At 59.9% G+C, this 115,343-nt stretch carries 95 protein-coding genes and 1 pseudogene (2 of these 96 running past the window's edge); 63 read left to right on the forward strand and 33 right to left on the reverse strand.

All coding sequences use genetic code 11. From position 1 onward, the window contains the following. On the reverse strand, window positions 1–940 hold the 5' portion of the coding sequence (gene speB, locus DJ564_RS08740; protein ID WP_010462004.1) for an agmatinase. The gene continues 11 nt to the left of window position 1, outside the view; only the first 940 of its 951 coding nucleotides appear in the window; it begins with the start codon at window positions 938–940; the stop codon falls past the left edge of the window. Window positions 941–1,573: 633 nt separating this feature from the next. Between speB and DJ564_RS08745 the strand changes: the two genes are divergently transcribed. Both DJ564_RS08745 and DJ564_RS08750 read left to right on the forward strand, forming a co-directional pair. Further along, window positions 1,574–2,467 carry a LysR family transcriptional regulator gene (locus DJ564_RS08745; RefSeq protein WP_007945995.1) on the forward strand — a complete coding sequence of 298 codons (894 nt, stop codon included), beginning with the start codon at window positions 1,574–1,576 and terminating at the stop codon, window positions 2,465–2,467. 4 nt (window positions 2,468–2,471) lie between these two features. Continuing rightward, window positions 2,472–3,068, forward strand: a complete 597-nt coding sequence (locus DJ564_RS08750) for a tRNA-uridine aminocarboxypropyltransferase (RefSeq protein ID WP_109628511.1) — start codon at window positions 2,472–2,474, stop codon at window positions 3,066–3,068. Window positions 3,069–3,215: 147 nt separating this feature from the next. Here the strand turns inward: DJ564_RS08750 and DJ564_RS08755 are convergent, their stop codons facing one another. The 3 genes from DJ564_RS08755 to DJ564_RS08765 are packed head-to-tail and all read right to left on the reverse strand — an operon-like array spanning window position 3,216 to window position 8,129. Then, on the reverse strand, window positions 3,216–4,583 hold the full coding sequence (locus DJ564_RS08755) for an HlyD family type I secretion periplasmic adaptor subunit (protein WP_109628512.1): 1,368 nt from the start codon (window positions 4,581–4,583) through the stop codon (window positions 3,216–3,218). Between the two features lie 9 nt (window positions 4,584–4,592). Next, window positions 4,593–6,752 carry a type I secretion system permease/ATPase gene (locus DJ564_RS08760; protein WP_109628513.1) on the reverse strand — a complete coding sequence of 720 codons (2,160 nt, stop codon included), beginning with the start codon at window positions 6,750–6,752 and terminating at the stop codon, window positions 4,593–4,595. Window positions 6,753–6,770: 18 nt separating this feature from the next. Continuing rightward, window positions 6,771–8,129: a TolC family outer membrane protein gene (locus DJ564_RS08765; protein ID WP_109628514.1), complete on the reverse strand. Its 1,359-nt coding sequence runs from the start codon at window positions 8,127–8,129 to the stop codon at window positions 6,771–6,773. 589 nt (window positions 8,130–8,718) lie between these two features. On the opposite strand from DJ564_RS08765, the gene DJ564_RS08770 reads away from it, so the two are divergent. Beyond that, the gene (locus DJ564_RS08770; RefSeq protein ID WP_109628515.1) at window positions 8,719–15,897 is read left to right on the forward strand and encodes a retention module-containing protein; all 7,179 of its coding nucleotides are present in this window, start codon (window positions 8,719–8,721) and stop codon (window positions 15,895–15,897) included. Window positions 15,898–16,273: 376 nt separating this feature from the next. Here DJ564_RS08770 and DJ564_RS08780 read toward each other — a convergent pair whose 3' ends face one another. From DJ564_RS08780 to DJ564_RS08825, 10 genes are all read right to left on the reverse strand, one after another. Next, on the reverse strand, window positions 16,274–16,633 hold the full coding sequence (locus DJ564_RS08780; RefSeq protein ID WP_109628516.1) for a DUF6124 family protein: 360 nt from the start codon (window positions 16,631–16,633) through the stop codon (window positions 16,274–16,276). 408 nt (window positions 16,634–17,041) lie between these two features. Beyond that, window positions 17,042–19,711, reverse strand: coding sequence for a hypothetical protein (locus DJ564_RS08785; RefSeq protein WP_109628517.1), 2,670 nt, complete (start codon window positions 19,709–19,711; stop codon window positions 17,042–17,044). A 139-nt stretch (window positions 19,712–19,850) separates the two neighbouring features. Next, window positions 19,851–20,072, reverse strand: coding sequence for an EAL domain-containing protein (locus tag DJ564_RS08790; RefSeq protein WP_256597485.1), 222 nt, complete (start codon window positions 20,070–20,072; stop codon window positions 19,851–19,853). Window positions 20,073–20,511: 439 nt separating this feature from the next. Next, window positions 20,512–20,871, reverse strand: coding sequence for a DUF6124 family protein (locus tag DJ564_RS08795; protein ID WP_109628518.1), 360 nt, complete (start codon window positions 20,869–20,871; stop codon window positions 20,512–20,514). A 418-nt stretch (window positions 20,872–21,289) separates the two neighbouring features. Next, the gene (locus DJ564_RS08800) at window positions 21,290–23,161 is read right to left on the reverse strand and encodes a hypothetical protein (RefSeq protein ID WP_109628519.1); all 1,872 of its coding nucleotides are present in this window, start codon (window positions 23,159–23,161) and stop codon (window positions 21,290–21,292) included. Between the two features lie 370 nt (window positions 23,162–23,531). Beyond that, complete coding sequence (locus tag DJ564_RS08805; protein ID WP_109628520.1) at window positions 23,532–26,555, reverse strand: hypothetical protein; 3,024 nt, start codon at window positions 26,553–26,555, stop codon at window positions 23,532–23,534. 139 nt (window positions 26,556–26,694) lie between these two features. Beyond that, window positions 26,695–28,635 carry a cyclic di-GMP receptor LapD gene (gene lapD, locus DJ564_RS08810; RefSeq protein WP_109628521.1) on the reverse strand — a complete coding sequence of 647 codons (1,941 nt, stop codon included), beginning with the start codon at window positions 28,633–28,635 and terminating at the stop codon, window positions 26,695–26,697. A gap of 22 nt (window positions 28,636–28,657) precedes the next feature. After that, window positions 28,658–29,365: a cysteine protease LapG gene (gene lapG / locus DJ564_RS08815; protein ID WP_109628522.1), complete on the reverse strand. Its 708-nt coding sequence runs from the start codon at window positions 29,363–29,365 to the stop codon at window positions 28,658–28,660. A gap of 253 nt (window positions 29,366–29,618) precedes the next feature. Further along, a complete protein-coding gene (locus DJ564_RS08820; protein WP_109628523.1) occupies window positions 29,619–30,014 on the reverse strand; it encodes a YbaN family protein in 396 nt (131 codons plus the stop codon). Window positions 30,015–30,024: 10 nt separating this feature from the next. Continuing rightward, window positions 30,025–30,612, reverse strand: coding sequence for a YecA family protein (locus tag DJ564_RS08825; protein WP_010461974.1), 588 nt, complete (start codon window positions 30,610–30,612; stop codon window positions 30,025–30,027). Between the two features lie 400 nt (window positions 30,613–31,012). Here DJ564_RS08825 and recQ point away from each other — a divergent pair, with 400 nt between their 5' ends. The 4 genes from recQ (at window position 31,013) to DJ564_RS08850 (ending at window position 35,915) form a co-directional block, all read left to right on the forward strand. Then, on the forward strand, window positions 31,013–33,139 hold the full coding sequence (gene recQ, locus DJ564_RS08835) for a DNA helicase RecQ (RefSeq protein WP_007895006.1): 2,127 nt from the start codon (window positions 31,013–31,015) through the stop codon (window positions 33,137–33,139). A 119-nt stretch (window positions 33,140–33,258) separates the two neighbouring features. Continuing rightward, a complete protein-coding gene (locus tag DJ564_RS08840) occupies window positions 33,259–33,693 on the forward strand; it encodes a MarR family transcriptional regulator (RefSeq protein ID WP_010461972.1) in 435 nt (144 codons plus the stop codon). A 128-nt stretch (window positions 33,694–33,821) separates the two neighbouring features. Then, window positions 33,822–35,582, forward strand: coding sequence for a FimV/HubP family polar landmark protein (locus DJ564_RS08845; RefSeq protein ID WP_109635973.1), 1,761 nt, complete (start codon window positions 33,822–33,824; stop codon window positions 35,580–35,582). 45 nt (window positions 35,583–35,627) lie between these two features. Then, the gene (locus DJ564_RS08850; protein ID WP_109628524.1) at window positions 35,628–35,915 is read left to right on the forward strand and encodes a SelT/SelW/SelH family protein; all 288 of its coding nucleotides are present in this window, start codon (window positions 35,628–35,630) and stop codon (window positions 35,913–35,915) included. On the opposite strand, the gene DJ564_RS08855 is transcribed toward DJ564_RS08850, so the two are convergent. Together DJ564_RS08855 and DJ564_RS08860 are read right to left on the reverse strand one after the other, a co-directional pair. Next, the gene (locus tag DJ564_RS08855; RefSeq protein ID WP_109628525.1) at window positions 35,909–36,802 is read right to left on the reverse strand and encodes a DMT family transporter; all 894 of its coding nucleotides are present in this window, start codon (window positions 36,800–36,802) and stop codon (window positions 35,909–35,911) included. The two genes, DJ564_RS08850 and DJ564_RS08855, sit on opposite strands and share 7 nt — an antisense overlap. Before the next feature lie 72 nt (window positions 36,803–36,874). Further along, window positions 36,875–37,639, reverse strand: coding sequence for an AraC family transcriptional regulator (locus tag DJ564_RS08860; protein ID WP_109628526.1), 765 nt, complete (start codon window positions 37,637–37,639; stop codon window positions 36,875–36,877). A gap of 129 nt (window positions 37,640–37,768) precedes the next feature. Here DJ564_RS08860 and DJ564_RS08865 point away from each other — a divergent pair, with 129 nt between their 5' ends. Next, window positions 37,769–38,584 (forward strand): UDP-2,3-diacylglucosamine diphosphatase, encoded by an 816-nt coding sequence (locus DJ564_RS08865; protein WP_109628527.1) that lies wholly within the window; start codon window positions 37,769–37,771, stop codon window positions 38,582–38,584. Window positions 38,585–38,734: 150 nt separating this feature from the next. On the opposite strand, the gene DJ564_RS08870 is transcribed toward DJ564_RS08865, so the two are convergent. After that, a complete protein-coding gene (locus DJ564_RS08870; RefSeq protein ID WP_109628528.1) occupies window positions 38,735–39,325 on the reverse strand; it encodes an HD domain-containing protein in 591 nt (196 codons plus the stop codon). A gap of 98 nt (window positions 39,326–39,423) precedes the next feature. Next, window positions 39,424–39,735 carry an Mpo1-like protein gene (locus tag DJ564_RS08875; RefSeq protein ID WP_109628529.1) on the reverse strand — a complete coding sequence of 104 codons (312 nt, stop codon included), beginning with the start codon at window positions 39,733–39,735 and terminating at the stop codon, window positions 39,424–39,426. Between the two features lie 163 nt (window positions 39,736–39,898). On the opposite strand from DJ564_RS08875, the gene DJ564_RS08880 reads away from it, so the two are divergent. After that, the gene (locus DJ564_RS08880) at window positions 39,899–40,960 is read left to right on the forward strand and encodes an AraC family transcriptional regulator (protein WP_218277777.1); all 1,062 of its coding nucleotides are present in this window, start codon (window positions 39,899–39,901) and stop codon (window positions 40,958–40,960) included. Here the strand turns inward: DJ564_RS08880 and DJ564_RS08885 are convergent. Continuing rightward, entirely contained in the window at window positions 40,917–42,371 is a 1,455-nt protein-coding gene (locus DJ564_RS08885) for a TrkH family potassium uptake protein (protein ID WP_109628531.1), read from the reverse strand. The two genes, DJ564_RS08880 and DJ564_RS08885, sit on opposite strands and share 44 nt — an antisense overlap. 122 nt (window positions 42,372–42,493) lie before the next feature. Here DJ564_RS08885 and DJ564_RS08890 point away from each other — a divergent pair, with 122 nt between their 5' ends. Then, the gene (locus tag DJ564_RS08890; protein ID WP_109628532.1) at window positions 42,494–43,060 is read left to right on the forward strand and encodes an NAD(P)H nitroreductase; all 567 of its coding nucleotides are present in this window, start codon (window positions 42,494–42,496) and stop codon (window positions 43,058–43,060) included. Between the two features lie 47 nt (window positions 43,061–43,107). Here the strand turns inward: DJ564_RS08890 and DJ564_RS08895 are convergent, their stop codons facing one another. The 6 genes from DJ564_RS08895 to DJ564_RS08925 form a co-directional block, all read right to left on the reverse strand. Further along, the gene (locus DJ564_RS08895) at window positions 43,108–44,448 is read right to left on the reverse strand and encodes a HAMP domain-containing sensor histidine kinase (protein ID WP_109628533.1); all 1,341 of its coding nucleotides are present in this window, start codon (window positions 44,446–44,448) and stop codon (window positions 43,108–43,110) included. A 100-nt stretch (window positions 44,449–44,548) separates the two neighbouring features. Continuing rightward, on the reverse strand, window positions 44,549–44,998 hold the full coding sequence (locus DJ564_RS08900) for a Spy/CpxP family protein refolding chaperone (protein ID WP_109628534.1): 450 nt from the start codon (window positions 44,996–44,998) through the stop codon (window positions 44,549–44,551). Between the two features lie 261 nt (window positions 44,999–45,259). Continuing rightward, the gene (locus DJ564_RS08910; RefSeq protein ID WP_109628535.1) at window positions 45,260–45,937 is read right to left on the reverse strand and encodes a response regulator transcription factor; all 678 of its coding nucleotides are present in this window, start codon (window positions 45,935–45,937) and stop codon (window positions 45,260–45,262) included. Between the two features lie 7 nt (window positions 45,938–45,944). Further along, on the reverse strand, window positions 45,945–46,358 hold the full coding sequence (locus tag DJ564_RS08915) for a translation initiation factor 2 (protein WP_109628536.1): 414 nt from the start codon (window positions 46,356–46,358) through the stop codon (window positions 45,945–45,947). 109 nt (window positions 46,359–46,467) lie between these two features. Further along, window positions 46,468–46,767, reverse strand: a complete 300-nt coding sequence (locus DJ564_RS08920) for a YciI family protein (protein ID WP_008156126.1) — start codon at window positions 46,765–46,767, stop codon at window positions 46,468–46,470. A 1-nt stretch (window position 46,768) separates the two neighbouring features. Then, a complete protein-coding gene (locus DJ564_RS08925) occupies window positions 46,769–47,365 on the reverse strand; it encodes a septation protein A (protein WP_109628537.1) in 597 nt (198 codons plus the stop codon). Window positions 47,366–47,452: 87 nt separating this feature from the next. On the opposite strand from DJ564_RS08925, the gene DJ564_RS08930 reads away from it, so the two are divergent. From DJ564_RS08930 to rluB, 6 genes are all read left to right on the forward strand, one after another. Next, window positions 47,453–48,316, forward strand: coding sequence for a PHP domain-containing protein (locus tag DJ564_RS08930; protein ID WP_109628538.1), 864 nt, complete (start codon window positions 47,453–47,455; stop codon window positions 48,314–48,316). A 13-nt stretch (window positions 48,317–48,329) separates the two neighbouring features. Then, window positions 48,330–48,959, forward strand: coding sequence for an L-threonylcarbamoyladenylate synthase (locus DJ564_RS08935; protein ID WP_109635974.1), 630 nt, complete (start codon window positions 48,330–48,332; stop codon window positions 48,957–48,959). Continuing rightward, window positions 48,960–49,781, forward strand: a complete 822-nt coding sequence (locus tag DJ564_RS08940; protein WP_109628539.1) for a ScpA family protein — start codon at window positions 48,960–48,962, stop codon at window positions 49,779–49,781. A gap of 11 nt (window positions 49,782–49,792) precedes the next feature. Beyond that, complete coding sequence (scpB, locus tag DJ564_RS08945; RefSeq protein WP_109628540.1) at window positions 49,793–50,779, forward strand: SMC-Scp complex subunit ScpB; 987 nt, start codon at window positions 49,793–49,795, stop codon at window positions 50,777–50,779. 84 nt (window positions 50,780–50,863) lie between these two features. Continuing rightward, window positions 50,864–51,055, forward strand: a complete 192-nt coding sequence (locus tag DJ564_RS08950; protein ID WP_109628541.1) for a DUF1289 domain-containing protein — start codon at window positions 50,864–50,866, stop codon at window positions 51,053–51,055. Window positions 51,056–51,211: 156 nt separating this feature from the next. Continuing rightward, entirely contained in the window at window positions 51,212–52,510 is a 1,299-nt protein-coding gene (gene rluB / locus DJ564_RS08955; RefSeq protein ID WP_010461925.1) for a 23S rRNA pseudouridine(2605) synthase RluB, read from the forward strand. Window positions 52,511–52,743: 233 nt separating this feature from the next. Here rluB and DJ564_RS08965 read toward each other — a convergent pair whose 3' ends face one another. Continuing rightward, window positions 52,744–53,709, reverse strand: a complete 966-nt coding sequence (locus DJ564_RS08965) for a leucyl aminopeptidase (protein ID WP_109628542.1) — start codon at window positions 53,707–53,709, stop codon at window positions 52,744–52,746. Between the two features lie 68 nt (window positions 53,710–53,777). Then, window positions 53,778–53,915, reverse strand: a complete 138-nt coding sequence (locus DJ564_RS32150) for a hypothetical protein (protein WP_010461921.1) — start codon at window positions 53,913–53,915, stop codon at window positions 53,778–53,780. Between the two features lie 930 nt (window positions 53,916–54,845). Here DJ564_RS32150 and DJ564_RS08970 point away from each other — a divergent pair. Together DJ564_RS08970 and arfB are read left to right on the forward strand one after the other, a co-directional pair. Further along, window positions 54,846–56,261, forward strand: a complete 1,416-nt coding sequence (locus tag DJ564_RS08970; RefSeq protein ID WP_109628543.1) for an amino acid permease — start codon at window positions 54,846–54,848, stop codon at window positions 56,259–56,261. 224 nt (window positions 56,262–56,485) lie between these two features. Further along, window positions 56,486–56,899, forward strand: a complete 414-nt coding sequence (gene arfB, locus DJ564_RS08975; protein ID WP_109628544.1) for an alternative ribosome rescue aminoacyl-tRNA hydrolase ArfB — start codon at window positions 56,486–56,488, stop codon at window positions 56,897–56,899. Here the strand turns inward: arfB and DJ564_RS08980 are convergent. The 6 genes from DJ564_RS08980 to phhA all read right to left on the reverse strand — a co-directional run bounded on the left by DJ564_RS08980 (window position 56,896) and on the right by phhA (window position 61,319). Beyond that, entirely contained in the window at window positions 56,896–58,110 is a 1,215-nt protein-coding gene (locus tag DJ564_RS08980; protein WP_109628545.1) for an MFS transporter, read from the reverse strand. The two genes, arfB and DJ564_RS08980, sit on opposite strands and share 4 nt — an antisense overlap. A gap of 102 nt (window positions 58,111–58,212) precedes the next feature. Beyond that, complete coding sequence (locus DJ564_RS08985) at window positions 58,213–58,398, reverse strand: hypothetical protein (protein WP_109635976.1); 186 nt, start codon at window positions 58,396–58,398, stop codon at window positions 58,213–58,215. Between the two features lie 76 nt (window positions 58,399–58,474). Continuing rightward, the gene (locus tag DJ564_RS32340) at window positions 58,475–58,606 is read right to left on the reverse strand and encodes a hypothetical protein (protein ID WP_010461912.1); all 132 of its coding nucleotides are present in this window, start codon (window positions 58,604–58,606) and stop codon (window positions 58,475–58,477) included. A gap of 273 nt (window positions 58,607–58,879) precedes the next feature. Next, complete coding sequence (locus DJ564_RS08990) at window positions 58,880–60,073, reverse strand: amino acid aminotransferase (RefSeq protein ID WP_109628546.1); 1,194 nt, start codon at window positions 60,071–60,073, stop codon at window positions 58,880–58,882. Further along, entirely contained in the window at window positions 60,073–60,429 is a 357-nt protein-coding gene (locus DJ564_RS08995; protein ID WP_008030478.1) for a 4a-hydroxytetrahydrobiopterin dehydratase, read from the reverse strand. The genes DJ564_RS08990 and DJ564_RS08995 overlap by 1 nt, the downstream gene beginning before the upstream one ends. Before the next feature lie 104 nt (window positions 60,430–60,533). Then, window positions 60,534–61,319: a phenylalanine 4-monooxygenase gene (gene phhA / locus DJ564_RS09000; RefSeq protein ID WP_109628547.1), complete on the reverse strand. Its 786-nt coding sequence runs from the start codon at window positions 61,317–61,319 to the stop codon at window positions 60,534–60,536. A 280-nt stretch (window positions 61,320–61,599) separates the two neighbouring features. On the opposite strand from phhA, the gene DJ564_RS09005 reads away from it, so the two are divergent. The 45 genes and pseudogenes from DJ564_RS09005 to DJ564_RS09235 form a co-directional block, all read left to right on the forward strand. Then, window positions 61,600–63,162: a sigma-54-dependent transcriptional regulator gene (locus DJ564_RS09005; RefSeq protein WP_109628548.1), complete on the forward strand. Its 1,563-nt coding sequence runs from the start codon at window positions 61,600–61,602 to the stop codon at window positions 63,160–63,162. Between the two features lie 367 nt (window positions 63,163–63,529). Further along, entirely contained in the window at window positions 63,530–64,270 is a 741-nt protein-coding gene (locus tag DJ564_RS09015) for a flagellar basal body rod protein FlgF (RefSeq protein ID WP_109628549.1), read from the forward strand. A 45-nt stretch (window positions 64,271–64,315) separates the two neighbouring features. Then, window positions 64,316–65,101: a flagellar basal-body rod protein FlgG gene (gene flgG / locus DJ564_RS09020; RefSeq protein ID WP_010457017.1), complete on the forward strand. Its 786-nt coding sequence runs from the start codon at window positions 64,316–64,318 to the stop codon at window positions 65,099–65,101. Between the two features lie 51 nt (window positions 65,102–65,152). Further along, the gene (gene flgH / locus DJ564_RS09025) at window positions 65,153–65,848 is read left to right on the forward strand and encodes a flagellar basal body L-ring protein FlgH (protein WP_109628550.1); all 696 of its coding nucleotides are present in this window, start codon (window positions 65,153–65,155) and stop codon (window positions 65,846–65,848) included. 27 nt (window positions 65,849–65,875) lie between these two features. Further along, window positions 65,876–66,964: a flagellar basal body P-ring protein FlgI gene (locus DJ564_RS09030; protein ID WP_109628551.1), complete on the forward strand. Its 1,089-nt coding sequence runs from the start codon at window positions 65,876–65,878 to the stop codon at window positions 66,962–66,964. An 11-nt stretch (window positions 66,965–66,975) separates the two neighbouring features. After that, window positions 66,976–68,274, forward strand: a complete 1,299-nt coding sequence (flgJ, locus tag DJ564_RS09035) for a flagellar assembly peptidoglycan hydrolase FlgJ (protein ID WP_109628552.1) — start codon at window positions 66,976–66,978, stop codon at window positions 68,272–68,274. Between the two features lie 23 nt (window positions 68,275–68,297). Further along, window positions 68,298–70,358 (forward strand): flagellar hook-associated protein FlgK, encoded by a 2,061-nt coding sequence (flgK, locus tag DJ564_RS09040; RefSeq protein WP_109628553.1) that lies wholly within the window; start codon window positions 68,298–68,300, stop codon window positions 70,356–70,358. A gap of 13 nt (window positions 70,359–70,371) precedes the next feature. Next, entirely contained in the window at window positions 70,372–71,940 is a 1,569-nt protein-coding gene (locus tag DJ564_RS09045; RefSeq protein ID WP_109628554.1) for a flagellar hook-associated protein 3, read from the forward strand. Between the two features lie 124 nt (window positions 71,941–72,064). Beyond that, window positions 72,065–75,637 (forward strand): glycosyltransferase, encoded by a 3,573-nt coding sequence (locus tag DJ564_RS09050; RefSeq protein WP_109628555.1) that lies wholly within the window; start codon window positions 72,065–72,067, stop codon window positions 75,635–75,637. A gap of 124 nt (window positions 75,638–75,761) precedes the next feature. Further along, window positions 75,762–76,034: pseudogene (locus tag DJ564_RS09055) on the forward strand (group II intron maturase-specific domain-containing protein); the annotation flags it as partial. Between the two features lie 243 nt (window positions 76,035–76,277). Next, entirely contained in the window at window positions 76,278–80,006 is a 3,729-nt protein-coding gene (locus DJ564_RS09060) for a calcium-binding protein (protein ID WP_109628556.1), read from the forward strand. Window positions 80,007–80,284: 278 nt separating this feature from the next. Next, window positions 80,285–81,058 (forward strand): glucose-1-phosphate cytidylyltransferase, encoded by a 774-nt coding sequence (gene rfbF, locus DJ564_RS09065; RefSeq protein ID WP_109628557.1) that lies wholly within the window; start codon window positions 80,285–80,287, stop codon window positions 81,056–81,058. Beyond that, the gene (rfbG, locus tag DJ564_RS09070; protein ID WP_109628558.1) at window positions 81,040–82,122 is read left to right on the forward strand and encodes a CDP-glucose 4,6-dehydratase; all 1,083 of its coding nucleotides are present in this window, start codon (window positions 81,040–81,042) and stop codon (window positions 82,120–82,122) included. Before rfbF ends, rfbG begins: the two co-directional genes overlap by 19 nt. Next, window positions 82,119–82,679, forward strand: a complete 561-nt coding sequence (locus tag DJ564_RS09075) for a dTDP-4-dehydrorhamnose 3,5-epimerase family protein (protein ID WP_109628559.1) — start codon at window positions 82,119–82,121, stop codon at window positions 82,677–82,679. The genes rfbG and DJ564_RS09075 overlap by 4 nt, the downstream gene beginning before the upstream one ends. Next, entirely contained in the window at window positions 82,676–83,902 is a 1,227-nt protein-coding gene (locus tag DJ564_RS09080) for a class I SAM-dependent methyltransferase (RefSeq protein WP_109628560.1), read from the forward strand. Before DJ564_RS09075 ends, DJ564_RS09080 begins: the two co-directional genes overlap by 4 nt. After that, a complete protein-coding gene (locus tag DJ564_RS09085; protein ID WP_109628561.1) occupies window positions 83,899–84,756 on the forward strand; it encodes an NAD(P)-dependent oxidoreductase in 858 nt (285 codons plus the stop codon). The genes DJ564_RS09080 and DJ564_RS09085 overlap by 4 nt, the downstream gene beginning before the upstream one ends. After that, window positions 84,746–85,816, forward strand: coding sequence for a class I SAM-dependent methyltransferase (locus tag DJ564_RS09090; RefSeq protein ID WP_109628562.1), 1,071 nt, complete (start codon window positions 84,746–84,748; stop codon window positions 85,814–85,816). Before DJ564_RS09085 ends, DJ564_RS09090 begins: the two co-directional genes overlap by 11 nt. A 19-nt stretch (window positions 85,817–85,835) precedes the next feature. Next, the gene (locus tag DJ564_RS09095; protein ID WP_109628563.1) at window positions 85,836–86,573 is read left to right on the forward strand and encodes a cephalosporin hydroxylase family protein; all 738 of its coding nucleotides are present in this window, start codon (window positions 85,836–85,838) and stop codon (window positions 86,571–86,573) included. Window positions 86,574–86,625: 52 nt separating this feature from the next. Next, the gene (locus DJ564_RS09100) at window positions 86,626–89,562 is read left to right on the forward strand and encodes a TIGR00180 family glycosyltransferase (protein WP_109628564.1); all 2,937 of its coding nucleotides are present in this window, start codon (window positions 86,626–86,628) and stop codon (window positions 89,560–89,562) included. Window positions 89,563–89,592: 30 nt separating this feature from the next. Continuing rightward, the gene (gene pseB / locus DJ564_RS09105) at window positions 89,593–90,594 is read left to right on the forward strand and encodes a UDP-N-acetylglucosamine 4,6-dehydratase (inverting) (protein WP_109628565.1); all 1,002 of its coding nucleotides are present in this window, start codon (window positions 89,593–89,595) and stop codon (window positions 90,592–90,594) included. Beyond that, on the forward strand, window positions 90,591–91,754 hold the full coding sequence (gene pseC / locus DJ564_RS09110; protein WP_109628566.1) for a UDP-4-amino-4,6-dideoxy-N-acetyl-beta-L-altrosamine transaminase: 1,164 nt from the start codon (window positions 90,591–90,593) through the stop codon (window positions 91,752–91,754). The genes pseB and pseC overlap by 4 nt, the downstream gene beginning before the upstream one ends. Before the next feature lie 21 nt (window positions 91,755–91,775). Next, a complete protein-coding gene (gene pseF / locus DJ564_RS09115; RefSeq protein ID WP_109628567.1) occupies window positions 91,776–92,471 on the forward strand; it encodes a pseudaminic acid cytidylyltransferase in 696 nt (231 codons plus the stop codon). After that, complete coding sequence (pseG, locus tag DJ564_RS09120; RefSeq protein WP_109628568.1) at window positions 92,468–93,967, forward strand: UDP-2,4-diacetamido-2,4,6-trideoxy-beta-L-altropyranose hydrolase; 1,500 nt, start codon at window positions 92,468–92,470, stop codon at window positions 93,965–93,967. Before pseF ends, pseG begins: the two co-directional genes overlap by 4 nt. Beyond that, window positions 93,964–95,016, forward strand: coding sequence for a pseudaminic acid synthase (gene pseI / locus DJ564_RS09125; protein WP_109628569.1), 1,053 nt, complete (start codon window positions 93,964–93,966; stop codon window positions 95,014–95,016). The genes pseG and pseI overlap by 4 nt, the downstream gene beginning before the upstream one ends. A 229-nt stretch (window positions 95,017–95,245) precedes the next feature. Then, window positions 95,246–96,172 (forward strand): ketoacyl-ACP synthase III, encoded by a 927-nt coding sequence (locus DJ564_RS09130; protein ID WP_109628570.1) that lies wholly within the window; start codon window positions 95,246–95,248, stop codon window positions 96,170–96,172. An 83-nt stretch (window positions 96,173–96,255) separates the two neighbouring features. Next, window positions 96,256–97,548, forward strand: a complete 1,293-nt coding sequence (locus DJ564_RS09135; protein ID WP_109628571.1) for a motility associated factor glycosyltransferase family protein — start codon at window positions 96,256–96,258, stop codon at window positions 97,546–97,548. Continuing rightward, window positions 97,545–97,811, forward strand: a complete 267-nt coding sequence (locus DJ564_RS09140) for a hypothetical protein (protein WP_109628572.1) — start codon at window positions 97,545–97,547, stop codon at window positions 97,809–97,811. Before DJ564_RS09135 ends, DJ564_RS09140 begins: the two co-directional genes overlap by 4 nt. Window positions 97,812–98,060: 249 nt before the next feature. After that, window positions 98,061–98,906 (forward strand): flagellin domain-containing protein, encoded by an 846-nt coding sequence (locus DJ564_RS09145; RefSeq protein ID WP_109628573.1) that lies wholly within the window; start codon window positions 98,061–98,063, stop codon window positions 98,904–98,906. A 71-nt stretch (window positions 98,907–98,977) separates the two neighbouring features. Then, window positions 98,978–99,346: a flagellar protein FlaG gene (locus DJ564_RS09150; protein WP_109628574.1), complete on the forward strand. Its 369-nt coding sequence runs from the start codon at window positions 98,978–98,980 to the stop codon at window positions 99,344–99,346. An 82-nt stretch (window positions 99,347–99,428) separates the two neighbouring features. After that, window positions 99,429–100,871: a flagellar filament capping protein FliD gene (fliD, locus tag DJ564_RS09155; protein ID WP_109628575.1), complete on the forward strand. Its 1,443-nt coding sequence runs from the start codon at window positions 99,429–99,431 to the stop codon at window positions 100,869–100,871. A gap of 126 nt (window positions 100,872–100,997) precedes the next feature. Next, window positions 100,998–101,393 carry a flagellar export chaperone FliS gene (gene fliS, locus DJ564_RS09160; protein WP_109628576.1) on the forward strand — a complete coding sequence of 132 codons (396 nt, stop codon included), beginning with the start codon at window positions 100,998–101,000 and terminating at the stop codon, window positions 101,391–101,393. A 10-nt stretch (window positions 101,394–101,403) separates the two neighbouring features. Beyond that, on the forward strand, window positions 101,404–101,700 hold the full coding sequence (locus tag DJ564_RS09165) for a flagellar protein FliT (RefSeq protein ID WP_109628577.1): 297 nt from the start codon (window positions 101,404–101,406) through the stop codon (window positions 101,698–101,700). 173 nt (window positions 101,701–101,873) lie between these two features. Further along, window positions 101,874–103,349 (forward strand): sigma-54 dependent transcriptional regulator, encoded by a 1,476-nt coding sequence (locus DJ564_RS09170; RefSeq protein WP_109628578.1) that lies wholly within the window; start codon window positions 101,874–101,876, stop codon window positions 103,347–103,349. A 128-nt stretch (window positions 103,350–103,477) separates the two neighbouring features. Next, window positions 103,478–104,683 carry a PAS domain-containing sensor histidine kinase gene (locus DJ564_RS09175; protein WP_162556188.1) on the forward strand — a complete coding sequence of 402 codons (1,206 nt, stop codon included), beginning with the start codon at window positions 103,478–103,480 and terminating at the stop codon, window positions 104,681–104,683. A gap of 5 nt (window positions 104,684–104,688) precedes the next feature. Next, window positions 104,689–106,068 (forward strand): sigma-54 dependent transcriptional regulator, encoded by a 1,380-nt coding sequence (locus DJ564_RS09180; protein WP_109635978.1) that lies wholly within the window; start codon window positions 104,689–104,691, stop codon window positions 106,066–106,068. Between the two features lie 263 nt (window positions 106,069–106,331). Then, window positions 106,332–106,661 (forward strand): flagellar hook-basal body complex protein FliE, encoded by a 330-nt coding sequence (gene fliE, locus DJ564_RS09190; RefSeq protein WP_010456962.1) that lies wholly within the window; start codon window positions 106,332–106,334, stop codon window positions 106,659–106,661. A gap of 14 nt (window positions 106,662–106,675) precedes the next feature. Further along, window positions 106,676–108,463, forward strand: a complete 1,788-nt coding sequence (gene fliF / locus DJ564_RS09195) for a flagellar basal-body MS-ring/collar protein FliF (protein WP_109628581.1) — start codon at window positions 106,676–106,678, stop codon at window positions 108,461–108,463. Beyond that, window positions 108,456–109,475: a flagellar motor switch protein FliG gene (gene fliG, locus DJ564_RS09200; protein WP_109628582.1), complete on the forward strand. Its 1,020-nt coding sequence runs from the start codon at window positions 108,456–108,458 to the stop codon at window positions 109,473–109,475. The genes fliF and fliG overlap by 8 nt, the downstream gene beginning before the upstream one ends. Before the next feature lie 7 nt (window positions 109,476–109,482). Continuing rightward, on the forward strand, window positions 109,483–110,283 hold the full coding sequence (fliH, locus tag DJ564_RS09205) for a flagellar assembly protein FliH (RefSeq protein WP_109628583.1): 801 nt from the start codon (window positions 109,483–109,485) through the stop codon (window positions 110,281–110,283). Further along, complete coding sequence (gene fliI, locus DJ564_RS09210) at window positions 110,273–111,631, forward strand: flagellar protein export ATPase FliI (protein ID WP_109628584.1); 1,359 nt, start codon at window positions 110,273–110,275, stop codon at window positions 111,629–111,631. The genes fliH and fliI overlap by 11 nt, the downstream gene beginning before the upstream one ends. A gap of 6 nt (window positions 111,632–111,637) precedes the next feature. Next, window positions 111,638–112,087, forward strand: a complete 450-nt coding sequence (gene fliJ / locus DJ564_RS09215; RefSeq protein WP_109628585.1) for a flagellar export protein FliJ — start codon at window positions 111,638–111,640, stop codon at window positions 112,085–112,087. A gap of 119 nt (window positions 112,088–112,206) precedes the next feature. Further along, complete coding sequence (locus DJ564_RS09220) at window positions 112,207–112,512, forward strand: STAS domain-containing protein (protein WP_109628586.1); 306 nt, start codon at window positions 112,207–112,209, stop codon at window positions 112,510–112,512. Window positions 112,513–112,517: 5 nt separating this feature from the next. After that, window positions 112,518–114,221, forward strand: a complete 1,704-nt coding sequence (locus DJ564_RS09225) for a fused response regulator/phosphatase (RefSeq protein WP_109635979.1) — start codon at window positions 112,518–112,520, stop codon at window positions 114,219–114,221. A 30-nt stretch (window positions 114,222–114,251) separates the two neighbouring features. After that, a complete protein-coding gene (locus tag DJ564_RS09230) occupies window positions 114,252–114,599 on the forward strand; it encodes an Hpt domain-containing protein (protein WP_109628587.1) in 348 nt (115 codons plus the stop codon). 105 nt (window positions 114,600–114,704) lie between these two features. Continuing rightward, window positions 114,705–115,343 carry the 5' end (the start) of a flagellar hook-length control protein FliK gene (locus DJ564_RS09235; protein WP_109628588.1) on the forward strand. 738 nt of this gene lie beyond the right edge of the window, so only the first 639 of its 1,377 coding nucleotides appear in the window; the start codon lies at window positions 114,705–114,707; the stop codon falls past the right edge of the window.

The following is a 115,343-nucleotide window of genomic DNA, read 5'->3' on the forward strand; positions in this document are numbered from 1 at the left end:
CCACGCCAGGCAGTACGCAGAGCATTTCGTACAGCAAGTTGGCGGCCAGCAGCGAGGTGTTGCCGGTGGTGTCGTAGGCGGGCGAGACTTCTACCAGATCGCAGCCGATCAGGTCGAGGCCTTGGCAGCCGCGAATGATCTCGATCGCCTGAATGGTCGTCAGACCACCGATTTCCGGGGTGCCGGTGCCTGGTGCCCAGGCTGGGTCGATACCGTCGATGTCAAAAGTCAGGTACACCGGACCGCCACCGACTTTCTCGCGGACTTCAGCCATCAGCGGGGCCAGGGATTTGTGCCAGCACTCTTCAGCCTGAACGACACGGAAGCCTTGTTTACGGCTCCAGTTGAAGTCTTCGGAGGTGTAACCCTGAGCGCGCAGGCCGATTTGCACCACGCGGTCGCAGTCGATCAGGCCTTCTTCGGCCGCGCGACGGAACGTGGTGCCGTGGGCGACTTTCTCGCCAAACATGTGATCGTTCACATCGGCGTGAGCGTCGATGTGCACCAGGCCGACCTTGCCGTGCTTCTTATGAATGGCACGCAGGATCGGCAGGGTGATGGTGTGGTCGCCGCCCAGGGTCAGCGGGATCACGTTGTGTTCGAGGATGGCGTCGTAGGATTCTTCGATGATCCGTACAGCGTCCAGCAGGTTGAACGTGTTGATCGCCACGTCGCCGATGTCGGCAACCGACAGCGAGTCAAACGGCGCAGCGCCGGTCGCCATGTTGTACGGGCGGATCATCACCGATTCAGCGCGGATTTCGCGAGGTCCGAAGCGAGTGCCGGGGCGCAGCGAGGTGCCGATGTCCAGCGGAACGCCAACAAAGGCAGCATCCAGGCCGGCAGCGGTAGGCAAATGGGGGAGTCGCATCATGGTGGCGATGCCGCCGAAGCGCGGCATTTCATTGCCGCCCAGTGGTTGGTGAAGAATCTTGTCCACGGGTAAGGCCTCATCGTCGTTGTTTTATTTATGTCGGTTGCGCCGCTCCGGGGAGGTTCGGGCACCGTTAGGGGCCGATTCTGCGAAATGTAGTGGCCGGGAAGAATCGCTACGGGCAAATACTTAGTTCAGATTTTTCTAAACTAATGGCGGAAGGGGAGATAGACTTCTCGGCATTGAGATTTGCGTTCGGCTCAGGATCGACCCCTCACCCTAACCCTCTCCCCAGGGGGTAGAGGGGACTGACCGAGATGTTCTCGGGAATTACATCGACCTGAAACATCGAGTCGAACTCAGGATTTGAAGGCCATGGAGATCGGCTCCCTTTTCCCCTCTCCCCAAGGGGTAGAGGGGACTGACCGAGGTGTTCTCGGGATTACATCGACCTGAAATATCGAGTCGAACTCAGGGTTTGAAAGCCAAGGAGATCGGCTCCCGTTCCCCCTCTCCCCAAGGGGTAGAGGGGACTGACCGAGATGTTCTCGGGAATTACATCGACCTGAAACATCGAGTCGAACTCAGGATTTGAAGGCCATGGAGATCGGCTCCCTTTCCCCCTCTCCCCCGTGGGGAGAGGGCTGGGGTGAGGGGTGGATTCAACAGGCAACACATTTCTATAGCCCGGAGCCCCCAATGGCCAACGCTTTACCCGACCTGAAACTGTTACGCATCTTCGTCAGCGTGGTGCGTCATCAGGGGTTCGCCAACGCCCAGCAAGAGCTCAACCTCTCGACTTCGGCCATCAGTACCTACATGAGCCAGCTCGAAGCGGCCCTTGGCCTGGTGCTCTGCCATCGTGGTCGCGGCGGTTTCAGCCTGACCAGCAAGGGCGAGCTGTTCCATCAGGAAACCCTGCGTCTGCTCGGCGAACTCGAAGGCTTCGAGCAGTACGCGGCGGCGTTGAAGGGTGAGCTGCGCGGCACGCTGAACCTGGGTGTAATCGACTCCACCGTCAGCGACAAGGCCTTGCCGTTCGCCGAAGCCATCGGCGCCTATAGCCAGGAACACCCAGCCGTGCATTTGCACCTGTCGGTCATGAGCCCCTACGAATTACAGCTCGGCGTGCAGGACAACCGGCTCGACCTGGCCATCGGTGCGTTTTCCACGCGCATGAGCGGTCTGGTCTACATGCCGCTCTACCGCGAACAACACTGGCTGTATTGCAGCAGCCGTCATCCGCTGTTCACCGAACGGCGTATCCCCGAGCAAGTCATCACCCAGCAACGCATGGTCGGCCGTGGTTACTGGAGCCAGGCCGAACTGGCCCGTCACGGTTTCAAGCACAGCGCCGCCACCGTGGAAAGTATGGAGGCGCAGTTGATTCTGGTGCTGTCCGGCGCCTACATCGGTTACCTGCCGGAGCACTACGCCCAGGCTTGGGCGGACAAGGGCGATTTGCGCGTGTTGCTGCCCGCGACCTTCGGTTATCAGGCGCCGTTCTCGATGATCGTGCGCCGTGGCCGCAGTCGTGAGCCGCTGATCCAGACCTTCCGTGATCTGCTCAAAGCACAACTGAACCAGGCCTGAGAACATGTCCAGAATCCAGTGTCCCCGCTGCCTGCGCCCGCAAACCCACTGCCTGTGCCCATTGATCCCGAGCCTCGACAGCCGCACCCGGGTGTTGCTGTTGCAGCATCCGAGCGAAGTGAACCATGCGCTGAACACGGCGCGGCTGGCCGCGTTGGGCTTGAAGAATGCCGAGTTGATTGTTGGTGAGGTGTTCGAGGACTTACCGGCGCTGTTGAACCCGCCGGGGTATCAGGCGCGGTTGCTGTTTCCTGCCGACGATGCACAGCCGTTGCAGGCGTACACCGCGAATGACCAGCCGCTTTTGCTGGTAGTCCCGGACGGCACCTGGCGCAAGGCGCGCAAGATGTTGCACCTCAATCCGATGCTGGCGGCGTTGCCGAGGGTGACGTTGGCGGAGGGTGGGGTGTCTCGATATCGACTGCGCAAGGCGCCGGGGCCAGGAGCGTTGTCGACGGTGGAGGCGATTGTCCAGGCGTTGCAGACGCTGGAAGCACCGATCTCTTTTGAACCCTTGTTAAAACCGTTCGAGGCGCTGATCGAGGGGCAGATTGCGGCGATGGGGGAGGAGACCTTCCAGCGCAATCATGGCGACAGATAAGTATTGTCTGTACCGGCCCCATCGCTAGCAGGCTAGCTCCCACATTTGATCAGTTATGAATACAAACATGTGTTCACTCCAAGTTCCCTGTGGGAGCTAGCCTGCTAGCGATAGCCATTGCACAGTCAATAAAGATTCCGGCCGAATCTATCGCTCCCGCATCGCCTCGGTCCGCGCTTTCAGCACCGGTTTCAGCAAGTAATCCAGCACACTTTTTTCGCCCGTAATGATATCCACCGTCGCCACCATCCCCGGAATAATCAGCAACGGTTTCACATCCCCGCCCAGGTGATTCTTGTCTGTCCTTACCTGGATCAGATAAAAGCTGTTGCCCTTGTCATCAGTTATCGTGTCCGCACCAATCAACTCCAGCTTGGCAGTCAACCCGCCATAAATCGTGTAGTCGTACGCGCTGAATTTCACCATCGCTTTCTGCCCCGGATGCAGGAACGCCACGTCCTGCGGCCGCACCTTGGCTTCGATCAGCAAGTTGTCTTCAATGGGGACGATTTCCACCATGTCGCTGCCCGGTTGAACCACGCCGCCGATGGTATTGACCTTCAGCATCTTGATAATCCCGTGCACCGGCGACACCACGGTGGTGCGGGTCACGCGGTCATCGATGGCGATGCTCGACGCTGTGATTTTCGACAGGTCGGTGCGTTTTTCATTCAGCTCTTTCGCCGCGTCCGAGCGAAAGGATTGTTCCGATTCATCAATCTTGCTTTTGATCTCGTTGATCGCCGATTCCGCCCGGGGAATTGCCAGCGTCGTGGCGTTCAGCGAGCCGCGAATCTCCACCGCGCTGCGTTTGAGCCGCAGGATTTCCACCGGTGAAACTGCCCCGGTGCCCACCAGCGGCGCGGACATGTTCATCTCTTGTTGCAGCAACGCCAGGCTCGAACTGAACTGGCCCTGCTTGGAACGGAATTCCGCCAGTTCCTGAGTCTTTTGCCGCAGTTGTTCGGTCAGTGTCCGTTGCTCGCTGGCCAGCCGGCGCTGACGTTGTTCGTACAGCGAGCGCTCGTCTTCGGCCACCTGCGGGGCCTTGGCGATCACCTCAGGCGACAGCTTGAACGGCCGGCCTTCCGCTTCGGCCGACAGACGCTCGACCTGCGCGGTCAGCGCATAACGATCCGCTTCGCTTTCGCCCTTGTTCGACAGGAATCGCGTGTCATCGAGGCGCAGCAAGGTGTCGCCCTTGTTCACCATTTGCCCTTCGCGCACGAAGATCTCGGTGACGATGCCGCCCTCGAGGTTCTGGATCACCTGGATCTTGCTTGATGGGATCGCCTTGCCTTCGCCCATGGTGACTTCTTGCAGCACTGCAAACTTGGCCCAGACCAGCGCGGTAATCAGCAGCGCTGCGGCCAGCCACACGGTGATCCGCGACCAGCGCGGCGAATCTTGCAGCGAAGCGCCGGCGGTTTCCGGCATGAATTCGCTTTCTGCGGTTTTGCCGAAGCTGCCGAAGTAGCCCCGGTCTTGTGGCGTGTCGGACGATGAACGGGCCATGGGTAGCTCCTAGACAGCCGCAGAGCCGACACGGCCCTTGCGCAGTGCATCGATGACCGCTTCTTTCGGACCGTCGGCAACGATCCGCCCGTTGTCCAGCACCAACAGCCGATCCACCAGACTGAGCATCGAGGTGCGGTGGGTCACCAGCAGTAAGGTCTTGCCCTGTACCCAACCGTGGAGTTTTTGCCGCAAAACGTCTTCGCTGCTGTTGTCCATGGCGCTGGTGGGTTCGTCGAGCAGCATGATCGGTGGATCCAGCAACAAGGCCCGGGCCAGCAGCACGGCCTGGCGTTGACCGCCGGACAGCAACTGCCCGCGTTCGCCCACGGGCCGGTCAAACCCTTGCGGATGCTGACGCGCCAGCTCGGTGACGCCGGTCAGTTCGGCGACTTCGAGCATCCGTGAATCGCTGATGTAACGCGCACCGAGGGTCAGGTTGTCGCGCAGGCTGCCGGCCAGCAATGGCAGGTCATGGGCGACGTAGCCGATTTGCTGGCGCAGGTCGGCGACATCGAGTTGCCGCAGGTCCAGTCCATCGAGCAAGAGTTGGCCTTCTTCTGGCGCATAGAACCCCATCACCAAGCGCGCCAGGGTGCTTTTGCCAGAACCGCTGCGGCCAATGATGCCGATCCGTTCGCCGGGTTTGACGCTGAAACTGACGTTGGCCAGGGCTGGGGCGTTCTGGCCGTTGTAGTGGAAGGTCACGCCGCTGACATCCATCGCGCCTTGCAGCTGCGTACGCTCCAGCGGCCGCTGGTTGGCGTCGCGTTCTTGCGGCAAGGACATCAGCGCATCGGTGCTTTTCATGGTCAGTTGCGCTTGCTGGTAGCGGGTGATCAAACCGGCGATTTGCCCCAAGGGGGCGAGCACGCGGCTGCCGAGCATGTAGGTCGCCACCAGCGCACCGACGCTGAGGTTGCCGGCGATAATGCTGTAGACCCCGGCGACGATGGTCGCCATGCCGGAGAACTGCTGGATGAACAGCGTGCCGTTGGTGGCCAGCGCCGAGAGGTTGCGCGCATGGCTGTCGAGGCGGGTGAGGGCGCCGTGGGTGCTTTCCCATTTGTGCTGGCGTTCGCTTTCGGCGCTGCATGCTTTCAGGGTTTCCAGGCCGCCGAGGGTTTCAATCAGCAGGGCCTGGCGCTCGGCGCCGAGGCTCAGGCTTTTCTGCACGGTGTCGCGCAGGCGCACCTGGATCACCATGGCGAAAATGATCGTAATCGGAAAGGCGAGCAACGGGATCACCACCAGCCAGCCGCCGAGCAGGCCGATCACCACCAGCATCAGCACGGCAAAGGGCAGGTCGATCAGGCTCGTCAGCGTTACGGCGGTGAGGAATTCGCGCAGGCCCTGGAAGTCATGAATGCTCTGGGCGAAACCGCCGATGGTCGCCGGCCGCGCCTTCATTGCCATGCCGGTGATGCGTTCGAACAAGGTCGCGGAAAGAATCACATCGGTTTTCTTCCCGGCGGTGTCCAGTAAGTGCGCGCGCACTACCCGCAGCACCAGTTCGAAACCGGTGCCGATCAGCAAGCCGATCGACAGCACCCACAAGGTCGAGGTGGCCTGGTTAGGCACCACGCGGTCGTAGGTTTGCATCACGAACAGCGGCACCATCAACCCCAAGAGGTTGATCAGGAAACTCGCCAGAATCGCATCGCTGTACAGCCATTTCGACAGCTTCAAGGTGTCGCGAAACCACGCTTCCACGCGCGGCACCAGCGGCGAGCGCAGGTCTTCGAGTTCATGGCGTGGCCGGGCGAATAGCGCCTGGCCACTGTAGTTTTCGGCCAGCTCTTCGCGGCCGACCCATTGTTCACCGCCGTCCGCTTCGCTGGGTAGAATCAGCAACCGGCCGTCATCGCCGAAGCGTCGCAAGATGGCGGTGCGGCCGTTGTTGAGGATCAGCATCACGGGCAGGTTGAGCGCGGAAATGTCAGCCAGTTCACGGCGCAGCACCCGCGCCTGCAAGCTGGCCCGGGCGGCTGCACGCGGCAGCAAGTCCAGGCTCAAGCGCTGCTTGTTCAGGGGCAGCCCGGCACTCAGGCTGGCGCGACTGACCGTCGCGCCGTGGAGTTTGCAGAGGATCAACAGACCGTCCAGAAGCGGGTCATCGAAGCTCAGGCGCGGATCGACACCGATGTTGCCGGGTTCCATGCTGGTCAAATTGATCTCTCCACAGGCCTACTTCAGTTCAGGCAAACGAGCTTCGTTTTTCACTTCGGTGGAGGCAATTGCGTCGGCAGGCAATACCACCCGCTGTTTGCTCAACAACTGGCCCATGTTCGCCAGCACGCGGTACATCGAGTATTCCTCGGTGTAGCGCACTTCGGTGTAGCGGCGATTGGCGTTGTAGAGCTCGTTTTCACTATCGAGCAAGTCGAGCAGGGTGCGTTGGCCAAGGCCGAACTGATCCTGATACGCCACGCGCACACGTCGGCTGGTATCCGCGTATTCGCGGGCAGTCGGGGTCTGCTTCTTGGCGTTGACCATGGCGTTCCAGGCCAGGTGGATGTTCTCGTTGAGTTGACGCAGGGCGTTGTTGCGGATGTCCATCGCCTGGTTGATCTGATGCGCATTGGACTGCAGGCGCGCCTTGTCGCTGCCGCCGCGGAACAGGTTGTAGTTCATCACCACGCCCACGCGCCATTCGTTGTCGTGGCCTTCATCGCCTTGCACGTTGTTGTTCGCGCCCACCGCCGCTTCGGCATCGAAACGCGGGTAGAACGGCGACTTGGAGACTTCGTACTGGCTCTCGGCCGATTGCACGTCAGCCTGGGCGGATTTCAAGTACGGGTTGTTTTCCACCATGCTCTGCTGGGCTTCCGGCAGGGTGGCGGGCAGTTCGCCGCGGATCGACGGCGGTGCTTCGAGTTCATCGGGCATGCGCCCGGTGACGGCGTAGAAATTCGACTCGGCATCCGCCAGATCGACCTCGGCGGTGTCGAGGTTGTTTTGCGCCAGTGCCCGGCGCGCGCCGGATTGGTCGGAGTCGGCGTTGCTGCCGACACCACGCTGGGTGCGCAGGCCGATCTGGTCGTTGACCCGCAAGTGAGCCTGCAGGTTGTTCGTGGCCAGGGTCACCAGTTCGCGGCGCTTGAGCACTTCGAGATAGACCTCGGTGGTGCGCAATGCCAAATCCTGAGCGGTGCCTTGGGCGTAATAGGCCCGGGAGTTGACCACGCCTTTGGTGCGTTCGACTTCGTTCGCGGTGTTGAAACCGTCGAACAGCATCTGCCGCAGGCGCAGCTCGGATTGGGTGTAGGTGAGGATTTCGGTGTTGTGATTGCCGAACGCCCGGGTGTTGGTGTTATCGCTGTACCCGCGCCCGTAGGCGGCGTTCAGGTCCACGGATGGATAAAAGCCCCCTTTGGCGACTTTCACTTGCTCATCGGCCGAGAGACGGCTGTCCACCCGCGACGCCAGTTCGGGGTGAGTTGCGATGGTGCTCTGGATCGCCTCGGTCAACGACATGGCCTGGGCCTGGGATGTGCAGGCCATGGCCAACAGAATTGCGCTGCAAAGGGGGGTTAAAACGCGCATGGGTACATCTCCCTGATTCCTGATGGTTCTTTATCAGTCGCCAAATATTTGACGACATTTATAGGCAAAACCGTTTCATGCTTGTAACAACGTAGCTAAGAACATTCTAGAGCGTAGCTAAGAAATTTTTTTCATAGGGTTTATTCCAAAAAAAACTTATGCGCTCTGCAAAATCCAGCACATTGTTCACTCTGAAAGCCCTTGATTCAGGAGCTCTAGAGAGTATTCGAGGGTTTGAGGAAAGTTCCATCCACTTATCGACATAGGGCGGAGAAGTGCTGGAGGGGAGGGACGCGAAACGGTTTTGAGGCGACATTTTTTTGTCACTCAACAGGTTCAAAATCGTTACGCATCGCTCGATGGGCAATGTGTCGGCGATTGGATCCCCAAGGTGGTTGATTGCATTGGGGTTTTGCCAAAAACGGACACCTTGCCCACGAGCGGCACGCTTGGTGAGACGATCGCCGGGGCAGCGGCTTACTCAGGTAAACGCACCCGCGGACGATCCGCCAGGCAACCTGCTTCAACCATGAGCACGTTCTTCGCACAAACAGGGTGCCGACAGCGGTTGGCAGCGGAGGAAATGCACATGGCAACGCTCATCGGTATCGTCAGTAAAGTCATTGGTCAGGTGTTCGCGGAAACGAGCGGCGGCACACGACGTGCGCTGGTCGAGGGCGATCGATTGTTCGCCGGCGACCAATTGATCACCGGGGCCGAAGGCGCGGTGGCCGTGCGTTTGCAAAATGGCCAGGAGCTGACCCTCGGGCGCGGCAGCAGCCTGCAAATGACTTCCCAGTTACTGGCGCATCAGGCGCCCCATGTGGATACCGCTGAAGCGGTAACGCCGACTCAGGCGCAACTGACCGATGTCGAGCAACTGCAAAAAGCTATCGCAGCCGGCGATGACCCGACTCAAACGGCTGAAGCCACGGCGGCCGGACCTGCTCCGACCGGCGCACCCGGTGGGGCTGCGGGCGGCGGCCACAGTTTCGTCATGCTCGAAGAAGTGGGCGGGCGGGTCGATCCCGTCATTGGCTTCCCCACCGCAGGCTTCAACGGCATTCCCGAATTTCCGCTGGAACGTCTGGCCGGTGACCCGGACAACGGCGACAACGGCGACGGCGGCGACGGCGGTGCCGGTTCAGGGGGCACAGGCGTCTTGCCGAACAACCCGGTTACCCTCGCGGGCCTGTCGGTCGCGGGGGGCGAACTGACCCTCAACGAAGCCAACCTCGCCGACGGTTCTGCCAGCAATCCGGGCGCGCTGATCCAGAACGGCACCTTCACCGTGTCCGCGCCCGACGGGCTGACCAGCCTGAGCATCGGCGGGATCAACGTGATCACTGGCGGCGTGGCCGCAGGCTTCCCGCAGTCGATCACCACGCAACTGGGCAACACCCTGACAATCACCGGTTACAACCCGACCACTGGCGTGGTGAGTTACAGCTACACCCTGGTCGGCAACGACACCCATTCGGCTGGCGAAGGGGCCAACACCCTCAGCGAACAGTTCACCGTGGTCGCTAATGATTCCAATGGCGACACCGCCACCGGCACGCTGGACGTGAACATCACCGACGACGTGCCCAAGGCGGTCGACGACACCAACGCCAGCACCGCTTCGGAAACCCTGCTGACCTTGACCGGCAGCGTGCTGCCCAACGACTCGCAAGGCGCTGACCGCATTCCCACCGGCCCCAACAGCGGGCCGATCATCGGCGGCACCTTCACCGGGACATACGGCACCCTGGTGCTCAATCCCAACGGCAGTTACACCTACACGCTGAACACCAGCGATGCCGATTTCAAAGCGCTGCACGGTGGTGGCAGCGGCACCGAAACCTTCACCTACACCCTGACGGATGCCGATGGCGACACCAGCACCGCCAACCTGGTGCTGGAGATCCACAACAACGATGACCCGGTCACGATTGGCGGCCTCAACGTCGAAGGCGGCGAACTGGTCGTCTACGAGAAAAACCTCAGCGACGGCACCAGCCCCGATGCACCAGCGCTGACCCAGAGCGGCACCTTCACCATCACCGCCCTCGACGGTGTGCAAACCCTCAGCGTCGGCGGCATCAACGTGGTGGTCGGCGGCGTCTCCGCAGGCTTCCCGCAATCGATCGTCACGCCGCTCGGCAGCACGTTGACCATCACCGGGTTCGACAGCGCCACCGGCGTGGTCAGTTACAGCTACACCCTGGCCGATAACGAAGCGCATCCGACGGCGAATGGCGCCAACGGCATCTCCGAGCAATTCGCCGTGACCGTGGTCGACGACAACGGGACTACCGCCAACGGCAATCTCGACGTCAACATCGTCGACGACCTGCCCCAAGCGGTCGATGACAGCAACGCCGGCACCGCATCGGAAACCTTGCTGACCCTCAACGGCAACGTGCTGACCAATGATTCGCAAGGCGCCGACCGCGTGACCGTCGGCGAGAATGCCGGCCCGATCACCCCCGGCACGTTCGTCGGGACTTACGGCACCCTGGTGCTGAACGCCAACGGCACGTACACCTACACCCTCAACACCAGCGATGCGGATTTCAAAGCCCTGCACGGCGGTGGCAACGGCACCGAGAATTTCACCTACACCCTCACCGATGCCGACGGCGATATCAGCACCGCGACCCTGGTGCTGGAAATCCACAATAACGATGACCCGGTGACCATTGACGGCCTCAACGTCAATGGCGGCGAACTCACCATCTACGAGAAAAACCTCAGCGACGGCACCAGCCCGAACACGCCAGCCCTGACCCAGAGCGGCACCTTCACCGTGACGGCGCTCGATGGTCTGCAAACCCTGACCGTGGGCGGGATCAACGTGGTGACCGGTGGCGTGGCCGCAGGTTTCCCGCAATCGATTGTCACACCGCTCGGCAGCACGCTGACCATCACCGGCTACAACCCGGCGACCGGCGTGATCAGCTACAGCTACACCTTGGCCGATAACGAAGCGCATCCGACCGCCGACGGCGCCAACAGCCTCACCGAGAACTTCAACGTGGTGGCGACGGACACCGACGGCAGCACCGCGTCGGGCCAGATCAACGTCAACATCGTCGACGACCTGCCCACTGCGCACCCCGATTTCGCCTCGGTGGATGAGGGCGCGACGATCTCGGGCAACGTGCTGGATAACGACATCGGCGGTGCCGACGGCCCGGCGCTCAGCGGCGCCGTGGTTGGCGTGCGCGCAGGCAGCGACACCTCGACTTCGGCCATTGGTGGCTTGGGCACGAACATCAACGGCACCTACGGTTACCTGACGCTGGATGCCAACGGCAACGCGACCTACCACAGCAATCCCAACGCGGTGAACGGCCCGGGTGCGATCGACGTGTTCACCTACACCGTGCGTGATGCCGATGGTGACGAAAGCACCACCACCATCACCATCGACGTGTCCAACAGCAGCATCGTCGCCTCCACCGATACCGACGTGACCGTCTACGAAAAAGCCCTCGACCTGACCCAGGACGGGCAAGACCTGGCGGCCGGCACGGTCATCGGCAGCGATCCGACCAGCACCGGCGAAACCGCCAAGGGCACGCTGGTCGGCTCCGTCACCGGTGCGGTCGGCGCGATTACTTACACGCTGGTGGGCAGCGCCACGGGCAACTATGGCCAGCTCCAGCTCAACCCCAACGGCACGTACACCTACACCCTGACATCGCCTGCGACCACCACGCCGCATGTCAACGACGGCGCGAACACCCTGACCGAGAGCTTCACCTATCAGGCCACCGACTCGCTGGGCAACAGCACCACCAGCACCATCGTGGTGAAGATTGTCGATGACGTGCCAAAAGCCTTCAACGACAGTAACGCCGTCAAGGCGTCGGAAACCGCCCTGACACTCAACGGCAACGTCCTGACCAACGACGTCCAGGGCGCGGACCTCGTCGCCACCGGGCCAAATGCCGGGCCTGTGACTCCAGGCACCTTCACCGGGACTTACGGCACACTCGTCCTGAACGCCAACGGCACGTACACCTACACGCTGAACACCAACGATGCCGACTTCAAAAACCTGCACGGCGGCGGCACGGGCACCGAAACCTTCGCCTACACCATTACCGATGCCGACGGCGATACCAGCACCGCCAACCTGGTGCTGAACATCCAGAACAACAACGATCCGGTGACCCTCAACGGCCTCGATGTGTACGGCGGCGAACTGACCGTCTACGAAAAAAACCTCAGCGACGGGACCACCCCGAACGCGCCAGCCCTGACTCAGAGCGGCACCTTCACCGTGACCGCGCAGGACGGACTGCAAACCCTGACCGTCGGCGGCATCGCGCTGGTCACCGGCGGCGTGGCGGCAGGCTTCCCGCAATCGGTGGTCACACCGCTCGGCAGCACGCTGACCATCACCGGTTACAACCCAGCGACCGGCGTGGTCAGCTACAGCTACACCCTGGCGGACAACGAAACCCATCCGAATGCCAACGGCGCCAACGGCATCACCGAGAACTTCAATGTGGTGGCGACGGACACCGACGGCAGCACTGCGACGGGTCAGATCAACGTCAACATCGTCGATGATTTGCCGACCGCCAAAGCGGACATGGCGAGCGTGGTCGAAGGCGGCACGGTCAGCGGCAACGTGCTGGACAACGACATCAAAGGCGCCGACGGCGCGGCAGCCGGTGGGGCTGTGGTCGGCGTGCGCGCAGGCTCGGACACGTCGTCCTCGGCCATCGGCGGCCTGGGCTCGAACATCAACGGCACCTACGGTTACCTGACGCTGGATGCCAACGGCAACGCGGTCTATCACAGCAATCCCAACGCCGTGAGCGGAGCGGGCGCCACGGACACGTTCACTTACACCGTGCGCGATGCCGACGGCGATGAAAGCACCACCACCATCACTATCGACGTCTACAACAGCTGCATCAAAGCGGTCAGCGACACCGATGTCACCGTCTACGAGAAAGCGCTGGACCTGACCAGGGACGGGCAGGACCTGGCTGCCGGCACCGTCACCGGCAGCGAGCCAGGCAACACCGGCGAAACGGCCACCGGCACCCTGGTCGGCTCCGTCACCGGCGCGAGTGGCGCCATCACCTACACCCTGGTCGGCAGCGCCACCGGGACGTACGGGCAAATGCTGCTCAACCCCAACGGCACCTACACCTACACCCTGACCTCGGCGCCGAAAACCTCGCCGAACGCCAACGACGGCCCGAACACCCTGAGCGAAAGCTTCACCTACAAAGCTACGGATGCACTGGGCAACAGCACCACCAGCACCATCGTGGTGAGCATCGTCGATGACGTGCCCAAGGCGGTTGCCGCCGATCGTTCGGTGGCCGCGGTCGAGATCGATTCCAATCTGCTGTTGGTGATCGACGTCTCCGGCAGCATGGTCGACCCCTCCGGCGTACCCGGGCTGTCGCGGTTGGCGCTGGCCAAGCAGGCGATCAGTGCCTTGCTCGACAAGTACGACGACCTTGGCGATGTGAAAGTGCAGATCGTCACCTTCAGCAGCAATGCCACCGACAAGACATCGATCTGGGTTGATGTAGCGACCGCCAAGTCGATCATCTCCGGCCTGACTGCCGGCGGTGGCACCAACTACGACGCGGCAGTCGCGACGATGCAAACCGCGTTCAACACCTCGGGCAAACTGACCGGGGCGCAGAACGTCGGCTACTTCTTCTCCGACGGCAAACCCAATGAAGGCAACATCGGCAGCGCAGACGAAGCCGCGCTCAAAGCCTTCCTCGACGCCAACAGCATCAAGAACTACGCGATCGGCCTGGGCAGTGGCGTGAGCAACGCCTACCTCGATCCGCTGGCTTATGACGGCAACACCCACACCAACACCAACGCTGTTGTGGTGACCGATCTCAACCAACTCAACTCGGTGCTCTCGGGCACGGTGATGGGGGCGCCAGTCACGGGCACCTTGCTGGAGGGCGGAACATTCGGCGCCGATGGTGGCTTCATCAAAACCCTCGTGGTCGACGGCACCACGTACACCTACGACCCGAAAGGCAACAGCAATCAGGGCGCGCTGAACTTCAGTGGCGGCGCCAACCACGGCACGTTCAACACGGTGAACAACAGCATCAGTATCGCCACCAATAATGGCGGCACCCTGGTGGTGAACCTCGACACCGGCGAGTACACCTACACCTCGCAAAAAACCACGTCGGTGGTGATCACTGAAAACATCGGTTTCACCGCCAGCGACAACGACGGCGACCTGGCCAGCTCGACGCTGACGGTCAAAGTCATTCCGAACGCGGCGCCGGTGGCGGTCGATGACCACATCATCACCAACGTGCTCTCGGGCAACATCGTGGTGCCGGGCGAGTTGCTGCTGGCCAACGACACCGATGCCAATGGCGATCCGCTGACGGCGTCTCCCACCAACTTCAACACCGGCTGGATTTCCAAAGGCGCCGACTTCACCGGCACCGGGGCGATCAGCTTCTCCTCGACCGGCAACAACACCTCTAACCAGGTCCTGGCGAACGTGCGCAGCGCCTTTACGGCGAACGCGGCGACCATGACGGCGGTGCTGGTGGTCAGTGGTTATCTGGGCGGGGTCACCACCGGCAACGCCAACGATGAGGACCGGATTACCGTCAACCTCAAACAGGGCGAAACCCTCAACCTGGACCACAACCTGGCGGGCGGTCACATCGCCATGGAGTACTCGCTCAACGGCGGTGCGTGGATCGCTCTCGCGGATGGGCAAACCCTCACCGCGGCGGCGGACGGGACCTATCAGATCCACGTCACCAACATCACCAACACCAGCGGCAGCGGCGTGAACAACGCGGAATACTACCAACTGACCATGACCCTCAATTACTCCGGTGGCCACGACATCGCCCCGGACGCCCACGGCACCTACACCGCCAACGACAACCATGGCGGCAGCGACGGCGCAGCGGTGACCATCAGCTACCAGGAAGGCCACACCCTCACCGGCACCGCAGGCGACGATGTGTTGGTGGCGGGCACTGGCAATAACGTCCTCAATGCCGGTGACGGCAACGATGTGCTCACCGCCGGTTCCGGCAACAATGAGCTGCATGGCGGCGCTGGCAATGACTTGCTGTTCAGCGGCGCCGGCAACGACCTGCTCGACGGTGGCACCGGCACCGACACCGTGAGCTACGCCCACGCCACCGCCGGGGTCACGGTCGACCTGAGCGTGGCCACCGGGCAAAACACCGGCGGCGCCGGCACCGATACCTTGACAGCCATCGAAAACCTTACCGGTTCCAACTTCAATGACTCGCTCACGGGCGACAACCTGAGCAACGTCATTACCGGCGGTTTGGGCGACGACATCCTCAAGGGTGGCGGCGGCGACGACTTCCTGATTGGCGGTCTGGGCAACAACACCCTCACCGGCGGGGCAGGGGCCGACACCTTCCAGTGGCTCAAAGGCAACAGCGGCCACGATGTCGTCACCGACTTCACCCCGGGCACCGACAAACTCGACCTGTCACAACTGCTGCAAGGCGAAAACGGCACGGCGGCTTCGCTGGATGACTACCTGCACTTCAAAGTCGTCGGCAGCGGCGCCTCGGTCCTCACCAGCATCGACGTCAGCGCCATGGCCGGCGCGGCACCGAACCAGACCATCGACCTGGCCGGCGTCAACCTGGCCAGCCACTACGGCGTCACACCGGGAGCGGGCGGGGTGGTTGCGGGCGGGCATGACACGGCGACGATCATTAACGGCATGTTGAATGACCATTCGTTGAAGGTGGACACCGTGTGACCTGAAGGCTGACCTCTGAAACGAAAAACCCGCCATTCCCGATAAAGGAATGGCGGGTTTTTCGTTGCCTGTGAGATCGCCATCGCGAGCAAGCCCATTCCCACATTCAGTCTTCAGTGAACACAAAACCGGCGAACAACCCAGATCACTGTGGGAGCGGGCTTGCCCGCGAAGAGGCCCAAAAGACCACCACAGAACTCATAGCCTGAATGGCTTTTGTGGCGAGGGAGCTTGCTCCCGCTGGGTTGCGAAGCAGCCCCAAAACCATTCACCGCAGATTTTCAGGTAGACCGCCTATGCCGGGAGGGCGGCTGCTGCGCAGCCGAGCGGGAGCAAGCTCCCTCGCCACAGGTCAAGGTTCGTCGCAGGGTCTTCGCTAACCCTGTGGAACGAAATTATCCAGCATCCGATTCACCGCCAACTCCCCCAGCATCACCACCTGCTGAATCCCCAGCACCGTATTGCGATGCGACCCCTCCATCAATCCCGCAAAATTACTCAGCATCACACTCGCCGACGCCAGGGTTTCGCAGGCGTTGACCGATAGTGTTTCGTCATTGGTGTCGGGGGCGATGGAGTAGATGGTGCTGGGTTTACGCGGGGTGTCATTGGGAATGACCGGTTTGAGGTAGTAGTCGAGGGCGCGGTCGGCGGCTTCGTTTAGTTTTTTGGAGTCGGGGGTTTCGTACGGGGAAACGTCGTCGGTTTCGGGTGGGTTGGGTGTGATCTTTGGCATTTGAAGCTCCTTGATGAGTGGAGCCGTCATCCATCGCTGCTAAACGAAGTGGGTGGCGGCTGTACGCGGGTTAGCAGACCAGGCATCAAGGAACCCAGCGCACCGAAGTGCCCCACGCAAGCCGCCATAATGCAGACCAGCTGACGAAAAACACTGTCGGCTGATCAGGGGCGACACTGACGTGCCTTGATATTCCGAGCTGCTAAACCCGATCGCTGAATTGTCAGCGACCCGGAAACAATAGAGACCCGGTCCAAGGCACACAAGCCGGCGGATTCTGGCGCAGTCGTAGGCAACGACACAAGGATGTCTAGCCTGAGTGAGTATCTGGAGATGTCTTTTAAACATCGCTGTTTATTTTCTGCTCAAGCGAAAATAGAGAGTCCCTTTTCGTCGCTCCCGGCCAACTTATGCGCGCGCGAATTTGAAGTAATCGCACACTATGAGATCCATTCTGGGGGTCCTGATTTCGATGCTCCGGATGTAGTTATGGCCGGGTGTCGAATATGTAACTAGCTGTGGATTAAAGTTGTTAGCGAGATACATGTGGTGGAGGGTTTTTCCTGCCTCGTCGAAAAAGTAAACCGAAAGGTCATTGAATTGAGCAAATCGGCACTGAAAACTGACATAGGAATAATTCCAGTTGAATTGGATGTGCATGTGTTGCGCAGTGCCACTTGCCTGCCAATGCATCTCCAGAACCTGCCCGTAACTATAATCCGGTAGTTGGGGATAAGGACCCGTGATGACGTTGGCTAATGGAGTGATCCCCAAATAGCCGTTCCCTGCTGGGAACGTAATGGTCATGCTGTCCAGCACGATACTCCCACCGGGTGCGATAAGTTGCGTAGGGCAATGATCGAAGTTTTCCGACAAGACAGGACGTTTGTTCCTGATGCTGTATTTCCTGGAGATCGGGAATATGATCGTTATGGAAGCTTTCCCTTTGAAATGGGCTTTTATTTCGACATGAAGAGATGAGCCGTCCTGAAGCAATAACAGTTGTGCCAGAGGCAGTGTTCTGCGGAACCCGTTGCTTTCCTCGTCCGGTGTCAGGGAACCTTTGGTGACCAGCTCAATAACATGCTCACTCCCATCGGCCCCTGTACCAAAGACACTCATATCGTAAAGATAACGCCCGCCCCGAAATGGCCAGGTCTTGCACGAGACGGTGCCGTCACCTTCAAACTCATTGATATCCACTACCCCGGCACTGTCAGCTTGATCGATGATGGGGGCTCCCAATCGAACATCACCGTCGACGATCTGGCGAATATTCAGCGTCAACGGCAGCGATTCCCCCACGGACTTCCCGTCACGAATCAATTGCCAATACAAGATGGTTTCGCTACCCATTTGGGCCAACAGATACGCAAAACTCAATTTGAGATTGGCCCGCTTGTTTTGATTGATCATCTGCACGGGAAACGGCTTTTCGTCCGGCATTGGATTTGCGTCTATAAACAGCGCCTTATCATTGGTCTTCGCGGACAGGTATTCCACCCTGACGGTGATTCCGTCGAGAGAGTCCAACACATCAATGTCGTGGGTCGCTGGAGGCACCACAAAGGGCGGCAGCAATTCACCGATCACTTCCTCGCCAAACATCAATTGCAGCAAATTGGAAAACACCTCCACCTCTCCCGGATTAGTCACCGTGCATTGCACGGTCAACGGGGTGTTGGCGTAGGGGGCGATGTATTTGGCGGGCACCTGGAAGATGACGGGCTGTGTCGGGTCGGTGACGATCAATTGAAAAATGAACAGGGTTTTAATCCCGTCCTGATCAGTGATTTGCCAGTTGAGTTTGACAATCGCACCTATTTTCAATGGCCAGTATTTGGCGACCTGCACCGTGGCCGTGGCGGTTTCGACCGGTAGCGTGTTGTCTACCAGCGGATCGACAATCGGCAAGCCAAAGGGCAGGGATGAGCCGCTGACAGTGACATCGGCGGGTTTCGAGAACCGGGTCTTGCCCGCTCTGGTCAGTTCGTAGGACGCTCGCGCCGAACCTCCGATCAGGTTGCGGACCCACTCGTTGAGTGCCAAGAAGTCCAGTGATCTGGTCGCGGCATTCAGTGTTTCGCTGAAGGTGTGGGTAGCTGTGTCGCCACCTCTGGTGAGCCCTTCCAGGGTCAGCTCGATCAGATCATCTTTTGCAAATACACCGGTAACCTGTATCACCATGGCACCGCCCGCGAGCTCATCGTGATTCACCACATTGTCCGGATCGGCCTGTTTAAAAATCGGCGCGATCAGCAACACCGTGCCGGGTTTGGTCGTGAGAATGAGCACATCTGACCAGCGGCTGCTGTTTTCCACCACATCAAACACTTCCCAGCGCACTACCAGACTGTTGGTGGGCGCCAGGCTGGCGAGCATTTGCGGTGTCAGTTCAAAGACAATGTCACCCAACGCGGTGACGGTGATTTCCAGGAGCAGAGGTCCAAAGGCAAGCACCACCAAGTCACCAATGGACTGGTTGAAGTACGCCAACACGGTCACGAACATGCCTTCGTCGATCACGGTCTGATCGATGATGCTTTGCGAGGCGACGGGCAACTTCAGGCCCTGGTTGAACGGCTTGCCCCCGTCCGTGTCCGCTTCGCCCGGCGGCGGGTACTTGTAAAACAGCTCAACGGGTGGCGAGTCTTCGGTGCCGTTTCCGCTCACGCGCGTAACCTCGTGCCAGAGGGGCAGGTTGTTGGCCTGGAGAGGCGGAAACCTGGCTTCCATGTCTTTGGCGGAAATATTGAAAGGAATGTTTTTCGCGTTGCCTTCGGTATCGAAGTGGGCATCGGTGACGGAAAATTCAGCGACGGAAGCGTTTTTTGTTTCGATGTACACCCTGATGTAATCGCCGACGGCCATGTTCAGGTAGGCCAGGATGTAGACCAGCAATCCGTCACGATCACCGTGCACCATGTTGATGTTGACCCCCAAAGCACCGTCGCTCTGTGGTTTGTAACCAGGCGGGTAGGGCGGTGCGACCGCCAGCACGCCGATGCCGGGTTCGGGCGGGAAGACACGGACTTGTCCGTTGGACGTGGAGCCAGCGTTTGTCATGGGGCTGTTCATGATTGCGTACCTTCCAGAGAGGCGCCCGGTTTCCCGATTGGGCGGCACCGATATGGAGGGATTAGATCGTCGTCGTGGATGTTTGCCTACTGTCAGATCTGACAGGTGCTGGCAGGTTTGAGACGAGCGGTCATACCCCTCACATCGGCTTCGGTGGCCCGATCAACCGCCCCATCACCCCAAATAATCCCAGCTCCCGAATCACCTCCAGTTCCCCTTTGGTCTCGACCATTTCCGCAATCAATGGCAAATCAATGCTGTTGGTTGCCCTGTAGATCGCATCTATGGTGGTAATGAATACGTCCCCTTTCCTCACTACGGCGTTACGCCGGGAGCGGGCGGTTTGGTCGCGGGCGGGCATGACACCGCGACCATCATCAACGGCATGTTGAATGACCATTCGTTGAAGGTGGATACCGTGTGATCTGAAGGCTGAGATCTGAAACGAAAAAACCCGCCATTTCTGTGTAAGGAATGGCGGGTTTTTTGTTGTCTATGGAATCGTCATCGCGAGCAGGCTCACACATTTTGATCTCCAGTGAACACAAAACTGGCGAAAAACCCTGATCACTGTGGGAGCGGGCTTGCCCGCGAAGAGGCTCGATGCCCCCCACAAAACTCGCAGCCTGAAACACCACTGTGGCGAGGGGCTTGCCGCCGTTCGGCGGCGAAGCACATGCGGTCTAATTGCAGAAGCCGCAGTGAATGGTTTTGGGGCTGCTTCGCAACCCAACGGGGGCAAGCCTCCTCGCCACAGGAAAGCCCCTAGGTACAGGAAAGTTTTCGCCGCTGGTTCTTCGCTAACCCTGCGGAACGAAATTATCCAGCATCCGATTAACTGCCAACTCCCCCAGCATCACCACCTGCTGAATCCCCAGCACTGTGTTGCGATGCGACCCCTCCATCAACCCTGCAAAATTACTCAGCATCACACTCGCCGACGCCAGGGTTTCACAGGCATTGACCGGCAAGGTTTCGTCATTGGTCTCGGGAGCGATGGAGTAGATGGTGCTCGGTTTACGCGGAGTGTCTGCGGGGATGACCGGTTTGAGGTAGTAGTCGAGGGCGCGGTCGGCGGCTTCGTTGAGTTTTTTGGAATTGGTGGATTCGTAGGGGGAAACGTCGTCGGTTTCGGGTGGGTTGGGGGTAATTTTGAACATGGTGAAACTCCTACAAGAAATGGAACCACCAAGACCTGTCGCTAAACAAGTAAGGGTGGTGGCTGCACGCAGGTTAGCGAACCGGGTGTAGGCGCCCGGCAGACCCGAAGATCTCCCGCGCACAGCCGCCATGACATCAATCGCAGACATGAACAATCTGCAAGAGAGTTTGGAGCGCTGTTGCGCCTACAAAGGTTCGGGTCGCTAAACCCGATCGCTGATTCGTCAGCGACCGGGAAACAATAGAGCCCGACCCTTAGGCGCACAAGCCGGCGGATTCTGGCGCAGTCGTAGGCAACGACGCAAGGATGTGTAGCCTGCGTGAGTGTCTGGAGATGTAAATTAAACACCGTCGTTTAATTGCTCATCCAGTGACTGGTTTGTTTGCGTCGACCGATGGGTCCCGCCGTGATGATGGTTACCTCACAGATATGACGCCGAGGAATATGTCGTTTGTAGTACTGACTTCAAATGACTTTATTTTTTTGCCGGCTGGGGCCTCGAAGGTAATGAATGCAAATTGGTAGAGTGCGGTGTAAGGCAGTGCTTGATAACCCACGATTTCACCTGTTTCTGATCGGTAAATTACCGCGTTATCTTCATGCTTTTGATGTGAGTCAATCATGAAGCTCACAAATGAAACTACTCCGGGTAAAGTAAAACTAACACTTCCTAACATGCCCAGGGCTACGCTGCCATGTAAGTGTGTGTATGCAGGGATGTGAGAGGATGTTAAATAAACAGTGCCGTACAATGATTTAAGGGTAATTTTGCTGGCAAGTGAAATGCTGGCGCCAGGTGCCAAGTAGATTAAGGGCGCGCCTTCAAAGTTTTCGGTTCCCGCAAACGCAGGCAGTGCTCTGATTGTGTACAGGCGATCCAGAAACACCGTGGCCGTGGCCGGGTCGTTGCTCTTTTCCAGCGATACCTTGAACTTGATGGTCAGCGTGGTGCCGTGTCCGAGTTGCGTGAGGTAGCTGCTGACCAGCGCGACGGGCCAGAATCCCTGACTGATCCAAGTCTCATTGACCTGCTCCGGGAGGCCGTTCCACAGCGGCAGATTGTGCGCCGTGCCGTCCGCCTTCTTGCCTTCCAGACTTAGCCAGCACGGCTGGCCGGCTTCGATCAGCGTGTGGAGCAGAGCGTGAATGGTCGCGTTTTTGCTGCCCAGTGCCATTACGTCCAGAAAGTTGTTGGCGTCGGCCTCGACGATCTTCGGCGTAATCAGCGCCGACACCGGCAGCGTCAGGATGCTCAGCAGCAAAGGCAATGAAGTAGTGGTCTTGTCGTTGCGTTCGACGACGTAGATGACAGTCACCTGTTTGCCCAGGCTGTAGGCCAGCACCGAGCGCGGCACGGCAATCTCCAGACTGGCACTGACCAGTCGCTGTGGGCTGGTGTAGGAGCCCGCCGCCGGTGTGCCGGCCGCGCCTTGCCAGATCACGCTCAGCTTGTCGGTGGGCAGCAGCAAGCCCTGCGGCACCAGCACCCGGACTTCCGGCTGGGTCGGGCTGAAGTTGTTGCCGGTCATACCCTTGACGGTAGGGGCTGGCAGGTCAAGTCGGTCGAGATGAATGTCCAGCCGCTTCTCCGGGGATTTGACCCGGTTGTTCAACTGGTCGATGAGAAAAAACTCAGCCACTGCACTCGGATTGTCGCCCGCTTTCTGGAATGTCTCGGTGAACAGTGTGAGGGTTATTGGCCCCGTGCCGTCGGGGACGTCGAACCTGACCTGGGTGTCGCCCAACCAAAATTCGATGCGATCGTAGGGGCGCCGGTTGGCATAGGTGAACCTGAACTCCACCCCTTGCGCCGCCCGTGCGGCGCTGACGCCGTCCTTGGACACATCGGGTGGGATAACCAGATCCAGGGTGTCCGCGAGCCGCAGGTGGTAGAGCACCAGCAGATCCCGAGAGGGTTCGGAGTTACCCCCGACACGGGTAACCTCGTAATGCAGACGGTTGACGCCTTGCATCAAATTGCCGTGTGGCAAGTACAGGCGCTGGCGCAGCGTTTCCTCCCCCGGTTTGACGGTTTTGCCTGCTCCCGGGACGAGATTGCCGTTGCAATACAAATCCACGCGATCATCGACCGCCATGATCCAGGAGAGCAGCTGCAGCTCGGTCCAGGGATCGACCAGGCATTCAAGGCCTGAGGGCTGGCCGTCGTAAATGGCTTTGGGAATACCGCCGTGGGCGATGCCGTCCGGTTTTACCGGGGTGACCCAGCCCAGGATGCTCAAGGGGTAGAGCACAAACAGTTCAATCAACGCGGCGGACTGGATATCCATCATTTTCTCCTGGGAGGTGACAAGCCCTGAGTTCTCTCGGGACGAGGTTGATCACACACCAGGCTGGGAAGACTGGCTACTGTCAGATCTGACAGGTTGGCGTGTCTTCCAGACGAACGGTCATATCAATCACATCGGCATCGGCTGGCTGATCAACCGTTACGGGCGGGTGGTTGTGGGGGCCACGATACGGAGACCATGATCAACGGCATGCGTGAGCTGAAACGACAAAACCTGTCATCCCTGTTGAAGGAATGGCGGTTTTTTTTGTTGCTGGTGAGATCGTTTTCGCGAGCAGGCTCGCGAAGAGACCCTACAGAACACTTAGGCAAGGGCAGATAAACAAATTTCCCTTTTCCTCGTTTTTCTCTCAATAAGGTCTGGCGCACCACGGGTTCCATTGCACATGTGGGGCTGCATAGCCGCAAACTATGCCTGGGCCATTGCCATGGCCATGGTCATAGATTTTTGAGTAACCCGCAGGACACCCTCTGGAGTCGAGCATCCAGTTTATCGATCCGCCCAGCACCCAGGTGCGGTGTGATCCATAGACACGCTCCATGCCCGCCCAGTGATCGGATAGAGGCATGGAGCCTGGAACGGAGGTCATCCAGGTCACCGCATTTGCCAAGGTCATTGGCACTCCAGCTGATGCCGCAACAAAGACGTTCTTCACATCCACGTAGTATGTAAGGGTGCTGAATCGATCCTGAACGTGGATGTACGCGCTGCCGTTACGAAGACCAGTAACCTTGCCATTCCCATCGACCGAAACCACGGCCGGATTGCTGGATGAGTAATGAATAGGGGCGACACCGTAAGAGGCGGGGCGATTTTGGGTATTGCCTACAAAATCAAGCCCCGTTCTCGGCCACCCTATTTCAATCCTGAGTCCGTGCAGATTCATAGTGTCTTGGCTGACTTGCAATGGCCGGCGCAGAGTGAAAGATCGTACGGGCGATGTCAGGTTATCGCCGTACTTCGCTCGTAACCGGATTGTGTTCAGCGCGTCATACTTGGCAACCTTCACGGGCTCCGAAAAATCGCCGTTAGCGTCTGTCGTTACCGTCACCTCCACCACGCCATTCACCAGAATCTCGACTTGCTCCTGGATGCTTGCATGCCCGTGTACGGTGATAGTGCTGGCAATCGTAGTTTCGCCTTGTGGAATATCACGACCCTGCGGGTCTTTCAGTGCATCGATATGCGGCTGTAGTTCAATCAGCGAATCGACGATATACGCTTGCCCGGGAAATGCTACGGCCGTTTCCTTGTCAGGCTCTCGGTTCACATTCACCCGGAAGAAGATGTGTAAGGTCGTTTCATCTTTCAGATTGCTGAGCCAGGCTAGTGGCAATGCCAGTCTCAGGCCCCTCTCGGTACCCGTCATTTCGCCTTTAAGGAGTTCATGACGAACCACTTCACCTTGGGTGTTGGTTCCTTCAAACATCAGGTATTGAGGTTGTCCTGAACGTTGCCCCAGCCACCCATCCACTACCAGTTCATTGGCAGCCGTCAGTTTTTTTACTTCCACAATCCCGGATACTCCGCTGATCCGGGGCGTAGGAAGCCGACTGTCTTCGGGGGCGATCGGGGCGATCACAATTTCCACAGCCGGGGATGAAGCAGCTTTTTTCCCATTGCGCCTCAAGTTCCAGCGCAGTCGAATTGTCGTTCCCTGGTTGGCGACAAGAAACTGAGAGTCGAGCACCCAGTTGGCGCGATTGTTTTCGTTCAAAGGAATAAGCGAGAACAGTGGCGAGTCGGTTGGCGCCTTGTTGTGTATCAGTCTCGCCCGGTCTTCCTTGATCGCTGCGAGGAATTCGGCCCGTATCGTCCGCTCCCCGTCCAAGGGGTGAATCGGCTGGGGAGCTCCTACCAGAAACGGCGGCGCAAGGACGATGTCTTTCTCATCCCCAATCTTTAAACCCAGCAGATCGGAAGTCACCTCGACTTCACCCGGGTTGGTGATTGTGCATTGCAGTGTCAGTGGGGCGCCGGCGTAAGGGGCGATGTATTTGGCCGGCAGCTGGAAGATGAGCGGCAGCGTCGGGTCGGTGACGATCAGTCGGAAAATAAACAGGATCGCAATACCGTCCGAGTCAATGGTTTGCCAACGTAGTTCTGCCTTCGCGCCTGCTTTCATGGGCCAGTATTTGGCGAACTCCACCTTCGCCAAGGCCGTATCCACTGGCACGGTATCGTTATTCTCCAGCGGTTCGACCATGGGCAAGCCCAATGGCGGGGACGTCCCGGTGATGGTGACACCGGCGTGTTTCGACAACTGAGTCTTTCCTGCTCTGACCACTTGATAGAACGCCTGCGCCGAGCCTCGGATCAGGTTGCGAACCCATTCGTTGGGAACCTTAAAGTCCACGGATCTGGTCGCGGCAGTCAGCGTCACACTGAAGGTGTGGGTGGCCAGGTCGCCACCTTTAGTGATCCCTTCAAATGTCAGCTCAAGCAGATCATCTTTTGCAAAGACACCGGTGACCAGTATCTGCAAGGGACCGCCCACGAGCCAATCGTGATGCACCACATCGTCGAGATCGGCCTGTTCAAAAATCGGTGCGGTCAGCAGCACCATCCCTGGCTTGAATACGAGGATCAGCGAGTCCGACCAACCGCTCGAATTTTCCACAACATCGAATACTTCCCAGCGCACAATCACCGTGTTGCCAGGCGGCAAACTGGCGAGCATTTCAGGTGTCAGTTCAAAAACCACGTCACCTAACACAGTGACGGTGGACTCAAGAAGCAACGATCCAAAAGCAAGTACAACCACATCACTTATTTGTTGGTTGTTATACGCCAGCACGGTTACGAACATGCCTTCATCGATCACGGTCTTATCAATGACGGATTCCGAAGCGACGGGCAGCTTGAGGCCCTGGTTGAAGGGTTTTCCGCCGTCTGTGTCCAGCTCACCCGGCTCCGGGTACATGTAAAGCAGCTCAACGGGTGGCGATCCCTCGGTGCCGTTTCCGCTCACGCGCGTAACCTCGTGCCAGAGGGGCAGGTTGTTGGCCTGGAGAGGCGGAAACCTGGCTTCCATGTCTTTGGCGGAAATATTGAAAGGAATGTTTTTCGCGTTGCCTTCGGTATCGAAGTGGGCATCGGTGACGGAAAATTCAGCGACGGAAGCGTTTTTTGTTTCGATGTACACCCTGATGTAATCGCCGACGGCCATGTTCAGGTAGGCCAGGATGTAGACCAGCAATCCGTCACGATCACCGTGCACCATGTTGATGTTTACCCCCAAAGCACCGTCGCTCTGTGGTTTGTAACCAGGCGGGTAGGGCGGTGCGACCGCCAGCACGCCGATGCCGGGTTCGGGCGGGAACACGAGTTGTCCGTTGGACGTGGAGTCAGCGTTTGTCATGGGGCTGTTCATGAATGCGTACCTTCCATAGAGGCGCCCGGCTTCCCGAATGGGCGGCACCGATACGGATGGATTAGATAATCGGCGTGAGTGTTTGCCTACTGTTAGATCTGACAGGTGAGCCCCGGTTTAAGACGAACGGTAGCCCCCTTTACATAGGCTCCGGCGGTCCAATCAGCCTTCCCATCACCCCAAACAACCCCAACTCCCGAATCACCTCCAATTCCCCTTTGGTCTCGACCATCTCCGCTATCAACAGCAAATCAATGCTGTTGGTCGCCCTGTAAATCGCATCAATAAACAGCCGCTTGTCACTCTGCTCATCAATGTGGCGGATGTACGCCCCATCGATTTTCAAGTACGCCAACCCCAGCTGCGTCAGGTTGCCGATCTGGCTGAAGCTGCCGCCAAAGTGCTGCAAGCCGATGCGGTATCCGGTGTCGAGCAGGCTGTGGCTCAGGCGTTGTAATTCGTCGGGGGGCGGTAGTTGGCGTTCGTCGATTTCCAGGATCAGCAGATGGGCCAGCTCGGGCAGTGATTCGAGCATGTCGATGATTTGCCGCAGTTGCGCCGGGTCGCGCAAGCTGCTGCCGGACAGGCTCAATGCAAGCGGCCAACGATTGACGATGAGGTAGTCGAGGGTAGCTTCGAGCATCGCCAGATCGAACCGTGCCGACCAGCCGAGACGCTCGATCCACGGCAGGAAGTGCCCGGCAGCAATCGCCTCGCCCTGCGGGTCGATCAGGCGCGCGAGGACTTTGTGGTGCAGCACCCGGCTGGTGTCGGCGCATTGCACGACAGGTTGGAAATACAGCTGCATTTTGCCCTCGGTGAGGGCGTCGTCGATCCAGGTGCGCCAGTCGTGTTGGGTGTGGTTCGTTGTGGTATCGGAACGGGCCAGATGCACCCATGGCCGTTCGGGATGTTGCTGCGCCTGGGCGAGTGCTTGATCGAGGCGCAGCAGGACGTCGCTGGCCGGTTCGCCGGGCTGATAGGCAACCACGCCCAAGTGCGCCACGGGCATGCAATCGCTGGCGCCCGTCAGGCGCAGGTTTTCCAGGGTGGCGCTGATTTCCGAGGCGAGGCGGGCGGCACCGGTGCTGTCCAGGCCTGGTGTCAGCAGGCTGAATTCGCCGCCACGGTTGCGCGCCGCCAGCCAGGTGCGGCGTTCCGGCAGTTGAGTCAGGCGCTTGAGCAATTCGCCGACGGCGCTGATCAGCCCATCGGTGCGCAATCCGCCCAGCCGTTGATTGAGGCCGATCAGATCGTTGATCCGCAGCATCAGTAAATGGCCGTCGCTGCTTTGTTCGCCAACCAGCAAATGATCGGCCAGTTGTTCGTCCAGCAAGCGTCGATTGGCCAGGCCCGTGAGGCCGTCCTGATAGGACTCGGCGCGCAGTTTTTCGCTGCGCGTGGCCTCTTCGGCGAACAGCGCCTTGAGCTTTTCGACCATCTGATTCATGGCCAGCACCACGCGTTTCAACTCGGGTGTGCGCGGCAGTTTCGGCAGGCTTACGAACTCGCGTTTGCTGATGGCTTGCGCCTGTTTGACCATCTTGTCGAGCGGGCGCAATTGCCGACGCAGCAACCAACCACCGAACACGGCGCTGAGCAGTCCGCAGATCAACAGCCAGATCAGGCTGCCAAGGGTGCTGTCCCAGAGTTTGGCCAGGGCGAACTGCGGATTGCTCAGCACTTCGACCCTCGCCACCTGTTCCCAGCCGCGCGTGATCAGCGCATCGCCGCCTTCCGGGCGCAGGTTGACCAGACCCACAAACCAGCCGGGCACGCCTTCGATCTTTGCCGGTGCGATACGCTCCACCAACACCTTTCCGTCAACGATAGTGACGACACGGATGCTGCGGAAATAGCCGCTGTCGAAAATCGAGCTGACCATCAATTCGGTCATTGCCGGGTCGTCGATCTGCGCTGTCAGCGACAAGCCCAGCGCGGTGGCGGCGTCCTGAGCGTGAGAGTGCAACTGGCCGAGCATCTGTTCACGAGAGCTTTCCAGGCTGACAAAAAAACTGCCGCTGAAGGCCACCAGCAAGAACAGGCAAATGGCGAGAAACAACTGTTTGCGCAGTGACATAAAACGCTCCTTGCGACGGCGACTAGCCTTCGCCCACGGCGAAACCTTCGGCTTGCATCTTCTTCAACACGTCCTGCCAGCGGGACAATTTCTTCGAGTCGCTGCTGCGTTTGCCGCCATTGGCTCCTGGCAGGTACAGGCCTTCGGCGTTGAAGGCGTACACCGGCAGCAGGTCTTTGCGTTGGGAGGCGGGGCGGATCTCGCCGATCAGGTTGTCGAGCACCAGCGGCTCGGCCGTGGGGCTGCTGTAGAAGGTCAGCACCATGTGCGCCTGGTTTTGGGACAGTGCCTTGACGTAGGTGATGCGCAGTTTCTCGCTGGGAATCCCGAGTTGGCGCAGGCTGAAATATTTCGCCAGGGCGTAGTCTTCGCAATCGGCGGCGCCCTTGATCAAGGATTCTTCCGGCGTCGCCCAGTAATCGGTCTGACGCCAGATGCGCGTGTCGTCCTGGAAACTCAGCTGTTGATTGAAGAAGCGATTGACCGCGTCCAGTTGCTCGCGCTCGGGTTGGTTGAGTTCGCTTTTGAGCATTTGACTCCAAGCCTCGATTCTTCCTTGGGCGGAGCCGAGCGGGCCGTAGCGCTTTTCGGCGATTTGCAGGATCTGGGTAAAGTCCCAGTTGGCCCAGACACTGCCCAGCCCCGTCAGTAAAAAACTCGTCAGCAGCAGCCATCCGCCGAGCCGAAGTCGGAGCGTTTGCCATCCTGGACTACGCCGGCGACGGGACATGTCTGGCTGCTCGGGTGCAGATGACTGAAGTCTAGGCGGAGTTTTCAGCGAGGCAGGACAAATTGTCGGGTGGTGAGGGGGTGGCAGATTGCTTTTGTGCGAGGGGACTTGTCCCCGTTCGGCTGCGCAGCAGTCGTCAAACCAGGCAATGCGGTGTGTCAGAAGGAAATGGGTTGCAGGGTTTGGGGTCGCTTCGCGACCCAACGGGGACAAGTCCCCTCGCCACAAGAGCCCTTACAGCTCAGGGCTTCAGTCAGGGCTTTTTCAGGGTTTTCTGTTTGAGGATGTAGATCGTCACCAGCACCGCGCTGGTCAGCATGAACCCGCGCGCCCACGGCAGGGGCACCAGGTAGCAGGAGAAGAGGATGCTCACCCACATCAGGCCGATGGCGTAGACCTTGCCCTTGAGCGGGATGCCGTTGCCGTCGAGGTAGTCGCGAATCCACGGGCCGAGCCGTGGATGCCCCACCAGCCACTGATAAAACCGTGGCGAACTGCGGGCGAAGCACGCAGCCGCCAACAGCAGGAAAGGCGTGGTGGGCAATACCGGCAGGAAAATACCGATCACCCCCAGCGCTACGCTCAGCCAGCCGATGGCCAGCAGCACGTAGCGCAACATCAGGGAGCGGTTGCCTATGGGGTTGTCCATAGGCAAAACCTTAGTGGTGACGTGGCTTGAGGATCGCCGGTTTTTCGTCTGGCGCCTGGCACAGCAGGTACAGCGCGGTCAGGGCTTCCGGGATCTGCACGATCATGTCGTCCATCAGGTTGGCGTCTTTGGCGATGTCTTCGAACTCAGGCTGTTCGTCGAACAGACCCGAACCGACCATGATCGGCAGCAGCATTTCGCTGACTTCGTCTTCGGCGGTTTCGAACCAGGCCGCTTCGCGCAGGAACACGCCTTCCATGAAACCGATGCACCAGCCGCGCAGGTCGGAATCGTCCGGCTCTTCGCCCAGGTCCAGGTCGCATGGCAGCTCGAACTCTTCATCGGAAGCCAGTTGGCGGGCGATGTGAGCCTTGAGGGCCAGCAGGGTGGATTCGATCGCTTCACGCTCGGTGTCGTCGGCGTAATGCGGCTCTTCGGCGAAGAGGGCGTCGATCCATTCACGATCCGGAACCTCTTCGGAACAGATCGAAAGCGCAGTGAGGTAGCCGTGGGCGGCCACGTAGTCCAGCGCCTCGTCATGCAGTTCGTCGGCGTCGAGGAAGACTTGCAAACGGGTTAGTTGCTCAGCGAAGGACATTAAAGGGCTACCTTGGGGAATTAACAGATGCGGGAATTCTAGGCCTTCTTGAGCGCTCAGGCCAGCCGCGCGGGATATTTGCACCCCGGAACACCACAATCGCTGTGGTAGCGGGCTTGCTCGCGAAGGCGTCGTGTCAGGCAGCATTAATGTCGACTGATACTCCGCCTTCGCGAGCAAGCCCGCTCCCACAGGTTGCGCGGTGTTTGTCCTTGCGTGTCTTCTCAGCGGCACCCTTTGCCGGGCAGGCGTCGGGTATACTCGCGCGTTTTGTGATGCCCTGCTGGCGTCGCGGCTGTGATGTGAAGCGTCATGCAATGCGCACTTACGATTTGTCAGTGCAGCCTGCGTGGTTCTGAACCAGCCTTGCAGGGATGTTTTTGTGATATTTGGAGTTTTTATGCTCGAACAGGCTCAACGCGTCCTCAAGGACATCTTCGGCTACGACAGTTTCCGTGGCCGCCAGGGTGCAATCATTGAGCGCGTGGCCAGTGGCGGCGACGCCCTGGTGCTGATGCCTACCGGTGGCGGCAAATCCCTCTGTTTCCAGGTGCCGGCGCTGCTGCGCGAAGGCCTGGCCGTGGTGGTGTCGCCGCTGATCGCACTGATGGACGATCAGGTCGCGACCCTCGAAGAGCTCGGCGTCGCTGCCGCCGCATTGAACTCCACGCTGAGCGCCGAACAGCAGCGTGATCTTGCTGCGCGAATCAAGCGCGGTGAAGTGAAAATGCTGTATCTGGCGCCCGAGCGTCTGGTCCAGCCCCGCATGTTGGCCTTCCTGCAAAGTCTTGAAATCGCCCTGTTCGCCATCGACGAAGCGCACTGCGTGTCCCAGTGGGGCCATGACTTCCGTCGCGAATACCTGCAACTGGGCCAGTTGGCGGAACTGTTCCCCAACGTCCCGCGCATTGCCCTGACGGCCACGGCCGACAAGCGTACCCGCGAAGAAATCGTCGATCGTCTGCATCTGCAGGATGCCGAGCGCTTCCTGTCGAGCTTCGACCGCCCGAACATTTTCTATCGCATCGTGCCCAAGGAGCAGCCGCGCAAGCAGTTGCTGGCGTTCCTTGCCGAGCGCCGCAGTGATGCCGGCATCGTCTATTGCCTGTCGCGCAAGAAAGTCGACGAAGTCGCGGTATTCCTCAGCGAACAAGGCTTCCCGGCGCTGCCGTACCACGCCGGTCTGCCCAATGACACCCGGGCCCATCACCAGAAGCGCTTCCTCAACGAAGAAGGCCTGATCATGGTCGCCACCGTGGCGTTCGGCATGGGCATCGACAAGCCCAACGTGCGCTTTGTCGCTCACCTCGATTTGCCGAAATCCCTTGAGGCGTACTACCAGGAAACCGGTCGCGGCGGTCGTGATGGGCTGCCGGCGGATGCCTGGATGGCTTACGGCCTGCAAGACGTGGTGATGCTCAAGCAGATGCTGCAAAACTCCGAGGGCGATGAGCGCCACAAGCGTCTGGAGCAGCACAAGCTCGACGCCATGCTCTCGCTCTGCGAAGAAACCCGCTGCCGTCGGCAAACGTTGCTGGCCTACTTCGACGAAGACATGCCCGAGCCGTGCGGCCATTGCGACAACTGTGTCGATGGCGTGCAGACCTGGGACGCCACCGAGCCGGCCCGTCAGGCGCTCTCGGCAATCTACCGCACCGGCCAGCGCTACGGCGTCGGGCATCTGGTGGACGTGCTGCTGGGCAAGGACAACGAAAAGGTCCGCAGCTTCGGCCATCAACACCTGTCGGTGTACGGCGTCGGCAAGGCCATGGGCGAGAGTGAATGGCGCTCGCTGTTCCGCCAGCTGGTGGCCCGTGGTCTGGCCGACATTGACCTCGAAGGCTACGGCGGCCTGCGCCTGAGCGACACGTGCCGACCGCTGCTCAAGGGCGAAGTGACCCTGGAACTGCGCCGCGACCTCAAGCCGCAGACCACCGCCAAAAGCAGCAAGAGCCAGGCGAGCCAACTGGTTCGCGGCGAAGAACGCGAACAGTGGGAAGCCTTGCGCGCCTTGCGTCGCAAGCTCGCCGAGGAACACGGCGTGCCGCCGTATGTCATATTCCCCGACTCGACACTGTTGGAAATGCTCCGCAGCCAGCCAACCTCGCTGGCGGAAATGGCCACGGTCAGCGGCGTCGGCGCGCGCAAGCTCGAACGTTACGGCGAGGCCTTCCTCGAAGTGCTGGGCGGTCAGGTCGAGGCACCGAAAGTCGTCGCCGACGTGCGCCACGAGTTGATCACCCTCGCTCGCGCCGGCATGACGCCGCTGCAGATCGCCGGTCAGCTGCAATGCTCGGAAAAGAATGTCTACACCATGCTCGCCGAGGCCATCGGCAAGCAGCAGTTGTCGCTGGAGCAAGCGCTGGACCTGCCCGAAGAGTTGATGGGCGAAGTTCAGGATGCCTTCCTCGATGGCGAGGGCGAGTTGCCGCCAGTGTCGGAGATTGCCGCACTGTTCGCCGGGCGAGTGCCGGAAGGCGTCTTGTACTGCGTTCGGGCGGCACTGCAGTCCGAATTTGAGGTTTAAATGACCTGTTACAGTGATGTAACGATTCACTACAGACCAGACCTTGCCTCAAGCCAACGGTCATGCTTAGCTGACTAATAATTAGTTTTTCTCTATTTCAGTCTAATCATGAGTGTTTTATGCCGTTAACCGATCAACACCGCTTTGGCATGCAACTGGCCCAGATGTCCCGCGGCTGGCGTGCCGAACTGGATCGTCGCCTGGCGGGTCTGGGTCTGTCTCAGGCGCGCTGGCTGGTGCTGCTGCACTTGGCGCGCTTCGAAGAAGCACCGACCCAGCGTGAACTGGCGCAAAGCGTCGGCGTCGAAGGCCCGACCCTGGCGCGCTTGCTCGACAGCCTGGAAACCCAGGGCCTGGTCCAGCGTCAATCGGTACTGGAAGACCGCCGGGCGAAAAAAATCGTCCTCTGTGCCCCGGCCCGTCCTCTGATCGAACAAATTGAAACCATTGCCACGCAACTGCGCCGTGAACTGTTCGACGGCGTCGACGAGGCGGACTTGAAGGTGTGCATGCGGGTCCACGGGCACATTCTGGCCAACCTGGAAAAATCTTGAGGCATAACCGCGTGTCAGCTTTTTGAGATACCCCGTTGGGCAGACTATAAAGAACTACTAGGCAATATCGTGTTCGTACCGGATGTGCGAACGCGTACAGGTTGGTTCTGGTTATCTAAGGGATGCTCATGCTCGAGAGTTGGCACGTTGTTTTGCGGTGTTGCGCCAGGCTGCTTCTGGTCGGTGGTGCTGTCACATACTCGGCATTGGCCCCTGCGCTGGGATTGGGCGACATCACTCTTCATTCCGCGTTGAATCAGCCGTTGCGTGCTGACATCGCCCTGGTGGATGTGGGTGGGTTGGAGGAGGGCGAGCTCTCGGTTAGCCTGGCGACAGCAGAGGAATTCACTCGTGCCGGCGTCGATCGGGTGTTCTTCCTCAACGACCTGAAGTTCACGCCGATCCTGCGGGGCAACCGCAGCCTGATTCGGGTGACCTCTAACAAACCGGTCAATGAGCCTTTCCTGAATTTCATGGTGCAGCTCAATCAGCCCAACGGCCGTTTGCTGCGCGAGTACACGGTGCTGATCGATCCGCCGGGTTCACCGGGGATCGTGCCGGCCGACGACGAACCCGTCGCCAGCCCACAAAACTCTCCATTCCCGAGCGTCAAACCGGCCACTGCGGCGGCACCCGCGGCGAAGAAGTCGGCGCCAGCACCTGCCGCCGTTCAACCTGCCGCACCTGTGCCCGATCCGGTTGCCGAACAACTGGCCGCCAGCGTGCTGCAAAACCAGCAGCTGCAAAAAACCGTCGATGAGCTCAATGCAAAGCTTCAGGCTCAGGACGAGCAGATCGCAGGCCAGAAAAAACAGGTCACCGAACTGCAAACCCGGCTGGCGGAGGTCAACCAGACGCCGCCAGTGACGCCGGCAGCGGTGGCGTCTGCCCCCGTCGTCGTTGAAGAACCCGAGGCTAGCCACTGGCCGCTGATCATCGGCTTGCTGGCGCTGATTGCGTTGGTGTTGTTTGGGCTGTTTGTTCGACGTCGGCGCCAGCAGCTTCAGGCGTTGCCCGATTCATCGCCCGTTTCACCAGCGCCACATGAGCCGGTACTAGAACGTCCGGCGCAACCGTCGGTGCAACAGCCTATAATCAAACTCGCTCCCGACCAGCGTGAAGAAACGTCAACCGGCGATGTACTGGAAGGCGTCGGTATCTACCTGGCCTATGGCCGTTTTTCCGAAGCGGTTGGTTTGTTGCGAGAAGCATTGGTCAAGGAACCACAGCGCGAAGAGCTGGGCGTGCAACTGCTGGAAGTCCTCGGCAAACAAGGCGACGTACCGGCTTACGACGCACAGGAAAAAAACCTGCGTGACGGCGGGTTCGACGAAGACAAGCTTCAGGCCATCCGCGCCCGCTCCCCGAAGCTCGGCAATGTGCCACCGGTGGCCAGCGCGACAGTCATCGCTGCCGTACCAGCCGCAGCTGCCGACGAGTTCCAGTTGAACCTGGATGACCTGTCCATGGATTCCAGCTGGGATCTGATCAGCCCTTTCGACAACGCATCCACCGCCAAACCTTCGAATGAACCGTTACCCGCAACAGAACCTGCATTCGCTTCGAACCTGCACGTGTTGCCCGATGTGTTCGAGATGCCTGAAGAGCCGACGCTGGATGAGCCAGAGCTTGAGTGGGTCGCCGAACCGGACTCACAGGCACTGGACGACAACTTTCTCGAAGCATTCAGCGATGGTCCATCACTGGAACTTGAGCCGTTAAATCCGCAACCAGCCGATCCGACCAGCGCCGACAAACTGGAACAAGCCCAGACCTGCATCGATGACGGGGATATGGACAGCGCCATCGAACTGCTCAACGAGTTGCTCAAGGAAGGTGATGAGCCGCTCAAGCAGACCGCCCGGAGCCTGTTGGCCGGAATCCGCTGAGCCTCTACTATAGCGGCGCCCTCTGGCTCAGGAGTCTTGCCCATCATGACCACGCATAAACCGGAAATCATCATCACCTATTGCACGCAATGCCAATGGCTGTTGCGTGCGGCCTGGCTGGCCCAGGAGCTGCTCAGCACCTTCGGCGACGACCTGGGCAAAGTGTCGCTGGTGCCCGGCACCGGTGGGGTGTTCCATATTTTTTGTGACGATGTGCAGCTCTGGGAGCGCAAGGCTGACGGCGGATTCCCCGACGCCAAGGTACTCAAACAGCGGGTTCGCGATCAGATCGACCCTGACCGCGACCTCGGCCACAACGACCGCACTCAGTGAGATGCGGCCTCGGCGGCTACAGTCTTTTTGCTTGAACCGCCAGACAATCTGCTGGAGACGACAATCGCGACGATGATCAAGGCGCCGCCGATCAGCATGCGCAACGTCGGGTTTTCATCGAATAACAGCCAGGCCATGGTGATCCCGTAAACCGGCTCCAGGGCAAACACCACGGCGGCGGTGCGCGCCTTGATCACCGCCAGGCTGGCGACGAACAAGCTGTGAGCGACGCCGGTGCAGAACACTCCGAGCAAACCGATCCACAGCCAGTCGATGGCGCGGACTTCGCTCAACTGCGGCGCCGCCACCGGCAGCAGGCACAGCGCGACCACCACGTTCTGACACAGCGCCGCCTGCACCGGCGGGATTCTGCCGGAGCTGGCGCGGTTGGTCAGCGACAGCAGGGCGAACAGCAAGCCTGAACCGACCGCCCACAGAAGGCCCGTGGTGGCACCGCTCGCCAGATCGAAGTCAGGCGTGACCAGCACCAGACCAATGCTCACCAGCACCACCAACAGGATTTCATTGGCGCGGATCCGCTCCCGGAATATCAGCCCTTCGAGGATGACGGTAAACGCCGGGAAGCTGGCGAAACCCAGGGTCGCGATCGCCACGCCGGCGACTTTCACCGCAATGAAGAAACTCACCCAGTGCCCGGCCAGCAGCAAACCGCTGAGCAGCAGACGGCGCAAGTCCTGCGCCTCGAGTTTGTACCAGCGCGTGTTGCTGGCGAACCGCGCGAACACCGCCAGGGCGAGCACGGCAAATGCCGCCCGGCCAAACACGATGACGGCGGGGGAGGCGGCAGCGAGTTTGCCGAACACACCGGTCAGGCCGAACATCAGTGCGCCGATATGCAGGGCGCCAAGGGCGGTACGGGGAGTCATTGCGATCCTTAACAACAAGACAAACAGAGAGGAACATTGAACCGCGCCACACACGCTGTGTCTGTCGCCAGACTATCGTCCTTTGTCGCCAGCCTCGCGCCGCAATTCGCCCGGGGTCTGGCCAAACTCGCGCAACACCGCCGCCGCAAATGCACTTTGAGAACTGTAACCGACCCGACTGGCGATCTCGCCGATGGGCAATGGTGAATCCCGCAGCAGTCCCACCGCAATATGCAGCCGCCGACTGCGGATGTAATCCATTGGCGTCTGCCCGCATTCAGCGACAAACCGCGCATGCAAGCGGGCGCTGGAGAGACCGGCGACGCGCGCCAGATCGGCGACTTGCAGCGGATACGCCGCGTACTGATCGATATGCGCATTCAACGCCGCATACGGCAGGCGCCGGCCGCCCACGACTTCAGGCTTGGCGTTATTGAGGCTGGCCAACAACAACACCGCGCCTTGCTGGGCAATCAACGGGTCACTGACCTGGCTGCCCGCCAGCCAACTCACCAGTTGGCTTTGTCCGGCATCCAGCGGCAGCCGGCCGGCGTTGTCGAGCAAACGACGGCTGGCATCGGCGTGATCGCCGAGGGACTGCGAAACCCATTGATCGCTCGGTATATCCAGCACCAGACAACGGCTGCCATTGCTGCTGCCGCAGGCATGATGGAAACCCGACGGCACCACCACGAAACTCTGCTGAACCACCTGGCTACCATGCCCGTCGACCTCGAAGTCCAGCGCACCCGACAGCCCGAACACCAGTTGCGCGTGGTCGTGGCTGTGGACGATCAGGTCTTTGGTGTATTGGCGAAGCGTGAGGATCGGTCTCATCGCAGGTCTCCCGGTGAAGATGCGGCCAGTCTACACCGGCCGAGCGCTGTCACAGGATTGACTCGCGGTTGTCATGGGCAATTAACCGGACCGGCGCAAGCTTGCCAAAACTTGCCCAGAGTGTTGCCCATGACCAGCGCCGAGCTCGCCAAACCCAGCCGTAAGCAACGTGTGCGGACCTTGTGGATTTCCGATGTGCATCTGGGCACCCGGGACTGCCAGGCCGAACACCTGTCGCAGTTTCTCAAGGGCTACCACGCGGACAAGATCTACCTGGTCGGCGACATCATCGACGGCTGGAAACTGCGCGGCGGCATGTACTGGCCTCAAGCGCACACCAACGTGATCCGCCGCCTGCTGACCATGAGCAAACGCGGCACGGAGGTGATCTACGTCACCGGCAACCACGACGAATTCCTGCGCCGCTATTCGAAGCTGATCCTGGGCAACATCCACCTGGTGGACGAAGCGGTGCACGTGACCGCCGATGGTCGCCATCTGCTGGTGATTCATGGCGACCAATTCGATGTGATCACCCGGTATCACCGCTGGCTGGCCTTTCTCGGCGACTCGGCCTACGAGTTCACCCTGACCCTCAACCGCTGGCTGAATCACTGGCGCGCCCGTTATGGCTACGGCTACTGGTCGCTGTCGGCCTACCTCAAGCACAAGGTCAAAACCGCGGTCAGTTTCATCAGTGATTTCGAAGAAGCCATCGCCCACGAGTGCGTGAAACGCGAGTTGCATGGGGTGGTGTGCGGGCACATTCACCATGCCGAGATTCGCAAGGTCGGCGGGGTGGACTACCTCAATTGCGGGGATTGGGTGGAATCGTGCACGGCGTTGATCGAGCATTGGGACGGGTCGATTGAGTTATACCGGTTGGCGGATGCGCAGGCGCGGGAGGCCGAATTGAAAGCCATTAAAGTCGCAGAGCCGGCATAGTCTGTTAGCAATGTGGTGTCTGAGCCGGCCACTTCGCGGGCAAGCCCGCTCCCACAGTGACCGAGGTGAACACAAGATTTGTGAAACGCCAGAGAACCCTGTGGGAGCGGGCTTGCCCGCGAAGTGGCCCGCCCAGACACTCTGGATCTATCAGGCTGGCGAATGCTCTTCCATCGCCGCCTTGTAGATCGAGTGCTTCGGATGCGCAAACAAGCGCTCCATCATCGGCTCAAAGAAGCTCAGCGGTAACGTCTCGTACGCTGGATCAAATGCCGCCGCATCGTATTGGGCGCAAAACTCGATGGTCGCCTGATACTGCGGATGCCCGCTGAATTGCTCGCGCAAATGCCGATCCATCCCCAGGTGATGAAAGAAGTAATACCCCTGGAATATCCCGTGCTTCTCAACCATCCACAGATTCTCGGCGCTGACGAACGGCTTGAGGATCGCCGCAGCAATGTCCGGATGATTGTAGGAACCCAGTGTGTCGCCGATGTCGTGAAGCAGCGCGCAGACCACATATTCTTCATCTCGGCCATCGCGCCAGGCACGGCTGGCGGTCTGCAAGGAATGGGTCAGACGATCCACCGGGAAGCCGCCAAAATCACCCTCCAGTAATTTCAGGTGCGCCACAATTCGTGACGGCAATTGCTTGGCATAGGCACTGAAGTCGGCGGCGATGATCGCCCAGTCTTCCTGCGTGCCATCCTTCATGTGGGTGAATCGTGCATTGGCGTTCATCAGCTATCCTCTTGTTCTATCGGAAGGGATGTCTTGAGTGTAGGACTTGGATCCAATGCCGCACTGGCTACGCAGGACGCTTTGGTGGCCAATGGAGCCTAGAACGGCACGCGACCCAGAAGCATGTCGCGGTACATGACAAAGTCGCCGAGCAGGCTATAAAGAGGATGCTGGAACGTGGCGGGGCGGTTTTTCTCGAAGAAGAAATGCCCGATCCAGGCGAAGCTGTAACCCGCCAGCGGCAAGGCCAGCAGCATCAACCAGGCGCCTTTGCCGATGGTCAGTGCCAGGATGAGGATGACCAGGCTGGTACCGACAAAATGCAGGCGTCGACAGGTGCTGTTGCTGTGTTCGCTGAGGTAATACGGGTAGAACTCAGCGAAGCTGTTGAAACGTCTGATGTTTTCCACGACTGCGATCTCTGTGGTTGTTGTTCTGATTGCAAGTTGTTCTGCGGGTAGCTTATTTGAGTCTAGAGTGATCATTGGCATCAGCCAGTGACAATGGGCGCCACTTTAGTATCCTTCGAAAACTTGCCGCGGTAGACGGCTCACAAAACAGTAAGTAAACGCCATGAGCGAACGAACGACTTCTGCAAGCTGGGCGATGGGGATTGTCAAAGCACTGGAGATGGACGGCCTGGATTGCCGGGTTCTGTTCAAGCAACTGGGGCTCGATTACGCCTCTCTGGATGATCCGGATGCGCGCTTTCCGCAAGATTCCATGACACGCCTGTGGCAGCGCGCGGTCGAGCTGTCCGGCAACCCGGCGATTGGCCTGAACATGGGCAAAGTGGTGCGACCGGCTTCCTTTCATGTGGCCGGCTACGCGCTGATGTCGAGCCAGACCCTGGCCGAAGGCTTTCAGCGGCTGGTGCGTTATCAGCGGATCATTGCCGAAAGTGCCGACCTTAGTTTCCGTCTGCTGGATGAAGGTTATGCGCTGATTCTGACGGTGCATGGCGATCACTTGCCGCCAACCCGGCAGAGTGCCGAAGCGTCACTGGCCTGTGCGCTGGCGCTGTGCGGCTGGTTGACCGGGCGCACGTTGCAACCGCGCAAGGTGCTGATCCAGGGCGATCAGCCTGTCGATCTCGAACCCTATAAACAAGCGTTTCATGCGCCAATGGTGTTCAACGCGCCTTATGACGCCTTGATCTTCGAGCGTGCCGACATGGAGGCGCCGCTGCCGACGGCCAACGAGGCGATGGCGCTGTTGCATGACCGGTTTGCCGGCGAATACCTGGCGCGGTTTTCCGAGAGCCGCGTAACCCACAAGGCGCGCCAGGTGCTGTGCCGTTTGCTGCCCCAGGGCGAACCCAAGCGCGATACGGTGGCGCAGACGCTGCACTTGTCGCAACGCACCTTGCAGCGCCGCTTGCAGGAAGAAGGCACGAGTTTTCAGACGTTGCTGGATGACACGCGCCGTGAACTGGCCGAGCAATACCTGGCGCAGCCCACAATGACTTTGCTGGAAATTGCCTACCTGCTGGGGTTCGCCGATCCGAGCAACTTCTTCCGTGCCTTCAGGCGCTGGTTCGACGCGACGCCCGGCGAGTACCGGGCGCGGCTGTCAGAGACGCCCGCGGTTGTCAGTGCCGCCAGAACGCAGGAATACACAGAACAAACACCGTAATGATCTCCAGTCGGCCCAGCAGCATGCCGAACGAGAGAATCCACTTGGCGGCGTCCGGCAGGGTGGCGAAGTTACCCGCTGGGCCGATGGTCTCGCCCAGGCCCGGGCCGACGCCGGACACGGTGCTGGCGGCGCCGGTCAGGGCGGTCATCCAGTCGACACCAAGCAGCGATAGCAGCAACGCAATCACGCAGATGGTGATGGCGAAGAAGAACGAAAAGGTCAGGATCGATCGCACGATCTCTTCGTCGAGACGGTGGCCGTTGTACTTCTGCTTGATCACGGCGCGCGGGTGAATCAATTGGTTAAGGTTAGCCTTGAGCAGGATATAGGCGACCTGGAAGCGGAAAATCTTGATCCCGCCAGCCGTCGAGCCCGAGCAACCGCCGACAAAACCCAGATAGAAGAACAGCATCAGCGAGAAGTTGCCCCACAGGCTGTAATCCCCCAGTGCAAATCCTGTCGTCGTGACGACCGAGGTCACGTTCAGCGCCACATGCCGCAACGCTTCGAGCCAATGCAGTTGGGTGGTCCACCAGTACCAGGTGCCCAGCACCAGCCAGGTCACCAGCAACATACCGAGCAAGCCTTGAACCTGCTGATCCTTGATCAGTGCCCGACGGTTGCCGCGCAAGGTCGCCACGTACAGGGTGAACGGCAGGCTGCCGAGAATCATGATGACAATCGCCACCCAGTGCACCGCCGGTTGCGTCCACTTCGCCAGGGACTGGTCCGAGGTGGAGAACCCGCCCGTGGAGATCGCCGACATCGCATGGTTGATCGCATCGAACGGGCTCATCCCGGCCCACCAGAACGCCAGGCTGCCGAGGATGGTGATGCCCACGTAAGCGGCAACGATCAAGCGCGCCACCATGTGCGAGCGGGGCATGACCTTTTCGGAGCGGTCAGACGACTCGGTCTGAAACAGCCGCATGCCACCGATACGCAGCAGCGGCAGAATCGCCACCGCCATACCGATAAAGCCGATGCCGCCAATCCAGTGCAGCAACGAGCGCCACATCAGGATGCCGGGGGACATGTCGTCGAGGTGGTTCAGCACGGTTGCCCCGGTGGCCGTGATGCCGGACATGCTTTCGAAGAACGAGTCGGTGTAGCTGATGTGCTGGGTCAGCAGAAACGGCAACGCGGCGAAAATGCACACCACCAGCCAACTGCTGACGGTCAGCAGGTACATGTCGCGCGGACGCAGATGCACGTGTTCCGGGCGACCGGGGATCACCAGCGCGAGGCCGGCGACAAAGGTGATCATGCTCGCCCAGAGGAACGACGGCAGATCGCCCGTGCGTTCGAAAATCACCAGCGTGGCCATGGGCACGACCATGGCGATGGCCAGCGTGATCAGGAAGATGCCGATGATGAAACCAATAGTCCGTAAGGTCGGCAACGCCATGAAGTCCGCTCGGGCTGAAGAAGGGAAGGCCGCCATTCTACCTGCGGGGCAGGGCATGTAAACCGGCACCTCCACTGCAGTTGAAGCTAGAATAGCCGCACATATTTTTCAGGAGGTGGCCGATGCAGGCTCTCGACGCTTTGCTCAACCGTGTTTCCGTTCCACGACTGCTCGAACCGGCCCCCACCGCAGCGCAGCGTGAAGTGCTGTTTTCTGCCGCGATGCGTGCGCCGGACCACGGCCATTTGCAGCCTTGGCGCTTCCTGACAGTCGAAGGTGCGGCACGCGAGCAAATGGGCGAGTTGCTGGCCGAAGCGGCGAAGCTGCAGGACAGCGAAGTGTCCGAGGCGGCGCTGGACAAGGCGCGTAACGGTCCATTGCGCGCGCCGCTGGTGGTTGTTGTGATTGCGCGGCTACAGGAACACGTCAAATACCCGAAATCCGAGCAACTGCTGGCGGCGGGGTGTGCGGCTCATGGGATTCTGCTGGCCGCTTACGCGCAAGGGATTGGTGCGGTGTGGCGCACTGGGGATCTGGCTTATTCGGCGCATGTGGCCAAGGGGTTGGGGTTGGCAGAGGGGGAAGAGGTGATTGCGTTTCTTTACCTGGGCACGCCGCAGAAAGAACCGCGTGTGGCAGAGAAAGTCGACCTCGCCGAATTCGTCAGCGCCTGGCCCGGAAAAGCCTGATACCACCGATCAAATGTGGGAGCGAGCAAGCCCGCTCCCACAGGGGTTCAGGGTTGGACAACAGCACCCGGTACCAACGGTAATTCCAGGCTGGCGATGAACCCGCCTTGCGGATGATTGGCCAGCACCAGACTCCCGCCATGCCGCTCTGCCGCGCGTCGCGCAATGGCCAGTCCCAGGCCATGCCCGGCCGCCGTCTGCCCCGGCGCACGATAGAACGGTTCACCCAACTGAGTCAGATGCTCGGCATCGACACCGGGGCCATGGTCCCTGACGCTCACCACAATCCGCTCACCCTGGCGCATCGCCTGCATTTCAATCGACTGCCCCACCGGATTGAAGCGCTGTGCGTTGCGCAGCAGGTTGTCGACGGCACGCTCGATCATCGTCGGCCAGCCTTTGAGGTTCAGCTGCGGTTCGGCGTCGAGGCGAACGGTCTGCTCCGGCGAGCCCAGTTGCGCATCTTTTTGCAGCGTGTTGAGCAGCGCATTCAGGTCCACATCTTCAGCGCTGGCGTTGTCAGCATCGACCCGCGCCAATACCAGGATTTCGCTGATCAGCGCTTCGAGTCGATCGCACTCACGGGTCAAGCGTGGCGCGAGTTTTTCCCGTTCTTCGGGAGTGGCCCGTTCGGCCAGCGCCAAGGCAATGCGCAGTCGCGCCAGCGGTGAACGCAGTTCATGGGACACATCACGCAGCAATTGCCGTTGGCTGCCGATCAGGCTTTGCAGGCGCGCGCCCATGCGGTTGAAGTCGTTGGCCAATACACCAAACTCGTCGCGACGGTTGGCCAGTTTCACCAGGCTGTTCTGCTGATAGGTGGTTTGCCCAAGGTCATGCACCGCGCCGCGCAAGCGGTTGAGCGGGCGGGTGATGGATAAGGTTACGAAGAGGCTGAAGAGGGTCAGCACCACCAGCGCAATACCTAGCGCACTCAACGGCCAGAGCAGGCTTTCGCGGTGCCATGAGTCCAGTTCCGGGTGTGGAATGCGATAGATCAGCAGGTAGGTGTCGCCGGTTTTTTTGCTGGTGTACTCATCGGTCAGGCGTCGCCACGGCAGGCGGCGATCATCGTTGTTCTGCCGTGCTTCGAAGGCGGCCGCACGCCGGGGGAAGGTGCCGCGCACCACCGGGTCGCCGCTCTCGTTGAGCACCTGAACGTCGATGTGATACTGGCGTTTGCGCTGTTCCAGAATGTCCTGGGCCGCTTCCTCGCCCTGGGCTTCGTAGGTTTGCGTCCACTGTTCGGCGAGGGTGTTGAGGCCCGGGTGGCGGCTGAGAATCCACGCGTCCTGATTGAGCATGTGCCCCAGCAGAATGGACAACCCTGCAACCAGAGCGATGGCCAGCCAGAAGCTGGCCAGGATACGCCAGAACAATGAGCGCACAGAAAATCCTCAGACAATCACAAACCAATGTGGTAGCGGGCCTCGCTCCTACAATGGCAAAAGACCCGACGGGGTAAGCCGTCGGGTCCGGGTTAACGCATTATTGCGCTTTTTGCGGTTGTTGCGCTTTCCACGCCTTGAACTCGGCCCATTCGGCGCGGCGCTCAGCCTTTTTCTTCTGGATCTCGTCGAATTTCTTCTGTTGATCCGGTTTCAGCAGGCCACGGACATCGGCTTCGGCTTTCTTGTGGTTGGCGGCCATTTCATCTTTCATGGCTTTCTGGTCGGCTGGGGAGAGTTTCTCCAGGTACTTCTCGACCACTTGCTTACGCTCGTGCATCTGCTCGCCCATGATTTTGCGGATCTGCTCGCGCTGTTCGCGGCTCAGGTCCAGCTGGCTGTACGGACCTTTACCGTGCATGCCGTGCATCTGACCGCCGTGGCGCGGGCCGTCCATCGGGCCACCCATCGGACCGGCACCTTCAGGCATGGCCATGGCAACGGTCGGCAGGGCGGCAGCGAACATCAGAGCGATAAGAGTCTTGCGCATGGTGAATCTCCTTGTCTCGTTCCCGGTACGTTCCGGATGAGTTCAGATTACGGAGATCAAGGTCAGCGGCGGTCAGCGGAGCGTAAAGCTTGGGTAAAGACGATTTCGTGGCGTCCTTACAAACTTTGCTGGCAGTGACCTGTGGCGAGGGAGCTTGCTCCCGCTGGACTGCGCAGCAGGCCTTCTATTGGGGCCGCTTCGCAGCCCGACGGGAGCAAGCTCCCTCGCCACAGGTTGCTCCTATCCAGTTCTTCCAGGTGCTCATAGGCTGTAGTAGTAACCGCGGCTACGCAGGGCAATGATGCGCGGGCGGCCGTCGGGGTGCGGGCCGATCTTTTTGCGCAGGTTGCTGACGTGCATGTCCAGGCTGCGGTCGTACAGGGTCAGCTTGCGGCCGAGGGCGATTTGCGCCAGTTCCTGTTTGTCCAGCGGCTCGCCGGGTTGCTTGAGCAGGGCTTCGAGCAGACGGCTTTCGGAGACGGTGAGGGTGAACTCCTGTTCATCGATGCTGACCACGCCGCGCACCGGGCTGAAACACAGGTCGCCCAATTCGAGTTGGCTGGACACCGCCGTCGGATGACTGCGGCGCAACACGGCGCGCAGACGGGCAGTCAGCTCCCGTGGGTCGCACGGCTTGGCCAGGTAATCGTCGGCGCCGAGCTCCAGGCCGAGGATTCGATCCAATGGTTCGCCACGCGCAGACAGCATCAGCACCGGCAGGTCCGGATGGTCGCTGCGCAATTGCTTGAGCAGTTCCAGGCCGCTGCCGTCTGGCAGCATCACGTCCAGCACCACGGCGGCGGGGGAGGTTTCGGCCAGCGCACGGCGGGCACTCTGGCCGTCGTGACAGGCACGGACCTGAAAGCCTTCCTGGCTCAGCCAACTGCTCAGGAGCTCGCACAGCTCCTGGTCATCATCAATTAATAACAGCTCGCTCATCACTCACTCAATTTAGCCATTGCCGACGTTTTCTGGTGGCACCGCTGGCGAAGATACCGCAGAGCAGGGCCAATAGCGCAACCCCACCACCGATTACGAACCATTGCTGCTGATCAGTCAGCAGCCGTGGCAGCGGGGTGCTGGCCTGGGCTTCCTTGAGTTGCAGCTTGAGGCGCTGGTTCTCTTGGCGCAACCGGCCCAGCTGAGCGCTTTCGCGTTCACTGTCGGTATTTTGCAGTTGTTTGCTCAGTTCTTCCCGTTGCTGCTCGCTTACCTTCAAGCGTTGCTGCAACTCGGTTATCTGGCTGCCGGCGCTCAGCGACAACGGCGTCGAACTGCCGCCCTCGGCGCTTTCTTCACCGTGGGCAGGGGCCACCATCGACAACGTCACCAACATCAGACACAACGGACCTTTGCGCATCGCGACTCCTGATTCCAATACGAGTATTGGGCAGGTTGTCGGCCGCTGAACGAGAATAATGAGCGTTGAGAGCGCGATGAACCGACAAGGTTCACCGCGCAATGGGGATTTACGGCAGGACTTGCTTGAACGGCTTGACCGAAACGTTGGCGTAGACGCCAGCGGCGATGTACGGATCGGCGTCGGCCCAGGCCTGGGCGGCGCTCAGGGAATCGAACTCGGCGACGATCAGGCTGCCGGTGAAACCCGCTGCGCCCGGATCATTGCTGTCGACCGCCGGGTGCGGGCCGGCCAATACGATACGACCTTCGCCCTTGAGCACTTGCAGGCGCTCGAGGTGGGCAGGCCGCGCGGCCAGGCGGGCTTCCAGGGAGTTGGCGACGTCTGTGGCAATGATTGCGTAAAGCATGTCAGTCCTCGGTTTTTGGCGTAGTGGTATCGGCGTCGTGCAGGTGGCGGGACAGGTAAATGCCCTGGGCGACCAGGAACAGCAACGTCATGCCCAGGCTGCCGAAGACTTTGAAGTCGACCCAGTAGCTCTGGAACGTGAACGCGACGAACAGGTTGGCGGCGCCGCAAAACAGGAAAAAGCCGATCCAGGCGATGTTCATTCGCGTCCAGACCGGGTCCGGCAGGGTCAGTGCGTGGCCCATGATGCGTTTGATCAGCAATTGGTCGCCGATGAAGTGGCTGCCAATGAACGCGAGGGCGAACAGCCAGTTGACCACCGGCGCTTTCCACTTCAGGAAGGTCTCGCTGTGGAACGCCAGGGTCAGGCTACCGAAGACCAGGCAGGCAATGAGGGTCAGCCACTGGCTCTTCTCCAGCTTGCGCTGCTTGATGAACAGCGCACCGTAAACTACCAGGGAGCTGATGATCAGCATCGCGGTGGCGCTGTAAATACCGCCTACAGTCAGTTGATGACCGCCGATGTCGACGACCCGTGGATCAATTTTGAAAACGATGAAAAACAGCAGGAGCGGGATGAAATCGATGAATTGTTTCACAGTGGCAGCCAGAAGCAGGATGTGGCGGCATAATAACAAACATATGGGCGCGCGATAGCGCCAGCTGATTTGAGGTAACACATCCCCGTGAATGTCGACTTGCACTGCCATAGCACCGCCTCCGATGGCGCTCTCGCGCCTGCTGTCCTGGTGGCGCGTGCGTTCGAGAAAGGCGTGCGAGTGCTGGCCTTGACCGATCACGACACCCTCGAAGGCCTCGATGAGGCCCGCAGTGCGGCCACGGCGCTGGGGATGCAACTGGTCAACGGCGTCGAATTGTCCTGCACCTGGGGTGGCGCGACCATTCATGTGCTCGGCTACGGATTTGATGTCAATGCCGTACCGTTGGTCGATGCCATCGCCAAATTGCACGATGGCCGCTGGCTGCGGTCCGAAGAAATAAGCCGCAAGCTGGCGCTGAAAGGCATGCCGGGCGCGCTGGAAGGTGCACGGGCCATCCAGCAGGAACTGGGCGACAGCGGCAATGCGCCGGCCCGTCCGCACTTCGCCGACTGGATGGTGCGTGAAGGTTTTGTCAAGGATCGCGCCGAAGCGTTCCGAAAATGGCTGGGCGCCGGCAAACTGGGCGACGTCAAGCAGCACTGGCCGACCCTGGAAGACACGGTCGAAACCCTTCGGGCCGCGAAGGCTTGGGTCAGCCTGGCGCATCCGTGGCACTACGATTTCACTCGCAGCAAGCGTCGCCGCCTGATTTCTGACTATATTCAAGCCGGGGGCCACGCAATTGAAGTGGTCAATGGCCATCAGCCCGCCGAACAAGTGGGCAGCCTGGCGATTCTAGCTCGTGAGTTCGGTCTGCTGGTCAGCGCCGGCAGTGATTTTCATGGCCCTGGAGGCTGGTCCGAGATCGGCGAATACCGCCCGCTCCCGGAGGATCTGCCACCACTGTGGTGTCGATTCAAACATGACCCAATTATTGCCGCCGTCTGAACAGGTAGAGAATGTGAGTCAATTTTTCCAGATTCATCCGGAAAACCCGCAAGCGCGCCTGATAAAACAGGCTGTCGAGATCATCCGCAACGGCGGGGTGGTGATTTATCCCACAGACTCCTCCTACGCCATTGGTTGCCAGATCGGCGACAAGAATGCCGTGGAGCGCGTGCGCCGGTTGCGCGGGCTGGACGACAAGCACAACTTTGCATTGATTTGCAGCGACCTGTCGCAACTGGGCTTGTTCGCCAAGATTGATACCGGCCTTTTCCGCTTGCTCAAAGCGCACCTGCCGGGGCCGTACACCTTCATTCTCAACGCTACCCGTGAAGTCCCGCGGCTGTTGTTGCACCCGAAAAAACGCACCATAGGCCTGCGGGTGCCGAGCCATCCGATTGCCCTGGCGCTGCTGGAAGAACTGGGCGAGCCGCTGATGAGCGTGACCCTGATCATGCCCGGCGATACCGACCCAATGAGCGATCCTTACGAAATGCGCCAGTTGCTCGAGCATCAGGTCGACCTGATCATCGATGGCGGTTTCGGCGGCATCAAGGCGTCCACCGTGATCAACCTTGCCGACGGCGAGCCCGAAGTGATCCGCGTCGGTTGCGGCGACCCGACGCCGTTCATGGCCGAGGCGTAGATGTCTGCAGTAGAACCCGTTGTCGACAGTCAGGCCGGCGCCCAGCAAGAGCTGCCCTTCGCCATGGTCTATGGCCAGGCGGTCATGGAAATGCCGCTGGACTTGTACATCCCGCCGGATGCGCTCGAGGTTTTCCTTGAAGCTTTCGAAGGCCCGCTCGACCTGCTGCTGTACCTGATCCGCAAACAGAACATCAACATCCTCGACATCCCGGTGGCGGAAATCACCCGCCAGTACATGGGCTATGTCGAGTTGATGCAGTCGGTGCGCCTGGAGCTGGCCGCCGAGTACCTGGTGATGGCCGCGATGCTGGCCGAGATCAAGTCGCGGATGCTGCTGCCGCGTGCCGAAACCATCGAAGACGAAGAAGACGACCCGCGCGCCGAGCTGATCCGTCGCTTGCAGGAGTACGAACGCTTCAAGGCGGCGGCGGAAGGCATCGATGGCCTGAGCCGTGTCGGTCGTGACGTGGTGGTGCCCAAGCTCGACGCCCCGGAAGCCCGGGCGCGCAAGCTGTTGCCGGATGTGCGTTTGTCAGAGCTGCTGCTGTCCATGGCCGAGGTCCTGCGCCGTGGCGACATGTTCGAAAGCCACCAGGTCAGCCGCGAGGCACTGTCCACCCGCGAACGCATGAGCGATGTGCTGGACCGGCTCAAGGGCGGCGGTTTCGTGCCCTTTGTCGAGCTTTTCACCGCTGAAGAAGGACGCCTGGGGGTGGTGGTGACCTTTATGGCGATCCTCGAATTGGTCAAGGAATCTTTGGTCGAGCTGGTGCAGAATGAGCCGTTCGCGGCGATCCACGTGCGAGCCCGAGCCGAATAACGAGTTGAATCATGAACCTGACTGAACCCCGCGAGCTGGCGCCACTGCTTGAAGCCTTTCTGTTGGCCTCGGGAAAACCGCAATCGCTTGAACGCCTGTTCGAACTCTTCGAAGAAAGCGAGCGGCCGGAGCCGCCGGTCTTCAAGAAAGCCCTGACGCTTCTGGCCAAGTCCTGCGACGGCCGCGCGTTCGAGCTGAAGGAAGTGGCCTCCGGTTATCGCTTGCAGATCCGCGAAAAGTTCTCGCCGTGGGTAGGACGGTTGTGGGAAGAACGCCCGCAGCGATATTCGCGTGCCATGCTCGAAACCATTGCCCTGATTGCCTATCGCCAGCCGATCACCCGGGGCGAGATCGAAGACGTGCGGGGCGTGGCGGTCAACAGTCACATCGTCAAGACCCTGCTGGAACGCGAGTGGATCCGCATCGTCGGCTACCGCGACGTGCCCGGCAAACCGGCGATGTTTGCCACCACCAAGGCGTTTCTCGATCACTTCAACCTGAAGAACCTTGACGACTTGCCGCCGCTGGCTGAGTTGCGAGAACTGGAGCCTGATCCGGTACTGGACTTCGACGACGCGCCAGTCCCGGCAAGTTTGCAGGAGCTGGCGGATGCCAGCGCCGAGCCGGAGGAGCCTAAGGAGGAGACCAGTTTCCATACGCTGTTGCTGGAACTGGACACCATGGAGGAGGGGCTCAAGACCGACTTTGATGACATCCTGCGCGATAGCGCGGTGACGGAATCCGAAGAGGTGCTGGAGCTGCCTGAGCCCGAGATCGAAGTTGAACTTCAGGTCGAGCCCGAAGCCACAGTCGAAGAAGAGCCGGAAGAAGAACGGGAAGACGACGTGCTCGGTGTTGCCGAAGCGCGCGAAAAACTCCTGGCCGCTGTCGCCGCTCTAGAACAGCCAAAACCCGAGCCCGAATTGAGCGACGAAGAAGCCGAGGCCCGGGCCCTGGCCGAAGCCATCGAAGCCGAGCGCCGCGAATTCGACGACTGAGCCCATCCCTGTGGACAATGAAGGCCCTCTGTGGGAGCTAGCAGGCTAGCTCCCACAGTGGATTGGTGTTGACTGGAGTATTTGATGAGTTCTACCAAAGACCCGTGTATCAGCGTCTGCAAATTCACCGACGACATCTGCCTCGGCTGCGGTCGCAGCAAGCGTGAGATCAAGGCCTGGAAGAAACTCGACAAGGCTGACAAGCGCACCGTGCTCGCGGAGTCGGCGCTCAGGTTGATCAAACTCGGCGGTGCCGTTCGGCGCAAAAGCAAATAAGCAGGCAATCATCAGCTAGTCTCTGATGCGCAAACGCTCCCATGAGCGTATGATTTGCGACCCTTCGGCGATCCCTACGCCAAGTGAACAGATTTACATCGCTTCAGGACGCTCAATTCAGGGCCGCCTGAACAGACCACACCGGGAGGTGCCCAGATGAGTATCAACGACCAGAAAGACGACCAGGAAATCGGCCCAGCAGGCGAAAAACTGCAGAAAGTCCTCGCCCGTATCGGCGTCGGCTCGCGCCGTGACGTGGAAGCCTGGATCAGCCACGGCCGCATCAAGGTCAACGGCAAAGACGCCACCCTCGGGCAGCGCGTCGACATGCACGACGCCATCACCATTGATGGCAAGGTGATCAAGCGCGAAGAAGCCGCCGAGTCGGTACGCCGCGTGATCATGTACAACAAGCCCGACGGCGAAATCTGCACCCGCCTTGATCCGGAAGGCCGTCCGACCGTTTTCGACAAGATGCCGCGCCCGAAAGAAGGTCGCTGGATCAACATCGGTCGTCTGGACATCAACACCACTGGCCTGCTGATGTTCACCACCGACGGTGAGCTGGCCAACCGCCTGATGCACCCTTCCTACGAAATGGACCGTGAATACGCGGTACGTGTGCGTGGCGAAGTCGATGACGAGATGATCGAGCGTCTGAAAGCAGGCGTCGTCCTTGAAGACGGCCCGGCCAAGTTCACCGACATCAAGCAAGCACCGGGTGGCGAAGGTTTCAACCACTGGTACCACTGCGTGGTGATGGAAGGTCGCAACCGCGAAGTTCGTCGTCTGTGGGAGTCCCAGGGCCTGGTGGTCAGCCGTCTGAAACGCGTGCGTTTCGGTCCGGTGTTCCTCAACTCCGACCTGCCGATGGGCCGCTGGCGCGAAATGAGCCAGTACGAAGTCGACATTCTGAGTGCTGAAGTCGGCCTGACGCCTGTGGCCATGCCGCAGATGAACGCCAAGAGCAAAGACAAGCTCGACCGCATGCAGCGTAAATCGTCGCGTCCAATGGGCAAGACCGAGCGCGTGCGTTCGTTGCGTCCAGCCATCGGTAACCAGACCGCTGCTACGCCGCGTGACTCCCGTGAGCCGCAAATCGAAGGCGAGCGTCCAGCCCGCAAACCAGCAGCGCCACGCGCTGATGGCGAGCGCGGTCCACGCACGCCGCGTCCGGCCAACGGTCGCACCGAGCGTGGCGAAGGCCGCGGTGCGCCAAGCGGCGGTCGTAGCGATCGCGGTGCTCCAGCCGGTCGTGGCGAGTCTCGTGGTGAGTCGGGTCGCGGTACACCAGTGGCAGACCGTCCTTCCGACACCAAGCGCCCGGCCAAGGCACCGGCGAAGAAGCGTCCAGGCATCGTTCTGGTCGACAAGGATGCACCGTCGGGCAAACGCCGTGGTGCGCCAGCCGGTTCGGGCCAGCGTCCGGGCTTCGGTCGTCGCAAGCCTGAGTAATCGGTAAGCGCCGCATAAAAAACGCCAACCTTCGGGTTGGCGTTTTTTTTGGTCTGGCAAAAGCCGGTCTTCAGAATGCAGATAAACCTGTGGCGAGGGAGCTTGCTCCCGTTGGGGCGCGAAGCGGCCCCAAACCCTCTACCCCGGTGTGTCAGGCAAATCGTGGCGGCAGGTTTTGCGACTGCTGCGCAGTCGAACGGGAGCAAGCTCCCTCGCCACAGGGTTCATGTTGCTTAGAAAACAAACCGCCCATCAAACACCGGCTCATCATCCAGCGCCAACACCCCACTGGAGAAGATCAGGTCCAGATGATGGCTGCCCTTGGCCCCACCGCCCAACCCCAGATGCAACCCGCAATGGCGCTCTTCAAACCCGGCATTTCGGGCATACAGACTCTTCACGCCTTCATTGGTGCCAATCCCCAACTCCTCAATACGCCGGTTCGACGGATTGGCTTCCAGGTACTTGTTGAAGTCATGTTCCAGCCCCGGTACATCCGTGGCGATCTTGCGGATGGTCGAATTCTCGATCCACAGCTCCAGCGGCGAATCCAGCACCCCATACTTGCGGGCAAACGGAATCGTGCTGAGGAACGTCCCCATGAATTTCACCTGGCCGTTGATCGCTTCGCTGTGCGTGGCAATTTCACCAGGTGCCAGATCAAAGTTGCCGATTCCGTTGATATCGGTCCACTTCTTGATGCTATGCATCGGCGTTTCGAACCACGAGCCGTGATCATCTTTGAAACTTAACGTTTTCGCGTGAGACATGCGCTGGATCAAATGGCTGTTCAGCCCCGCTATACGCTGCGGAGTGACACTGAAAGTGTCGTAGAAGTAATCGCCGTAATCCTTGAACAGCAGCGACTTCTTCCAGTTCTCGGCCATCACGCCCTGCAGCGCACGGACAAATTCCGGGCCGTCGGGGCGAGGGTTGGGCAGGGTGGAAGAGTCGTAGAAGAAAATGTACAGATCGCTGTCGGCAATCGCCTGGGCCAGCAGTTCCGTGGGTTCCAGATCCAGCCGCATCGCGCTGAAGCTGAACCGTGGGCTGTCATCGGCCTGTTCGGCGATGGCGCCGGTCAGTACCTCGTAATCAGCGGTGTGGCCGAGCAAGACCTTCGCCGGGTTGATGCCGGCAAGGGCAGGGTGGTGTTCGAGGTAGTAAAGGAAATGCGAAATGGCGCGTTGCTTATCCATGTAGTCCTCCCTGACAAACCGAAAAAAGTGGCAGGCACAACCGGCCGGATCGTGCCTGCCGAGGTGTCTTACAGCGGCCACATCGCCGTGCCGAACGGAACGACCGCATCGGCTTGCATCATTTCAACGGCGGCTTCATGGGTCGGTGCTTCAAACCAATCGTCCAGTTGCAGTTCAGTTTCCAAGTCTTTTTCAAGTGCTTGCATTGTGAATCTCCCAGATGACTTTTCGGTAAGTACAGCGGCGTGTTTTTCAGTCATTGATTAACCCGCCAACTTGCCGGTCGATGCGTCTCGGCAAGTCGCTGAAAACCTAGTTCAGAGGTTTTTAAATTGCAAAAAAATAATCAAATTAGTTTTAATTGAACTTTTTATTCTGTTTTTTGGCGGGGCTTTTATCGATAAAAAACAAAAAACTAACTCGACCTTTTCGTTAGGAAGCTTCCTACCGTCAATTTGCAGTCGTCCTACGGATTGATCTGATTTGGAAAATATGCGTTACAGCTTGTAAAGAAAAGCTTACGGAATCACGCCTCAAAGCCCTTGGATTGACGCATGCGGAAGGGGTGTAAGGAAAACCTTCCGTAAACCAATCGATCGCTGATCCTGCAAGGCTCTGGCCCGCTTGTTTCAGCGGCGCTGGAAGGGTGAGATGCGTCCCATGCCTGTCGTGCAGGTGCATAACAAGAAGGAGGCGCAATGTACGCCGTGACTCATTTCCACTTCTCCCCAAGGGGCGATTTTTCCGTCGCCCTTATCGAAGACCCGCAAAGGTCTGACCCTATTTTTGCAGCCGCCCGAGACCCTCGGGGCGGACACAGGCAATCCCGGCAAACGACGCGCTGATCCAGCGGTGTCTGGCAGCAGGGGGTTACAGGTGTACAATGCGCCGCGTTTTAACTGTGACCTCCTGCGCACCTGCGCAAACCTCAAGGCTATCCGCCTTGTTCACTCCGCCGCGCCACAAGCGTGTCGGGTTCGATTTCGTCACAGATAAAAACAAACAGGTGACGCATGACCGTTGTAAAAACGCTGAACTCCTTTTGCCTTCGCTGGGGTTTGATCGGCGCTGCTTGAAATCGCAACCGAGCGGCAACGTCTAACGAACATCATCAAACCTTGCGTGAGACCCTTTTCATGAGTGGACAAAACTCGCATTCAGGCGAGCTGAAACGCGGCCTGAAAAATCGCCATATTCAACTGATCGCCCTCGGTGGCGCGATTGGTACCGGGCTGTTCCTGGGCTCGGCCGGCGTCCTGAAATCCGCCGGCCCGTCGATGATCCTCGGCTACGCCATCTGCGGCTTCATTGCGTTCATGATCATGCGCCAGCTCGGCGAAATGATTGTCGAAGAGCCGGTGGCCGGTTCCTTCAGCCACTTCGCGCACAAATACTGGGGCGGTTTCGCCGGCTTCCTGTCGGGCTGGAACTGCTGGATCCTGTACATTCTGGTGGGCATGTCGGAGCTGACCGCGGTCGGCAAGTACATCCACTACTGGGCGCCGCACATCCCGACCTGGGTCTCGGCCGCCGGCTTCTTCGTGCTGATCAACCTGATCAACCTCGCCAACGTCAAAGTCTTTGGCGAGGCCGAATTCTGGTTTGCGATCATCAAGGTCGTGGCGATCGTCGGCATGATCGCGCTCGGCAGTTACCTGCTGGTCAGCGGCCATGGCGGACCGCAAGCCTCGGTGACCAACCTGTGGGCCCACGGCGGCTTCTTCCCGAACGGCGTCAGCGGTCTGGTGATGGCCATGGCGATCATCATGTTCTCCTTCGGCGGCCTGGAAATGCTCGGTTTCACCGCAGCCGAAGCCGACAAGCCGAAAACCGTGATCCCCAAAGCCATCAACCAGGTGATCTACCGGATCCTGATTTTCTACATCGGTGCACTGGTCATCCTGCTGTCGCTGACGCCGTGGGACGCCCTGTTGGCGACCTTGAACGCGTCGGGTGATTCGTACAGCGGAAGTCCGTTTGTGCAAGTGTTCTCGATGCTTGGCAGCGACACCGCCGCGCACATCCTCAACTTCGTGGTCCTGACCGCGGCGCTGTCGGTGTACAACAGCGGCACCTACTGCAACAGCCGTATGCTGCTGGGCATGGCCGAGCAGGGCGATGCGCCGAAAGCCCTGGCGAAGATCGACAAGCGCGGCGTGCCGGTACGCTCGATTCTCGCTTCGGCGGCGGTGACGTTGATCGCGGTGTTGCTGAACTACCTGATCCCGCAAAACGCGCTGGAATTGTTGATGTCGCTGGTGGTTGCCACCCTCGTGATCAACTGGGCGATGATCAGCTTCTCGCACTTCAAGTTCCGCCAGCACATGGACAAGACCAAACAGACGCCATTGTTCAAGGCCCTGTGGTACCCGTATGGGAACTACGTCTGCCTGGCGTTCGTGGTGTTCATTCTCGGCGTGATGCTGTTGATCCCGGGCATCCAGATCTCTGTGTATGCGATTCCGGTGTGGGTTGCGTTCATGTGGGTGTGCTACGGCATCAAGAACAAGCGCAGCGCTCAGCATGCGTTGCAGGCGGCAAACGCCAAGTAAACGCAGTCTGCAGAAACAACAAACCCGGCCAATGTGCCGGGTTTGTTGTATTCAGGGTTGACGCAAATCCTTGTGGGAGCGTGGCTTGCCCGCGATTCAGGCGCCGCGGTTTATCAGGACGACCGCGTTATCGTTCATCGCGGGCAAGCCACGCTCCCACAATGCTCCGCATTCCCCTTCAGGCTATCGGGTATCCTGATGGCCCCAAATGCGGACGCTTTTCCATGCTGGTGATTTCCAACAATGTGCATGTGCCGGATGCCGAGATCGAATTGACGGCCATTCGCGCGCAAGGTGCGGGTGGGCAGAACGTCAATAAGGTCTCCAGCGCCGTGCACCTGCGCTTCGACATTCCGGCCTCGTCCTTGCCTGAGTTCTACAAGGAGCGGCTGCTGGCGCTGCGTGACAGTCGCATCACCAGCGACGGGGTGTTGATCATCAAGGCCCAGCAATACCGCACGCAGGAGGCCAATCGTGCCGATGCGCTGGAGCGGCTGGTCGAGTTGATCCTCAGCGCCACCAAAGTCGAGAAGAAACGCCGCCCGACCAAGCCGACCCTCGGGTCGAAGAAGCGTCGACTGGAGTCCAAGACCAAGCGCGGCAGCATCAAGGCCGGACGCGGCAAGATCGATTTCTAACGCGCATCTCTTTCTTCGCGATACTTTTCATTAAGGTGCTTGGGCGCCTGCCGGTACAGATAAACGCTAAGCGCCAAACCGCTCAACGCGGCGAGTGCGGCGAACAGGAAGATCGAGGCAAAGCCAAACCCGGCGGCAATCGCACCGGCCAGCGGCCCGGTAATCCCCAGCGACAAATCGATGAACAGCGAATAAGCCCCGACCGCCGCACCGCGACTGGAGGCCGGCACCAGGTTGACCGCTTCCACGCCCAGCGCCGGAAACACCAGCGAGAAACCGAAACCGCTCAGCGCCGCGCCGGCCAGTGCCCAGTGAGCATCTGGTGCCAGCCACAGCAGCAATAACCCCAGGGTTTCCACCGACAGGCAGGCAATCGCCACACGAAAGCCGCCGAGGCGGTTGATCAGGTTGCCGAACAACAGCCGCGCACCAATGAAACTGGCGCCGAACAGGCTCAGGCACAGCACCGCGTTGTCCCAGTGTTGCGTGGCGTAATACAGGGTGATGAAGGTGGCGATGGTGCCGAATCCGATCGAGCCCAGGGCCAGGCCGCAACCATGGGGCAGTACCCGTCCCAGCACATGCATGAACGGCAGCCGTTCACCGACCACAATCGGCGCGGCAGTTTTCGGCCAGGCCAACGCAAGGCCAAGGATGGCCAGCAGCACGATGCTCACGCCCATGCTCCACAAGCCCAATTGACTGACCAGCAACACGCCCAACGGCGCGCCGACCGCCAGTGCGCCGTAACTGGCGATGCCGTTCCAGGAGATGACTTTGGCGGTATTCGCCGCACCGACCCGGCCGATGCCCCAGCCAATCGAGCCCGAGCCCACCAGACTTTCCGCGCTGCCGAGCACCAGGCGGCCGATCAACAGACTGATCAGGCTCAGCATCGGCAGGCTCTGGGTCCAGGCCGAAATCAGCATGAACACGCCGCTCAAACCGCAGCCGGCTAGGCCGTAAATGACGGCGAGTTTGCTGCCCTTGTTGTCGATGATTTTCCCGGCGTACGGCCGGCTGAGCAGGGTGGCCAGGTATTGCACGCTGATCACCAGTCCGGCGATCACGGCGCCGAAGCCGAGGTCGCTGTGGACATAGCCGGGCAATACGGCGAGGGGAATGCCGATGTTCAGGTAGCCGATGAAGGTAAAGAGAACGATGGAAACGACTTGCAGCGTGACCGCCAGGGGGCGCTGGTTTTCAGACATGGGTAAAGGTCCACGGGAAAGCAGGATAGATAGGCTGCTTATGATAGCGGCGCGAGCGGCCGAGGGTCGTGGAAAAAGTAAAACTATTTGCCGGGCGGGAGGTTATTCAGGTTTTTGCGGGGCAACCAGTTGCGTCGTGACCAAGGCGGCCAAGGCGTTTTCTTCGGTGCCGAAACGGGCGAGCAACGCGGCTTGTTTCTCGGGAGAGAGGCGATTCCAGATCTCGATCATCTTCTCGGCGGTGCCGATCAGGACGCTGGCCTGGGTTTCAGAAAATTCTTCGGTCATGGTGTGCAGCTCGGGGTTCAGGCGGTGTGGAAAGCGCATGTTAGCGCTTTCCACACGGTCTGGCATTGCAGGTGTTTTAGTCTTCGCTGTCGGCCTGGCGGCGTTCAGTGGCTTCTTTCGGCTCGGGCTGTTGGGCACCGGCTTGTTGCGTGGTTGTCTGCTCAGTTTCGTGCAGGCTTGGGAAGGGGAGATTAGGGATCTCGTGCATGTTTCGCGCTCCTCGCAAAGTCTGTTGATAGATCTGGTAGATCCGCGCTTTTAAAAAGCTTGGGCAGGATACAGCAGGAGAAATGACAAATAGACTTTTATATCCATTTGTTTCGACGGATGGAGTTGTCTAGACAGGTCGGTGCGAGCGATACAAAACACTGTGGGAGCGAGCTTGCTCGCGATTGCAGGCTGTCAGTCAACATTGATGTCGACTGTCAGGCCCTCATCGCGAGCAAGCTCGTTCCCACAGGGACGGCGCAGGTACTTGAGGTTATTTGCAGACTTCGGCGATGGCCTCGGCCAGCAGATCCAGGCGTGTCGCGTCGATACCTGCCACGTTCGCCCGGCCGGTACCGACCATGTAGACGCTGTGATGATCGCGCAGCTGTTTAACCTGCTCCGGCGACAAACCGGTGTAGGAAAACATCCCGCGTTGCACACCGATGTGCGCAAAACGCTCACGCAAACCGTGGGGTTCAAGCGCTTCCACAAGACCGCTGCGCAATTGGGCGATGCGCAAGCGCATGGTTTCCACCTCGTCGGCCCACAGGCTTTTCAGCTCCGGATCGCCGAGGATCGTCGCCACCACGGCAGCGCCGTGATCCGGCGGTGTCGACCACAGGTTGCGGGCGATGTTGGCCAGTTGGCTGCGGATATCCACCAGCTTCTCAGCGGTTTTCGCACAGACAATCAGCGCGCCCGTGCGATCGCGATACAGACCGAAATTCTTCGAGCAGGAACTGGTGATCAGCACTTCCGGCAACTCGGCAGCGAACAGCCGCGTCGACCATGCGTCCTGTTCCAGTCCATCGCCGAAGCCTTGGTAAGCGAAGTCAATCAGCGGCACCAGGTCGCGGCTGCGCACCACGTCCAGCACGCGACGCCAGTCGTCATGGGACAGGTCGAAACCGGTCGGGTTATGGCAGCAGGCGTGCAGCAACACCACATCGCCCTTCGGCGCATCCTTGAGGACGGCGAGCATGGCTTCGACGTCGAGGCGGTTGTCGCTGCCGACGTACGGGTAATGACTGACCTTGACCCCGGCTGCCGCGAAGATGGTTTCGTGGATCGGCCAGGTCGGATTGCTCAGCCACACCCCGCGGCCCGGCAGGCACTGGGCGATGAAATCTGCGCTCAGGCGCAACGCGCCGGTGCCGCCCGGTGTCTGGGTAGCGCCGGCCCGTTGTTCGGTGATCAGCGGGGAATCGGCGCCGAGCACCAGCTCATTGATCGCCTTGCCAAACGCCGGTTCGCCGTGGCCACCGATGTAGGTTTTGGTGGTCTGGCGATCCACCAGCCGTTGCTCGGCGAGCTTCACGGATTGGGGAATCGGGGTCAGGCCCTGGGCATCTTTATAGACGCCCACGCCAAGGTCGAATTTGCGCGGGTTCGGGTCCTGCGCATAGGCCTCCATCAGGCCGAGAATCGGGTCGCCGGGTACTCGACCTATGGCGTCGAAATGCATTATTTGCGGCCCTCGGCGTCCTTGGCCACTTCGTCAGTGCGGGCGGCCATGATGAAATCGTTGCGGTGCAGACCCTTGATGGAGTGGCTCCACCAGGTCACGGTGACTTTGCCCCACTCGGTCAGCAGGCCCGGGTGGTGACCTTCGGCCTCGGAGATTTCGCCGACCGCGTTGGTGAAGGCCAGCGCGTGCTTGAAATTCTTGAACAGGAAAACTTTTTCCAGCTGCATCACGCTGTCGCGGACTTCGATGTTCCAGTCCGGGATCTGCTTGATCAGGACCGGCAGTTCTTCGTCGCTGACCTGAGGGGCATCGGCGCGGCAGGCTTCGCAATGGGCTTGGTTCAATGTGGACATGATGGGTTCCTGAAATCGAATTATTGGAAATCGGCCGTCAGTTTCACCACGCTAAACCAAAGCGTCGTGTCCTGACAGGCTCACTTGATTCTAAAAGCTGCGGATCACGCAGCTTTCGGCGGAAATTTCGGGGTGTGCAAGCCTAGCTGCATGCCTTGCTTGACCATGCTCATGATGTCTTCATGAGCCACATCAAACAGGCGCTTGAGGTTCGGCAGGACAAAGTACAGCGGTTGCAGGATGTCGATGCGATACGGCGTACGCATGCATTCCAGCGGATCGAAGGCCTGATGCTCAGGTTCGTCCGACAGGCAGTAAACGGTTTCTTTTGGCGAGGAGAGAATACCGCCGCCGTAGATACGCAGGCCTTCTGGCGTATCGACCAGGCCAAACTCGATGGTCATCCAGTACAGACGCGCCAGGTACACGCGTTCTTCCTTGGTGGCCTGTAGGCCGAGTTTGCCGTAGGTGTGGGTAAATTCCGCGAACCAGGGGTTGGTCAGCAGCGGGCAGTGGCCGAAGATCTCGTGGAAAATGTCCGGCTCTTGCAAGTAATCCAGCTCTTCGCGGGTACGAATAAACGTCGCCACTGGAAACTGCTTGTTGGCCAGCAATTCGAAAAAGGTCTGGAAGGGGATCAGCGCCGGGACGCGGGCGACTTGCCAGCCGGTGGTTTCACCAAGGACTTTGTTGATCTCGCCGAGTTGAGGAATGCGGTCGTGGGGCAGACCGAGTTTTTCGATACCGTCCAGGTATTCCTGGCACGCACGCCCCTCGATCACTTTCAGTTGGCGAGTAATCAGCGTGTTCCACACCGCGTGTTCTTCAGCGGGGTAGTCGATAAAACCTTGCGCATCGGGCTCGCGAGCCACGTATTGCGTCTGCTTCATGCTGCTCTCCTGCTAGGGGATTTCGTTCTTGTTATGTGCTGCTATGGACTTAGAAATACTCCAAGGCGTGCGGCGTTGCAGCAGGTGATCCGTTGGATACGTAGGAAAATTCGTCGATTTTCGTAAAGTATTCGTTACGGTTTGGCGTCAATGGCGCAGCTATTGAGATTTGCGGGTTTGAAACGGCGCACAGGTGTCACATAATCTTGACGACTAAGTTGGCGCCTGCGCAGAAAAATCCTCGCTCAGGCCCTCGATTACTCCTGTTCCGGGCCTTTATATGCGTATCAAAGTCCACTGCCAGAACCGCATCGGCATCCTGCGCGACATTCTCAACTTGCTGGTCGAGTACGGGATCAACGTCGCTCGCGGCGAGGTCGGCGGTGAGCATGGCAACGCGATCTACCTGCATTGCCCGAACCTGATCAACATTCAGTTCCAGGCATTGCGTCCGAAATTCGAGTCGATTGCCGGGGTGTTTGGCGTCAAGCGTGTAGGGCTGATGCCCAGCGAGCGTCGGCACATGGAGCTCAATGCCTTGCTCGGTGCGTTGGAGTTTCCGGTGTTGTCGATCGACATGGGCGGCTCCATCGTCGCGGCCAACCGTGCGGCGGCGCAGTTGCTCGGAGTACGGGTGGATGAGGTGCCGGGCATTCCGCTGTCCCGATATGCCGAGGATTTCGACTTGCCGGAACTGGTGCGCGCCAACAAGTCGCGGATCAACGGGCTACGGGTCAAGGTCAAGGGCGACGTGTTTCTCGCCGACATAGCGCCGCTGCAATCGGAGCATGACGACAGCGAAGCCATGGCCGGTGCGGTGTTGACGTTGCACCGGGCTGATCGGGTCGGTGAGCGCATCTATAACGTGCGCAAACAAGAGTTGCGCGGGTTCGACAGTATCTTCCAGAGCTCCAAAGTCATGGCCGCAGTGGTGCGCGAGGCTCGACGCATGGCGCCGCTGGATGCGCCGCTCTTGATAGAAGGCGAAACCGGCACCGGCAAGGAATTGCTCGCGCGTGCCTGTCACCTGGCGAGTCCGCGCGGTCAGTCACCCTTGATGGCGCTTAACTGCGCCGGTCTGCCGGAATCGATGGCCGAGACCGAGTTGTTTGGTTACGGTCCCGGCGCTTTCGAAGGGGCGCGAGCCGAAGGCAAGCTTGGGCTGCTGGAGCTGACGGCGGGCGGTACGCTGTTTCTCGATGGCGTCGGGGAAATGAGCCCGCGCTTGCAGGTGAAATTGCTGCGTTTCCTGCAGGACGGATGCTTCCGTCGTGTGGGCAGTGATGAAGAGGTTTACCTGGATGTGCGGGTGATCTGCGCGACGCAGGTGGACTTGTCCGAGTTGTGCGCGCGCGGCGAGTTTCGCCAGGACCTGTATCACCGCTTGAACGTGCTGTCGCTGCACATCCCGCCGCTGCGTGAATGCCTCGACGGTTTGACGCCGCTGGTGGAGCACTTCCTCGACCAGGCCAGCCGGCAGATCGGCTGCCCGTTGCCGAAACTGGCGCCGGCGGCAATGGAGCGGCTGAGTCATTACCACTGGCCGGGCAATGTCCGGCAGTTGGAGAACGTGTTGTTCCAGGCGGTTTCCCTGTGCGAGGGCGGGACCGTGAAAGCCGAGCACATTCGCTTGCCGGATTACGGCGTGCGTCAGCCGCTTGGCGATTTCTCCCTCGAGGGCGGGCTGGATGCGATTGTCGGGCGCTTTGAGAAAGCGGTGCTGGAACGGCTGTATTCCGAGCATCCGAGCAGTCGGCAACTGGGCAAGCGCTTGGGGGTTTCCCATACGACCATTGCCAACAAGTTGCGTGAGTATGAAGTCGGAAAAGAACCCGGCGCATAAGCACCTGCAATAACTTTATTGTGGCGAGGGAGCTTGCTCCCGCTCGGGCGCGAAGCGGCCGCAAAACCATCCGGCGCGACCTCCCTGTCAGGCCTCGACTAATCTTTTTGGGGCTGCTTCGCAGCCCAGCGGGAGCAAGCTCCCTCGCCACAGGGGAATCTGTTGGCTGCAATGGCCGGCACTTGCCACCAAACGGCATAACACCGCCGGTTTTTCGTCTCCGATACATTTCCCCAATCCCCGCAAAACCCCTCAAGTCCTTTGTTTGCCGGGCCTCGCGCCGTCAGAAAAAAGTTGGTCTGTAAATTGCTTATCGCTCAGCAGTACAGCGGTGGACGGCAAACGTCCGGCATGCAGAGGAAAGAGCGTGGATAAGTACCTTTATGTGGCAATGACCGGCGCCAGCCAGAATGCACTGGCGCAGAAGGCTCATGCCAACAACCTGGCAAACATCTCCACCAACGGTTTTCAGAAGGACCTGGAACAGGCCCGCTCGATGCCGGTGTTTGGTGACAGCTTTCCGGCGCGTGCGTTTGCCATGACCGAGCGACCGGCCACCGACTTCTCTCCAGGTTCGCTGGTTCAAACAGGTCGTGACCTCGACGTCGCGGTGCAAGGCAATGGCTGGATCGCCGTGCAGACCCCCGATGGCGCAGAAAGCTACGTGCGCACCGGCAGCCTGAACGTGGACGCCCTGGGCGTGCTGCGGGCCGGCAACGGTATGCCGGTGATGGGCAATGGCGGACCGATCGCCGTGCCGCCCGAGCAACAGATCGAAGTCGGCGAAGACGGCACCATCAGCATCCGTGCCATGGGCGAAGGCCCGCGCGTGATGGCTGAAGTCGACCGCATCAAACTGGTCAACCCTGACCTGAAGAACATGACCAAAGGCCTGGACGGTTCGATCCACACCAAGGACGGCAAGCCGGCGCAAGCCGATGCGGGCGTCAAGCTGGTGTCCGGGTTCCTTGAGTCGAGCAACGTCAACGCCGTGGAAGAAATGACCTCGGTGCTGGCGCTGGCCAAGCAGTTCGAGCTGCACATCAAGATGATGAACACCGCCAAAGACGATGACCAGGCCATGGCTCGGGTCTTGCAGATCAGCTAATTATCAGAACGTCGCGCCGTAAAACAGGCGCACGAGGAGAATCGAATGCTTCCGGCTCTATGGGTTGCCAAAACAGGTCTGTCCGCCCAGGACACCAACCTGACGACCATTTCCAACAACCTGGCGAACGTGTCGACCACGGGTTTCAAACGTGACCGCGCCGAGTTCCAGGACTTGCTCTATCAGATCAAACGCCAGCCAGGCGCCCAGTCGACCCAGGACAGCGAACTGCCGTCGGGTCTGCAAGTGGGTACCGGTGTGCGCATCGTCGGCACCCAGAAAAACTTCACCGCCGGCAGCCTGCAAACCACCGAGCAGCCGCTGGACCTGGCCGTCGACGGTCGCGGTTTCTTCCAGATCCTGCAGCCGGACGGCACCACGTCCTACACCCGTGACGGCACGTTCCACCTTGACTCCAACGGTCAGATCGTCAACGCCAGCGGCTTCGCCCTGGAACCGGCCATCGTCATTCCGAACGACGCACAGACCTTCACGGTCGGTCGCGACGGCACCGTGTCCGTCACCGTTCCGGGTAACCCGGCCAGCCAGGTGATCGGCAACCTGCAAACTGCCGACTTCATCAACCCGGCCGGCCTGCAAGCCGTGGGTAACAACCTGTTCCTGGAAACCGCTGCCAGCGGCGCGCCGCAAGTTGGTACCCCGGGTCTGAACGGTTTCGGTACCACGCTGCAGAACACCCTGGAAACGTCCAACGTCAGCACCGTTGAAGAGATGGTCAACATGATCACCACTCAGCGCGCCTACGAGATGAACTCCAAGGTGATCTCCACCGCCGACCAGATGCTCTCGTTCGTAACGCAGAATCTGTAATCAGTCTATGAGGCGACCATGAGGTCGCCTGCAACACCGTGAGGTAGGGTCATGAATCGCTTTGTATCTGTTCTGGCACTGAGTGGGGTCGTCGTGCTCGCGGGCTGCGTCGCTCCGCCGCCCAAGCCCAATGACCCTTACTACGCCCCGGTGTTGCCGCGCACGCCGCTGCCGGCTGCCGCCAATAACGGCTCGATCTATCAGGCCGGTTTTGAACAGAACCTGTACAGCGACCGCAAAGCGTTCCGGGTCGGTGACATCATCACCATCACCCTGAACGAACGCACCCAGGCCAGCAAGAACGCCAACTCGCAAATCGGCAAGAACAGCAAGACCGACATCGGCCTGAGCTCGTTTTTCGGCGGTGGCCTGAGCACCAGCGACCCGGTGGGCAGCGGTAGCCTGAGCCTGGACGTCGGTTACGAAGGCGACCGCGCGACCAAGGGCGACAGCAAGTCCGGGCAGAGCAACAGTCTGACCGGCTCGATCACCGTGACCGTCGCGGACGTGCTGCCCAACGGCATCATCGCCGTGCGCGGCGAGAAGTGGCTGACCCTCAACACCGGCGATGAGCTGGTGCGGATTGCCGGCATGGTGCGCGCCGATGACATCGCCACCGACAACACCGTGTCGTCGACCCGCGTCGCCGATGCACGCATCACCTACTCGGGCACCGGTGCGTTTGCCGATGCGAGTCAGCCAGGCTGGTTCGACCGTTTCTTCCTCAGCCCGCTGTTCCCTTTCTAGGTGGCTACGTTGAATCTTAAACACCTGATGGTGGCCGCTCTGATGCTGTCCGCAGCGTTCAACGCGCAAGCCGAGCGGCTGAAGGATATCGCCAGTATTTCCGGCGTGCGTTCCAACCAATTGATCGGCTACGGCCTGGTGGTCGGGCTTAACGGAACCGGCGACCAGACGACGCAAACCCCGTTCACCCTGCAGACCTTCAACAACATGCTCTCGCAGTTCGGCATCAAGGTGCCGCCGGGTTCGGGCAACGTGCAGCTGAAGAACGTCGCCGCCGTGTCGATCAGTGCCGATCTGCCGGCGTTCGCCAAGCCGGGTCAACAGGTCGACATTACCGTTTCGTCCATCGGTAACTCCAAGAGCCTGCGCGGCGGCACCTTGCTGCTGACGCCGCTTAAAGGTATCGACGGCAACGTCTACGCGATCGCCCAGGGCAACCTGGTGGTCGGCGGTTTTGATGCCGAAGGTCGCGACGGTTCGAAGATCACCGTCAACGTTCCGTCGGCTGGTCGTATTCCGGGCGGTGCCTCGGTGGAGCGTTCGGTGCCGAGCGGTTTCAACCAGGGCAACAGCCTGACCCTGAACCTCAACCGTTCCGACTTCACCACCGCCAAGCGCATCGTCGACAAGATCAACGACATGCTCGGCCCTGGCGTGGCCCAGGCCATCGACGGCGGTTCGATCCGTGTCAGCGCGCCACTCGATCCAAGTCAGCGCGTCGACTATCTGTCGATCCTCGAGAACCTTGAAGTCGACCCGGGTCAGGCGGTGGCGAAAGTCATCATCAACTCGCGCACCGGCACCATCGTGATCGGCCAGAACGTCAAGGTTTCGCCAGCCGCCGTCACTCACGGCAGCCTGACGGTGACCATCACCGAAGACCCGATCGTCAGCCAGCCCGGCCCTCTGTCCAATGGCCAGACCGCCGTCGTGCCGCGCTCGCGAGTCAACGCCGAGCAAGAAGCCAAGCCGATGTTCAAGTTCGGCCCGGGCACCACCCTCGACGAGATCGTGCGGGCGGTGAACCAGGTCGGCGCGGCGCCGGGTGACTTGATGGCGATCCTCGAGGCACTGAAGCAGGCCGGCGCGTTGCAAGCCGACTTGATCGTGATCTGAGGACAGCGACCATGGATATGCGCAAGGGCGGCCTGGGTGTCAGCAGCAACGATTCGGGCTCCTATTCGGACTTGAATCGTTTGAACCAGCTCAAGGTCGGCGACAAGGACAGTGACGCGAACATGCGCAAAGTGGCGCAGGAATTCGAGTCGCTGTTCCTCGGTGAAATGCTCAAGTCCATGCGCTCGGCCACCGATGCGCTGGGCAAGGACAACCCGCTCAACACGCCGGCGGCCAAGCAATACCAGGAAATGTACGACCAGCAGTTGGCCGTTTCCATGTCCCGCGAGGGCGGCGGTATTGGTCTGGCAGACGTGTTGATGCGCCAGATGTCGAAGAACAAACCGCTGGCGCCGGGTGAGGCTGCGGCCGCATCCGCCGCCAAGCAGGAAGCGGCGAAAGCGGCCGTGCCGACACCGGTTGCCGCGGGCACCGTGGCCACCGACGGTCCGCTGTCGCGGCTCAATGGTCAGCGTCCGTTGTGGGCCTCGCGCTCGGTGAAAGCACCGACAGGCGAGGGCACGCATCACAATGACATGGAGCTGATCAATCAGCGCCGTCTGGCCTTGCCGCCGAAACTGGCCGATCGCTTGCTCGCCGGTCTGGTGCCTTCGGCAACGACGACCGCCGCGACAACCCCGAACAAAACCTTGCTGCCTGAACGCGCCGCGACGCCGGTAGTGACCGGTGCCGGACCGCTGTTCAATGGTGACTGGCTGCCTTCGCCAGCCGATAACAAATCGAGCGGACGCTTGCAGGTTTACGGCCGTGCGATGGCGCAGATTCCACTGGCGCCGCCGAAGAAAGCCTTCAGCTCCGCTGACGAATTCGTCAACACCATGCTGCCGATGGCCAAGGAAGCCGCCGACCGGATCGGCGTCGATCCGCGTTACCTGGTGGCCCAGGCAGCGCTGGAAACCGGTTGGGGCAAATCGGTCATGCGCGCTCAGGATGGCAGCAGCAGCCACAACCTGTTCGGCATCAAGGCCAGCAGCAGTTGGAAGGGTGAATCGGCGCGCGCAATCACCAGCGAATTCAGGAATGGCGAGATGGTCAAGGAGACGGCTGAATTCCGTTCCTACGACTCGTACAAAGACAGCTTCCATGACCTGGTGACTTTGCTGCAAACCAATAATCGCTATCAAGATGTTCTGAAGTCTGCCGATAACCCGGAACAGTTTGTACGCGAGCTGCAGAAAGCCGGTTATGCAACCGACCCGGCCTACGCAAGCAAGATTTCGCAGATAGCCAAGCAGATGACGAGTTACCAAAACTACGCTGCGGCGGGCGCTTCCACTACGCCTCTATAGGCACAAGGCATAAGGTCTGAACCATGAGTTTGCTCAATATCGGGATGTCGGGTCTGGCCGCTGGCCAATCCTCGTTGATGACTACCGGCAATAACATTGCCAACGCCGACACCGCCGGTTACTCACGCCAGCAAACCGTGCAGGGCACCAAAGCCTCGAATCAGTTCGGCAATGTCTACATCGGCACCGGTACGACCCTGGCCGATGTGCGCCGCGTCTACAACAGCTACCTCGATGCGCAATTGCAGACCACCACCTCGCTCAACAGCGATGCGGCCGCGTATGCCGGGCAGATCAGCCCGCTCGACGCCTTGCTCTCGGACAGCGGCACCGGCCTCAATGGCGCCCTGACCAAGTTCTTCGCCTCGGTGCAGAACGTCAACGCCAAGCCGGGTGATGACGCGTCGCGCCAGCTGCTGCTCAGCGATGCCCAGGCCTTGAGCAATCGTTTCAACTCAGTGTCCAGCCAGTTGACGCAGCAGAACGCGAACATCAACGGCAACCTGACGAACATGGCCGATCAGGTCAATAAACTCGCCGCCACCGTGGCGCAGTTGAACCAGAAGATTTCCGAGATTTCCAAGTCCGGCGGTATGCCGAACGAGCTGCTCGATGCGCGTAACGAAACCGTGCGTCAGCTCTCCACCTTCACCGGTGCGCAGGTCATCGAGCACGACGGTAACCTCGACGTTTACCTGGGCAGCGGCCAGCCGTTGGTTATAGGCGGCACTGCCAGCACCCTGTCCATGGCACCCAGCCTGAACGATCCTTCGCGCATGGGCATTCAGCTCAATCGCGCCGGCAGCAGCGTCGACATCACCTCGGTCATGACCGGTGGTGAAATGGGCGGCCTGCTGCGTTATCGCAGCACCGTGCTGGACCCGGCCATGAACGAACTGGGCCGCGTGGCCCTGGTGGTCGCCGATCAGATGAACAGCCTCCAGGCCCAGGGCATCGACAAGAACGGTGCGTTTGGCTCGAACCTGTTCAACAGCATCAACAGTGCCGCACAGATGGCCAGCCGCAGTATCGCCACCGTTGGCAACAGCGCCGGTTCAGGCAACTTTGATGTGACCATCGCGGACAGCGGCAAGCTGACCATCAACGATTACAAGGTCACGTTCACCAGCGCCACTGACTACACCTTGCAGCGCCTGCCTGAAGGCACCGCCATGGGCGCGTTCAGCACGCTGACCACGCCGCCGCCAGTGATCGATGGTTTCTCCATGAAGCTCACCGGTGGCACCGCCGCCGCCGGCGACACTTTCAAGATCACCCCGACCCGCAACGCGGCCACGAACATCAAGACCGAGATGACCGACTCCAAGCGTCTGGCAATCGCGGCACCGTTGGGTGCGGCTATTGCTGCTGGCGGCAGCGGCACATTGACGATTCCGGCCAGCGGTCAACCGACCCTGACTACGCAGTTCGATATTTATGACTCGGCCACCACTACAGCGATCCAGAATGGTCTGAAGACTTCGACGCCGGTCAAGATCGTGTTTGGTGCGGCGGGTGGTACGACTCAGACTTACCAAATGCTCGATGCTCAAGGCAACCCGCTCAGCAGCGGCACCATCGTGCCGGGCCAGAACAATACGCTGAGCCTGACCATTCCACTGGTCGACGCCAGCGGCGCCGCGATCAATGATCCGGGACCGCCCATCGTGCAGCGCACTGTATCGTTCGACATGACTGTGGCCGGTTCGCCAGGTAACGGTACCGCGATCAACGTCTCGCTCAGCCAGCCGGGTTCGCTGGACAACCGTAACGGCACTGCACTGGCCGGTTTGCAGACCAAGCAGACCGTGGATACCGGGTCGGCCAGTAACGGTATTTCCCTGAACGACGCCTACGGCAAACTGGTCTCGGGTGTTGGTGCCAAGGCGGCCCAAGGCAAACTCGATAGCGCTGCCACCGAAGCGATTCTGGCTAACGCCAAGGGCGCTCGGGACTCGCTGTCAGGAGTCGACCTCGATGAGGAAACCGGCAACCTGGTCAAGTATCAGCAGTACTACACCGCGTCTTCGCAGATCATCAAGGCTGCGCAGGAAATCTTCAGCACACTGATCAACAGTCTTTAAGGAGTCGTAGCCCATGCGCATTTCTACCGCCCAGTTTTACGAGTCCTCTGCTGCCAACTATCAGAAGAATTTCGCCAACGTGGTCAAGAGCAGCGAAGAGGCCAGCAGCCTGGTTCGTGTGAACACGGCGGCTGATGATCCGGTCGGCGCTTCGCGTTTGCTGCAGTTGGGTCAGCAGGCTTCGATGCTTGATCAATACGAAGCCAACATGACCACCATCAAAGGCACCCTCGGCCAGACCGAAGCGGTGATGACCAGCATCGGCAACGTGCTGCAACGCGCCAAAGAGCTGGCGCTGGGTGCGGGCAACGCCGGCTATACCGATGCCGACCGCCAGGCGAACGCTTCCGAACTGGGGCAGATTGAAGAGCAACTGCTCAGCCTGATGAACACCAAGGATGAAAACGGCAAGTACATCTTCGCCGGATCCAAGGGTGATGTCGTGCCGTTCACCCGCAATACCGATGGCAGCTACACCTACAACGGTGATCAGGTCACGCTGGATCTGCCGATTGGCGATACCCAGTCGATGGCCACCAACAGCACCGGTTGGGAGGTGTTCCAGCAGGCGATCAACACTACCCGGACTCAAGCCACGCTCACCACGCCTGCGGTCGATGACGGTCGTGTGGTGTTGTCCAACGGTCAGGTCGGCTCCGATGTCACCTACAACGCCAAGTTCCGCAGCGGCGAACCTTACACCGTGTCGTTCCTGAGCAGCACGCAGTTGCAAATCACCGATGCGCTGGGTAACGACGTGACGGCCGAAGCCAGTCAGAACGGTGTGTTCTCTTCCACTAACGCAGCCAGTCAAACCGTGAGCTTTCGTGGCGTTGACCTGAAACTCAATATCAACCTCAAGACGGGTGATACCAACCCTGACGCGGTCATCGCCGGGCACAGCTTCACGCTGGCAGCCAAGCCGGACAGCTTCAACACTTCGCGCAGCCCGGGCAACCCGTCGACTGCACTGGTGACTGATGCCTCTGTGACCAACAGCACCGACTACCACGCCAGCTTCCCGGGCGGCGGGGCGATTCTCAAGTTCACCAGTGCCACGAACTTCGAGCTCTATGCCGCGCCATTGACCGCCAACAGTAAACCGGTGTCCACCGGTACCATGGCCGGTACGACCGCGACAGCGTCGGGTGTTTCGTTCACTGTGGCTGGTACGCCGGGTACAGGCGATCAGTTCTCTGTGGCGGTCAATACGCACCAGACCCAGAATATTCTGGACACCGTCAACCAGCTGAAAACAGCCCTGTCGACGCCAACCAACAATGATCCGATTGCCATTCAGAAAATGAACGCTGCGGTCACTGCCGGTATGGGTAACCTGTCCAGCGGTATGGATCAACTTGCTTCAAGTATCAGTTCTGTAGGTGGTCGCGGTGCGTCATTGGTGACTCAGACCGATATCAACCAGAGCCTGGCACTCGCCAACACCCAGACCCAATCGGCCATTCGCGATTCCGATCCGGCTGAAGTGATGACCCGCCTGACTCTGCAGCAGACCATGCTGCAAGCTTCGCAGCTGGCGTTCAGCAAGATCGCTCAATTGGGGCTGTTCAACAAAGTCTGAGTCAGGGCCTTCGCGATGATCTCGCGAAGGCTTGCGACTGCCGAGTGCAAACCGTCTTTATTCAGCGGTTCGGGGAGTTTCACTTCGTTGAAGTAAGCTCCCGCCGCTCGCGAGTTCTCCCGCCGTGAAACCAGCACCTCTTGTCACCATCGCCATTCCCGCCTTCAACCCGCAGTTCTTCCAGACGGCGCTGCAAAGCGCGCTGAGTCAGACCTACGCCAATCTTGAAGTGATCGTCTGCGATGACAGTGGCGGTGATGAGATCCGCGAGATCATCGATGCCTGTGAGGTACCTGTCTCGATTCGTCTGCGCTATGTGCGCAATCCCCAGCGCCTGGGTTTTCAGGCCAATCTCATGGCCTGTGCGCAGGAGGCCAGCGGTGACTATCTGAAGTTGCTGTGTGACGACGACCAACTGCTCCCTGAATGCATCGCTCAGCAGATCGTCGGCTTCATTGACCACGACGATGTCAACCTGGTGATCGCCCAGCGGCAGTTTTACGACGCGGATTACATCCTGCTTTCCGACCGCGTGGAAAACTGCTGTTTTTCCACGGGTGTCACCTTGTTCAAGGGGGAGGATCTGCTGGGCATTCTGGAAAGCAGTCTGGTCAATTTCCTCAGTGGCCTCAGCGGGGCGTTGTTGCGAACCCGGCATGCGCTGGAATATTTGCCGGCCCTGACTCAGATCGGCGAAGGTTTTATCGCTTGTCTGGACTTCGCCTTGTTTGCCTGCCTGCTACGCCGTGGAAATCTGGTGGTGGTGAGTCAGGTGATGAGCCTTGAGCGTTTGCATCCGGCGCGGCTGAGCGATCAGGCGTTAGTCAGGGCTGCGCGAATGACAGAACTCGACTGGCTCAAGCAAATGCTTGTCTTGCGCAGTGGTGAGCCGGCGCCCGCGCCGGGCTGGGTACGTTATCTGGCACTGGCCGATGCGATAGAGGGGCAAGCCTATGCCTGGGAAGAAACCGCGCTGGGCCGGCAACTGGGCTTCATTCAAACGATGGTGCACACCCGGGTAGGTGTCGAGTGCGACAGCTTTGCCGACATGTACCGGGAATGGTTGTCCTGCCGTCGTTTGAAACCGGCCCAGCAACGTTTGCTCGACACCCGTTTGCAGAGTTGGAGCTGGCGTCCGCGCATCGTGCCGATTGTTCTCGACAACGAAGGCGATGTTCCGGCACTGGAGGAAACGCTCAAGAGTATTCGTCAGCAAACCTATGCCGCCGAGCAGGTGGTGGTGCTGTCTGATTTGCAGCACACGCCATGCGACGGCGTGCGTCATGTGCGTCTGGAGAATGATTCGGTTGCCCAGTTCAATCGACTGCTGACCCAGTTGGACAACGCAGACTGGATCTATCTGGTTCGCGCGGGCGATCGCTTGAATGAACTGGCTTTACTGTTGCTGGCAGAGCGCATGGTGGAAATGCCTGACGTGCGCTGCCTCTACAGTGACGAGGGCGGATTGCGCGATGAGGTGTCGATCGAGCCGGTATTCAAACCGGATTTTAACCTGGATCTGATGCGCAGCTATCCTTATGTCGGCCGTGTGTTGGCCCTGCAGCGACAGCGGATGATCGAGCTGGGCGGCATGCAAGATGGTTTTGGCGAGCTGGGGGGGCATGACCTGGTCTGGCGTCTGGTGGAGAGTAACGGGCCGCACGCAATCGGGCACATTGCTGAAATTCTCGTGGAGTCTGCTCTGCGTCTTTCCCAGTGGCTGACGCAGCCGCAGATTATCGAGCAGAACCCTCGGGTGCTGGCCGCGCATCTGCAGCGGCTCGGCGCACCGCACCAAATTCGCCCTGGCAGCCAGCCGATGATCAATCGTGTGGACTACCTGCATGATGAGCTGGTCATGGTCTCGATCGTCATTGCGACCCGCGATGAACTGGGCTCTCTGGAGCGTTGCGTCGAAAGTCTGCTGGAGAAAACCGCCTGCCAACGCTATGAAGTTCTCATTGTCGACCATGGCAGTACTGCCGTTGATGCCTGTAACTGGCTGTCGGCCATGGAGCAAATGGGCAGTGACAAACTTCGGGTGTTGCGCTGTGGTCATGGTGACAATCTGGCGGCCGTGCAGAACTTCGCTGCCGAACACGCCCGCGGCGACTATCTGTTGTTTCTCAGTCCCTACAGTGTCGTTGTGAACCCTGATTGGCTTGACGAGTTGCTCAATCATGCTCAGCGTCCGGAAGTCGGCGTGGTCGGCGGTCGACTGGTGAGTCCGCAAGGGCGTATCGAGGGAACGGCTCAGGTACTGGGGTTGCGGGGGGCCATCGGTGTTCCCAATCGTGGCGAGCCGCTCAACACGCCGGGTTACATGCAGCGCCAGCAGACGGTGCAGAATTTCAGTGCCGTGGGCATCGATTGCCTGCTTGTGCGCAAGAAGGTTTTTGACGAGTTGCATGGCCTGGACGAGCAAAATCTGGCGCAAGCACTCAATGGCGCTGACTTTTGCCTGCGTGTGAAGCAAAACGGATACCTGGTGGTGTGGACTCCCTACGCCGAATTGATGCGAGTGGTTCCATCCTCTGCCTTCAATCCCGCTCCCCGGGTGTTGCAAGCCGAACAACAAAGTTTTTACCAGCGATGGTTGCCGGTGATAGCCAGGGATCCGGCCTACAACCCCAATCTGAGTCTGGGTACCAGCAACTTCAGTCTGGAACCGGGATTCAAGGATGGCTGGGACCCGTTCTCGCGTCAGCTTTTGCCCAAAATCCTGGCGATTCCAATCAATACCACCGCAGTGGGCCATTACCGGGTTGCCCAGCCGTTCCGTGAGTTGGAGGCGGCCGGGCGCGTGGTGGGGCACTTGAGTTATCACACGCCGACAGGCATTGACCTTGAGCGGTGCTCTCCCGACGTGATCGTGTTGCAGGGGCGCTATAGCCAGAATGCGGTCGATGAGGTTGAACGAGTCAAAAACTGCTCGCACGCTTTCCGCATCTTCGAACTTGACGATTATGTGATTGATGTTCCGAAAAAGAACGCGCACCTGCGCAACGCCGAGGTCGGGGTCGATAAAATAGTGCGACGTGGCGTAGGGCTGTGTGATCGGGTGGTGGTCTCGACCCAACCTTTGGCCGATGCATTGCGGGACATGCATCACGATATCCGGGTGGTCCCGAACATGCTTGCGCCGCACCTCTGGGTCGGGCTCACCAGTCAGCGCCGTACCTCTCGCAAACCTCGTGTGGGTTGGGGCGGCGGGACGAGCCATGATGGAGATCTGGCCATCATTGCCGACGTGGTACGCCTGCTTGCCGACGAAGTCGAATGGGTGTTCTTCGGCATGTGTCCGCAGGCTTTGCGTCCGTTTGTCCATGAGTTCCATCCCAGCATCGGCCTGGAGGCCTATCCGACCAAACTGGCCAGCCTGAACCTCGATCTGGCACTGGCGCCGCTGGAATTTCACATCTTCAACGACTGCAAGAGCAACCTGCGTCTGCTGGAGTACGGCGCCTGCGGTTACCCGGTGATTTGCACCGACACTGAAGCCTATCGCGGCTATTTGCCCTGCACCAAGGTTGTGAGCAACAGTACCGAAGAATGGCTTGAGGCAATCCGCATGCACCTGTCCGACCCTGATGCGAGCTATCGCATGGGTGATGCACTGCGAGAGGAGGTGCTGCGCGATTACATGCTCAAGGGCAACAACCTCAACTACTGGGCCGAGGGCTGGCTGCCAAACTGATCGAACATGGATGTACACCTGCAGGCGGCCTTGGGCCGCCTGTTTTGTGTGCGCCCAGCATGGACGCCATCTTGTGGGTGAGAGTCCCACCGTAAGCTGACCACAGCGAAACCTTACATTTTGGGGTTGGAAAGCTTACTTCGGGTTGTCGCAAACTCCAGCCGTCTGGCGTGAGCTGGACGAATGGATACGGCACCGGCTGCGAGCTATCCAGCTTAAACAATGGTAGCGCGGAACGACGACGTATCGTGAGTTGCGAGCACTTGGCGCGAGTAACCAGGTGGCGCAGAAGGTGGCAGGAAACACCTGCCGCTGGTGGCATAACAGTCGTCTGGAGCCGAATCGCGTGCTTACTATTGCGTGGTTCGACAGGCTGGAATTAGTACGTCTCTCATAACCTCAATCTCACGAACCGCCCGGTGCGGACCCGCATGCCGGGTGGTGTGGCAGGGGAGCGGCCTGTGAAGGCCGTCCCCTATGTCGATTTGTACCGAGCGCGATGGCCGGCTAAAGCCCGGATTGGTTTGTGTCGATATAGGCTCCACAGCTTCGTTTATAAGAAAACCCCTTCTGCGATGCGCGTTTGCACATCGCGACGGAAAGGTATCTGGTTCAACAACATGGCAAGGAAGAAGTCGAAATGGCAGTGATAAACGGGACAAATGGCGTGGATACGCTGACAGGTACCAGTGGGGATGATGAGATCAATGCGTTGGGTGGCAATGATGTGATCATGGGGAGTGCTGGTGCGGACAAGCTGGATGGCGGCACCGGTACCGATACGGTCGACTACTCGACGTCGGCCGCCGGAGTAAACGTTGAGGTCCGTTTTGGTACGGGCATGGCCGGCACCGGTGGCGATGCGGAGGGGGATACCCTGACCAACATCGAAACCGTCATCGGTTCGGCGTTCAATGACACGTTCGCCGTCGGCCCGGATCACACAGCACCCACGATCAGGCTGGAAGGCGGCGCCGGCGACGATATCTACTACATCAACAACGGCGCTACAGCGTCCATCGTCGAACTGGCCGGTGGCGGCAATGACGAAGTGCGCGTGTCGGTGATCAACCCTATCGGCACCGTCCTGGCGGCGAACATCGAGCGTTTGACCTATGCCGGCAGCAAGGCCTTCACCGGTTATGGTAATGCCAGCGACAACATCATCACTGGTGGCTCGGGCAACGACACGCTATATGGCGGCGCGGGTGCCGACCAGTTCATCGGCGGTGCCGGGCTGGATACCGTGGGCTACACCGACAGTACGGCCGGCGTGACCGTCAATCTGAAAACCGGTGTGAATACCGGCATTGCGGCGGGCGATACCTACACCGACATCGAGGCGATCAAGGGTTCCAACTACAACGACACCTTTGTCGGCGATGGCCTGGGCATGGACTTTGATGGCGGGGTCGGTACCGATACGGTCGACTACTCGACGTCGGCCGCCGGAGTAAACGTTGAGGTCCGTTTTGGTACGGGCATGGCCGGCACCGGCGGGGATGCCGCTGGCAGCACCTTGACCAACATCGAAACCGTCATCGGTTCGGCGTTCAATGACACGTTCGCCGTCGGCCCGGATCACACAGCACCCACGATCAGGCTGGAAGGCGGCGCCGGCGACGATATCTACTACATCAACAACGGCGCTACAGCGTCCATCGTCGAACTGGCCGGTGGCGGCAATGACGAAGTGCGCGTGTCGGTGATCAACCCTATCGGCACCGTCCTGGCGGCGAACATCGAGCGTTTGACCTATGCCGGCAGCAAGGCCTTCACCGGTTATGGTAATGCCAGCGACAACATCATCACTGGTGGCTCGGGCAACGACACGCTATATGGCGGCGCGGGTGCCGACCAGTTCATCGGCGGTGCCGGGCTGGATACCGTGGGCTACACCGACAGTACGGCCGGCGTGACCGTCAATCTGAAAACCGGTGTGAATACCGGCATTGCGGCGGGCGATACCTACACCGACATCGAGGCGATCAAGGGTTCCAACTACAACGACACCTTTGTCGGCGATGGCCTGGGCATGGACTTTGATGGCGGGGTCGGTACCGATACGGTCGACTACTCGACGTCGGCCGCCGGAGTAAACGTTGAGGTCCGTTTTGGTACGGGCATGGCCGGCACCGGCGGGGATGCCGCTGGCAGCACCCTGACCAACATCGAAACCGTCATCGGTTCGGCGTTCAATGACACGTTCGCCGTCGGCCCGGATCACACAGCACCCACGATCAGGCTGGAAGGCGGTGCCGGCGACGATATCTACTACATCAACAACGGCGCTACAGCGTCCATCGTCGAACTGGCCGGTGGCGGCAATGACGAAGTGCGCGTGTCGGTGATTAACCCCAACAACACCTACATGGCGGAAAACATCGAGCGTTTGACCTATGTCGGCACTGCCGCGTTCACCGGTTGGGGCAACGCCAGTAACAACATCATCACCGGTGCTTCGGGTAACGACACGCTGTACGGTGGCGCGGGCGCCGACCAGTTCATCGGTGGTGCCGGTTACGACACCGTCGGCTATACCGACAGCAAAGTGGCGGTGAGCATCAACCTGAAGACCGGTGTGTATTCAGGGATTGCGGCGGGTGACACTTTCACCGACATCGAAGCGATCAAGGGCTCCAACTTCAACGACACCTTTGTCGGCGATGGCCGGGGCATGGACTTTGATGGCGGGGTCGGTACCGACACGGTCGATTACTCGACATCGACCGCAGGAGTAAACGTTGAGGTCCGCTTCGGCACAGGCATCGCTGGTACAGGAGGGGATGCCGAAGGCAGCACCCTGGCCAATATCGAGAACGTCATCGGCTCGGCATACAACGACACGTTCACCGTCGATCCGGATCACACAGCACCCGCGATCCGTTTGGAAGGCGGTGCCGGCGACGATATCTACTACATCAACAGCAGCGCCACACCGACCATCGTCGAGCAGGCCGGTGGCGGCAACGATGAAATGCGCGTGTCGGTGATCAACCCCAGCCACACGTACATGGCAGCCAATATCGAGCGTCTGACCTTCGTCGGCGCTGGCGCGTACACCGGTTGGGGCAATGCCGGCGACAACATCATCACCGGTGGTTCTGGCAACGACACACTGTACGGTGGCGCGGGGGCTGACCAGTTTATCGGCGGCGCCGGCCTCGACACGGCGGGTTATCTCGACAGTACCGTGGCGGTGAGTATCAACCTGAAGACGGGTGTGCATTCCGGGATCGCGGCAGGCGACACCTTCACCGCAATTGAGGTGATCAGGGGGTCGAACTACAACGACACCTTCTATGGCGGTACCACTGCGATGGGGCTGGATGGTGCAGCCGGCCAGGATCTGGTCACCTATGAGCAATCCGACAGTGCCGTGAACATCGACCTGAAAACCAAAGCCAACACTGGCGACGCCACTGGCGACACCTACACCGGGATCGAGATTTTCCAGGGCAGTAACTTTGGCGACACGTTGTCCGGATCGACCGGCGTCGACATTTTGATCGGTGGTGCCGGTGCGGATGTGATCGATGGGCGAGAAGGGCTGGACAGTGCCTGGTACATCACCAGTGCCAGCGCCGTGAACATCAACCTGCTGACCGGGGTCAATCAAGGCGGCGATGCGCAAGGCGACTTATTGAGCAACATCGAGCGTGTAGTGGGCAGCCACTTCAATGACACCCTGACCGGTGATGCCAACGTCAACTACCTTGAAGGCGGGTTGGGTAACGACATCATCTACGGTGGCGACGGCAACGATTACCTCTATGGCGGGCTGGTGTCCCAGATCGGGCCATTCACACTGGATGGTCTGATCAATGGGCCGCAGGCTGACACCTTGTATGGCGGCAATGGCAACGACACCATCGTCACCGCTGCCAACGACGAGGGCAGTCGGGCCTATGGTGAAGCGGGGGGCGATGTCATCACGGTGGTTCACGGCATGGCCGACGGTGGGGAAGGTGGCGACCTGCTGACCGGCACGGGCTCCGGTTTCTCGCTGTTTGGCGGTGCTGGCGATGACAAGTTGGTGCTGCAAGCCAGCGGGTCCGCCTTTGGTGGTGAGGGTGACGATACCTACAACGTCAACACCTCGGCACTGGTGACGATCCAGGACGATGGCGCCAGCCGCTTCGACAAAATAGTGCTGTCGTACATCAGCAGTGCCGAACTGCTGGTTGATCGTGTCGGTGATGACCTCTACCTGCACAGGTCGAGTGTTAATCCAGGGCAGGTTCCGCAGGAAGGTGTACAGCTCAAGGACTGGTTTGCCGGCTCCGATACCATCGAGCAAATCCAGACGGCGGACGGACAGCTCTTCAGCTGGCCGGCCAACAGCGATGCGTTTGCCATGTTCGGCTGATACCTGAATCAGGCACCTCCTCTCCTGCAACGGGATTGAAGGTGCCCGCTTTACGCTTGGGGACGAATCCGATCTGCATGATCCGGATTCGTCCCTTTTTTGTGCCTTTTATTTGGATTCATGAGCTGGCGCGTTTCCTGCAAGTCCCCCTCATATCGCCATAAAACGAGCGCTGCGGCCAGTACGCCAGCGCCTGACACGGCAGAGCGTTTCAGCCAGACAGCCCGCACAAGCTGAAGTAGCTTGGCATAGCTCTGTGAAGAACAAGAGGGGAGACGATGAAGGCAGTAATTCTGGCGGGTGGCCTGGGCACGCGGATCAGCGAAGAGTCGCACCTCAAGCCCAAGCCGATGATCGAAATCGGCGGCAAGCCAATTCTTTGGCACATCATGAAACAGTACTCCGCCCACGGGATTCATGACTTCGTGATCTGCCTTGGCTACAAGGGCTATGCGATCAAGGATTTCTTCGCCAACTACTTCCTGCATACCTCCGACGTCACCTTCGACATGCGCAACAACCGCATGGAAGTGCACCAGAATTACAGCGAGCCGTGGAGCGTCACCCTCATCGACACCGGCGAGGACACCATGACCGGTGGCCGCTTGCTGCGCGCCGGCCGTTACCTCAAGGATGAAGAGGCCTTCTGCTTTACCTACGGCGACGGAGTCTCGGATATCAATATCCGTCAACTGGTGGACTACCACACCGCCCACGGTCGTCTGGCGACCGTCACTGCCGTACAACCACCGGGCCGTTATGGTGCCCTGGAGCGTCATGGCGATCAGGTGCTCGGTTTCACCGAGAAGCCCCGCGGCGACGGTGGCTGGATCAATGGCGGTTTCTTTGTGCTTTCGCCGAAAGTGCTGCCGTACATCGGCGGTGACGAGACCACGTGGGAAGCCGAGCCCTTGGCCCGTCTGGCCCAGGAAGAACAGTTGAAGGCTTTCGAACACGAAGGCTTCTGGCACCCGATGGACACCCTGCGCGACAAAAACCACCTCGAAGCGCTGTGGCAGAGCGGGGAGGCCCCATGGAAGCAATGGGCCTGAGTCCGGAATTCTGGCGCGGCAAACGGGTTCTGCTGACCGGTCACACCGGGTTCAAGGGCAGCTGGCTGACGTTGTGGCTGCAAAGCCTCGGTGCCGAGGTCAGCGGGTTTTCGCTCGATCCGTCCACCGAGCCGAGCCTGTTCGAACTGGCCCGGGTGCACGAGGGCATCAACGATCAGCGTGGTGACCTGCGTGATCTCGGCGCCTTGCTGGAATTGATCGCCGAAACCCAGCCGGAAATCGTCCTGCACCTGGCGGCTCAACCGTTGGTGCGCGAAGGCTATCGCGATCCGCTCGGCACCTATTCCAGCAACGTCATGGGCACCCTCAACCTGCTCGAAGCGATCCGCCAGGTCGGTGGCGTGCGCGCCTGCGTGTTGGTGACCACCGACAAGGTCTACGCCAACAGGGAATGGCTGTGGCCGTACCGCGAAGACGAATCCCTCGGCGGTCATGACCCTTACAGCAGCAGCAAGGCTTGCTGTGAATTGTTGGCGCAGTCTTATGCCGCGTCTTTTTTCCCGGCTGACAAGTACGCCGAACACGGCTTGGCGTTGGCCACCGCGCGCGCCGGTAACGTGCTGGGCGGCGGCGACTTCGCTCCGGAGCGCTTGATTCCTGACGTGCTCAAGGCCTGGTCCGCAGACGAGCCCGTGACCCTGCGCTACCCGCAAGCCGTGCGTCCGTGGCAGCACGCATTGGAACCATTGGCTGGCTACCTGAAACTGGCCGCCGGCCTCTACGAGCAAGGCCCGGCGTTTGCCGGCGCGTGGAACTTCGGCCCGAGCGAAGCGGACATGTGCAGCGTCGGCGAAGTGGTCGAGCAGCTCGCCAACCGCTGGCCGCAAGCGCGTGGCTTGCGCATCGAACCGAGTGATTTGCATGAGGCCGGTCTGTTGCGCCTGGACAGCAGCCGCGCCCGGCAACGGTTGGCCTGGCAACCACGCTGGTCGTTGCAGCAGTGCCTGACCCAGACACTCGATTGGCACCTGGCGTGGCAGAACGGCGATGACATGCGTGAAGTCACCCTGAGCCAGTTGAACCTGTACCGAGGCGCGCTGTGAGCGAATTTCAGTTGAAAGCCTTGCCGCTGGCCGGTCTGTTCAGCGTTCAGCACAAACGCGTCGAAGATGATCGTGGGCACTTCGCACGGCTGTTTTGCGAAGGCAGCCTGAACGCCTTCGGCCAGCCGTTTCATATCCGCCAGATCAACCATTCCTGCACACGTTTACGCGGCAGTGTGCGCGGACTGCATTATCAAAATGCCAATGCGCCGGAAGCCAAGTTGATCACTTGCTTGCGCGGTGAGGTCTGGGATGTAGCGGTGGACCTGCGCCCCGACTCCGAGACCTTCCTGCACTGGCACGCCGAGCACCTGAAGGCCGGTGACGGCCGCAGCCTGCTGATCCCGGCCGGGTTCGCCCATGGTTTCCAGACCCTCACTGACGATGCTGAATTGCTCTACCTGCACAGCGCCGATTACATGCCTGCGCACGAAGGTGGTTTGAGCGTGAACGATCCACGACTGGCCATTGCCTGGCCGCTGCCTGTCAATAATCTGTCGGCCCGGGATTCCAGCCATCCCATGCTCGATCAACACTTCGCTGGAGTGCGTCTATGAACTGCCGTGGTTGCGGTACTTCTCTGGCCTTGCCGCTGATCGATCTCGGCACCTCGCCGCCGTCAAACGCCTATGTGCACGCGGATCGCCTGGAACAAGCCGAGCAATGGGTGCCGTTGAAGGTCGCTGTGTGTCAGCAATGCTGGCTGGTGCAGACCGAAGATTACACCAGCGCCGGCAGCCTGTTCGACGCCGAATACGCCTATTTCAGTTCGTTCTCCAGCACTTGGCTGGCCCATGCCGAGCGCTACGTGGCGCAAATGGTCGAGCGTTTCGGCCTGACCGCCGATAGCCGCGTGGTGGAAATCGCCGCCAACGACGGTTACCTGCTGCAGTACGTGGCTGGGCGTGGCATCCCTTGCCTGGGCGTTGAACCGACCCGCAGCACCGCGCAAGCGGCACGGGAGAAAGGCCTGGAGATTCGCGAACTGTTCTTCGGTCGTGAAACCGCCGCGCAACTGAACAGCGAAGGCTGGGCCGCCGACCTGATGGCCGCCAACAACGTGCTCGCCCATGTGCCGGATATCAATGATTTCCTCGGTGGTTTCGCAAGCTTGCTCAAGCCGACAGGCGTGGCGACGTTCGAGTTTCCGCAGCTGCTGACGCTGATGGCGGGGCAGCAGTTCGACACGCTGTATCACGAGCACTATTCCTACTTGTCCCTGACCGCCGTGCAAACCCTGTGCGAGCGCAATGGCCTGGAGGTGTTCGACGTCAGCCAGCTGACGACTCATGGCGGATCGCTGCGGGTGTTCGTGCAGCGCAAGGACGGTGAACGCCGCGCCGTACAACCGACCGTGCAGCAACAGTTGCAGGCTGAACTGGACGCCGGGGTAAAGACGTCCGGGTACTACGCAACCCTGGCGCCAGCGGCTGAACGTATCAAGCACGAACTGCTGCGCTTTCTGTTGCAGGCCAAGGCCGACGGTAAGCGCGTGGTCGGTTATGGCGCTGCCGCCAAGGGCAACACCTTGCTCAACTACGCAGGGGTCAAGCCGGACTTGCTTGCCTGGGTCGCCGATGCCAACCCGCACAAGCAAGGCAAATACCTGCCTGGCAGTCGCATCCCGATTGTGGCGCCTGAGCAGATCGACCTCGAAAAACCGGATTACGTGCTGGTGCTGCCATGGAACCTGCTGCACGAAGTCAGTCAGCAACTGGCGCAGGTGCGTCAGTGGGACGGGCGCTTCGTGATTGCCGTGCCTGAGTTGAGCGTACTTTGAAAGTCCTGGTGACGGGAGCTACGGGCTTCGTCGGGCGGCATTTGGTTGCGGCGTTGCTGACGCGCGGCTGCAGGGTGCGGGCGGCAGCGCGTAACGCAGAAACCGCGCAGAGCATGCCGTGGATCAACGATGTCGAATTCGTGGCGGCGGATGTTCACGCTGCTGATCTCGATGTTGCCGCGTTGACCGATGGCATCGATGCATTGGCGCACCTGGCCTGGCCTGGCCTGCCGAACTATCGGGCGCTGTTCCATTTCGAGCACAACCTGATGGCCGATTACCGCTTTATCAAAAGCGCGGTGGCAGGGGGCGTGAAGCAAGTTCTAGTGACCGGTACCTGCTTCGAGTACGGCATGCAGAGCGGGCCGCTCAGCGAGCAGACCGAACCACGGCCGAGCAATCCCTACGGTCTGGCCAAGCACACCTTGCATTTGTTTTTGCAGAACCTGCAGCAAGAAACGCCGTTCACCCTGCAATGGACGCGGCTGTTCTACCTGCATGGCACCGGGCAGAACCCCAACAGTCTGTTGGCAGCGCTGGATCGGGCGATCGATGCCGGCGAGCCGGCGTTCAACATGTCCGCCGGTGAACAGTTGCGCGATTTTCTGGCGATTGAAACCGCGGCCGGCTATCTCGCCGCGATCCTGCACCAGCGCGACTTCAACGGTGCGGTCAATTGCGCCAGCGGCCAACCGGTGTCGGTGCGGGCACTGGTCGAACAACGCTTGCGCGAACGCGGCGCGATGCTGGATCTGAACCTCGGCCACTATCCGTACCCGACCCACGAGCCGATGGCGTTCTGGGCGATGACCGAACGTTTGCAACAGTTATTGGGAGCAGAGCATGAGGCATGAGTTGTATCGGGTCGCCGACCTGCCGGTGTTGCAGAACCGTACCTTTGCCGATGCGCAATCAGCGAAAGCTTCGGCCAGCGCCGACATGGTGTTGGTACAAGATGAGACGAGCGGGCTGATCTTCAATCAGGCCTTCGATGCCGACAAGCTCAGCTATGACGCTGACTATCAGAACGAGCAGGCGCACTCCGGCCAGTTCCAGAAGCACCTGAGCGATGTCGAAGGGATCATTGCCCGACACTTCAAGGGTCAGGAGCTGATCGAAGTCGGCTGCGGTAAAGGCTACTTTCTCGAACTGCTCAGAGGCCTGGGCTACGCGATCACCGGCATCGACCCGGCCTACGAAGGCGACAACGCCGACGTGATCAAGGCGCCGTTCACCCGCGGGCTCGGTCTGGCGGCGGATGCCATCGTGCTGCGTCATGTGCTGGAGCATATTCAGGATCCGCTGAGCTTTCTGGCGGTCATCGCCGAAGCCAACCAGGGCGGGCAGATCTACATCGAAGTCCCGTGTTTCGACTGGATTCTCGAGCACCGCGCCTGGTTCGACCTGTTTTACGAACACGTCAATTATTTCCGCCTCGATGACCTGCACCGGATGTTCGGCACCGTGCACGAGGCCGGTCACTTGTTCGGTGGCCAATACCTGTACATCGTCGCCGACCTGTCGACGTTGCGGCTGATTCCGGAACAACCGGTGCCGCGCCTGACGCTGCCCGAAGGTTTCACCACCAGCCTCGACCGCGCCGTGCAGATCATTCAGGCCGCGCCCGAGCAAGGTTCGGCGATCTGGGGCGCGTCGTCCAAAGGCGTGATTTACTCGCTGTTCCTGCACCGCGCGGGCGTGGCGGTGGATCGCGTGGTGGATATCAACCCGGCCAAACAGGGCCGATATCTGCCCCTGAGCGGCGCGCGGGTGTCCTCGCCGCAAGAGGCCATGGATGCTTTGCCCGAAGGCACCAACCTGTTTGTGATGAACTCCAATTACCTCGAAGAAATCAAGCGGATGACCGGTGGACGCTACGTCTATCACGCCGTCGACAGCGCTTCGTTCCAGTGACTATTGAGATTCTAAAAAAATGACCGACAACACCATCAATAAAGCCTTCGAAGCCCAGTGCCAGGCAGAAATCGCGAGTCAGGGCGATGACCAGAAACTGACCGTACTGGCGCAGGATTTCTTCAATGAATCGGCCAAGCACAAGTACAGCTACCACTTCTCGTGGATGGGCCGTCCGATCATTCAGTTGCCGCAAGACATGATGGCGATGCAGGAAATCATCTGGCAGGTCAAACCCGACCTGGTGATCGAATGCGGCATCGCCCACGGCGGTTCGATCATCTACTACGCCTCGTTGCTGGAACTGCAAGGCCACGGCGAAGTGCTGGGCATCGACCTCGACATTCGTCCGCACAATCGTGAATCCATCGAAAGCCACCCGATGAGCAAGCGCATTTCGATGATCGAAGGTTCGAGCATTGATCCTGCGATTGCCGCACAAGTATGCGCCGCGGCCGCAGGCAAGAAAGTCATTCTGGTGCTGGACTCCAACCACACTCACGATCACGTACTCGAAGAGCTGCGCCTGTACGCGCCGTTGGTCTCGGTGGACAGCTACTGTGTGGTGATGGACACCGTGGTCGAAGACATGCCGGCCGATTTCTTCCCGGATCGTCCATGGGGCCCGGGCGATAACCCGAAAACTGCCGTATGGAAGTACCTGGAAGAAAACAAGGACTTCGAGATTGACCAGCAGATGCAAAACAAACTGCTGATCACCGTGGCGCCGGACGGTTATCTGCGTCGCGTTCGTTAATCAAAAAACAGCTTCAGGTACTTGGCGATCGGCCGGTTGTGGGGATAGGAAAATGCAGGTTCAAAGCAGCACTCAAACCAACGTGACACCGCTGAACGAGCTGTTCACGGTGGTTTTAATCACCCACAACCGCAGTGCGTTCCTGCGACGCGCCTTGCAGTACTACAGCCGTTACTCCGCCAAGGTGCTGGTGCTGGATTCGTCCGTGCAGGGCGAGGAACGCATTGCAACCGACTTTCCGTCGGTCGACTATCGCCATTTGCCGCAGTTCACCTACACAGGGTTTCAGCAAAAACTCGCGTATGGCGCCAGCCAGGTCACCACGCCGTACATGGTGTTGGCTTCCGACGATGACTTCCTGCTGCACGATGCACTGACCGAATCGGTGAACTTCCTCGAGGCCAACCCCGATTACGGTATGTGCCATGGCTACTGCCTGATGTACCTGACGCACTCCAACTACGTGCAGTACTACCGTCGCGACAAGAAGGTGAAAGAGGATTACAACGCCGAGCGCGCGCAGGATCGTGTGCTCGACTATATGGGCCAGTACATTCCTCCGTTCTATGCGGTGCACCGCACTTCACTGTTGCAGGACTGGTACGCGTCCATGCCGGAAGGCACGATTTTCGAGTGGCAGGAAATCGGTCACGTGTATTACATGCTCGCGCGGGCCAAGGCGCGGATTCTGCCAATGCCTTATGTGGTGCGGGAGGTCAACTACGGCCGTTCCGATCACAACTCCGAAATCATTCACGTCCTGAGTTTCAAGGACGCCCGCTCCGTCGCCGAGCGTGAGCGCTTTGCCGGTTTCCTCGCCACGCTGCCGACTGACATCAATGGCCTGAACCAGGCGCAGACCGCAGAGTTCGCCCTGCAAAGTTTCCAGGCGCTGGCCGACAGCCTGGCCGCGCGCAATGCCTTGACGATCGAGCCGGTCTTCGAGTCCTACTGGAAAGACCCTACCGTCGGCCCGAAACGGGCATTCGGGCCTCAGCAGTATGTCGAGATGCCGTTCTACAACCAGGCATTTTTTGATCAACTGACCGAGTGCGAATTCCTGCTCCATGCGATGCCTGCCGGACGTTTGCAGCTGGATGAGATGGAAGGTGCGTTACTTCAGCAGCACACGTTGCAGCGCACCTATTCCAATGACACGCCCGAGACCATCCAGACCCGTTTGCTGCATGCCGTGCAGTTGGGCGCCTTCAACCGTCAGGTCGTGCAAAAACTGGCACAGCAGCTGTTGGACATGGGCGAGAGCGCCGATGCGAAAATATTGACCGACTGGATTGCCCGCCTCGGCAGCCTACCGACCTACGACAGCCGTCAGTTGCTGGACAGTATGCCTTCCGGCCGGCTGTTGAACTGGTTGCAGGCACGCCAGCCGAACGACACCGCAGTACGGAAAATCAATCAACACCTGGCGGCCAACGAGGGCGGGCCTCAGTTCGGCATTCTGTTGCTGGATCTTGAAGCCGACATGGACAAGTTGCAGGTCACCTTCGACAGTCTGATGGAAAGCGCTTTGCGCGCCTTCAAGGTGGTGGTCTTCACCACCGGTGATTTACCCGAGGTCACCACCGAACAAAATACCGTGCATTTTGTAAAGGTCAGCGCAAGCAACTACGTTGATAGACTGAACCAGATTGCCCAGCGCTCGACTTCGGACTGGCTGCTGTTGGCTGAGGCCGGTGACGAATTCACCGCTGCCGGCCTCCTGCGCGCCAGCCTGGAGTTGCAGAACGCCGAAGGTTGCCGTGCGGTGGCAATGGATGAGATTCAGCGTCGTAGTAAAGGCACATTGACCGAGGTTTTCCGCCCGGCCTTCAACCTCGACCTGCTGCAAAGTCTGCCGGCGTTGACCGCCCGGCACTGGCTGATCCGACGTGAGGTGTTAGTGGATGTCGGTGGTTATGCCCGCGAGTTCAGCGATGCACTGGAATTCGACCTGCTGCTGCGCCTGATCGAAACCGGCGGGCTGGCGGGTCTGGCGCATTTGGCCGAGCCATTGCTTATCACCCCGGCGGTGGACCTGGCACCGAACGAGCACCAACGTCAGACCCTGGTGCGCCACTTGGCAACCCGTGGCTATCAGGCTCAGGTGAGTGCTGAGGCATTTGGTGGCTTGCGGATCGACTACCGCCATGTCGCGCGTCCTAAGGTATCGATCATCGTGCGCAGCGAAGGCTGTCAGGAGCAATTGCAGCGCTGCCTGGTGAGCGTACTGCAGCGCACGCGCTATCAGAACAACGAAATTATCATCGCCGACAATCACAGTCAGTCAGCCGACCTGCTGACGTGGCTCGACAGTCTGGAGCAGAACGGTCGCGGACGGATTCGTCTGATCAAGAGCGAGCAGCGCGTGAGCTCGTCGGCGTTGCTCAACCAGGCTGTCGCGCAGGCGCAAGGTGAGTATCTGATACTGCTCGCGGCGGACGCGGAGGTGGTCAATGCCAATTGGATCGAAGCCTTGCTCAACCAGGCTCAGCGTCCGGAAGTGGGGGTGGTCGGTGCCAAGCTGGTTGATCGCGAGGGCAGCGTGACCGGCGCCGGTTTGATTCTGGGGCTGAACGATGGCGTGGCTTCTGCGTTCATCGGCGAGAAAAAAGATGCGCCGGGGCATATGCATCGCCTGCTGGTCGAGCAGAACTATTCGGCGGTTTCCGACGCTTGTCTGATGGTGCGCAAGGAGGTATTTGACGCACTGGGCGGGTTGGATGAAGAACATTTCGAGCAAGCGTATGCCGATGTCGATTTTTGCCTGAAAGCTGCCGATGCCGGGTTACTGACCGTATGGACGCCGCAAGTGCAAATCGTCCACCCCGGCACTTTGCCGGATCACCCGCAGGCGGCAGCCGCTCTGCGCGACAAGTGGCGCGCCCGCTTCGAACAGGACTCGGCCTACAACCAGAACCTGGCCTTGACCGGCAAGGGCTTTACTCTCAGCGAACCGACCAGCGTGAACTGGGCGCAGTTGCTCGCATAAGCCTGGCTGACAGGTAAAAGGATTCAAGGCATGTTCAACGGTAAATCGATTTTCATCTCTGGCGGTACCGGCTCGTTCGGGCGCAATTTCATCCGCCGGTTGCTGGAGCAATACCAGCCCAAGCGTGTGGTGGTGTTTTCCCGCGATGAGCTCAAGCAATACGAGATGCAGCAGACGTTCAACGCGCCGTGCATGCGTTACTTCATCGGTGATGTGCGCGACGCCGAGCGTTTGCGTCAGGCCATGCGCGGCATCGATTACGTGGTACATGCCGCAGCCTTGAAACAAGTGCCGGCGGCGGAATACAACCCCACCGAATGCATCCGCACCAACGTCAACGGCGCGGAAAATATCATTGCAGCGGCCATCGACAACGGCGTAAAAAAAGTCGTCGCGCTGTCCACCGACAAGGCTGCCAGCCCGATCAACCTGTACGGCGCGACCAAGCTGCTGTCGGACAAACTGTTCGTGGCCGCCAACAACATTGCTGGCGAACAGCAGACTCGTTTTGCCGTGGTGCGCTATGGCAATGTCGCGGGCTCGCGGGGGTCGGTGGTGCCGTTCTTCAGCAAACTGATTGCCGAGGGCGCCAAAGAGCTGCCGATCACCGACGAGCGCATGACGCGTTTCTGGATCACCCTCGACCACGGCGTGCAGTTTGTGCTCGACAGCTTCGCCCGCATGCACGGCGGTGAAGTGTTTGTGCCGAAGATCCCGTCGATTCGCATCGTCGATCTGGCGCTGGGCATGGCTGAACATTTGCCGCACAAAAACGTCGGCATCCGTCCGGGGGAAAAACTCCATGAGCTGATGGTGCCGCTGGATGACGCGCGCATGACCCTGGAGTTCGATGATCACTACACCATTCAGCCGTCGATTCGTTTCACCAGCGTCGACGTGGATTTTGCCGTCGACAAATTGGGCGAGCAGGGCCGACCGGTGAGCGAAGACTTCGAGTACCGCTCCGACACTAATCCGCACTTTCTGTCGGTCGGCCAGATCGCCGACCTGCACGCGGAGCTGTCGGCATGATTCCCTACGGTCGGCAAAGCCTCGATCAGGCAGACATCGATGCGGTGGTTGCCGTGTTGCAGTCCGACTGGCTGACGCAAGGGCCGACCATCGAGCGTTTCGAACAGGCCATGGCCGAGCGTTGCCAGGCCGATTTCGCGGTCGCGGTGTGCAATGCCACGGCGGCGTTGCACATTGCCTGTCTCGCCGCCGGCCTCGGGCCGGGCGATCGGCTATGGACCACGCCCAACACCTTCCTGGCCTCGGCCAACTGCGGTCGCTACTGCGGCGCCGAGGTCGATTTCGTCGACATCGATCCGCTGACCTGGAACATCGACGCCTGCACCCTGGCGTCGAAGCTTGAAATCGCCGAGCGCGACGGCAAGCTGCCGAAAGTGCTGGTGGCGGTGGCGTTCTCCGGGCAGAGCTGCGATATGCGTATGATCGCCGAACTGGCCGAACGCTATGGCTTTACGGTGATTGAGGATGCCTCCCACGCGGTTGGGGCGTCTTATGCCGGGCGTCCGGTAGGATGCGGTGAATTCGCGGCAATGACGGTGTTCAGTTTCCACCCGGTGAAGATCATCACCAGTGCCGAAGGCGGCATGGTGCTGACCAATCGCCCGGAACTGGCCGAGCGCTTGCAGCGCCTGCGCAGCCACGGCATGACCCGTGACCCCGCGCAGATGACCGAACCCAGCCACGGCCCCTGGTACTACCAGCAAGTGGAACTGGGCTTCAATTACCGCATCACCGACCTGCAAGCGGCCCTCGGTCTGTCGCAGCTGAACAAGCTCGATGGCTTCATCGAGCGTCGTCGTGAACTGGCGGCGCGTTATGAGCGGTTGCTGGCGTACTTGCCGCTGAGCTTGCCCAGCACGCAGCCCGAGGCCGAATCGGCGTGGCATCTGTACGTGGTGCGCTTGCAGACGGAGCGGATCAACCTCAGACATCGACAGGTGTTCGAAGGCTTGCGAGCGGCCGGGGTGGGTGTGAACCTGCACTATATTCCGCTGCACTTGCAGCCGTACTATCGCGACCTGGGTTTTGCCGAGGGGGATTTCCCCCAGGCCGAACGTTATTACGCCGAGGCCATCAGCCTGCCGCTGTTTCCTCTGCTGAGCGATGAACAACAGGACTATGTGGTCGAGCAATTGCGACGACTGATCCTTGAAGAGTAGTGACTTGAGGAGTAGTGACTCTTGAGCTGCGTTGCGATCATTCCAGCCCGCGGTGGCAGCAAGCGAATCCCGCGCAAGAACCTCAAGCCGTTCGACGGCGTGCCGATGATCGTCCGTTCGATTCGCACGGCGCTGGAATCGAATCTGTTCGACCAGGTGATCGTCAGCACCGACGATGAGGAGATCGCCGAGGTCGCACAGGCCCATGGGGCTCAAGTGCCGTTCATGCGGCCCGCGGCGCTGGCCGACGATTTCACCGGGACCGCAGCGGTCATCGTGCACGCCTTGAAGCAATTGCCGCCGTTCGACTATGCGTGCTGCGTCTACGCGACGGCGCCCCTGTTGCAGGCGCGTTATCTGCGTCAGGGGCATGAGTTGCTGGTGCAGCATCCGGACAAGTCTTTCGCGTTTTCTGTCAGCAGTTTCGGCTTCCCGGTGCAACGGGCCTTGACCCTCGACGAGCAGGGCGCCTTGACCTCGCTCTACCCGGAATTTCGCGATACCCGCTCCCAGGACTTGCCCGAGGCCTTTCAAGACGCCGGCCAGTTCTACTGGGGGCGTAGCGAGGCCTGGTTGCGTGGCGATGTGCTGTTCTCGCCGGTGAGCCTGCCGGTGATTCTGCCGCGGCATCTGGTGCAGGACATCGACACCCTCGAAGACTGGAAACGCGCCGAATACCTCTACGCCGCCTTGAAGGCGGGTGGTGAGTTGCAATGAGAGTACTGATCCGCGCCGACGCGTCGCCGACCATTGGCAGTGGCCATATCGCCCGCTGCCTGACCCTGGCCAGAGTGTTGCGCAAGCAGGGCGCGCATGTTGCCTTCGCCTGTCGTCTGTTGCCGGGGCATCGGCTGCACAGTTTGCGTGCCGAGGGTTTCGAGACCTTCGCGCTGCCGGAGCGCTATCCCGATGAAGACCCGCAGCAGGCCATCGAGTCGATGCTGCCGTGGCAGGCGGACATTGCAGCGCTGGGGCAAGCATTGGAAAGTCATCCGGCTTTCGACTGGATCATCGTCGACCACTATGGTCTCGATCATCACTGGCAGACCGCCGCGCGCCGCTGGGCTCCGCGAATCGCGGCGGTGGACGATTTGGCCACTCGGCAATACAGCGTCGATCTGCTGCTCAATCAAAATCTGTCGGGCACCTCAGAGGCTTATGCCTCCCTGCTGACGCCCGATTGCCAGACCCTGCTCGGCCCACGGTTTGCCCTGCTGCGCGATGAGTTCTGTTGCCCGGCGATCGAGATCAAACCTCGGGCCAGGCGTGTGCTGGTGAACTTCGGCGGTTTCGATGCGGCCATGCAAACCCACCACGCGATGTTGGCACTGGCGGACCTTCATGAGCTGGAAGTCGATTTCGTGGCGGGTGCCGACAACCCGGCGTGGGAACAGATGCAGGGTCTGGTGGATTATCGTCCGAACTGGCGCCTGCACAGTTTTGTCAGCGATTTCTACCAGCTGATGACCGAAGTCGATCTGTTCATCGGTGCCGGTGGCGGTACCAGTTGGGAGCGAGCGGCCATGGGGTTGCCGACGATCTGCATTGCGGTCGCGAATAATCAGCAGGCCAACGGCGAGGTCATGGCGACCTCGGGGGCTCATGTGTTCCTGGGCAACCGCGAGCAGGTCAGCGTCGAGCAGTTGCGCCTGGCCATCGGTTTTATCGTGGGCAATCAGGGGATTCGTCAGAGTCTGGCCGAGCGCTCGCGGCAGTTGGTCGATGGTCGTGGGGCGCAGCGGGTAGCGGCAGCGCTGGCAGGGGCGGTGTTGCAGGTTCGTCGGGCCACTCAGGACGACGCGCAATTGTTGTTCGAGGGGCGCAATGCCGAGGCGGTACGGCGCTGGTCGCTGGACACTCACGTTATCGACTGGCAACGGCATCAGGCCTGGCTGGCCGCGAGCTTGAGCAACCCGCGGCGGTTGCTGTTGATCGCCGAGGCGGATGACGGCCCGGTCGGTGTGCTGCGTTATGACCTCGACGATGCTCGTGCCGAAGTCTCGATTTATTTGTTCGAAAGCCGAATCGGCCTGGGTTGGGGCAGGGCGCTGCTGGCGCGGGGCGAAGCCTTCGTCACCGTTCATTGGCCGCAACTGGAAGCCATCACCGCTCAGGTGCTGCCGGCCAACCAAGTATCGCTGAAGGTTTTCCGCGAGACCGGTTTCACTCAGAGTGCTTGTGCGTTTACACGCGTTTTAAAGGATCACCCATGACCAGTTTCAAGATCGGCAACCGCTCGATCGGTGCCGATGCGCCGCCGTTCATCATTGCCGAGATGAGCGGCAACCATAACCAGTCGCTGGAGGTGGCGCTGCAGATCGTCGAAGCCGCGGCCAAGGCCGGCGCGCATGCCTTGAAGCTGCAAACCTACACCGCCGAGACCATGACGCTGGATCTGTCCGAAGGCGAGTTCTTCATCAAGGACCCCAACAGCCTGTGGGCCGGTTCTTCGCTGTACGCGCTGTACGAGAAAGCCCATACACCGTGGGAATGGCATGCGCCGATTTTCGCCCGGGCCAAAGAGTTGGGGATGCTGGCGTTCTCCACACCGTTCGATGACACGGCGGTGGATTTTCTCGAAAGCCTGGATGTGCCGGCCTACAAGATCGCCAGTTTCGAGAACACCGATCTGCCGTTGATCCGGCGGGTCGCTGCCACCGGCAAGCCGCTGATCATCTCCACAGGCATGGCCAGCATCGCCGAGCTCGACGAAACCGTGCGCGCCGCCCGTGAGGCCGGTTGCAAGGACCTGGTGTTGCTCAAGTGCACCAGCACCTACCCGGCGACGCCAGCCAACAGCAATGTGCGCACTATCCCTCATCTGCGTGAGTTGTTTGGGTGTGAAGTCGGTTTGTCCGATCATTCGATGGGCGTCGGAGTGTCCGTCGCGGCCGTGGCGCTGGGGGCGACGGTGGTGGAAAAACATTTCACCCTCGACCGTGCCGCCGGTGGGGTGGACGCCAGTTTCTCCCTGGAACCGGCCGAACTCGCCAGCCTGGTGATCGAAACCGAACGCGCCTGGCAGGCCATGGGCCAAGTGCATTACGGCGTGACCGAGGCCGAGCGCAAGTCTTTGGTATACCGCCGTTCGCTGTACGTCACTCAGGACATGGCCGCCGGTGAGCCTTTCACCGTCGCCAATCTGCGGGCCATCCGGCCTGGCCTGGGGCTGGCCCCCAAACACGTTGAAACCCTTCTGGGCCGCCGCGCCCGCCAAGCCATCAAGCGCGGAACGCCGCTGGACTGGTCATTGGTCGAATAACCGCTTGTGGGGCTGATTCGGCAAATTAGCGTGACCTGCGAGTCATAACGCGCATCTTCACTGTATTGTATAAAAAGGGGAGATGGCGCCTGGTCTGTTTTTAGCCCAGTGATGGCCTTTTATTCTTCCCGCTGTCAGCCCCTTGAGGGCGACGTTATTCGTTGTTTGTCGGCGCCCCTCGAATCCTTGCGAGCGGTGGTATTGGGCTGTTTATTATTGGGAAGCCGTAATGATTGGCATAAAGAGCATTGCGAGCTACGTTCCTGTAGCCGGCGTGGACAATTACGCACAAGGTGCAAAATTCGAAAAGGATGAAGAGTTCATCCTGGGCAAGATCGGCTCGGCCTTCCTGCCGCGCAAAGATGCCGGTCAGGAAACCTCGGACCTGTGTGTCGAAGCAGTCAACGCGCTGTTCGCCAACAATCCCGAATTGAAGCGTGAAGCCATCGACGTGCTGATCGTCGTTACCCAGAACGGCGACGAAGAAGGTCTGCCACACACCGCCGCCATCGTTCAAGACAAACTGGGCTTGCCGACGACCGTGGCCGCGTTCGACATTTCCCTGGGCTGCTCCGGTTACGTCTACGGCATCTACGCCATCAAGGGCTTCATGGAAGCCGCGGGCCTGAAGAATGGCTTGCTGGTGACCGCCGATCCGTACTCCAAGATCGTCGACCCGGAAGACCGCAACACCACCATGCTGTTCGGCGATGCCGCCACCGCCACCTGGATGGGCGAAGATGCACCATGGCAGTTGGGCAAGGCCAAGTTCGGCACCGACGGTTCCGGCGCACCGCACCTGAAGGTTTCCGATGGGGTGTTCTTCATGAACGGCCGTCAGGTGTTCAACTTTGCGCTGCTCAAAGTGCCGGCGCATTTGCATGAGTTGCTCGCTGATTCGGGCCTGACAGCTGACGATATCGATGCCTTCTGCATTCACCAGGGCAGTGCGGCAATTGTCGACGCCGTGGCGCGGCGTTTTGAGGGTGAGCCTGAGAAATTCATCAAGGACATGGTCGAGACTGGCAATACCGTGTCGTCGAGCATTCCGTTGCTGCTGGAAAAACACGTGCTGGACTCGGAGTGGCAGCGGGTGGCGCTGAGTGGTTTCGGGGTAGGGCTGTCCTGGGGTTCGGCGATCATCTATCGTCCTTGAGCTTCTAAAAGCCAGACCCAACAAAAGCGTTCAAGGTGTAACCTTGAGCGCTATTTTTTTGCCCGAATGAAAAGCGAGGCTCCATGAGCGAGTTCTTTGAGCGCAACGCCGAGGTCATACAGCGCCGCTGGCCGGCCGTGGCCGAGCGTCTGCTGACTGAAGATCCGGGCCCGTTGCAGGCCGATCTGGTGGAAGGGCTCGGCTCGACCCTGAGCATCAACGGCATTCAGCTGACCAGTCGCCATGACCGGACCCGCGAAGCACAGCTTCAGGCTGAAAGTCTGCCGGTCGACAGTCCGGTGCTGCATGTTTACGGCGCGGGGCTGGGTGATCTGCAACTGGAACTGCTGCAGCGTTCGGCGCTGATTCAGCTGCATGTGCATATCCTCAACGGCGCAGTGTTTGCGCTGGTCTTGCAATTGCTCGATCAGCAGCCGTGGCTCAGTGATTCGCGTGTCCAGCTGCACTACGCTGGTGATTTGGCTGAAATCTGTTTGCCGTTCTTTGCCCTGCCTTCAGAGCTGGTGCTGGCCGATGACTATAACGCCAGAATCCGCGACCGCTTGATCAGCGAAACCCATCTGACGTTCAACAACCGTGAGTTCGATCCGGACAATCCGGAAATAGCGGCACGCCTGCTGGAAAGTGTCGAACAGATCCGCGTCGATAGCGACGTCGCACAATTGTTCGCAACACACGCTGGCCAGCCGATGTTCGTCATCGCCACCGGCCCGAGCCTGGAACAGCACTTTGTGACCTTGCGATCAATTCGCAGCCAGACTCCGCGACCCCTGTTCGTTTGTGTCGATACCGCTTACCGGCCGCTGATCGAGCACGGCATCAAGCCGGATGTAGTCGTCACGATTGATCAGCGTATCTCGCAGCGTCACCTGCCTCCCGAGGACAGCGCAAATACCACGCTGGTTTACATGCCGCTGGTGGACCCTGCCGTATTGCAGGCCTGGCAAGGCAAACGTTATGTCGCCTACTCGGCAAGCCCTGTTTTTCGGGATCTGCGCGAGCAGCTCCCGCGGGCCGGGCTGTTTGCAGGCGGCAGCGTGATTCATCCTGCGGTGGACCTGGCGGTGAAAATGGGTGCCAGTCAGATCACGCTGTTCGGGGCTGACTTCGCGTTCCCCAACAACAAGACCCATGCTGGCTGGAATGACGGCGACCTTGGCCCGCAATTGGGCGCGGCTCGCCATTGGGTGTTGGACGGGAATGGGCAGCGGGTCAAGACACAGCTCAATTTCCGCAGCTACCTGAGTGAGCTGGAGCGCTATATCGCTGCGCAGCCACAAGTAGCCTTCTACAACAGCAGTCGCGCCGGGGCCATGATTGCCGGCACGACATTTCATCCGGAGTTCAGTCGATGACCGAAGTGCCACTCGTTGATCAGGCCCGGCAGTGTTCAGCGCTGTTTCGCTTGGGAAGGGATGTCGAGGCTGCGCTGGTTATGGTCGAGGTAGCGGAGCGGGTGCAGTCGGTGGTCGGAGGGGCAGACAGCCAGATCGCGGCCCGGTGGGTGGAATTGCTGACAAGCATGTTGGATAGCCAGGAACGACAGGACTGGCTGGCACTGGCGGACTACCTTGAATACGAACTGGTCGATTTGCTGATGGCTGTCAAATCCGCGTAATGCAGTGGCAGATCGGCGGAAGCGGGGCTGTAAGAATGGATTGTGGCAGTTCTCTGGCGTCATTTTTTGGTGGCTGGATCGTCGCTAAGCCTCGGTTTTAAAGGGGGTGGCAGGGTGATGGCAAAAAATTTTCAAAATCCCCTCAAGCAACCTGCGTTGGCGACGATAACTATTACGAAGGTTCTCTAGGCCATACCGGGCGGTTGCCAGGGCCGGAAGCCGCAGTACCCAACCAACGAGGAATTCGTCATGGCTTTAACAGTAAACACCAACACTACTTCGCTGAACGTTCAGAAAAACCTGAACCGTGCTTCCGACGCTCTGTCGACTTCGATGACTCGCCTGTCTTCCGGCCTGAAAATCAACAGCGCCAAAGACGACGCCGCCGGCCTGCAAATCGCTACCCGTATGACTTCGCAAATCCGTGGCCAGACCATGGCTATCAAAAACGCCAACGACGGTGTTTCGATCGCTCAGACCGCTGAAGGCGCTCTGCAAGAGTCGAGCAACATTCTGCAGCGTATGCGTGAAATCGCACTGCAAGCGCGAAACGACTCCAACGGCACTGCTGACCGTACCGCTCTGGACAAAGAATACCAACAGTCGATCGCTGAACTGACCCGTATCGCTCAGTCGACCAACCTGAACGGCAAAGCGCTGATCGACGGTACTGCTGGTGCGATGGAGTTCCAGGTAGGTTCGAACACTACTTCCGACAACCAGATCACTCTGACCCTGTCGACCAGCTTCGACGCCAGCGCCCTGGGCATGACCGGTACCGTCATTTCCGGCGTTGATAACGCAGCTAACCACACTAACGTTGATGCCTCTATCTCGGCTATCGACGCTGCTCTGGCAAACATCAACGCCACTCGCGCTGACTTGGGTGCTGCTCAGAACCGTTTCTCGACTACCATTTCCAACCTGCAGAACATCAACGAAAACGCCAGTGCTGCACTGAGCCGCGTACAAGATACCGACTTCGCTGCTGAAACTGCACAGCTGACCAAGCAACAAACTCTGCAACAAGCTTCGACCGCAGTTCTGGCCCAGGCCAACCAACTGCCATCCGCTGTACTGAAACTGCTTCAGTAATAGCTGATGTGTTTTGGCGGGGGAGTGCGCATGCGCGCTCTCTCGCTTTTTCAGTTTAAGAGGTGATGGACATGGATATGAGCGTGAAGCTGAACTTGTCTTATCCAGCTGCGAAGCCGGCGACGACTGTTGCTGACAAGCCGGTGGAGAAGCCTCGAGCCGATGCCCTTGTGGTGGCACCGGTCAAGGATGAACAAAAGAAAGACGCGGTATCCGAGCAGGACAAACTCAAGATGGCCGTTCAGGAAATTGAAAAGTTCGTTCAGTCGGTCAAGCGTAATCTGGAGTTCTCGATCGACGAGCCTTCAGGCAAAGTAATCGTCAAGGTTATTGCCAGTGACTCGGGTGAGGTGGTTCGCCAAATCCCCAATGAAGAAGTCCTGAAACTGGCTAATAGTTTGAATGATGCAAGCAGCTTGTTGTTCAGCGCGAAAGCCTGACAGCTGGCATGAATATTGTTGCTATGTTCTTTTGGACGTTGTAGTGGTCAAAAGACCGGCGACACACTGAAGGGAGATATGCATGGCAAGTCCAATTCTACCGGGCACGGGTTTAGGCTCTGGCCTTGATACCGGTGCTATTGTAAAAGCCTTGGTGAACGCCGACAAAGCAGCCAAGCAGAACCAGATCGACCGTCAGACGACCACCAATACCGCGCAGATTTCCGGCATTGGTTCCCTCAAAAGTGTCTTGGCGAACTTCCAGACTGCAATCAAGAATCTGGGCAATACGCAAACTCCGGCATTCCTGGGCTACAACGCCACTTCCGCCGACGCGAAAGTATTGACCGCTGTAGCCAGCAACACGGCCGTCAACGGTACTTACGTGGTCAAGGTCACGAACCTTGCGACTTCGTCTAAAGTGGCCACCGCAGCCTTTGCCGGCGGTGCCAGCAGTGCCATTCCAAGCGGCACGCTTAATATCACGCAAAACGGCGTTTCCAGTTCTGTCACCATTCCGGCGGGCGCGACGTTGCAGTCGGTTCGCGATGCGATTAATACCCAGCAGGGTGCGAATGGCTTCAGTGCCAACATCGTGACTGACTCGTTTGGCTCGCGTCTGGTGTTGGGTTCCACGGTGACCGGTGCCGGTTCCGATATCACCCTCAGCGGTATCGCGGGTCTGGAGATCAATGCCGGCCAGCAAATGGGTGCAACACCGACAGCTACTTCGGCGGGTGCCATCGGCGAATTCGCGGTGGACGCCAAGTTCACGGTGGACGGGCTTGCGCTGACCAGCAAAAGCAACAAGGTTGACGCGGCCATTTCCGGCTTGACCCTGAATCTGGTCGCCGGTGGTGATGCAACCACAACGGTAACAGTCGGCCCGAACAGTGATGGTCTGAAAAAATCCATTCAAGCTTTCGTTGATGCTTACAACCAGGTTGTGACCAGTGTTAATGCGTTGACCAAGCCTTCCCTGGATGACGATGGCAAGCCGACCATTGCTGCTGCGCTGACCGGTGACCCGCTGGCGCGCGGCATTCTGGCATCCATTCGTCAGCCGTTGGTCACAACCGGTGCGGGTGACAAACTCACTGTTCTGTCGCAATTGGGTATCACCACCAATCAGAAAACCGGTGCGCTGGATTTCGATAGCACCAAGTTCGCCACCGCGATGGATACCCAGAAGCTCGGTGGTGAGGTTCAGAAGCTGTTCTTGGGGGATCCGACGGCCACTGGCGATGCCGCCAAGGGCTTGTTGACGCGCATGAACGATGCCCTTACCCCTTACACGGTCACGGGTAGTGAGGGTATTCTCGACGCCCGTTCGACCAGTCTGGCCAAGGCCAAGTCGAATCTGGCCAACCAGCAGTTAGCTCTGGATCGTCGTATTGAGACGCTGACGGCCGTGCTGACCAAAAAGTACAACGACATGGATTCTCTGGTCGGTAAACTCAAGGCCACTGCCAGCAACATCACTTCGATGTTCGAGGCGATGAACGCGCAGAAAAACGCCTCGTAGTGCATAAACGCCAAAAGCCCGGCAGCGAATTCCGCTTGTCGGGCTTTTTTGGGTTTGGTCTAAAGATTTTTGACGCCGTGTCGATAGAGTGAATATACGAATCATAGAGTTTGGATGAGGTACAGCATGAACCCGATGTTAGCCCTTCGGCAGTATCAGAAGATTGGCGCGCAAGCCCAGACTTCCGAGGCCAGTCCTCATCGTCTGGTGCAGATGCTTATGGAAGGCGCTCTGGATCGCATCGCTCAGGCCAAAGGTGCCATGGAGCGCAAGGATGTCGGCAACAAGGGTGTTCTGATCGGCAAGGCCATCGGCATCATCGGTGGCCTGCGTGAAGGTCTGGATCTGGAAAACCAGGCTGACTCGGTGACTGAACTGGATAACCTTTACACCTACATGATGAAACGTCTGGCTGAAGCCAATATCAAGACCGATCCAAAAATTCTCGACGAAGTCGCCGACCTGCTTCGCACGGTCAAAGACGGTTGGGATGCCATTGCCGCACCGGGTCCGCAGTTTTAAGGAGATCACCATGAGTCTTGTATTGCAGCGTATCGAACACACCCGCGACGCCCTGGTCGGTGCATTGGCCGAGCGCAATTGGGAGGCCATTGGTGAGTTGGACCTGGCGTGTCGTTCCTGCATGGAAGACGTCTTGAGTGAAGCTTCGGTGGACGAAGCCGCGTTGCGCGATAACCTTGAGGAGTTGCTGGGGGTGTACAAGCAGCTTCTGGAGGCGGCAACGGGGGAGAGGCAGGCGATAGTCGACGAGATGTCGCAGATCCATCAAGCGCAGAGCGCGGCAAAGGTTTACCATCTGTTTGGTTAATTAATCCCCGGTTAATCCAAACATAGTGCGCCATAAATTTGACTGTGCACGGTTTTTTGACTTAACTAGTGGCTGGTTCCAGATTTCAGGCGTCTACAGGCATAACGTGTCTGCAAGCGTCTAGCTTGCCCCCTCATTTTGGGCATTGAGTTGACTAGGGAAGTTGCTATTGCATGTGGCGTGAAACCAAAATTCTGCTGATTGATGACGATAGCGTCCGCCGCCGCGATTTGGCGGTGATTCTAAATTTTCTTGGCGAAGAAAATTTACCCTGCGGAAGCCATGACTGGCAGCAGGCTGTCGGCTCTTTGTCATCAAGTCGTGAAGTGATCTGTGTCCTCATCGGGACGGTCAATGCTCCTGGCGCACTTCCGGGCTTGTTAAAGACACTCGCGACCTGGGATGAGTTCCTTCCGGTTTTGTTAATGGGCGATAATTCTTCCGTTGACTTGCCTGAAGACCAGCGTCGCCGAGTGCTTTCGACACTCGAAATGCCGCCCAGCTACAGCAAATTGCTCGACTCGCTGCACCGTGCCCAGGTCTATCGCGAGATGTATGACCAGGCCCGCGAGCGCGGTCGTCATCGCGAACCCAATCTTTTCCGCAGCCTCGTCGGCACCAGTCGGGCGATCCAGCACGTCCGTCAGATGATGCAGCAAGTGGCCGACACTGACGCCAGCGTGCTGATCCTCGGCGAGTCCGGCACCGGCAAGGAAGTGGTCGCGCGCAACCTGCACTACCACTCCAAGCGTCGTGACGGGCCATTCGTACCGGTCAACTGCGGGGCGATCCCGGCCGAGTTACTGGAAAGCGAATTGTTCGGCCACGAAAAGGGCGCCTTCACCGGGGCGATCACCAGCCGCGCCGGGCGTTTTGAACTGGCCAACGGCGGCACCCTGTTCCTCGACGAAATCGGTGATATGCCGCTGCCGATGCAGGTCAAGTTGCTGCGTGTGTTGCAGGAGCGCACCTTCGAGCGCGTGGGCAGCAACAAGACTCAGAGCGTCGACGTGCGCATCATTGCAGCGACCCACAAGAATCTCGAAAGCATGATCGAGATCGGCACCTTCCGCGAAGACTTGTACTACCGCCTGAACGTGTTCCCGATCGAGATGGCGCCACTGCGCGAACGTGTCGAAGACATCCCGTTGCTGATGAACGAGTTGATCTCGCGCATGGAGCACGAGAAGCGCGGTTCGATCCGCTTCAACTCGGCGGCGATCATGTCGCTGTGCCGCCACGGCTGGCCGGGCAACGTCCGCGAACTCGCCAACCTGGTGGAGCGCATGGCGATCATGCACCCATACGGAGTGATCGGCGTGGTCGAACTGCCGAAAAAATTCCGCTACGTCGATGACGAAGACGAGCAACTGGTCGACAGCCTGCGCAGCGATCTTGAAGAGCGAGTGGCCATCAACGGTCATACCCCGGACTTCACCGCCAACGCCATGTTGCCGCCGGAAGGCCTGGACCTCAAAGACTACCTCGGTGGTCTGGAGCAGGGCTTGATTCAGCAGGCGCTGGACGATGCCAATGGCATCGTGGCGCGTGCTGCGGAACGCCTGCGTATTCGTCGCACCACCCTGGTGGAGAAGATGCGCAAGTACGGCATGAGCCGTCGCGACGGTGATGAACAGGCGGATGATTGACGCCTGTTTTTCAAGTCGTTCATATATAGGCGGTTTTTTTTAGGCACGGGTATTGCTACATCCCTCGCAACGTTCCGTTTAACTGACGGTCAGCCAAGCGAGAGAGCACGATGCCCCAAGCCGCCCAGATGTCTCCTGTCCCTGACACTTCGGGGCAACCGTCGTCCGTAGAGCAGGCAAGCCGGCTTGGCCTTGAGCAGGCGTTCTCGCTGTTCAATCAGATGTCGAGCCAGTTGACTGATTCCTACAGCATGCTTGAAGCCCGGGTCACCGAGCTCAAGGGCGAGCTGGCAGTGGTCAGCGCGCAGCGCATGCAAGAGCTGGCGGAAAAAGAACGTCTGGCCAACCGTCTGCAAAACCTCCTTGATTTGTTGCCCGGCGGCGTCATCGTCATCGACGCCCAAGGGATCGTGCGCGAAGCCAACCCGGCGGCCTGCGAACTGCTCGGACTGCCTCTCGAAGGCGAGCTCTGGCGCCATGTCATTGCTCGCTGCTTTGCGCCCCGCGAAGACGACGGTCACGAAATCTCTCTCAAGGATGGTCGGCGTCTGTCGATCGCAACTCGCTCGCTGGATGCCGAGCCTGGGCAGTTGGTGTTGCTCAACGACCTGACTGAAACCCGTCATCTGCAAGATCAACTGGCCCGTCACGAACGCCTGTCGTCCCTTGGGCGAATGGTCGCTTCGCTGGCCCATCAAATTCGTACGCCGCTGTCCGCCGCCTTGCTCTATGCCAGTCATTTGACTGAGCAGGAGTTGCCTGTCGCCACCCAGCAGCGTTTCGCCGGGCGCCTTAAAGAGCGCCTGCATGAGCTGGAGCATCAGGTTCGCGACATGCTGGTGTTTGCGCGCGGCGAGCTGCCGTTGACCGACCGCGTCACGCCCAAGCAGCTGATGCAGTCGCTGCAATCGGCAGCGCTGACCCATGTTCAAGACCTGCCGATTCGCTGGCAGTGCGACAGTCACGCCGGCGAGTTGCTGTGCAATCGCGACACCCTGGTCGGGGCGATTCTCAATCTGATCGAGAACGCCATTCAAGCCAGTGCCGGTGATGTCCGCTTGAAGGTGCATTTCTACGCCCGTGAAAACAACCTGCGCGTGTGCGTCAGTGACAGCGGCAGCGGTATCGACGGTAAAGTGCTGGCGCGTCTCGGCGAGCCGTTTTTCACCACTAAAACCACAGGGACTGGCCTGGGCCTGACCGTGGTCAAGGCAGTGGCCCGTGCTCATCAGGGAGAATTGCAGTTGCGCTCGCGGCTGGGTCGCGGCACCTGTGCGCAAGTGACCCTGCCGCTTTTTTCCGGTGAGCAGCCCAGCGCTCAGGAAGCGGAGTGAAGGAAATGGCAATCAAGGTTCTGCTGGTCGAGGACGACCGCGCGCTACGCGAAGCACTGGCCGATACGCTGTTGCTCGCGGGGCACGATTACACGGCGGTCGGTTCGGCGGAAGAGGCGCTCGCGACGGTCGGTAACGAGGCGTTCAGCCTGGTGATCAGCGACGTCAATATGCCGGGCATGGACGGCCATCAACTGCTCGGTTTGCTGCGAGCGCGTCAGCCGCAGCTACCGGTGTTGCTGATGACCGCTCACGGCGCTGTCGAACGGGCCGTCGATGCGATGCGCCAGGGCGCTGCGGATTATCTGGTCAAGCCGTTCGAACCCAAAGCCTTGCTCGATCTGGTGGCGCGGCACGCATTGGGCGCGCTCGGCGCAACCGAGAGCGAAGGGCCGATCGCCTTCGAACCGGCCAGCGTGCAATTGCTGGAACTGGCCGCGCGGGTCGCGCGCAGCGATTCGACGGTATTGATCTCCGGCGAGTCCGGGACCGGTAAAGAAGTGTTGGCTCGCTACATTCATCAGCACTCCCATCGCTCCAGTCAGCCATTCATTGCGATCAACTGCGCGGCGATCCCCGACAACATGCTCGAAGCCACCTTGTTCGGTCACGAAAAAGGTTCGTTCACCGGTGCCATCGCGGCGCAGGCTGGCAAGTTCGAGCAGGCCGATGGCGGCACCATTCTGCTCGACGAAATTTCTGAAATGCCCCTCGGGCTCCAGGCCAAATTGCTGCGTGTGTTGCAGGAGCGCGAAGTCGAGCGGGTCGGCGCGCGCAAGCCGATCACCCTGGATATCCGGGTCGTGGCGACCACCAACCGTGATCTGTCCGGTGAAGTGGCGGCGGGGCGCTTTCGTGAAGACCTCTTCTATCGCTTGTCGGTGTTTCCGCTGGCGTGGCGTCCGTTGCGTGAGCGCACCGCCGACATCCTGCCGCTGGCCGAGCGTCTGCTGGCCAAACACGTCAATAAAATGAAGCATGCCGCGGCGAAACTGTCACCCGAGGCGCAGGCGTGCCTGATCGGTTATCCGTGGCCGGGCAACGTGCGTGAACTGGACAACGCAATCCAGCGCGCCTTGATTCTGCAGCAGGGCGGTTTGATCCAGCCTCAGGATTTCTGCCTGTCCGGGCCGGTGGCCTGTGCGCCGTTGCCGGCCTTGGCGCCGGTGCGGGCGGTGGAGGTCGAGGCTGAATCGGCCGGGGCGTTGGGCGACGACCTACGCCGCCGTGAATTCCAGATGATCATCGACACCTTGCGCACCGAACGCGGCCGCCGCAAGGAAGCCGCCGAGCGACTGGGCATCAGCCCGCGCACCTTGCGCTACAAGCTGGCGCAGATGCGTGATGCCGGCATGGATGTGGAAGCGTATTTGTTTGCTACCTGAAAGTTGACGCTAGCAACACCGATCGACATGTGGGGGCGGGCTTGCTCGCGAAAGCTGTAGTCCAGCCAGCATCTCTGTTGAATGGAAAACCGTATTCGCGAGCAAGCCCGCTCCCACTTGGTTTTTGTGGTGATTCACAGTTGAGGAGGGCCCGGGAAGGGCTTTTGTTCAGAGTGGCCACGGAGCTGGCACCCTTGTTGCTAACACCTCACTACCCGCCGAGTGAGTGTCAAAAAATTGCGGGTCGCCAATGAGAGTAGATCATGAGCCAAGGTATTGAATTCAATCGGTTGATGCTGGACATGCGCTCCATGCAAATGGATGCCATGTCTGCGCCTAAATCGACTGCCGCAGTCCCTGAACTGGGTGGCAGCAGCTTTTCCGACATGCTCGGTCAGGCTGTCAATAAAGTGAACGACACCCAGCAGGCGTCCAGTCAGTTGGCCAGTGCCTTCGAGATCGGCAAAAGTGGCGTCGACCTGACGGACGTGATGATTTCCTCGCAGAAGGCCAGCGTGTCTTTTCAAGCGTTGACCCAAGTGCGCAACAAGCTGGTTCAGGCATACCAAGACATCATGCAGATGCCGGTTTAAGGACGAATTGAGTCATGGCAGAAGCAGTCGCCGATAACGTTCCGGCCAAGGCCACTCCTATAGACGGCAAGCCGCCGCTGTTCGGGTTGTCCTTCCTGGAAAACCTCTCCGAGATGACCATGTTGCGTCAGGTGGGCCTGTTGGTCGGCCTGGCTGCGAGCGTGGCGATTGGTTTTGCCGTGGTGCTGTGGTCTCAGCAGCCGGACTACCGGCCTCTGTACGGCAGCCTTGCCGGTATGGACGCCAAGCAGGTCATGGACACCCTGGCCGCCGCCGATATTCCCTACACCGTGGAACCCAACTCCGGCGCCTTGCTGGTCAAGGCCGAAGACCTGTCCCGTGCGCGGCTCAAGCTCGCGGGCGCTGGTGTCACTCCCAGCGATGGCAATATCGGTTTTGAAATCCTCGACAAGGACCAGGGCCTGGGCACCAGTCAGTTCATGGAAGCGACCCGTTATCGTCGCGGCCTCGAAGGCGAACTGGCTCGCACCATTTCCAGCCTGAACAACGTCAAGGGTGCCCGCGTGCACCTGGCGATTCCGAAAAGCTCGGTGTTTGTGCGTGATGAGCGCAAGCCAAGCGCTTCGGTGCTGGTTGAACTGTACTCCGGTCGTTCGCTGGAGCCGGGTCAGGTGGTGGCGATCATCAACCTGGTCGCGACCAGTGTTCCCGAACTCAGCAAATCCCAGATCACTGTGGTCGACCAGAAGGGCAACCTGCTGTCGGATCAGGCGGAAAACTCCGAACTGACCATGGCCGGCAAGCAATTCGACTACAGCCGTCGCATGGAAAGCATGCTGACCCAGCGCGTGCACAACATCCTGCAACCGGTGTTGGGCAACGACCGCTATAAAGCCGAAGTATCGGCCGACGTGGACTTCAGCGCCGTCGAGTCGACTTCCGAGCAGTTCAATCCGGACCAACCGGCGCTGCGCAGCGAGCAGTCGGTCAACGAACAACGCACCGCCAGCAATGGCCCGCAAGGTGTGCCGGGTGCCCTGAGCAACCAGCCGCCATCGCCAGCCTCCGCGCCGCAAACCACCGGTGGCAGCACCGCAGCCGCCGGCATGGTGCAACCAGGCCAGCCGTTGATCGATGCCAACGGTCAGCAAATCATGGACCCGGCCACCGGTCAGCCGATGCTGGCACCGTACCCGGCGGACAAGCGTCAACAATCCACCAAGAACTTCGAACTCGACCGCTCTATCAGCCACACCAAGCAACAGCAGGGTCGTTTGAATCGCCTGTCGGTGTCGGTCGTCGTGGATGATCAGGTCAAGATCAACGCCGCCAACGGCGAGACCACTCGTGCGCCGTGGAGCGCCGATGAGTTGGCGCGCTTCACGCGCCTGGTGCAGGACGCCGTCGGTTTCGACGCCAGCCGGGGTGACAGCGTCAGCGTGATCAACATGCCATTCTCCGCCGAGCGCGGTGAAGTGATTGCCGATATTCCGTTCTATTCCCAGCCGTGGTTCTGGGACATCGTCAAGCAAGTGCTGGGTGTGTTGTTCATCCTGGTGCTGGTGTTCGGTGTGCTGCGTCCGGTGCTCAACAACATCACCGGTGGCGGCAAAGGCAAACAGCTTGCTGGCTTGGGCAGCGACGTCGAGTTGGGTGGCATGGGCGGCCTGGACGGCGAACTGGCCAACGACCGCGTCAGCCTCGGCGGCCCGCAGAGCATCCTGCTGCCGAGCCCGAGCGAAGGCTATGACGCACAGTTGAATGCAATCAAGAGTCTGGTGGCAGAAGATCCGGGTCGCGTGGCCCAGGTCGTGAAAGAGTGGATTAACGCAGATGAGTGATAACCGAGTCGTTGCCGCCAAACTGACCAAGGTCGATAAAGCCGCGATTCTGCTGCTGTCCCTGGGTTCGACCGATGCTGCGCAAGTGTTGCGCCACATGGGGCCCAAAGAGGTCCAGCGTGTGGGTGTGGCCATGGCGCAGATGGGCAACGTCCATCGCGAGCAGGTCGAGCAGGTCATGAGTGAGTTCGTCGACATCGTCGGCGACCAGACCAGCCTGGGCGTCGGCTCCGACGACTACGTGCGCAAAATGCTCACTCAGGCACTGGGCGAAGACAAGGCCAATGGCCTGATCGACCGGATCCTGCTGGGCGGCAACACCAGCGGCCTCGACAGTCTGAAGTGGATGGAGCCGCGCGCCGTCGCCGACGTGATCCGATACGAGCACCCACAGATCCAGGCGATCGTCGTGGCGTACCTCGACCCGGATCAGGCCGGTGAAGTGCTTGGCAACTTCGACCACAAGGTGCGTCTGGACATCATTCTGCGGGTTTCCTCGCTGAACACCGTGCAGCCAGCGGCCCTGAAAGAGCTCAACCAGATTCTCGAGAAGCAGTTCTCCGGCAACTCGAATGCCTCGCGCACCACCCTGGGTGGCATCAAGCGTGCGGCTGACATCATGAACTTCCTCGACAGCTCGATCGAAGGCCAGTTGATGGACTCGATTCGCGAAGTCGACGAAGACCTGTCCGGTCAGATCGAAGACCTCATGTTCGTGTTCAACAACCTGTCCGATGTCGATGACCGCGGGATTCAGGCGTTGCTGCGCGAAGTGTCCTCCGACGTGCTGGTGCTGGCCCTCAAGGGCTCGGACGAAGGCGTCAAGGAGAAGATCTTCAAGAACATGTCCAAACGAGCGGCCGAACTGTTGCGCGACGACCTCGAGGCCAAAGGCCCGGTGCGCGTCAGCGACGTGGAAACCGCGCAGAAAGAAATCCTCACCATTGCCCGCCGTATGGCCGAAGCCGGAGAAATCGTTCTCGGCGGGAAGGGCGGCGAAGAGATGATCTAAGGTCACTATGTCGTCCAAACATGATGAGTCCCAGACCGACCTGATCCGAGGCAAGGACGTCGCCGGTTTCGACGTCTGGGCGCTGCCCAGTTTCGATCCTTTTGTGCCCGAACCCGAGCCGGAACCCGAGCCCGAACCGCCGGAAATGGAAGAAGTGCCGCTGGATGAAGTCCAGCCACTGACCCTCGAAGAACTCGAAAGCATCCGTCAGGAGGCTTACAACGAAGGCTTCGCCATCGGCGAGAAAGAAGGCTTCCACAGCACCACGCTCAAGGTCCGTCAGGAAGCCGAAGCCGTCCTGGCACCGAAGGTCGCGGGCCTGGAACAGCTGATGGCCAACCTGTTCGAGCCTATCGCCGAGCAGGACACCCAGATTGAAAAGTCTTTGGTTGACCTCGTGCAACACATCACCAAACAGGTGATTCAGCGCGAACTGGCCATCGACTCGACGCAAATCGAACACGTCATGCGCGAAGCCCTCAAGCTCTTGCCGTTGGGCGTGGGCAATGTGCGGCTGTACATCAATCCGCAGGATTTCGAACAGGTCAAAGCCCTGCGCGAGCGCCATGAAGAAACCTGGCGCATCGTCGAAGACGAGTCTCTGTTGCCTGGCGGTTGCCGGGTCGAGACCGAGCACAGTCGCATCGACGCCACTGTTGAAACCCGTGTCGCCCAGGTCATGGCCAAGCTCTTCGATCAGTTGCACGACCAGGCCTTGCACCCGGCTGCGCCGGATCTGAGCCTGGAACTGCCGGTCGACGAGAAGCCTGCGGTCGCTCCGACACTGGACGACCCCGATGCGCCTTGATCGCACCAGCTTCGCCAAGCGCCTCGGCAGTTACGCCGAGGTCACTACGCTGGCGGGGGCGCCGATCCTCGAAGGCCGTCTGCTGCGCATGGTCGGCCTGACCCTCGAAGCCGAAGGTTTGCGCGCTGCCATGGGCAGCCGCTGCATGGTCATCAACGACGACAGTTATCAACCGGTGCAGGTCGAAGCCGAAGTCATGGGTTTCTCCGGCAGCAAGGTGTTCCTGATGCCGGTCGGAAGCGTCGCCGGCATTGCGCCCGGTGCCCGCGTGGTTCCTATGGCAGACACTGGCCGCTTGCCGATGGGCATGAGCATGCTCGGGCGGGTGCTGGACGGCGCCGGTCGTGCGCTGGACGGCAAGGGCGGCATGAAGGCCGAAGACTGGGTGCCGATGGACGGCCCGACCATCAACCCGCTCAAACGCGAACCCATCAGTGAGCCGCTGGACGTGGGCATCCGCACCATCAACGGTTTGTTGACGGTCGGTCGCGGTCAGCGTCTCGGTCTGTTCGCCGGTACCGGCGTCGGTAAATCCGTGCTGCTGGGCATGATGACCCGGTTTACCGAGGCCGACATCATCGTCGTCGGGCTGATTGGTGAGCGGGGCCGTGAAGTTAAAGAGTTCATCGAGCACATCCTCGGTGAAGAAGGGCTCAAGCGTTCGGTGGTCGTCGCCTCGCCGGCGGACGATGCGCCGCTGATGCGTCTGCGCGCGGCCATGTACTGCACGCGCATCGCCGAATATTTCCGCGACAAGGGCAAGAACGTCCTGTTGCTCATGGATTCGCTGACTCGTTTTGCCCAGGCCCAGCGGGAAATCGCCCTGGCCATCGGCGAACCGCCCGCGACCAAAGGTTATCCGCCGTCGGTGTTCGCCAAGTTGCCGAAACTGGTGGAGCGGGCCGGTAACGCCGAGAAGGGCGGCGGTTCGATCACGGCGTTCTACACCGTATTGTCGGAAGGCGATGACCAGCAGGATCCGATTGCCGACTCGGCGCGAGGCGTGCTCGACGGGCATATCGTGCTGTCCCGGCGCCTGGCCGAAGAAGGCCATTACCCGGCTATCGACATCGAAGCCTCCATCAGCCGGGTCATGCCGTCGGTGGTCAGCCCCGAACACATGGCGCGTGCGCAGATGTTCAAGCAGTATTGGTCGCGCTATCAGCAGAGTCGCGACTTGATCAGCGTCGGTGCCTACGTGCCGGGCGGTGATCGAGAAACCGACATCGCAATTTCCCTGCAACCGGCCATGACCACGTATCTGCGTCAGGGCTTGAACGACAACATCGGCATGGGCGCCAGCGAAAACCACCTCGCCACCATCTTCGCCCCGGCAGCGGGCGGCTAACCGGCCATGGCCCAGAGCCGCGCGGCACGCTTGGCACCGGTGGTGGAAATGGCCGAAAAGGCCGAAAAAACCGCGGTCATGCGCCTCGGGCACTTCCAGGGCCAGGTTCGTGTCGCGGAAAGCAAGCTCGCCGACCTCGAAAACTTTCGCCTCGAATACCAGGAACAATGGATCGTGCGCGGCAGTTCGGGCGTTTCCGGTCAGTGGTTGCTCGGCTATCAGGGCTTTCTTGCGCAACTGGGCACCGCCATCGATCAGCAGCGCCAAAGCCTGAACTGGCACCAGAACAACCTGAACAAGGCGCGCGAGTCATGGCAGCAGGCGTTTGCCCGGGTCGAAGGCTTGCGAAAACTTGTACAACGCTACATGGACGAGGCGCGCAAGCTCGAAGACAAGCGCGAGCAGAAGCTGCTGGATGAGTTGTCCCAGCGGTTGCCGCGGCATGATCCGTATTGAGTCAGTCGGACCGCGTGATCGTTCTTCGCGGGCTGTACAACTTTTCCCGCCTTGCTCCCGCTCCCGCCAAGTGCTAAACCTTGTACACGTTCGTTTACCCATGACAAGGAAGCCGTTAAATGTCAGTCGTTACAGAAGTCTCCCAGGATGGGCAAAAGCTGACGATTTCGATCAAGGGACGATTCGATTTCGCCAAGCATCAGGAATTTCGTGAATCCTACGAAAACCTGCAGCCAAAACCCGAGTCGTTCGAGGTGGATTTGAAGGACGCCACCTACCTCGACAGTTCCGCGCTCGGCATGCTCCTGCTTTTGCGTGATCACGCCGGCGGCGAGAATGCCGAAATCACGTTGACCAACGCCAACGCCGATGTGCGCAAGATTCTCGCCATCTCCAATTTCGAACAAATCTTCGACGTTGCATGACGGCCGTGCAGCCGGTCGAGCCGCTGACGATCCTCATCGCCGAAGACAGCGCGGCCGATCGCATGCTGCTGTCGAGCATCGTCCGCCGCCAGGGCCACCAGGTATTGACGGCCGCCAACGGTGCCGAAGCGGTCGAAGCGTTTCGCGAGCAGCGGCCGCACCTGGTGCTGATGGACGCCATGATGCCGGTGATGGACGGGTTCGAGGCGGCACAGCAGATCAAGGCGCTGGCCGGGGAAACCCTGGTGCCGATCATCTTCCTGACCTCGCTGACCGAAAGCGAGGCCCTGGCTCGGTGTCTGGAGGCTGGTGGCGACGATTTTCTCGCCAAGCCCTACAACCAGGTGATTCTCGCCGCCAAGATCAAGGCCATGGACCGCTTGCGCCGGTTGCAGGCCACGGTGCTGCAGCAGCGTGACCTGATCGCCAAACATCACGACTACTTGCTCAACGAGCAGCGGGTGGCCAAGGCCGTATTCGACAAGGTGGCGCATTCGGGTTGCCTGAGCGCGCCGAACATCCGCTACCTGCAATCCCCTTATGCGCTGTTCAACGGCGACCTGCTGCTCGCGGCGTTCACCCCGGCTGGCGACATGCACGTGCTGCTGGGGGATTTCACCGGTCACGGTTTGCCGGCCGCCGTGGGCGCCATGCCGCTGGCTGAAGTCTTCTACGGCATGACCGCCAAGGGTTACGGCCTGGCTGAAACCCTGCGCGAGATGAATGCCAAGCTCAAACGCATCTTGCCGGTGGACATGTTCTGCTGCGCCACCTTGCTGTGTCTGAGCTTTCAACGACGTTCGGTGGAAGTCTGGAACGGCGGAATGCCGGACGGTTACTTGCACAGTATCGCCACGGGGGAGCGCACGCCGCTGCCGGCGCGGCACTTGCCCCTGGGTGTGCTGAGCCCGCAAACCTTCAATGACCGCACCGAAGTGTTTCCGATGGCCGTCGGCGATCGGGTGTTCCTGCTGTCCGACGGGGTCATCGATACCTGCGATGCCAACGAACAGTTGTTTGGTGTGGAGCGGCTGCAGCGGGTGTTTGCGGCCAATCGTCATCCAGACGCGCTGTTCGAGGAAATCGAGCAAGCGTTGCTGGACTTTCGTGGCGAGGCTCGCGATGACGTGAGCATGGTCGAGGTCAGTCTGCTGGAGGCTGCGCAACTGATTCCACCGGCGCCGGTGTATTCCGACAGTGGTCAGTCCTGTCCGCTGGACTGGTCGGTGAGTTTCGAATTTCGTGCCGCGACCCTCAAGCGTTTCAATCCGCTGCCGTACCTTTTGCAATTGCTGCTTGAGGTCCACGGTCTGCGAGCTCAGAGTGGCGCGCTCTACAGCGTGTTGGCAGAGCTTTATTCCAATGCCCTGGAACACGGCGTGCTGGGGCTGGATTCAAGCCTCAAGCGCGATGCCTCGGGGTTCGCGCGCTATTATCAAGCGCGCGGTGAGCGGCTGGAGGCGTTAAGCGACGGCTATGTGCGGGTGCATTTGCAGGTCGTGCCGGCCGGCAAGGGCGGGAGCCTGATTGTGCGGGTCGAAGACAGCGGCAAAGGCTTTGATGTGGCGCGGGTGATGGAGCGTCCTGTCGAGGGTAGCCGTCTGTCGGGACGCGGCGTCAGTCTGATCCGTCAGTTGAGCCGTAGCGCGAGCTGGTCCGACGATGGTCGTAGTGCCCGCGTGGAGTTTTTCTGGGAGGCTCTGGCATAATTCACCCATTCTTGATCAAGGAGTGAGCAAGTGGCTGACACACATCTGGACCGCGACGTGCTGAGCGCGTTGCAGGAAGTCATGGAGGGTGAGTATCCGATGTTGCTGGATACCTTCATCGCCGACTCCGAAGAGCGTTTGCGCGTGTTGCGAAAGGCAGAAGATGCAGCGCAACTCATGAATGCCGCCCACAGTTTCAAGGGCAGCAGCAGCAACATGGGCGCCGTTCGCTTGGCAGAGTTGTGCAGTGAGCTGGAACGTCGCGCCAAGGAAAAGAGCCTCACGGGTATCGAAGCGCTTGTCGGTGAAATCGATGGTGAATTTGCTATTGTCCGCCCGCTGTATGAGGCTGAGAAACAGCGCTCTATCGCTGAGTAACGCGACCGTCCGGCGCTTTTGGCCGCTGTCGAGCCAACCTGGCTCGACCTTTGCAGCTATCTCGCTCAACTGTACCTACGATCCCAGTGCAGCGGAGACCGTTTTATGCCCGTTACCCCCCATTCGCTTCTGCAGGCCGTCGCGACGGCCAAGACTCAAGTCGCCTCCGCCAATACCCCGGCGCAGGGCTCTGAGCCAGGGGACAAGGCGTCCAGCTTCGCTGATGTTTACGCCAATCAAGCCCGGAACAAGCCTTCTGTGGTCGCTGATAAACCGACTAGACCGGTTGCCGACAAAGCCCCGCAAGGCGCCGGCAAACCCGATGTCAGCAATGACAAGCCTGCCGCCCGGGAACCGGCGGTTGCCGATAGCGGCAATTCCTTGCCCGCCGATAAACCGGCACCGACCGATGACACGACGGCCAGCGACGACAAGCCCGAGGCCACTGAAACGCCAGTGGCTGACTCGGCGCCTGTAGATCCGAGCCTCGACCCGGCCCTCGATCCGGCGTTGATGCAAGAGGTGCAGCCGTTGGTGACCGGGCCGGTCGTGCAAACCGCTGCGCCAGTCGCCACGACCGCACCGCCACAGGCTGAAGCGCCGGCTGCTGCCGCCGTCGTTGCCACGACCGCGCAAGCGGCGGCTGTCACCGATAGCGATTTCGATCCTGAAGCTGATCCGCTCGACGCGCTGCCGGCCGTGCGCATGGCCATGGAGCAGAGCGGTCACGTGTCCGCCAGCAGC

The organism is Pseudomonas sp. 31-12, from assembly GCF_003151075.1.
Classification (GTDB): domain Bacteria; phylum Pseudomonadota; class Gammaproteobacteria; order Pseudomonadales; family Pseudomonadaceae; genus Aquipseudomonas.

Excerpts from the sequence above, each read along its gene's own strand:
- scpB (WP_109628540.1), top strand. The coding sequence starts at position 49,793 with ATGAACCTGACTGAACCCCGCGAGCTGGCGCCACTGCTTGAAGCCTTT.
- fliG (WP_109628582.1), top strand. The coding sequence starts at position 108,456 with ATGAGTGATAACCGAGTCGTTGCCGCCAAACTGACCAAGGTCGATAAA.
- DJ564_RS32150 (WP_010461921.1), bottom strand. The coding sequence starts at position 53,915 with ATGCAAGCACTTGAAAAAGACTTGGAAACTGAACTGCAACTGGACGAT.
- DJ564_RS08765 (WP_109628514.1), bottom strand. The coding sequence starts at position 8,129 with ATGCGCGTTTTAACCCCCCTTTGCAGCGCAATTCTGTTGGCCATGGCC.
- DJ564_RS09140 (WP_109628572.1), top strand. The coding sequence starts at position 97,545 with ATGACCGAAGTGCCACTCGTTGATCAGGCCCGGCAGTGTTCAGCGCTG.
- pseB (WP_109628565.1), top strand. The coding sequence starts at position 89,593 with ATGTTCAACGGTAAATCGATTTTCATCTCTGGCGGTACCGGCTCGTTC.
- DJ564_RS09100 (WP_109628564.1), top strand. The coding sequence starts at position 86,626 with ATGCAGGTTCAAAGCAGCACTCAAACCAACGTGACACCGCTGAACGAG.
- DJ564_RS09170 (WP_109628578.1), top strand. The coding sequence starts at position 101,874 with ATGTGGCGTGAAACCAAAATTCTGCTGATTGATGACGATAGCGTCCGC.
- DJ564_RS08750 (WP_109628511.1), top strand. The coding sequence starts at position 2,472 with ATGTCCAGAATCCAGTGTCCCCGCTGCCTGCGCCCGCAAACCCACTGC.
- flgJ (WP_109628552.1), top strand. The coding sequence starts at position 66,976 with ATGGATATGCGCAAGGGCGGCCTGGGTGTCAGCAGCAACGATTCGGGC.
- DJ564_RS08865 (WP_109628527.1), top strand. The coding sequence starts at position 37,769 with ATGACCAGCGCCGAGCTCGCCAAACCCAGCCGTAAGCAACGTGTGCGG.
- recQ (WP_007895006.1), top strand. The coding sequence starts at position 31,013 with ATGCTCGAACAGGCTCAACGCGTCCTCAAGGACATCTTCGGCTACGAC.
- DJ564_RS09030 (WP_109628551.1), top strand. The coding sequence starts at position 65,876 with ATGGTGGCCGCTCTGATGCTGTCCGCAGCGTTCAACGCGCAAGCCGAG.
- fliI (WP_109628584.1), top strand. The coding sequence starts at position 110,273 with ATGCGCCTTGATCGCACCAGCTTCGCCAAGCGCCTCGGCAGTTACGCC.
- DJ564_RS09150 (WP_109628574.1), top strand. The coding sequence starts at position 98,978 with ATGGATATGAGCGTGAAGCTGAACTTGTCTTATCCAGCTGCGAAGCCG.
- fliH (WP_109628583.1), top strand. The coding sequence starts at position 109,483 with ATGTCGTCCAAACATGATGAGTCCCAGACCGACCTGATCCGAGGCAAG.
- DJ564_RS09060 (WP_109628556.1), top strand. The coding sequence starts at position 76,278 with ATGGCAGTGATAAACGGGACAAATGGCGTGGATACGCTGACAGGTACC.
- DJ564_RS08780 (WP_109628516.1), bottom strand. The coding sequence starts at position 16,633 with ATGCCAAAGATCACACCCAACCCACCCGAAACCGACGACGTTTCCCCG.
- DJ564_RS08885 (WP_109628531.1), bottom strand. The coding sequence starts at position 42,371 with ATGGCGTTGCCGACCTTACGGACTATTGGTTTCATCATCGGCATCTTC.
- DJ564_RS08990 (WP_109628546.1), bottom strand. The coding sequence starts at position 60,073 with ATGCATTTCGACGCCATAGGTCGAGTACCCGGCGACCCGATTCTCGGC.
- DJ564_RS08980 (WP_109628545.1), bottom strand. The coding sequence starts at position 58,110 with ATGTCTGAAAACCAGCGCCCCCTGGCGGTCACGCTGCAAGTCGTTTCC.
- flgK (WP_109628553.1), top strand. The coding sequence starts at position 68,298 with ATGAGTTTGCTCAATATCGGGATGTCGGGTCTGGCCGCTGGCCAATCC.
- DJ564_RS09005 (WP_109628548.1), top strand. The coding sequence starts at position 61,600 with ATGCGTATCAAAGTCCACTGCCAGAACCGCATCGGCATCCTGCGCGAC.
- flgG (WP_010457017.1), top strand. The coding sequence starts at position 64,316 with ATGCTTCCGGCTCTATGGGTTGCCAAAACAGGTCTGTCCGCCCAGGAC.
- pseG (WP_109628568.1), top strand. The coding sequence starts at position 92,468 with ATGAGAGTACTGATCCGCGCCGACGCGTCGCCGACCATTGGCAGTGGC.
- DJ564_RS08920 (WP_008156126.1), bottom strand. The coding sequence starts at position 46,767 with ATGCTTTACGCAATCATTGCCACAGACGTCGCCAACTCCCTGGAAGCC.
- DJ564_RS09145 (WP_109628573.1), top strand. The coding sequence starts at position 98,061 with ATGGCTTTAACAGTAAACACCAACACTACTTCGCTGAACGTTCAGAAA.
- lapD (WP_109628521.1), bottom strand. The coding sequence starts at position 28,635 with ATGTCACTGCGCAAACAGTTGTTTCTCGCCATTTGCCTGTTCTTGCTG.
- fliS (WP_109628576.1), top strand. The coding sequence starts at position 100,998 with ATGAACCCGATGTTAGCCCTTCGGCAGTATCAGAAGATTGGCGCGCAA.
- DJ564_RS09045 (WP_109628554.1), top strand. The coding sequence starts at position 70,372 with ATGCGCATTTCTACCGCCCAGTTTTACGAGTCCTCTGCTGCCAACTAT.
- DJ564_RS08890 (WP_109628532.1), top strand. The coding sequence starts at position 42,494 with ATGCAGGCTCTCGACGCTTTGCTCAACCGTGTTTCCGTTCCACGACTG.
- DJ564_RS08840 (WP_010461972.1), top strand. The coding sequence starts at position 33,259 with ATGCCGTTAACCGATCAACACCGCTTTGGCATGCAACTGGCCCAGATG.
- fliF (WP_109628581.1), top strand. The coding sequence starts at position 106,676 with ATGGCAGAAGCAGTCGCCGATAACGTTCCGGCCAAGGCCACTCCTATA.
- DJ564_RS08805 (WP_109628520.1), bottom strand. The coding sequence starts at position 26,555 with ATGAACAGCCCCATGACAAACGCTGACTCCACGTCCAACGGACAACTC.
- DJ564_RS09080 (WP_109628560.1), top strand. The coding sequence starts at position 82,676 with ATGAACTGCCGTGGTTGCGGTACTTCTCTGGCCTTGCCGCTGATCGAT.
- lapG (WP_109628522.1), bottom strand. The coding sequence starts at position 29,365 with ATGTCCCGTCGCCGGCGTAGTCCAGGATGGCAAACGCTCCGACTTCGG.
- DJ564_RS08950 (WP_109628541.1), top strand. The coding sequence starts at position 50,864 with ATGAGTTCTACCAAAGACCCGTGTATCAGCGTCTGCAAATTCACCGAC.
- DJ564_RS08995 (WP_008030478.1), bottom strand. The coding sequence starts at position 60,429 with ATGTCCACATTGAACCAAGCCCATTGCGAAGCCTGCCGCGCCGATGCC.
- fliJ (WP_109628585.1), top strand. The coding sequence starts at position 111,638 with ATGGCCCAGAGCCGCGCGGCACGCTTGGCACCGGTGGTGGAAATGGCC.
- DJ564_RS08940 (WP_109628539.1), top strand. The coding sequence starts at position 48,960 with ATGTCTGCAGTAGAACCCGTTGTCGACAGTCAGGCCGGCGCCCAGCAA.
- DJ564_RS09090 (WP_109628562.1), top strand. The coding sequence starts at position 84,746 with ATGAGGCATGAGTTGTATCGGGTCGCCGACCTGCCGGTGTTGCAGAAC.
- DJ564_RS08770 (WP_109628515.1), top strand. The coding sequence starts at position 8,719 with ATGGCAACGCTCATCGGTATCGTCAGTAAAGTCATTGGTCAGGTGTTC.
- pseI (WP_109628569.1), top strand. The coding sequence starts at position 93,964 with ATGACCAGTTTCAAGATCGGCAACCGCTCGATCGGTGCCGATGCGCCG.
- DJ564_RS08850 (WP_109628524.1), top strand. The coding sequence starts at position 35,628 with ATGACCACGCATAAACCGGAAATCATCATCACCTATTGCACGCAATGC.
- DJ564_RS32340 (WP_010461912.1), bottom strand. The coding sequence starts at position 58,606 with ATGCACGAGATCCCTAATCTCCCCTTCCCAAGCCTGCACGAAACTGAG.
- DJ564_RS08860 (WP_109628526.1), bottom strand. The coding sequence starts at position 37,639 with ATGAGACCGATCCTCACGCTTCGCCAATACACCAAAGACCTGATCGTC.
- DJ564_RS08795 (WP_109628518.1), bottom strand. The coding sequence starts at position 20,871 with ATGTTCAAAATTACCCCCAACCCACCCGAAACCGACGACGTTTCCCCC.
- rluB (WP_010461925.1), top strand. The coding sequence starts at position 51,212 with ATGAGTATCAACGACCAGAAAGACGACCAGGAAATCGGCCCAGCAGGC.
- DJ564_RS08900 (WP_109628534.1), bottom strand. The coding sequence starts at position 44,998 with ATGCGCAAGACTCTTATCGCTCTGATGTTCGCTGCCGCCCTGCCGACC.
- phhA (WP_109628547.1), bottom strand. The coding sequence starts at position 61,319 with ATGAAGCAGACGCAATACGTGGCTCGCGAGCCCGATGCGCAAGGTTTT.
- DJ564_RS09180 (WP_109635978.1), top strand. The coding sequence starts at position 104,689 with ATGGCAATCAAGGTTCTGCTGGTCGAGGACGACCGCGCGCTACGCGAA.
- arfB (WP_109628544.1), top strand. The coding sequence starts at position 56,486 with ATGCTGGTGATTTCCAACAATGTGCATGTGCCGGATGCCGAGATCGAA.
- DJ564_RS09175 (WP_162556188.1), top strand. The coding sequence starts at position 103,478 with ATGTCTCCTGTCCCTGACACTTCGGGGCAACCGTCGTCCGTAGAGCAG.
- pseC (WP_109628566.1), top strand. The coding sequence starts at position 90,591 with ATGATTCCCTACGGTCGGCAAAGCCTCGATCAGGCAGACATCGATGCG.
- DJ564_RS08870 (WP_109628528.1), bottom strand. The coding sequence starts at position 39,325 with ATGAACGCCAATGCACGATTCACCCACATGAAGGATGGCACGCAGGAA.
- DJ564_RS08855 (WP_109628525.1), bottom strand. The coding sequence starts at position 36,802 with ATGACTCCCCGTACCGCCCTTGGCGCCCTGCATATCGGCGCACTGATG.
- rfbG (WP_109628558.1), top strand. The coding sequence starts at position 81,040 with ATGGAAGCAATGGGCCTGAGTCCGGAATTCTGGCGCGGCAAACGGGTT.
- fliD (WP_109628575.1), top strand. The coding sequence starts at position 99,429 with ATGGCAAGTCCAATTCTACCGGGCACGGGTTTAGGCTCTGGCCTTGAT.
- DJ564_RS08755 (WP_109628512.1), bottom strand. The coding sequence starts at position 4,583 with ATGGCCCGTTCATCGTCCGACACGCCACAAGACCGGGGCTACTTCGGC.
- fliE (WP_010456962.1), top strand. The coding sequence starts at position 106,332 with ATGAGCCAAGGTATTGAATTCAATCGGTTGATGCTGGACATGCGCTCC.
- DJ564_RS08785 (WP_109628517.1), bottom strand. The coding sequence starts at position 19,711 with ATGAACAGCCCCATGACAAACGCTGGCTCCACGTCCAACGGACAAGTC.
- DJ564_RS08820 (WP_109628523.1), bottom strand. The coding sequence starts at position 30,014 with ATGGACAACCCCATAGGCAACCGCTCCCTGATGTTGCGCTACGTGCTG.
- DJ564_RS08845 (WP_109635973.1), top strand. The coding sequence starts at position 33,822 with ATGCTCGAGAGTTGGCACGTTGTTTTGCGGTGTTGCGCCAGGCTGCTT.
- DJ564_RS08965 (WP_109628542.1), bottom strand. The coding sequence starts at position 53,709 with ATGGATAAGCAACGCGCCATTTCGCATTTCCTTTACTACCTCGAACAC.
- flgH (WP_109628550.1), top strand. The coding sequence starts at position 65,153 with ATGAATCGCTTTGTATCTGTTCTGGCACTGAGTGGGGTCGTCGTGCTC.
- DJ564_RS09220 (WP_109628586.1), top strand. The coding sequence starts at position 112,207 with ATGTCAGTCGTTACAGAAGTCTCCCAGGATGGGCAAAAGCTGACGATT.
- DJ564_RS09095 (WP_109628563.1), top strand. The coding sequence starts at position 85,836 with ATGACCGACAACACCATCAATAAAGCCTTCGAAGCCCAGTGCCAGGCA.
- DJ564_RS09165 (WP_109628577.1), top strand. The coding sequence starts at position 101,404 with ATGAGTCTTGTATTGCAGCGTATCGAACACACCCGCGACGCCCTGGTC.
- DJ564_RS08970 (WP_109628543.1), top strand. The coding sequence starts at position 54,846 with ATGAGTGGACAAAACTCGCATTCAGGCGAGCTGAAACGCGGCCTGAAA.
- DJ564_RS08745 (WP_007945995.1), top strand. The coding sequence starts at position 1,574 with ATGGCCAACGCTTTACCCGACCTGAAACTGTTACGCATCTTCGTCAGC.
- DJ564_RS09135 (WP_109628571.1), top strand. The coding sequence starts at position 96,256 with ATGAGCGAGTTCTTTGAGCGCAACGCCGAGGTCATACAGCGCCGCTGG.
- rfbF (WP_109628557.1), top strand. The coding sequence starts at position 80,285 with ATGAAGGCAGTAATTCTGGCGGGTGGCCTGGGCACGCGGATCAGCGAA.
- DJ564_RS08800 (WP_109628519.1), bottom strand. The coding sequence starts at position 23,161 with ATGGATATCCAGTCCGCCGCGTTGATTGAACTGTTTGTGCTCTACCCC.
- DJ564_RS08915 (WP_109628536.1), bottom strand. The coding sequence starts at position 46,358 with ATGCGCAAAGGTCCGTTGTGTCTGATGTTGGTGACGTTGTCGATGGTG.
- DJ564_RS08985 (WP_109635976.1), bottom strand. The coding sequence starts at position 58,398 with ATGACCGAAGAATTTTCTGAAACCCAGGCCAGCGTCCTGATCGGCACC.
- DJ564_RS09130 (WP_109628570.1), top strand. The coding sequence starts at position 95,246 with ATGATTGGCATAAAGAGCATTGCGAGCTACGTTCCTGTAGCCGGCGTG.
- DJ564_RS08790 (WP_256597485.1), bottom strand. The coding sequence starts at position 20,072 with ATGCCCGCCCGCGACCAAACCGCCCGCTCCCGGCGTAACGCCGTAGTG.
- DJ564_RS08825 (WP_010461974.1), bottom strand. The coding sequence starts at position 30,612 with ATGTCCTTCGCTGAGCAACTAACCCGTTTGCAAGTCTTCCTCGACGCC.
- DJ564_RS08910 (WP_109628535.1), bottom strand. The coding sequence starts at position 45,937 with ATGAGCGAGCTGTTATTAATTGATGATGACCAGGAGCTGTGCGAGCTC.
- DJ564_RS08880 (WP_218277777.1), top strand. The coding sequence starts at position 39,899 with ATGAGCGAACGAACGACTTCTGCAAGCTGGGCGATGGGGATTGTCAAA.